120 protein-coding genes, 3 tRNA genes and 1 pseudogene (1 of these 124 only partly in view) are annotated in these 112,333 nt (G+C 52.8%); 55 read left to right on the forward strand and 69 right to left on the reverse strand.

What is annotated here, in order from left to right; genetic code table 11:
• Positions 1–30: 30 nt before the first annotated feature.
• The 6 genes from pheS to INP77_RS06690 form a co-directional block, all read right to left on the reverse strand.
• A complete protein-coding gene (gene pheS, locus INP77_RS06665) occupies positions 31–1,032 on the reverse strand; it encodes a phenylalanine--tRNA ligase subunit alpha (protein ID WP_194748231.1) in 1,002 nt (333 codons plus the stop codon).
• Positions 1,033–1,108: 76 nt separating this feature from the next.
• Positions 1,109–1,468, reverse strand: coding sequence for a 50S ribosomal protein L20 (gene rplT, locus INP77_RS06670; protein WP_194748232.1), 360 nt, complete (start codon positions 1,466–1,468; stop codon positions 1,109–1,111).
• Positions 1,469–1,478: 10 nt separating this feature from the next.
• On the reverse strand, positions 1,479–1,676 hold the full coding sequence (gene rpmI / locus INP77_RS06675; RefSeq protein WP_018985786.1) for a 50S ribosomal protein L35: 198 nt from the start codon (positions 1,674–1,676) through the stop codon (positions 1,479–1,481).
• Between the two features lie 68 nt (positions 1,677–1,744).
• Positions 1,745–2,299, reverse strand: coding sequence for a translation initiation factor IF-3 (gene infC / locus INP77_RS06680; RefSeq protein WP_338657597.1), 555 nt, complete (start codon positions 2,297–2,299; stop codon positions 1,745–1,747).
• Between the two features lie 44 nt (positions 2,300–2,343).
• Positions 2,344–4,266 carry a threonine--tRNA ligase gene (thrS, locus tag INP77_RS06685; RefSeq protein ID WP_194748233.1) on the reverse strand — a complete coding sequence of 641 codons (1,923 nt, stop codon included), beginning with the start codon at positions 4,264–4,266 and terminating at the stop codon, positions 2,344–2,346.
• Positions 4,267–4,369: 103 nt separating this feature from the next.
• Positions 4,370–4,446, reverse strand: a tRNA-Val gene (locus INP77_RS06690).
• 96 nt (positions 4,447–4,542) lie between these two features.
• Here INP77_RS06690 and INP77_RS06695 point away from each other — a divergent pair.
• On the forward strand, positions 4,543–5,211 hold the full coding sequence (locus tag INP77_RS06695; protein WP_194748234.1) for a 2OG-Fe(II) oxygenase: 669 nt from the start codon (positions 4,543–4,545) through the stop codon (positions 5,209–5,211).
• 1 nt (position 5,212) lies between these two features.
• Here INP77_RS06695 and INP77_RS06700 read toward each other — a convergent pair whose 3' ends face one another.
• Genes INP77_RS06700 through INP77_RS06715 form a run of 4 tightly spaced genes read right to left on the reverse strand, consistent with a single transcriptional unit; the run spans position 5,213 to position 8,753 of the window.
• Positions 5,213–6,436, reverse strand: coding sequence for a lytic murein transglycosylase (locus INP77_RS06700; RefSeq protein ID WP_194748235.1), 1,224 nt, complete (start codon positions 6,434–6,436; stop codon positions 5,213–5,215).
• Entirely contained in the window at positions 6,429–7,265 is an 837-nt protein-coding gene (locus INP77_RS06705; RefSeq protein WP_194748236.1) for an NAD-dependent epimerase/dehydratase family protein, read from the reverse strand. The genes INP77_RS06700 and INP77_RS06705 overlap by 8 nt, the downstream gene beginning before the upstream one ends.
• 9 nt (positions 7,266–7,274) lie before the next feature.
• Positions 7,275–7,865, reverse strand: coding sequence for an NUDIX domain-containing protein (locus INP77_RS06710; protein ID WP_194748237.1), 591 nt, complete (start codon positions 7,863–7,865; stop codon positions 7,275–7,277).
• A 51-nt stretch (positions 7,866–7,916) separates the two neighbouring features.
• Complete coding sequence (locus tag INP77_RS06715) at positions 7,917–8,753, reverse strand: neutral zinc metallopeptidase (RefSeq protein WP_194748238.1); 837 nt, start codon at positions 8,751–8,753, stop codon at positions 7,917–7,919.
• Positions 8,754–8,832: 79 nt separating this feature from the next.
• Between INP77_RS06715 and INP77_RS06720 the strand changes: the two genes are divergently transcribed.
• The 7 genes from INP77_RS06720 to INP77_RS06750 are packed head-to-tail and all read left to right on the forward strand — an operon-like array spanning position 8,833 to position 14,446.
• The gene (locus INP77_RS06720; RefSeq protein WP_194748239.1) at positions 8,833–9,426 is read left to right on the forward strand and encodes a riboflavin synthase; all 594 of its coding nucleotides are present in this window, start codon (positions 8,833–8,835) and stop codon (positions 9,424–9,426) included.
• Positions 9,426–10,532, forward strand: coding sequence for a bifunctional 3,4-dihydroxy-2-butanone-4-phosphate synthase/GTP cyclohydrolase II (gene ribBA / locus INP77_RS06725; protein WP_194748240.1), 1,107 nt, complete (start codon positions 9,426–9,428; stop codon positions 10,530–10,532). Before INP77_RS06720 ends, ribBA begins: the two co-directional genes overlap by 1 nt.
• Positions 10,533–10,557: 25 nt before the next feature.
• Complete coding sequence (locus INP77_RS06730; RefSeq protein ID WP_194748241.1) at positions 10,558–11,163, forward strand: YqgE/AlgH family protein; 606 nt, start codon at positions 10,558–10,560, stop codon at positions 11,161–11,163.
• Entirely contained in the window at positions 11,156–11,659 is a 504-nt protein-coding gene (gene ruvX / locus INP77_RS06735) for a Holliday junction resolvase RuvX (protein ID WP_194748242.1), read from the forward strand. Before INP77_RS06730 ends, ruvX begins: the two co-directional genes overlap by 8 nt.
• 12 nt (positions 11,660–11,671) lie before the next feature.
• Complete coding sequence (gene pyrR, locus INP77_RS06740; RefSeq protein WP_194748243.1) at positions 11,672–12,205, forward strand: bifunctional pyr operon transcriptional regulator/uracil phosphoribosyltransferase PyrR; 534 nt, start codon at positions 11,672–11,674, stop codon at positions 12,203–12,205.
• Positions 12,198–13,154 (forward strand): aspartate carbamoyltransferase catalytic subunit, encoded by a 957-nt coding sequence (locus INP77_RS06745; protein ID WP_194748244.1) that lies wholly within the window; start codon positions 12,198–12,200, stop codon positions 13,152–13,154. The genes pyrR and INP77_RS06745 overlap by 8 nt, the downstream gene beginning before the upstream one ends.
• Positions 13,151–14,446 carry a dihydroorotase gene (locus INP77_RS06750; protein ID WP_194748245.1) on the forward strand — a complete coding sequence of 432 codons (1,296 nt, stop codon included), beginning with the start codon at positions 13,151–13,153 and terminating at the stop codon, positions 14,444–14,446. Before INP77_RS06745 ends, INP77_RS06750 begins: the two co-directional genes overlap by 4 nt.
• Before the next feature lie 49 nt (positions 14,447–14,495).
• Here INP77_RS06750 and INP77_RS06755 read toward each other — a convergent pair whose 3' ends face one another.
• Positions 14,496–15,659 (reverse strand): PilT/PilU family type 4a pilus ATPase, encoded by a 1,164-nt coding sequence (locus tag INP77_RS06755; protein ID WP_194748246.1) that lies wholly within the window; start codon positions 15,657–15,659, stop codon positions 14,496–14,498.
• Positions 15,660–15,668: 9 nt separating this feature from the next.
• Complete coding sequence (locus tag INP77_RS06760; RefSeq protein ID WP_194748247.1) at positions 15,669–16,712, reverse strand: type IV pilus twitching motility protein PilT; 1,044 nt, start codon at positions 16,710–16,712, stop codon at positions 15,669–15,671.
• A gap of 66 nt (positions 16,713–16,778) precedes the next feature.
• Between INP77_RS06760 and INP77_RS06765 the strand changes: the two genes are divergently transcribed.
• Genes INP77_RS06765 through INP77_RS06775 form a run of 3 tightly spaced genes read left to right on the forward strand, consistent with a single transcriptional unit; the run spans position 16,779 to position 18,879 of the window.
• Positions 16,779–17,495 (forward strand): YggS family pyridoxal phosphate-dependent enzyme, encoded by a 717-nt coding sequence (locus tag INP77_RS06765; RefSeq protein ID WP_194748248.1) that lies wholly within the window; start codon positions 16,779–16,781, stop codon positions 17,493–17,495.
• A 5-nt stretch (positions 17,496–17,500) separates the two neighbouring features.
• Positions 17,501–18,331, forward strand: coding sequence for a pyrroline-5-carboxylate reductase (gene proC / locus INP77_RS06770; RefSeq protein WP_194748249.1), 831 nt, complete (start codon positions 17,501–17,503; stop codon positions 18,329–18,331).
• Between the two features lie 11 nt (positions 18,332–18,342).
• Positions 18,343–18,879: a YggT family protein gene (locus INP77_RS06775; RefSeq protein WP_228518765.1), complete on the forward strand. Its 537-nt coding sequence runs from the start codon at positions 18,343–18,345 to the stop codon at positions 18,877–18,879.
• A 71-nt stretch (positions 18,880–18,950) separates the two neighbouring features.
• Here the strand turns inward: INP77_RS06775 and rng are convergent, their stop codons facing one another.
• Complete coding sequence (gene rng, locus INP77_RS06780) at positions 18,951–20,423, reverse strand: ribonuclease G (protein WP_228518766.1); 1,473 nt, start codon at positions 20,421–20,423, stop codon at positions 18,951–18,953.
• A gap of 40 nt (positions 20,424–20,463) precedes the next feature.
• A complete protein-coding gene (locus INP77_RS06785) occupies positions 20,464–21,030 on the reverse strand; it encodes a nucleoside triphosphate pyrophosphatase (protein WP_194748476.1) in 567 nt (188 codons plus the stop codon).
• 165 nt (positions 21,031–21,195) lie between these two features.
• On the opposite strand from INP77_RS06785, the gene INP77_RS06790 reads away from it, so the two are divergent.
• Positions 21,196–22,053 (forward strand): ATP-binding protein, encoded by an 858-nt coding sequence (locus tag INP77_RS06790; RefSeq protein ID WP_194748251.1) that lies wholly within the window; start codon positions 21,196–21,198, stop codon positions 22,051–22,053.
• A gap of 3 nt (positions 22,054–22,056) precedes the next feature.
• Complete coding sequence (locus INP77_RS06795; RefSeq protein ID WP_194748252.1) at positions 22,057–23,076, forward strand: Nudix family hydrolase; 1,020 nt, start codon at positions 22,057–22,059, stop codon at positions 23,074–23,076.
• Here INP77_RS06795 and INP77_RS06800 read toward each other — a convergent pair.
• Positions 23,071–23,535 (reverse strand): phage integrase N-terminal SAM-like domain-containing protein, encoded by a 465-nt coding sequence (locus tag INP77_RS06800; protein ID WP_194748253.1) that lies wholly within the window; start codon positions 23,533–23,535, stop codon positions 23,071–23,073. The genes INP77_RS06795 and INP77_RS06800 overlap by 6 nt on opposite strands.
• Before the next feature lie 134 nt (positions 23,536–23,669).
• Between INP77_RS06800 and INP77_RS06805 the strand changes: the two genes are divergently transcribed.
• The 3 genes from INP77_RS06805 (at position 23,670) to INP77_RS06815 (ending at position 25,352) form a co-directional block, all read left to right on the forward strand.
• The gene (locus tag INP77_RS06805; RefSeq protein ID WP_194748254.1) at positions 23,670–24,257 is read left to right on the forward strand and encodes a hypothetical protein; all 588 of its coding nucleotides are present in this window, start codon (positions 23,670–23,672) and stop codon (positions 24,255–24,257) included.
• Positions 24,258–24,338: 81 nt separating this feature from the next.
• Complete coding sequence (locus INP77_RS06810; protein WP_194748255.1) at positions 24,339–24,755, forward strand: hypothetical protein; 417 nt, start codon at positions 24,339–24,341, stop codon at positions 24,753–24,755.
• Positions 24,756–25,130: 375 nt separating this feature from the next.
• Positions 25,131–25,352, forward strand: a complete 222-nt coding sequence (locus INP77_RS06815) for a VF530 family DNA-binding protein (RefSeq protein ID WP_194748256.1) — start codon at positions 25,131–25,133, stop codon at positions 25,350–25,352.
• 117 nt (positions 25,353–25,469) lie between these two features.
• Here the strand turns inward: INP77_RS06815 and INP77_RS06820 are convergent, their stop codons facing one another.
• The 5 genes from INP77_RS06820 to INP77_RS06840 form a co-directional block, all read right to left on the reverse strand.
• Positions 25,470–25,913, reverse strand: a complete 444-nt coding sequence (locus INP77_RS06820) for a copper chaperone PCu(A)C (RefSeq protein ID WP_194748257.1) — start codon at positions 25,911–25,913, stop codon at positions 25,470–25,472.
• A gap of 19 nt (positions 25,914–25,932) precedes the next feature.
• A complete protein-coding gene (locus INP77_RS06825) occupies positions 25,933–26,124 on the reverse strand; it encodes a DNA gyrase inhibitor YacG (protein WP_194748258.1) in 192 nt (63 codons plus the stop codon).
• Positions 26,121–26,894, reverse strand: coding sequence for a cell division protein ZapD (gene zapD, locus INP77_RS06830; RefSeq protein WP_194748259.1), 774 nt, complete (start codon positions 26,892–26,894; stop codon positions 26,121–26,123). Before zapD ends, INP77_RS06825 begins: the two co-directional genes overlap by 4 nt.
• A gap of 69 nt (positions 26,895–26,963) precedes the next feature.
• Entirely contained in the window at positions 26,964–27,566 is a 603-nt protein-coding gene (coaE, locus tag INP77_RS06835) for a dephospho-CoA kinase (protein WP_194748260.1), read from the reverse strand.
• Between the two features lie 12 nt (positions 27,567–27,578).
• A complete protein-coding gene (locus INP77_RS06840) occupies positions 27,579–28,451 on the reverse strand; it encodes an A24 family peptidase (RefSeq protein WP_194748261.1) in 873 nt (290 codons plus the stop codon).
• A gap of 214 nt (positions 28,452–28,665) precedes the next feature.
• Between INP77_RS06840 and INP77_RS06845 the strand changes: the two genes are divergently transcribed.
• Entirely contained in the window at positions 28,666–29,064 is a 399-nt protein-coding gene (locus INP77_RS06845) for a hypothetical protein (RefSeq protein ID WP_194748262.1), read from the forward strand.
• A gap of 62 nt (positions 29,065–29,126) precedes the next feature.
• On the opposite strand, the gene INP77_RS06850 is transcribed toward INP77_RS06845, so the two are convergent.
• The 7 genes from INP77_RS06850 to recA form a co-directional block, all read right to left on the reverse strand.
• A complete protein-coding gene (locus INP77_RS06850) occupies positions 29,127–30,056 on the reverse strand; it encodes a polyprenyl synthetase family protein (protein ID WP_194748477.1) in 930 nt (309 codons plus the stop codon).
• Positions 30,057–30,271: 215 nt separating this feature from the next.
• Positions 30,272–30,348 (reverse strand) — tRNA-Arg (locus tag INP77_RS06855).
• Between the two features lie 120 nt (positions 30,349–30,468).
• Positions 30,469–30,562: transfer RNA gene (locus INP77_RS06860), tRNA-Ser, on the reverse strand.
• A gap of 157 nt (positions 30,563–30,719) precedes the next feature.
• Entirely contained in the window at positions 30,720–31,949 is a 1,230-nt protein-coding gene (locus INP77_RS06865) for an aspartate kinase (RefSeq protein ID WP_194748263.1), read from the reverse strand.
• A gap of 25 nt (positions 31,950–31,974) precedes the next feature.
• Positions 31,975–34,611, reverse strand: a complete 2,637-nt coding sequence (gene alaS / locus INP77_RS06870) for an alanine--tRNA ligase (protein ID WP_194748264.1) — start codon at positions 34,609–34,611, stop codon at positions 31,975–31,977.
• Positions 34,601–35,056, reverse strand: a complete 456-nt coding sequence (gene recX / locus INP77_RS06875; protein WP_194748265.1) for a recombination regulator RecX — start codon at positions 35,054–35,056, stop codon at positions 34,601–34,603. Before recX ends, alaS begins: the two co-directional genes overlap by 11 nt.
• An 83-nt stretch (positions 35,057–35,139) precedes the next feature.
• The gene (gene recA, locus INP77_RS06880; RefSeq protein WP_194748266.1) at positions 35,140–36,168 is read right to left on the reverse strand and encodes a recombinase RecA; all 1,029 of its coding nucleotides are present in this window, start codon (positions 36,166–36,168) and stop codon (positions 35,140–35,142) included.
• 245 nt (positions 36,169–36,413) lie between these two features.
• Here recA and INP77_RS06885 point away from each other — a divergent pair, with 245 nt between their 5' ends.
• Positions 36,414–36,776, forward strand: a complete 363-nt coding sequence (locus INP77_RS06885) for a hypothetical protein (RefSeq protein WP_194748267.1) — start codon at positions 36,414–36,416, stop codon at positions 36,774–36,776.
• A 4-nt stretch (positions 36,777–36,780) separates the two neighbouring features.
• On the opposite strand, the gene INP77_RS06890 is transcribed toward INP77_RS06885, so the two are convergent.
• From INP77_RS06890 to mog, 5 genes are read right to left on the reverse strand one after another with little or no spacing between them, the layout of a single operon-like run.
• The gene (locus INP77_RS06890; RefSeq protein WP_194748268.1) at positions 36,781–37,281 is read right to left on the reverse strand and encodes a CinA family protein; all 501 of its coding nucleotides are present in this window, start codon (positions 37,279–37,281) and stop codon (positions 36,781–36,783) included.
• Entirely contained in the window at positions 37,281–37,778 is a 498-nt protein-coding gene (locus INP77_RS06895; protein WP_368667929.1) for a phosphatidylglycerophosphatase A, read from the reverse strand. Before INP77_RS06895 ends, INP77_RS06890 begins: the two co-directional genes overlap by 1 nt.
• Positions 37,768–38,712: a thiamine-phosphate kinase gene (gene thiL, locus INP77_RS06900; RefSeq protein ID WP_194748269.1), complete on the reverse strand. Its 945-nt coding sequence runs from the start codon at positions 38,710–38,712 to the stop codon at positions 37,768–37,770. The genes INP77_RS06895 and thiL overlap by 11 nt, the downstream gene beginning before the upstream one ends.
• On the reverse strand, positions 38,705–39,061 hold the full coding sequence (locus INP77_RS06905; RefSeq protein WP_194748270.1) for a hypothetical protein: 357 nt from the start codon (positions 39,059–39,061) through the stop codon (positions 38,705–38,707). The genes thiL and INP77_RS06905 overlap by 8 nt, the downstream gene beginning before the upstream one ends.
• Before the next feature lie 26 nt (positions 39,062–39,087).
• Positions 39,088–39,693 carry a molybdopterin adenylyltransferase gene (gene mog, locus INP77_RS06910; RefSeq protein WP_194748271.1) on the reverse strand — a complete coding sequence of 202 codons (606 nt, stop codon included), beginning with the start codon at positions 39,691–39,693 and terminating at the stop codon, positions 39,088–39,090.
• A gap of 150 nt (positions 39,694–39,843) precedes the next feature.
• Here mog and INP77_RS06915 point away from each other — a divergent pair, with 150 nt between their 5' ends.
• Both INP77_RS06915 and INP77_RS06920 read left to right on the forward strand, forming a co-directional pair.
• Positions 39,844–40,569 carry a PDZ domain-containing protein gene (locus INP77_RS06915; protein ID WP_194748272.1) on the forward strand — a complete coding sequence of 242 codons (726 nt, stop codon included), beginning with the start codon at positions 39,844–39,846 and terminating at the stop codon, positions 40,567–40,569.
• A 51-nt stretch (positions 40,570–40,620) separates the two neighbouring features.
• Complete coding sequence (locus INP77_RS06920; RefSeq protein WP_194748273.1) at positions 40,621–42,600, forward strand: site-specific recombinase; 1,980 nt, start codon at positions 40,621–40,623, stop codon at positions 42,598–42,600.
• 72 nt (positions 42,601–42,672) lie between these two features.
• Here the strand turns inward: INP77_RS06920 and INP77_RS06925 are convergent, their stop codons facing one another.
• Both INP77_RS06925 and yjgA read right to left on the reverse strand, forming a co-directional pair.
• A complete protein-coding gene (locus tag INP77_RS06925; RefSeq protein WP_194748274.1) occupies positions 42,673–42,927 on the reverse strand; it encodes a sulfurtransferase TusA family protein in 255 nt (84 codons plus the stop codon).
• A 69-nt stretch (positions 42,928–42,996) separates the two neighbouring features.
• The gene (yjgA, locus tag INP77_RS06930) at positions 42,997–43,557 is read right to left on the reverse strand and encodes a ribosome biogenesis factor YjgA (protein ID WP_194748275.1); all 561 of its coding nucleotides are present in this window, start codon (positions 43,555–43,557) and stop codon (positions 42,997–42,999) included.
• Between the two features lie 73 nt (positions 43,558–43,630).
• Between yjgA and pmbA the strand changes: the two genes are divergently transcribed.
• Positions 43,631–44,953 carry a metalloprotease PmbA gene (pmbA, locus tag INP77_RS06935; protein WP_228518800.1) on the forward strand — a complete coding sequence of 441 codons (1,323 nt, stop codon included), beginning with the start codon at positions 43,631–43,633 and terminating at the stop codon, positions 44,951–44,953.
• 432 nt (positions 44,954–45,385) lie between these two features.
• Here the strand turns inward: pmbA and INP77_RS06940 are convergent.
• The 6 genes and pseudogenes from INP77_RS06940 to panC all read right to left on the reverse strand — a co-directional run.
• Positions 45,386–46,111 (reverse strand): annotated as a pseudogene (locus tag INP77_RS06940) (VacJ family lipoprotein); the annotation flags it as partial.
• A gap of 245 nt (positions 46,112–46,356) precedes the next feature.
• On the reverse strand, positions 46,357–47,790 hold the full coding sequence (locus tag INP77_RS06945) for a deoxyribodipyrimidine photo-lyase (RefSeq protein WP_194748278.1): 1,434 nt from the start codon (positions 47,788–47,790) through the stop codon (positions 46,357–46,359).
• A gap of 2 nt (positions 47,791–47,792) precedes the next feature.
• The gene (gene rlmH / locus INP77_RS06950) at positions 47,793–48,260 is read right to left on the reverse strand and encodes a 23S rRNA (pseudouridine(1915)-N(3))-methyltransferase RlmH (RefSeq protein ID WP_194748279.1); all 468 of its coding nucleotides are present in this window, start codon (positions 48,258–48,260) and stop codon (positions 47,793–47,795) included.
• 31 nt (positions 48,261–48,291) lie between these two features.
• On the reverse strand, positions 48,292–48,663 hold the full coding sequence (gene rsfS, locus INP77_RS06955; RefSeq protein ID WP_194748280.1) for a ribosome silencing factor: 372 nt from the start codon (positions 48,661–48,663) through the stop codon (positions 48,292–48,294).
• Between the two features lie 14 nt (positions 48,664–48,677).
• A complete protein-coding gene (panD, locus tag INP77_RS06960; RefSeq protein ID WP_194748281.1) occupies positions 48,678–49,058 on the reverse strand; it encodes an aspartate 1-decarboxylase in 381 nt (126 codons plus the stop codon).
• 106 nt (positions 49,059–49,164) lie between these two features.
• Positions 49,165–50,019: a pantoate--beta-alanine ligase gene (gene panC / locus INP77_RS06965; protein ID WP_194748282.1), complete on the reverse strand. Its 855-nt coding sequence runs from the start codon at positions 50,017–50,019 to the stop codon at positions 49,165–49,167.
• A 345-nt stretch (positions 50,020–50,364) separates the two neighbouring features.
• Between panC and mscL the strand changes: the two genes are divergently transcribed.
• Complete coding sequence (mscL, locus tag INP77_RS06970; protein ID WP_194748283.1) at positions 50,365–50,784, forward strand: large conductance mechanosensitive channel protein MscL; 420 nt, start codon at positions 50,365–50,367, stop codon at positions 50,782–50,784.
• Between the two features lie 79 nt (positions 50,785–50,863).
• On the opposite strand, the gene INP77_RS06975 is transcribed toward mscL, so the two are convergent.
• Both INP77_RS06975 and INP77_RS06980 read right to left on the reverse strand, forming a co-directional pair.
• Positions 50,864–51,277 carry a hypothetical protein gene (locus INP77_RS06975; protein ID WP_228518768.1) on the reverse strand — a complete coding sequence of 138 codons (414 nt, stop codon included), beginning with the start codon at positions 51,275–51,277 and terminating at the stop codon, positions 50,864–50,866.
• Positions 51,278–51,369: 92 nt separating this feature from the next.
• Entirely contained in the window at positions 51,370–52,230 is an 861-nt protein-coding gene (locus tag INP77_RS06980) for an HlyC/CorC family transporter (RefSeq protein WP_194748284.1), read from the reverse strand.
• A 249-nt stretch (positions 52,231–52,479) separates the two neighbouring features.
• Between INP77_RS06980 and INP77_RS06985 the strand changes: the two genes are divergently transcribed.
• Positions 52,480–56,064: a DUF748 domain-containing protein gene (locus INP77_RS06985; RefSeq protein ID WP_228518769.1), complete on the forward strand. Its 3,585-nt coding sequence runs from the start codon at positions 52,480–52,482 to the stop codon at positions 56,062–56,064.
• A gap of 192 nt (positions 56,065–56,256) precedes the next feature.
• On the opposite strand, the gene INP77_RS06990 is transcribed toward INP77_RS06985, so the two are convergent.
• From INP77_RS06990 to INP77_RS07000, 3 genes are read right to left on the reverse strand one after another with little or no spacing between them, the layout of a single operon-like run.
• Positions 56,257–56,898, reverse strand: coding sequence for a site-2 protease family protein (locus INP77_RS06990; protein ID WP_194748286.1), 642 nt, complete (start codon positions 56,896–56,898; stop codon positions 56,257–56,259).
• A gap of 21 nt (positions 56,899–56,919) precedes the next feature.
• Positions 56,920–57,531, reverse strand: a complete 612-nt coding sequence (locus tag INP77_RS06995; protein ID WP_194748287.1) for an L-threonylcarbamoyladenylate synthase — start codon at positions 57,529–57,531, stop codon at positions 56,920–56,922.
• A 6-nt stretch (positions 57,532–57,537) separates the two neighbouring features.
• Complete coding sequence (locus INP77_RS07000; RefSeq protein ID WP_194748288.1) at positions 57,538–58,389, reverse strand: PHP domain-containing protein; 852 nt, start codon at positions 58,387–58,389, stop codon at positions 57,538–57,540.
• 129 nt (positions 58,390–58,518) lie between these two features.
• Here INP77_RS07000 and INP77_RS07005 point away from each other — a divergent pair, with 129 nt between their 5' ends.
• From INP77_RS07005 to INP77_RS07070, 14 genes are all read left to right on the forward strand, one after another.
• Positions 58,519–59,064: a septation protein A gene (locus tag INP77_RS07005; protein ID WP_194748289.1), complete on the forward strand. Its 546-nt coding sequence runs from the start codon at positions 58,519–58,521 to the stop codon at positions 59,062–59,064.
• Between the two features lie 50 nt (positions 59,065–59,114).
• Positions 59,115–59,414, forward strand: coding sequence for a YciI family protein (locus INP77_RS07010; protein ID WP_194748290.1), 300 nt, complete (start codon positions 59,115–59,117; stop codon positions 59,412–59,414).
• Positions 59,414–59,677, forward strand: a complete 264-nt coding sequence (locus tag INP77_RS07015) for a BolA family transcriptional regulator (RefSeq protein WP_194748291.1) — start codon at positions 59,414–59,416, stop codon at positions 59,675–59,677. Before INP77_RS07010 ends, INP77_RS07015 begins: the two co-directional genes overlap by 1 nt.
• A gap of 57 nt (positions 59,678–59,734) precedes the next feature.
• The gene (locus INP77_RS07020) at positions 59,735–60,544 is read left to right on the forward strand and encodes a peptidylprolyl isomerase (RefSeq protein ID WP_194748292.1); all 810 of its coding nucleotides are present in this window, start codon (positions 59,735–59,737) and stop codon (positions 60,542–60,544) included.
• Between the two features lie 165 nt (positions 60,545–60,709).
• Positions 60,710–60,958, forward strand: a complete 249-nt coding sequence (locus INP77_RS07025) for a FeoA family protein (protein ID WP_194748293.1) — start codon at positions 60,710–60,712, stop codon at positions 60,956–60,958.
• Complete coding sequence (gene feoB / locus INP77_RS07030) at positions 60,955–62,745, forward strand: ferrous iron transport protein B (RefSeq protein ID WP_194748294.1); 1,791 nt, start codon at positions 60,955–60,957, stop codon at positions 62,743–62,745. Before INP77_RS07025 ends, feoB begins: the two co-directional genes overlap by 4 nt.
• Before the next feature lie 83 nt (positions 62,746–62,828).
• On the forward strand, positions 62,829–63,338 hold the full coding sequence (locus INP77_RS07035) for a PepSY domain-containing protein (protein ID WP_194748295.1): 510 nt from the start codon (positions 62,829–62,831) through the stop codon (positions 63,336–63,338).
• 143 nt (positions 63,339–63,481) lie between these two features.
• On the forward strand, positions 63,482–67,393 hold the full coding sequence (gene purL / locus INP77_RS07040) for a phosphoribosylformylglycinamidine synthase (RefSeq protein ID WP_194748296.1): 3,912 nt from the start codon (positions 63,482–63,484) through the stop codon (positions 67,391–67,393).
• Positions 67,394–67,481: 88 nt separating this feature from the next.
• On the forward strand, positions 67,482–67,967 hold the full coding sequence (locus tag INP77_RS07045; RefSeq protein ID WP_194748297.1) for an ankyrin repeat domain-containing protein: 486 nt from the start codon (positions 67,482–67,484) through the stop codon (positions 67,965–67,967).
• Between the two features lie 182 nt (positions 67,968–68,149).
• Entirely contained in the window at positions 68,150–68,500 is a 351-nt protein-coding gene (locus INP77_RS07050; protein ID WP_194748298.1) for a c-type cytochrome, read from the forward strand.
• A complete protein-coding gene (locus tag INP77_RS07055; RefSeq protein ID WP_194748299.1) occupies positions 68,500–69,792 on the forward strand; it encodes an NAD(P)/FAD-dependent oxidoreductase in 1,293 nt (430 codons plus the stop codon). Before INP77_RS07050 ends, INP77_RS07055 begins: the two co-directional genes overlap by 1 nt.
• Positions 69,789–71,000: a sorbosone dehydrogenase family protein gene (locus INP77_RS07060; RefSeq protein ID WP_228518770.1), complete on the forward strand. Its 1,212-nt coding sequence runs from the start codon at positions 69,789–69,791 to the stop codon at positions 70,998–71,000. The genes INP77_RS07055 and INP77_RS07060 overlap by 4 nt, the downstream gene beginning before the upstream one ends.
• A gap of 58 nt (positions 71,001–71,058) precedes the next feature.
• Positions 71,059–71,643 carry a hypothetical protein gene (locus INP77_RS07065; RefSeq protein ID WP_194748300.1) on the forward strand — a complete coding sequence of 195 codons (585 nt, stop codon included), beginning with the start codon at positions 71,059–71,061 and terminating at the stop codon, positions 71,641–71,643.
• 9 nt (positions 71,644–71,652) lie between these two features.
• Complete coding sequence (locus tag INP77_RS07070; RefSeq protein WP_194748301.1) at positions 71,653–72,537, forward strand: SMP-30/gluconolactonase/LRE family protein; 885 nt, start codon at positions 71,653–71,655, stop codon at positions 72,535–72,537.
• A gap of 156 nt (positions 72,538–72,693) precedes the next feature.
• On the opposite strand, the gene INP77_RS07075 is transcribed toward INP77_RS07070, so the two are convergent.
• Positions 72,694–72,888, reverse strand: a complete 195-nt coding sequence (locus tag INP77_RS07075; RefSeq protein ID WP_194748302.1) for a hypothetical protein — start codon at positions 72,886–72,888, stop codon at positions 72,694–72,696.
• Between the two features lie 199 nt (positions 72,889–73,087).
• Here INP77_RS07075 and INP77_RS07080 point away from each other — a divergent pair, with 199 nt between their 5' ends.
• The 4 genes from INP77_RS07080 (at position 73,088) to INP77_RS07095 (ending at position 76,967) form a co-directional block, all read left to right on the forward strand.
• Positions 73,088–73,768: a response regulator transcription factor gene (locus INP77_RS07080; protein ID WP_194748303.1), complete on the forward strand. Its 681-nt coding sequence runs from the start codon at positions 73,088–73,090 to the stop codon at positions 73,766–73,768.
• 14 nt (positions 73,769–73,782) lie between these two features.
• Positions 73,783–75,249: a sensor histidine kinase gene (locus INP77_RS07085; RefSeq protein WP_228518771.1), complete on the forward strand. Its 1,467-nt coding sequence runs from the start codon at positions 73,783–73,785 to the stop codon at positions 75,247–75,249.
• A complete protein-coding gene (locus tag INP77_RS07090) occupies positions 75,176–75,991 on the forward strand; it encodes a ferritin-like domain-containing protein (RefSeq protein ID WP_194748304.1) in 816 nt (271 codons plus the stop codon). Before INP77_RS07085 ends, INP77_RS07090 begins: the two co-directional genes overlap by 74 nt.
• 262 nt (positions 75,992–76,253) lie before the next feature.
• Positions 76,254–76,967 (forward strand): EAL domain-containing protein, encoded by a 714-nt coding sequence (locus INP77_RS07095; protein WP_194748305.1) that lies wholly within the window; start codon positions 76,254–76,256, stop codon positions 76,965–76,967.
• Positions 76,968–77,056: 89 nt separating this feature from the next.
• Here INP77_RS07095 and INP77_RS07100 read toward each other — a convergent pair whose 3' ends face one another.
• From INP77_RS07100 to INP77_RS07110, 3 genes are all read right to left on the reverse strand, one after another.
• A complete protein-coding gene (locus INP77_RS07100) occupies positions 77,057–79,609 on the reverse strand; it encodes a YbcC family protein (RefSeq protein WP_194748306.1) in 2,553 nt (850 codons plus the stop codon).
• Positions 79,610–79,645: 36 nt separating this feature from the next.
• A complete protein-coding gene (locus INP77_RS07105) occupies positions 79,646–81,181 on the reverse strand; it encodes an NADH-quinone oxidoreductase subunit L (protein WP_194748307.1) in 1,536 nt (511 codons plus the stop codon).
• A 74-nt stretch (positions 81,182–81,255) separates the two neighbouring features.
• Positions 81,256–81,471 (reverse strand): hypothetical protein, encoded by a 216-nt coding sequence (locus INP77_RS07110; RefSeq protein ID WP_194748308.1) that lies wholly within the window; start codon positions 81,469–81,471, stop codon positions 81,256–81,258.
• A gap of 120 nt (positions 81,472–81,591) precedes the next feature.
• Here INP77_RS07110 and INP77_RS07115 point away from each other — a divergent pair, with 120 nt between their 5' ends.
• The 3 genes from INP77_RS07115 to groL all read left to right on the forward strand — a co-directional run bounded on the left by INP77_RS07115 (position 81,592) and on the right by groL (position 84,610).
• Complete coding sequence (locus INP77_RS07115; protein WP_194748309.1) at positions 81,592–82,485, forward strand: LysR family transcriptional regulator; 894 nt, start codon at positions 81,592–81,594, stop codon at positions 82,483–82,485.
• Positions 82,486–82,636: 151 nt separating this feature from the next.
• On the forward strand, positions 82,637–82,954 hold the full coding sequence (locus INP77_RS07120) for a co-chaperone GroES (RefSeq protein WP_194748310.1): 318 nt from the start codon (positions 82,637–82,639) through the stop codon (positions 82,952–82,954).
• Positions 82,955–82,990: 36 nt separating this feature from the next.
• Entirely contained in the window at positions 82,991–84,610 is a 1,620-nt protein-coding gene (gene groL / locus INP77_RS07125; protein ID WP_194748311.1) for a chaperonin GroEL, read from the forward strand.
• 100 nt (positions 84,611–84,710) lie between these two features.
• Here the strand turns inward: groL and infA are convergent, their stop codons facing one another.
• From infA to serB, 3 genes are all read right to left on the reverse strand, one after another.
• Positions 84,711–84,947 (reverse strand): translation initiation factor IF-1, encoded by a 237-nt coding sequence (gene infA, locus INP77_RS07130; protein ID WP_018985872.1) that lies wholly within the window; start codon positions 84,945–84,947, stop codon positions 84,711–84,713.
• Positions 84,948–85,017: 70 nt separating this feature from the next.
• Positions 85,018–85,224, reverse strand: coding sequence for a cold-shock protein (locus tag INP77_RS07135; protein WP_194748312.1), 207 nt, complete (start codon positions 85,222–85,224; stop codon positions 85,018–85,020).
• 389 nt (positions 85,225–85,613) lie between these two features.
• Positions 85,614–86,453: a phosphoserine phosphatase SerB gene (gene serB, locus INP77_RS07140; protein WP_194748313.1), complete on the reverse strand. Its 840-nt coding sequence runs from the start codon at positions 86,451–86,453 to the stop codon at positions 85,614–85,616.
• Between the two features lie 160 nt (positions 86,454–86,613).
• On the opposite strand from serB, the gene INP77_RS07145 reads away from it, so the two are divergent.
• The 7 genes from INP77_RS07145 to INP77_RS07175 all read left to right on the forward strand — a co-directional run bounded on the left by INP77_RS07145 (position 86,614) and on the right by INP77_RS07175 (position 93,084).
• Positions 86,614–87,384: an elongation factor-1 alpha gene (locus INP77_RS07145; RefSeq protein ID WP_194748314.1), complete on the forward strand. Its 771-nt coding sequence runs from the start codon at positions 86,614–86,616 to the stop codon at positions 87,382–87,384.
• A gap of 140 nt (positions 87,385–87,524) precedes the next feature.
• Positions 87,525–88,694: an ADP-forming succinate--CoA ligase subunit beta gene (sucC, locus tag INP77_RS07150; protein ID WP_194748315.1), complete on the forward strand. Its 1,170-nt coding sequence runs from the start codon at positions 87,525–87,527 to the stop codon at positions 88,692–88,694.
• Between the two features lie 2 nt (positions 88,695–88,696).
• Positions 88,697–89,578 carry a succinate--CoA ligase subunit alpha gene (gene sucD / locus INP77_RS07155; RefSeq protein WP_194748316.1) on the forward strand — a complete coding sequence of 294 codons (882 nt, stop codon included), beginning with the start codon at positions 88,697–88,699 and terminating at the stop codon, positions 89,576–89,578.
• Positions 89,579–89,588: 10 nt separating this feature from the next.
• On the forward strand, positions 89,589–90,611 hold the full coding sequence (locus INP77_RS07160; RefSeq protein WP_194748317.1) for an ankyrin repeat domain-containing protein: 1,023 nt from the start codon (positions 89,589–89,591) through the stop codon (positions 90,609–90,611).
• 30 nt (positions 90,612–90,641) lie between these two features.
• Entirely contained in the window at positions 90,642–92,243 is a 1,602-nt protein-coding gene (locus INP77_RS07165; RefSeq protein WP_194748318.1) for an NAD+ synthase, read from the forward strand.
• A 100-nt stretch (positions 92,244–92,343) separates the two neighbouring features.
• Positions 92,344–92,682: a P-II family nitrogen regulator gene (locus INP77_RS07170; RefSeq protein WP_194748319.1), complete on the forward strand. Its 339-nt coding sequence runs from the start codon at positions 92,344–92,346 to the stop codon at positions 92,680–92,682.
• 57 nt (positions 92,683–92,739) lie between these two features.
• Positions 92,740–93,084, forward strand: coding sequence for a DMT family protein (locus INP77_RS07175; protein WP_194748320.1), 345 nt, complete (start codon positions 92,740–92,742; stop codon positions 93,082–93,084).
• 79 nt (positions 93,085–93,163) lie between these two features.
• On the opposite strand, the gene kdsB is transcribed toward INP77_RS07175, so the two are convergent.
• From kdsB to INP77_RS07220, 9 genes are all read right to left on the reverse strand, one after another.
• Complete coding sequence (gene kdsB / locus INP77_RS07180; protein ID WP_194748321.1) at positions 93,164–93,910, reverse strand: 3-deoxy-manno-octulosonate cytidylyltransferase; 747 nt, start codon at positions 93,908–93,910, stop codon at positions 93,164–93,166.
• Positions 93,911–93,912: 2 nt separating this feature from the next.
• Positions 93,913–94,095, reverse strand: a complete 183-nt coding sequence (locus INP77_RS07185) for a Trm112 family protein (protein WP_194748322.1) — start codon at positions 94,093–94,095, stop codon at positions 93,913–93,915.
• The gene (gene lpxK / locus INP77_RS07190) at positions 94,085–95,110 is read right to left on the reverse strand and encodes a tetraacyldisaccharide 4'-kinase (protein ID WP_194748323.1); all 1,026 of its coding nucleotides are present in this window, start codon (positions 95,108–95,110) and stop codon (positions 94,085–94,087) included. The genes INP77_RS07185 and lpxK overlap by 11 nt, the downstream gene beginning before the upstream one ends.
• Positions 95,110–96,864, reverse strand: coding sequence for a lipid A export permease/ATP-binding protein MsbA (msbA, locus tag INP77_RS07195; protein ID WP_194748324.1), 1,755 nt, complete (start codon positions 96,862–96,864; stop codon positions 95,110–95,112). The genes lpxK and msbA overlap by 1 nt, the downstream gene beginning before the upstream one ends.
• Before the next feature lie 95 nt (positions 96,865–96,959).
• Positions 96,960–97,388, reverse strand: a complete 429-nt coding sequence (locus tag INP77_RS07200; protein ID WP_194748325.1) for a biopolymer transporter ExbD — start codon at positions 97,386–97,388, stop codon at positions 96,960–96,962.
• A 33-nt stretch (positions 97,389–97,421) separates the two neighbouring features.
• Entirely contained in the window at positions 97,422–98,027 is a 606-nt protein-coding gene (locus INP77_RS07205) for a MotA/TolQ/ExbB proton channel family protein (protein WP_194748326.1), read from the reverse strand.
• A 129-nt stretch (positions 98,028–98,156) separates the two neighbouring features.
• Entirely contained in the window at positions 98,157–100,565 is a 2,409-nt protein-coding gene (locus INP77_RS07210) for a DNA internalization-related competence protein ComEC/Rec2 (protein WP_194748327.1), read from the reverse strand.
• A gap of 5 nt (positions 100,566–100,570) precedes the next feature.
• Complete coding sequence (lolD, locus tag INP77_RS07215; protein ID WP_194748328.1) at positions 100,571–101,275, reverse strand: lipoprotein-releasing ABC transporter ATP-binding protein LolD; 705 nt, start codon at positions 101,273–101,275, stop codon at positions 100,571–100,573.
• Positions 101,268–102,566 carry a lipoprotein-releasing ABC transporter permease subunit gene (locus INP77_RS07220; protein WP_194748329.1) on the reverse strand — a complete coding sequence of 433 codons (1,299 nt, stop codon included), beginning with the start codon at positions 102,564–102,566 and terminating at the stop codon, positions 101,268–101,270. The genes lolD and INP77_RS07220 overlap by 8 nt, the downstream gene beginning before the upstream one ends.
• A 226-nt stretch (positions 102,567–102,792) precedes the next feature.
• Here INP77_RS07220 and INP77_RS07225 point away from each other — a divergent pair, with 226 nt between their 5' ends.
• Positions 102,793–102,996 (forward strand): CsbD family protein, encoded by a 204-nt coding sequence (locus tag INP77_RS07225; protein ID WP_194748330.1) that lies wholly within the window; start codon positions 102,793–102,795, stop codon positions 102,994–102,996.
• Between the two features lie 119 nt (positions 102,997–103,115).
• Here the strand turns inward: INP77_RS07225 and ppc are convergent, their stop codons facing one another.
• Complete coding sequence (ppc, locus tag INP77_RS07230) at positions 103,116–105,896, reverse strand: phosphoenolpyruvate carboxylase (protein ID WP_194748331.1); 2,781 nt, start codon at positions 105,894–105,896, stop codon at positions 103,116–103,118.
• Between the two features lie 323 nt (positions 105,897–106,219).
• Between ppc and INP77_RS07235 the strand changes: the two genes are divergently transcribed.
• The gene (locus tag INP77_RS07235) at positions 106,220–106,441 is read left to right on the forward strand and encodes a hypothetical protein (RefSeq protein ID WP_194748332.1); all 222 of its coding nucleotides are present in this window, start codon (positions 106,220–106,222) and stop codon (positions 106,439–106,441) included.
• Positions 106,442–106,448: 7 nt separating this feature from the next.
• Here the strand turns inward: INP77_RS07235 and INP77_RS07240 are convergent, their stop codons facing one another.
• The 5 genes from INP77_RS07240 to rsmD are packed head-to-tail and all read right to left on the reverse strand — an operon-like array spanning position 106,449 to position 108,558.
• The gene (locus INP77_RS07240) at positions 106,449–106,703 is read right to left on the reverse strand and encodes a hypothetical protein (protein ID WP_194748333.1); all 255 of its coding nucleotides are present in this window, start codon (positions 106,701–106,703) and stop codon (positions 106,449–106,451) included.
• Positions 106,696–107,103 (reverse strand): lactoylglutathione lyase, encoded by a 408-nt coding sequence (gene gloA, locus INP77_RS07245; RefSeq protein WP_194748334.1) that lies wholly within the window; start codon positions 107,101–107,103, stop codon positions 106,696–106,698. The genes INP77_RS07240 and gloA overlap by 8 nt, the downstream gene beginning before the upstream one ends.
• A gap of 60 nt (positions 107,104–107,163) precedes the next feature.
• Complete coding sequence (locus INP77_RS07250) at positions 107,164–107,418, reverse strand: YfhL family 4Fe-4S dicluster ferredoxin (protein WP_194748335.1); 255 nt, start codon at positions 107,416–107,418, stop codon at positions 107,164–107,166.
• Positions 107,419–107,452: 34 nt separating this feature from the next.
• Positions 107,453–107,941: a pantetheine-phosphate adenylyltransferase gene (gene coaD / locus INP77_RS07255; protein WP_194748336.1), complete on the reverse strand. Its 489-nt coding sequence runs from the start codon at positions 107,939–107,941 to the stop codon at positions 107,453–107,455.
• Between the two features lie 56 nt (positions 107,942–107,997).
• Positions 107,998–108,558, reverse strand: a complete 561-nt coding sequence (rsmD, locus tag INP77_RS07260; RefSeq protein ID WP_194748337.1) for a 16S rRNA (guanine(966)-N(2))-methyltransferase RsmD — start codon at positions 108,556–108,558, stop codon at positions 107,998–108,000.
• Positions 108,559–108,694: 136 nt separating this feature from the next.
• On the opposite strand from rsmD, the gene INP77_RS07265 reads away from it, so the two are divergent.
• On the forward strand, positions 108,695–108,892 hold the full coding sequence (locus tag INP77_RS07265; protein ID WP_194748338.1) for a PLDc N-terminal domain-containing protein: 198 nt from the start codon (positions 108,695–108,697) through the stop codon (positions 108,890–108,892).
• Between the two features lie 60 nt (positions 108,893–108,952).
• Here INP77_RS07265 and INP77_RS07270 read toward each other — a convergent pair whose 3' ends face one another.
• Positions 108,953–110,278, reverse strand: coding sequence for a pitrilysin family protein (locus INP77_RS07270; protein ID WP_194748339.1), 1,326 nt, complete (start codon positions 110,276–110,278; stop codon positions 108,953–108,955).
• Positions 110,279–110,310: 32 nt separating this feature from the next.
• A complete protein-coding gene (locus tag INP77_RS07275; RefSeq protein ID WP_194748340.1) occupies positions 110,311–111,651 on the reverse strand; it encodes a pitrilysin family protein in 1,341 nt (446 codons plus the stop codon).
• 234 nt (positions 111,652–111,885) lie between these two features.
• Between INP77_RS07275 and ftsY the strand changes: the two genes are divergently transcribed.
• A protein-coding gene (ftsY, locus tag INP77_RS07280; protein ID WP_194748341.1) for a signal recognition particle-docking protein FtsY crosses the window boundary here: on the forward strand, positions 111,886–112,333 show its start. The gene runs 539 nt beyond the window's last position; only the first 448 of its 987 coding nucleotides appear in the window; the start codon lies at positions 111,886–111,888; its stop codon lies off the right edge, out of view.

The following is a 112,333-nucleotide window of genomic DNA, read 5'->3' on the forward strand; positions in this document are numbered from 1 at the left end:
TCTGCTGTTTAAAGTGCGCGTGCGCTGAAATTACTTGATGAACTGCTGCAAAAAACGCAGATCATTATTAAAGAAATGGCGCAAATCATTGACGCCATAACGCAACATGGCCAGGCGCTCGACACCCAAACCAAAAGCAAAACCACGGTATTTGCTGCTATCGATATTGACGTGCTTGAGTACTTCGGGATGCACCATACCGCAACCACCGATTTCCAGCCAACCGCCATTCCAGCTCATGTCCATCTCGGCTGACGGCTCGGTAAACGGAAAGAAAGACGGACGGAAACGGACAGTTAAATCGTCACGCTCAAAGAATTTTTGCAGGAAATCCTGCACAACGCCTTTTAGGTTAGCAAAACTGATCTGCTCATCTACCCACAAGCCTTCCACCTGATGAAACATCGGTGAGTGTGTCGCATCCGAGTCCACGCGATACACACGCCCTGGCGCAATAATTTTTAAAGGCGGCGTATTGTCTTGCATGTAATGGACCTGCACTGGCGAGGTATGTGTGCGCAGCACGTATTCCATGTTATCCCCACCGGTTTCCACATAAAACGTATCGTGCATGGCACGCGCCGGGTGGTTGTCAGGGATATTCAAAGCGGTGAAATTATAAAAATCGGTTTCAATTTCAGGGCCATCGGCCACACTAAAACCGATAGAGTGAAACAGCTCTTCCACACGACGCAAAGTCAGCGTCACAGGATGCAGGCCCCCTTTGGACTGCGCACGCGCAGGCAAAGTCACATCAATGGTTTCGCTCGCCAGTTGCTTGGCCTGGGCTGCGGCCAAAATACTGTCACGCCTGTCATTCAAGGCTTGCTCGACCGCCTGCTTGACCACATTAATCGCTGCCCCGGCTGCAGGACGTTCTTCGGCACTCAACTTGCCCAAGCCCTTCAATGCCTCCGTAATAGCGCCTGACTTGCCCAAAAATTTGGCCTTGGCGTTTTCCAGTGCAGGGATATCATGACAAGCGGCAAAGTCCTGTGCTGCTTCTGCGATTAAGTGATTAAGATCAGCCATCGTCGGTATTCTTTTAGGGTTTAAGTAACATTAAAATAAAAAAAGAGGCCGCAGCCTCTTTTTTTGGTAGGTCTGATTAGGCGCTTAAACCTGTTTTAGCCAATTCTACAAACTTGGCAAAAGCAGCTTTATCGAACACGGCCAGATCAGCCAGCACTTTACGGTCAACTTCAACCGCAGCTTTTTTCAAGCCATTCATGAAACGGCTGTAGGTCAAACCAGCTTCACGGGCTGCCGCGTTAATACGGGCAATCCACAATGCGCGGAATTGACGTTTTTTCTGACGACGGTCACGGTATGCATATTGACCGGCTTTCATGACCGCCTGTTTGGCAACACGGTAGACGTTCTTACGACGACCACGGTAACCTTTAGCAGCATTTAATACTTTTTTGTGTTTTGCGCGTGCGATGACACCACGTTTTACTCTAGGCATGTCGGTCTCCTTATTGTGTTGGCATCATTGCGCGAACGCGTTTCACGTCGGTCGCAGAAATAATTGCGGTACCGCGCAGTTTACGTTTTTGCTTGGTTGTTTTCTTGGTCAGGATGTGGCGCAAGTGAGAGTGTGTACGCTTCACTTTGCCGTTACCCAAGAACTTGAAGCGCTTTTTGGCGCTGCTCTTTGTTTTCATCTTTGGCATTTTGGTCTCCTTAGAGGTTGAGTAAAGAGTGAGTAGGCAGCCAATTTAGCCATATCACTCCAAAAAACTTATTCTTCTGCGGACTTGTCCGCTTTTTTCGGTGGCACCTTTTTAGCGGGCGCCAGTACCATCACCATTTGACGGCCTTCCATTTTTGGGTATTGCTCGACCGCTGCATGCTCAGCAAGATCCGCTTCCAGACGCTTCAACAGCGCCAAACCGAACTCCTGATGCGTAATTTCACGGCCACGGAAGCGCAAAGTAATCTTGGCTTTGTCACCATCGCCCAAAAAGCGAATAATGTTACGCAACTTGATGTTGTAATCGCCATCATCGGTGCCAGGTCTAAATTTGACCTCTTTGATCTGCACCTGTTTTTGTTTGAGTTTTTGCTCGTGTAGACGCTTACTCTCGGCGTATTTGAATTTGCCATAATCCATCAAACGGCACACGGGCGGTGCAGCATTTGGTGCAATTTCAACAATATCAATATCAGCTTCTTCCGCTTTGGCAAAGGCCTCTTTGAGACTCATCACACCTAACGGTTCGCCATCTACACCAATCAGACGCACTTGTGGCGCGGTAATATCGCCATTAATGCGTGTATCTTTATCCTGAGCTATAACAATCCCCTAACAATAAACAAAGCCGCACGGCACCTAAAAAATTAGACCCGGTTTTGGATGTCTTGCTGTACACGCGCAACAAACGCATCTACCGACATCGCACCCAGATCTTCACCTTTTCTGGTACGTACGGCCACATGACCATTTTGCATTTCCTTATCGCCAACAACAATCAGATAAGGCAATTTTTGCAAACTATGTTCGCGTATTTTATAGGTAATCTTCTCGTTTCTCAAGTCAAAATCGCATCGAATGCCATTTTTCTTCAATTTTTCAACTACTTGGCGCACGTAATCGGCCTGATTGTCCGAAATATTAAGCACCATCACCTGCACAGGCGACAGCCAGACCGGCATGGCACCCGCAAAGTTTTCGATCAAGATGCCTAAAAAACGCTCCATGGAACCGACAATCGCACGGTGCAGCATGATAGGCCGCTGGCGCGTATTATCTTCAGCCACATACTCGGCGCCCAGGCGCTCTGGCAGGTTTGGGTCGAGCTGGATGGTGCCACATTGCCACATACGACCGAGCGAGTCTTTGAGGGTGAATTCAATTTTCGGGCCGTAAAAAGCGCCTTCGCCCGGCTGATACTCGAACTCAAGGCCATTCGCCTTAATCGCGTTAGCCAAGGCATTTTCTGCCATGTCCCATGCTTCTTCAGTACCCACACGCTTTTCTGGGCGGGTAGACAATTTAACGATCACATCGTCAAACCCAAAGTCTTTATAGACTTCGTACAACATTTTGATAAAGTCCGCCACTTCGGCTTCGACTTGCGATTCCATACAGAAAATATGGGCATCATCCTGGGTGAAGCCACGCACGCGCATCAAGCCATGCAAGGAACCAGACGGCTCGTTGCGGTGGCAAGAACCAAACTCTGCCAGCCGCAACGGTAAATCGCGGTAGCTATGCAAACTGCTGTTGAAAATCTGGATATGACCGGGGCAGTTCATCGGCTTCACGGCATAATCACGGTTTTCCGACTGGGTGACAAACATATTGTCACGGTAGTTTTGCCAGTGGCCGGATTTTTCCCACAGGGTCTTGTCCAGTACTGTCGGCGTACGTACTTCCTGGTAATCGTACTCCCTGAATTTGGCACGCATGTACTGCTCGACTTCTTGCCAGATGACCCAGCCTCGCGGATGCCAGAACACCATCCCCGGCGCATCCTCCTGCATATGGTAAAAATCGAGCTGCTTGCCGAGCTTGCGGTGGTCGCGCTTCTCAGCTTCTTCCAGCATATGCAGATACGCTTCCAACTCTTCTTTATTGCGCCAGGCAGTGCCATACACACGTTGCAGCATTTCGTTATTGCTGTCACCACGCCAGTAGGCGCCGGCCAGCTTCATCAATTTAAATGCCTTGAGCTTGCCGGTATTCGGCACGTGCGGACCACGGCACAAGTCGGTAAACGCGCCTTCTGAATATAGCGAAACATCCTCATTGCTGGGAATGCTGGCAATGATCTCGGCTTTGTAGTGCTCGTTAATGCTTTTGAAGTAAGCCACCGCTTCATCACGCGGCAGCACTTTGCGCTCGACCTTTTCGTCTTTCTTTGCCAATTCAGCCATTTTTTTCTCAATGGCCACCAGGTCATCCGGCGTAAATGGGCGCTTATAGCTAAAGTCGTAATAGAAGCCATTTTCAATGACAGGACCTATCGTCACCTGTGCATCCGGGAACAGCTCTTTGACCGCATAGGCCAACAAGTGTGCGGTTGAGTGGCGGATAATTTCCAGCCCCTCTTCGTTCTTGTCCGTGATAATCGCCAGCTCAACATCTTGTGCAATCTGATGGCTGGTATCTACCAGCTTTGCTTCCTGACCGGGATAAGTCACCTTGCCAGCCAGCGCGGCTTTTGCCAAACCGGTGCCGATATTGGCAGCCACCTCCGCCACCGTTACAGCGTGTTCAAACTGTCTTACAGAACCATCGGGTAATCGAATATTTGGCATGCCAGATCCGTCAAAATTTTAGCGAACAACCTTGAAACAAGGCCTATACAAAGCATTTGATAAAAACAACAAAAGCCGTTAATTATAACGGCTTTTTGAATTTTGGTAGTCGCGAATGGACTCGAACCATCGACCCCCACCATGTCAAGGTGGTGCTCTAACCAGCTGAGCTACGCGACTATTTTAAGATTGATCACATGGACTGCAATCAATAAGGTTGCGCATTCTATCCGAAAGCCAGTCGTTAGGCAATGGGATCGCGCTTATAATATTGCCATGCAGATTTTTCAGTTGCCCATGGGCGCACCGATCACCACATTGACTGACACGCTCGTAGAGTCCCTCAGTGAACACCAATATTGCCTGATCGACCAATGTTTGCCGTCCGACACCATCGCCGCATTGCGCACGCTGGCATTGGCGCGCGACCAGCAGGGGCAGATGCATCAGGCGGGCACCAGTAAAGCCGCCATTACCAACCCCAATCTTCGTGCTGACCGGATTGCCTGGCTGGAAGCCGACGACCCCGAACCTGCCTTGCAAGCCTACTTTAGCCTGATGGCTGAGGTACAACAGATGGCAAATCGTCACCTGATGATGGGACTGGCCACTTACGAAACCCATTTTGCCCTCTACCCTGCCGGTTCCATCGGCTACGCCACGCACATCGACCAGTTCCGCCAGCACGCCCTCCAAATACCAAGCGGCGTCCGCAGCTTGACCGCAATTATCTATCTCAACGAGGATTGGCCAGAACAAGCAGGGGGTGCCTTGCGCCTGTATCTGGATGAACATCACCAGCCCCCGGAGCAAGATGCCAGACATCTGGATATCTTGCCGCTAGGCGGCCGACTCGTGCTGTTTTTATCCGCCAGATTCTGGCACCAGGTATTGCCCGCCATCCAGCCAAGAGTGAGCGTGACGGGCTGGTTTAAAACACGCTAAATTACTGTGCAGTTTGCACGGGTGTCGTTAAACGGCTAAACAATTCGGCGCCTGCATAGCCATCTTGTGGCAACCCTTTGCTCGCTTGATATCGACGGATCGCAGCCTGGGTTTTGGCACCTGGAAAGCCATCAGGGGGCCCACAATCAAACCCTTGCGCGTTTAATGACTCTTGCAACAGCCACATTTGCTGATAGCTTAGCGCAGGTGGCTCAGGCGGCAGCTGTAAGGTATAACTGTCCTGACGCAACTGCTGGCTGAGCAAACTCACAGCCAGCGCATAATTAATGGAACGGTTCCATTGCATAATGACGTCAAAATTGGGGAACACCATATATGCCGGACCATCAAAGCCCTGAGGCAATACAATCGACGCTTTTGGCAAGGCCAGCGCGCTGGCTGGAACGCCCGCCACTCCGGCTTTCACCCACTCACTGACAGCTTTGGTCTGTTGCCATTGCGCCTGGCTGTAATCAAAGCCCGCAGGCAAGGCGACCTGAAAGCTCACCGGCTGGCCAGGCTGCCAGCCCGCCTGCAATAAATAATTGGCGGCAGAACTGAAGATATCTGGATAAGAGTCCCAGATATCAATCTTGCCATCCGCGTCGGCATCCACCCCATATTTGAGCAAAGTGGATGGCATAAATTGCATATGCCCGGTCGCGCCCGCCCATGATCCCACCACCGGGCTATCATAGCGTTGATCACGCTCCACCACACGCATCAGGTTCAGCAGTTCTTTTTTAAAGAAAGCAGCGCGTCGCCCTTCAAATGACAGGGTCGCCAAGGCAGACGCTAACGGGATATCCCCGGTAAATCCGCCAAAATTGGTTTCCAGCCCCCAGAAGGCCACCAGCACCTCCTTGGGCACCTGATACAACTCTTCTACCACATAGAGAACGCCACCATAGTCCTGCATCATGAGTTTGCCCTTGCTCACCACACGCGGATTAATGCGGCGGTTCACATAAGCAGAAAAACTGGTGACGAATTCTGGTTGCTTGCGGTCAAGCTCAATCACGCGTGGCAAATAGACGACGCCTGTTAGCGTCGCGTCAACCGCGGCCGGCGCAATCTGCATCGTTAATGCTTCCTGGCGCAATGCCGTTAACCAGGGCTGAAAGCCTTCCGGCGACGCCTCTTGCGACGTACCTGCCTGTGCAGACAGGCCAAGCGCTGTCAGCAGCAAGCCAAGAAACAGTGTGAGAATATTTTTTTTATACATGATCCATTTTAGAGAGTATGGCTGCATAGCCTGCCTGATAATCGGCAAATAAAAACGGGTAACCGGATTGCTGCAAAAACGGGTTGCGGATCCGTTTACCGCGCTGCAAGTCAGTGGTCGGGGTCACAGGCCCTGGCAGCTGCAGTTGCTGTGCCAGCCATTGCAACACCTCATGTTGTGGCACTGGCGCACCATCTGTCAAAATAATATGCGCTGGCAACGGCAGTGCGTGTTCAATTTGGCGGTAAAAATGCACCACCGCACCGGCAACGTCCAACTCATGAATACGGTTGGTCCATTGGATATGTTGTGGCCAGCGCTCAGGGGTTTGCAGCAACTTGAGCAGGTAAAGCCGTTGCGGGCCGTAAATGCCAGACAAACGTAACGCAGTATGCGAGCAAGGCAAATCATCCAGCAATTGCTCGGCGGCTAGGATCGTCTGGCCATTTTCTTCAGCCGGCATGGCAGGCGTATCATCATCAACCCACTGCCCTTGCTGCTCGCCATACACACTGGTACTCGAAATAAAAAACACATGCTTTAACGCGCGCTGATCCACATTGGCCAGCACATGCCGCAAGCCATCGACATAAGTTTGCCGATAGCTCTGCCCTGCCACGGGCGCCAGGCAATACAGCAGGATTTCCGGGGCCTGGTCTGCCAGGGCAGACAGGCCATTTGCAGAGACGACATCCAGGTAGAGGGCGGCTGCGCCGTCAGGCACAGACTGCTGAGAGCGCCTGACGATTGTCAATGCATGACCTTGGGCCAGGGTCGCCTGGGCAATCAGCTTGCCCAATGCACCACAGCCTATCTGCAAAACACGCATCGTGGCCCTTTACAGCGCCAGGCCAGGCAAAGGATGCTTGCGCAAGTAACGCTCGGCCATCAGCATGGCGGACATCGTCTTGCTATCGGTAATTTCACCGTCTTCAATCGCTTGCATAATGCGTTCAAACGGCCAGACCATCACATCCATCGCTTCGTCGATATCTCTGGCATGATCGCCCAGTGAGAGGTCTGTCGCCAGATAAATATGGATCACCTCATTGGAATAGCCGATGCAAGGATGCTGTATCCCCAGCTTGATCCAGTTTTTGGCCGCATAACCGGTTTCTTCAAGCAACTCACGCTGGCCTGTGGTCAATACCGGCTCGCCTGCATCGATCTTGCCAGCGGGTAACTCTATAAACACCTGCTTGAGTGGATAGCGGAATTGGCGCTCTAGTACAACCTCACCTGACTGTGTCAGCGCCACAATGGCGACGGCACCGGGATGGGTAACATACTCCCGACTACTTACCCGACCATTTGGCAAGCGTGCTTCATCGTAGCGGACGGTGAGCATTTTCCCCTGCGCCATCACCGCACTGGAAACCGTTGTTTCAATTAAATGTGCATCCTCATTGAGTACTGTTGCTTCTGTCATATTTCTCTTTACTGATTAACACTATTTTTATATTCAAGGTTAATTGAATGCTTAACTGTTGAAGGTATTGCACTGATTAAGGTCGCCAGACTGCAAGCCTTGCTTGAACCAATATACCCGCTGTGCAGAACTGCCATGGGTGAAACTATCTGGCACCACATAGCCTTGCGCCTGCTTTTGCAAGGCATCATCGCCAATAGCCGTTGCCGCCTGCAGCGCTTCTTCCACATCGCCGGCTTCCAGCACATGATACTGTTGATCAGCATAATAGGCCCAGACACCCGCATAGCAATCCGCCTGTAGCTCTAGTTTGACCGAATAGGCATTGGATGCGGCCTCAGACCCGGCCTGTTGCCTGGCCTGTTGTACCTTGGCTGAAGTCCCCAGCAGATTTTGCACGTGGTGCCCCACCTCATGCGCAATCACATACGCCTGTGCGAAATCTCCAGGCGCTTTAAAGCGGTCTTGCAACTCCTGATAAAAACTCAAATCAATATAGACTTTTTGGTCTGCAGGGCAATAAAACGGCCCCATGGCCGACTGCCCCTGACCACACGCAGTGCTGGTCATGCCACTAAACAATTGCAGATTTGGCGCCGTATATTGCCGTCTACTGGCGGAGAACTGTTGCTGCCAGATTTTCTCGGTACTCCACAGCACCTGAGAAACAAACTTCACCTTGGGGTCCTGGCTTTGCTCAGGAAGCTGCGGCGACTCGGCCACAGGTTGGGCTTGCTGCGCCAGATTTAACACCAGCTGGGGATCGACGCCAAAATACATGGCGACCAGCACCAGTGCAATGGTGCCTATGCCGATACTGCGCCCACCAAAGCCGCCACCGCGGCGGTCTTCAACATGCTGACTTTCTTCCAAATCGTCCAGGCGCACAGAAACCCTCTATCCGTATGAATGAAAAATGTTGCGGGAATGTGATTACTTTAGCATGCAGCACTGATAAAATCACACCATGTTTACTGGGATTATTCAAACCGTCGGCAGGATTGCCGAAGTCGTTCCACATGGCGAAGATTGTGCATTACGCATAGAAGCGCCGTCTTTGGGCATGGAAGATGTGCAGTTGGGAGACAGCATCGCCGTCAACGGTGTCTGCCTCACCGTCACTGACTTTAATTCACGCAGCTTTCAGGTCATGGTATCCAAAGTCACGCTAGAGGTCACCACCGGCCTAAGCCAACCTGGGCCTGTCAACCTGGAAAAAGCCATGCGACTGGCTGATCGTCTGGGCGGCCATCTGGTGACCGGGCATGTGGATGGTATAGGCAGCATCACGGCACTGGAGTCCGTCGGCGAATGCTGGCTACTCAAAGTGCGCGCGCCTCATGCCATCAGCAAATACATTGCCAAAAAAGGCTCACTCTGCGTGAATGGCATCAGCCTCACCGTCAATGAGATTCAGCAGGATGAGGTCAGTATCAATTTGATCCCTCATACCATGCAACACACCATGATGCAGCATGCCAAAGCAGGCGACGCGGTGAACCTTGAAATTGACGTGATTGCGCGCTATGTCGAGCGGATGCAAGCTTGGGAGCAGGAATAATGTCGGCGCAAATCAGTCCTATCGAGGCCATTATTGCCGATATCCGTGCTGGCAAAATGGTGATTCTGGTCGATGATGAACACCGTGAAAACGAAGGTGACTTTGTCATCGCTGCAGAATTTGTCACCGCTGAGCATATCAATTTTATGGCCAAATATGGCCGTGGCCTGATCTGCCTGACGTTGACCGAACAGCGTTGCCGTCAATTAAACCTGCCCCCTATGGTGCAAAAAAATGGCACGCGCCTGGGCACCAACTTTACCGTCTCGATTGAGGCCGCCGAAGGCGTCACCACGGGCATTTCGGCCGCAGACCGCGCCACCACCATCCGTGCCGCCATTGCCAAGCAGGCCAACGCAAGCAGCATTGTTAGCCCCGGGCATATTTTCCCATTATCGGCGATGAATGGCGGCGTGCTGGTACGCGCAGGCCATACCGAGGCAGGCTGCGATCTGGCGCAACTGGCAGGCTGTGAGCCCGCCAGCGTCATTTGCGAAATCCTCAAAGACGATGGCGAGATGGCAAGGTTACCAGACCTGATGCAGGTCGCCGCCGAGCACAATATCAAAATCGGCACCATTGCCGACTTGATCCACTATCGTGCTGCACACGAAAGACTGATAGAACGTAGCGCAGAACGCGAAATAGAAACCGTGTTTGGCACGATGCGACTTATCGCCTATCGCGACCACATTGCCCAAGAAACCCATTTGGTGCTGATCAAGGGCCAGCCCGAGCAAAGCGATGAAGTGCTGGTGCGGGTCCATGAGCCGCTGTCGATGATAGACCTGCTTGATAGCAGCCACCAATCACATAGCTGGAATCTGCTCCAGGCCATGCGTACCATCAGCACGGCCGCGTGCGGCGTCATCGTACTCATCAACCATGATGAAGATGGCCTCGGCCTGACTGACCGTATTTTGCGGGCAGACCAAAAACTGGTCCTCAATCAGGAATTACGTAATTACGGTATCGGCTCACAAATCTTGCTCGACCTTGGCGTGAAAAAAATGCGCCTGATGGCTGCCCCGCGCAAAATGCCGAGCATGGATGGCTTTGGTTTTGAAATTACCGGATATTTGAGCGCTGAGGAAGCGCATGCATGAAACGCAGCCATAAAGCCTATCCCCAATGAGTGAGCAACTGACTTTGAATGACCAGACAAGCCGTCTGGACCTGACCGGCCAAATCCTGATTGCCATGCCAGCCATGCAGGACCCCTACTTCAGCAAAAGCGTGATCCTGATCTGCAATCATGATGAAGATGGCGCCATGGGCATGATCCTCAACCATCCCTTGCAACTGAATGTGGGCGACCTGTTTGAACAGCTGGAGATGGAGTGCCATGTTGCGCAACAACAGGCGCGCCCGGTGCATTTTGGCGGGCCGGTTCAGGTAGAGCGTGGCTTTGTCCTGCATGCGCCAGCCACTGAATTTAATACCACTATGGGCTTGTCCGATAGGCTGGCCATGACCTCATCCAAGGATATCCTCGAAGCCGCCGCCCGTGATGAAGCGCCACAAGACATGTTTATTGCGCTCGGCTACACCGGCTGGGCAGCCGGTCAGCTGGAACAGGAAATCCAGGCCAACGCCTGGCTAACCCTGCCACTGGCTGATCACCACCAGCTGCACAAGTTGATTTTTAAATTACCCAGCGATGACAAGCTGTTCTGGGCCATGCAGCAATTAGGGGTGGACTTTGCCACCTTGTCCGAGGTTGCCGGGCATGCCTGATGCAACCAGGCTTGGCAAACAGCCACTTAACCAAAGCCATTTACCGATCACCCAGCGTCGCTATCCCGATATCACCGGCACCCTGCTGGCGTTTGATTTTGGGGAAAAACGCATCGGGGTGGCCGTCGGTGACACCCTGCTCAAACTGGCACATCCACTGCTGACCATAGAGGCTGAAGAAAACGCCGCCAAGTTCGCGCAAATTGAATCCTTGCTAAAAGAATGGCAACCGGCGCTGCTGGTGGTCGGCCTTCCCATGTCACTGGATGGCGAGGCGCATGCCATGACGGCCTTGGCGCAAAAGTTTGCCCAGCGTCTCGAGGGCCGCTTTAACTTGCCGGTGGTGATGGTGGATGAACGCCTGTCGTCGGCGGAGGCCTCACAATCCCTGCGCGAAGCAGGCATTCGTGGCCGCGCGCAAAAGCAGATGCTGGATCAAGTTGCCGCCCAAACTATATTACAATCTTATTTTGATGCTTATCACGCACGTAAGTAGCACTGGATACTCATGACTTTACCTGATCCCGAACAATTACTTGATCATCTGTACGCTCAACTCAAACCGCGTATTCAGGCGGAAACGGCTCTGGTTGGCATTTATACGGGCGGCGTCTGGCTCATGCAAAAATTGTTGCAGCGCTTGCAGGCCGAGCTGGGGCAAGACATTGTGCATGGCAAGCTGGATGCAGCCATGTATCGCGATGATTATGCGCAACGTGGCCTCAAAACCGCTGCGCAGCCCGCGCAAATTCCGTTTGATGTAAACGGCAAGCACATCATCCTGATTGATGACATTTTTTATACCGGCCGCACCACACGTGCCGTCATGAATGAATTATTTGATTATGGCCGTCCGGCTTCGGTGCAATTGGCGGTACTGATTAACCGTGGTGGCGCCCAACTACCGATCCGCCCCGATATGACTGGCGCCGATCTGCCATTGCAGGCCAATCAATCGTTTGAACTGGCAATCAATACTCAGGGCAAACTGCACCTGAGCATTGCCACCTCGGCAGCGAATGGAGTGGATGCCAATGTATAACCCGCAACTCAACGCCCAGGGTCAGCTGCAACACTTGCTAAGCATCGAAGGTCTGCCCAAGCGCATTCTGACCGATATTCTGGACACCGCCGAAAACTTTGTTGGCGTTGCTGAACGCGAAGTGAAAAAAGTGCCGCTGCTGCGTGGCAAAACCGTCTGCAATATCTTTTTTGAAAATAGTACGCGTACGCGCACCACGTTTGAAATCGCCGCCAAACGCCTGTCGGCCGATGTGCTCAACCTCAATGTCAGCACCTCGTCACAATCCAAAGGCGAGACCATTCTTGATACGGTGAACAACCTGATTGCCATGCATGCGGATATGTTTGTGGTCCGTCACCAGCAAAGCGGTGCCGCGCATTTCATTGCGCAACACGTGCCGCCACACATCAGCGTGATCAATGCCGGCGATGGCCGCCATGCGCACCCGACCCAAGGCTTGCTGGATGTATTCACCATCCGCAAATACAAGCCAGAGATGCACAACCTGCGCGTGGCGATTGTGGGTGACGTCTTGCATTCGCGCGTCGCCCGCAGTGAAATCCATGCGCTGACCACGCTGGGCGTCCCAGAAATCCGCGTCATCGCACCGCGCACCCTGTTGCCTGCCGATGTGGAAAAGCTGGGCGTGCAAGTGTTCCACAATATGGAGCAAGGCCTCAAAGACGTAGACGTCGTCATGATGCTGCGCCTGCAAAACGAGCGCATGTCCGGCGCCTTGTTGCCCAGCTCACAGGAGTTTTTCCAGACCTTTGGTTTGACCCCTGAGCGCCTGGCACTGGCCAAGCCGGATGCCATTGTGATGCACCCAGGCCCGATGAACCGGGGAGTAGAAATTGATTCGGCAGTGGCGGATGGCAAACAGTCCGTGATCCTGCCACAGGTCACGTATGGGATTGCAGTACGCATGGCGGTGATGGCAATTCTTGGAGGAGGCAACGCCGCATGAATATCCTGATTACACAGGGCCGCTTGATGGATGCCAGCCAGCAGCTGGATCAGGTGCAAGATCTTTATATCAGCGCAGGCAAGATTGTTGGCATGGGTGCAGCGCCCCAAGGTTTCCAACCAGACCAGACATTGGATGCCGAAGGCAAATGGGTGTTACCTGGCCTGGTGGATTTGTGTGCGCGCCTGCGGGAACCGGGCAGCGAATACAAAGCAACCTTACTAAGTGAGTTACGCGCCGCCATGGCGGGTGGCGTCACCAGTCTGGCCTGCCCGCCAGATACCGACCCGGTACTGGACGAACCCGGCCTGGTCGAGATGCTCAAGCACAGAGCGAAATCACATGCCCTCGCCCATGTGTATCCACTGGGCGCAGTCACACGGCAGCTTGAAGGCCATTTACTCACAGAAATGTTCGCCCTGACCACTGCCGGTTGTGTGGGCTTTTCACAGGCCGATACAGCGATTGTTGATACCCAGGTCCTGTGGCGGGCATTTGAATATGCCGCAACCTTCGGCTATACGCTATTCATGCGTGCCGAAGATCCGTACCTGGCAAAAAACGGGGTCGCCCATGATGGCGAAGTCGCCTCCAGACTGGGGCTCAAAGGCATCCCGGCGGCGGCAGAAAGCATTGCGCTGCAAACCATGCTGCGGATCGCCCAGGCTACAGGCGCCAAATTGCATATCGCCCGGGTCTCCACGGCTGAATCGGTTGAATTGATCAGGCAAGCCAAACAGACTGGCATGGCAGTGACAGCTGATGTCAGCATCCAGCACCTGCACCTGACCGATATGGATATCGGCTTTTTTGACAGCATGGTACATCTGAAACCGCCTGTACGCACCCAACGCGACCGTGACGCACTACGTGCTGGCTTGCTGGACGGTACGCTAGATGCAATTTGTTCGGATCATACGCCAGTCGATGATGACGCCAAAGCATTACCGTTTGCCGAGTCGCACCCTGGTGCCTCAGCGCTTGAGCTCTTGCTGCCACTGACCTTGAAATGGTCTGCGCAGGCCAAACTGCCCCCCTTGCAAGCCCTGGCCAAAGTCACGCAAATCCCCGCGCGGATTCTAGGTGTTAATGCAGGCACTTTGCAAACGGGTGCCACGGCCGACGTGGTGATTTACGACCCGGAAATGGAATGGCGCGTAGATGGACGCGCCCTCCTCAGCCAGGGCAAGAATACGCCATTTGTGAATCACAGCCTGACCGGCAAGGTCACTGCCACCATTACGCAGGGCAATCTGGTGTTTCAGCAGGAAACCGTGCAGCTTACAAGATGAGTGTTGCATGCATGCCGGATGCCTGCCCGGCATGCCTGTTGAATAAAGTTTACAAAATATCCAAGTCAGAAATTTTGCTGCGTTCCTGATTTTCCGGGTTGGCGACTTTGCTGTTGAGTTTAAATTTGAGTCGCAAGTCGTTGACCGAGTCGGCATTGCGCAAGGCGTCTTCGTAACTGATCTGGCTGGTTTCAAACAGGTCAAACAAGGCCTGATCAAAGGTCTGCATGCCAAGCTCTCGGGATTTGGCCATGACTTCTTTAATGCCGTGTACATCACCTTTATAAATCAGGTCTGAAATCAGCGGTGAGTGCAGCAGGACTTCGACGGCAGCCACCCGGCCCGAGCCATCCACTTTAGGAATCAACCGTTGTGAAGCAATACAGCGCAGGTTGAGCGATAAGTCCATCAGCAATTGCTGCCGGCGTTCTTCGGGGAAAAAGTTGATAATGCGGTCCAGCGCCTGGTTGGTGCTGTTGGCGTGCAAGGTGGCCAGACACAAGTGGCCGGTTTCAGAAAAGGCAATCGCGTAATCCATGGTTTCACGGTCGCGGATTTCACCGATCATGATCACATCAGGTGCCTGACGTAGCGTGTTCTTGAGCGCGGCATGCCAGTTGTCCGTATCCACGCCCACTTCGCGCTGGGTGACAATGCAGTTGCGGTGGCTATGCACAAACTCTACCGGGTCTTCAATGGTGATAATGTGGCCATAACTGCTTTCATTGCGGTGCCCCAGCATGGCGGCCATTGAGGTCGACTTACCTGATCCCGTGCCGCCAACAAAAATAATCAGGCCGCGCTTTGCCATCACCACATCCTTGAGTACGGGCGGCAAGTTCAAATCATCAAATTTGGGGATATTGGTATTGATCACCCGAATCACCAGACCTACGGCACTGCGCTGCACAAAGGCATTGACGCGGAAACGGCCCACCGATGGCATGCTGATCGCAAAATTGCACTCCATGGTTTCTTTAAACTCTTGCGCTTGCTTGTCATTCATGACAGTACGCGCAATTTCGGCCGTTTGCTGGGTACTCAAAGTTTGTGAGGTAATCGGTGTGAGCTTGCCATCAATCTTCATGGCCGGCGGAAAGCCTGCGGTAATAAACAAATCCGAGGCTTTACGCGTGACCATGAGCTTCAACAGGTCATTAATAAATTTCTCGGTTTGCGCGTGATCGGCGCCGGTCTGCATGCTGCTATCCATCTTTAATATTTATCCGATAATGCCATCACGGTTAGCCGCTTTGGTACGCGCCTCATCGGCGCTGATGACGTTGCGTCGCACCAGATCTTGCAGATTCTGGTCCAGCGTTTGCATGCCCACACTTTGGCCCGTCTGAATTGCCGAATACATCTGCGCAATCTTGTTTTCGCGAATCAGGTTACGGATGGCGGGGGTTCCGATCATGATTTCATGGGCAGCCACCCGGCCCTGCTCGTCTTTGGTTTTACACAGGGTTTGCGAAATGACGGCGCGTAAAGACTCTGAGAGCATGGAGCGCACCATTTCCTTTTCTGCCGCCGGGAACACATCGACCACCCGGTCTATGGTCTTGGCCGCAGAGCTGGTATGCAGGGTCCCAAATACCAGGTGACCGGTTTCGGCCGCCGTCAGCGCCAGGCGGATGGTTTCCAGGTCACGCATTTCACCCACCAGAATCACATCCGGGTCTTCACGCAAGGCTGAACGCAGCGCATTTTCAAACGACATGGTATGCGGCCCGACTTCACGCTGGTTAATCAATGACTTTTTCGAAGTATGCACAAATTCGATCGGGTCTTCCACGGTCAGGATATGCGACATCTGGGATTCATTAATGTAATCAATCATCGCCGCCAGTGTGGTCGATTTACCGGAACCGGTCGGCCCGGTCACCAGCACAATACCACGCGGCGTATCGGCCAGGTCCTTGAACACGCGTGGGGCGTTAAGCTCTTCCAGCGTCAGCACCTTGCTTGGAATGGTACGGAATACCGCACCGGCGCCGCGCTGGTGGTTAAATGCATTGACCCGGAAACGCGCCAGGTCAGGGATCTCGAATGAAAAATCGCATTCCAGTTTTTCTTCATACACTTTGCGCTGGCTGTCATTCATGATGTCGTACAACATGCTATGTACTTCAGCATGATCCATGGCGGGCAAGTTGATTTTACGCACATCGCCATGCACGCGTATCATCGGTGGCAAACCGGCTGACAAATGCAAGTCTGAGGCTTTGTTTTTAACTGAAAACGCCAATAAATCTGAAATATCCACAATCCACTCCAGTGATTATTTATATAATGTTATTTTTTACCGCTACCCGGCACCGTGTTGCTTCCCATGACTGATATCGCTGACAATCTGGCACTCATCCGCCAACAACTGGCCCAGGCACGTGCAAGCTACCAGGCCACACAATCGGTCACTTTATGTGCGGTAAGTAAAGCACAACCTGCCTCGGCTCTCAGGGAGGCCTATCAGGCCGGTCAATCGGTGTTTGGTGAAAACTACCTGCAAGAAGCGCTCGCCAAACAACAGCAACTGCAGGACTGTGCGATAGCATGGCATTTTATTGGCCCGATTCAAAGCAACAAAACACAGCCAATTGCCTGTCATTTCGATTGGGTGCATTCGGTGGACCGCCTTAAAATTGCACAACGCTTGTCTGACGCGCGCCCTGCAGACATGGCGCCTTTGAATATTTGCCTGCAAGTCAATATTAGCCAGGAATCAAGCAAAAGTGGTGCCAGCGCTCAAGAGGTGCTGGATCTGGCTTTAAATATCAGGCAGTTACCGCGCTTGCATTTGCGCGGCCTGATGGCGATTCCGGCCCCAGTGGAAGATTTCGACCAGCAACGTGACCAATTTCGGCAGGTACGGGCCCTGTTTGATCACCTGAATGCGCATGGCTTGCAGCTGGATACCCTCTCCATTGGCATGAGCGGTGACTTTGCCGCAGCCATTGCCGAAGGCGCGACGCTGGTGCGCATCGGCACAGCCATTTTTGGCGCCCGCCCGCGCAAACCCGATAACGACTCAGTTAAAGAAGGAACTTGAATACCATGCAATCACTGTCAGCCACCCGCATCGCCTTTATTGGCGGCGGCAATATGGCACAAGCCCTGATGATAGGCCTGCAACAACGAGGCTTTGCCATGTCACACATTACCGTGATTGACCCAGACACCAGCAAGCATGCTTCGCTACACGCCAAATTAGGCGTGCAAACCAGCGCGGCGCTGTCGGCAGCCTCACTGGCAGCTGAAGTTGTGGTGCTGGCGGTCAAACCACAGCAATTGCAGGCGGTGGCACACTCGCTGGCTCCCTACTTACAATCACAATTGGTGATCTCAGTTGCCGCCGGCATCCGCACTGGCGACTTGTGCCGCTGGTTAGGCGGCTACCAGACGCTGATTCGCACCATGCCCAATACGCCTGCGCAAATTCAGGCGGGCATTACTGGCGCTTATGCCCTGCCAGCCGTCTCAGCGGGCCAGCGTGACGTTGCCGACCAGTTGTTGCAAGCGGCGGGTGAAGTGGTTTGGCTAGAAGCTGAAGACCAGCTGGATGCGGTGACCGCGATTTCAGGCAGTGGCCCGGCTTATGTTTTTTTGATGATAGAAGCACTCACCGCAGCAGGGGTCGCTTTAGGACTCAGCGAAGCCCAGTCACAACAACTCAGCCTGGCCACATTCAAAGGCGCCAGCTTGCTCGCGGCCTCGAGCCCTACCCCAGTGGCGACGCTGCGTGAGCAAGTGACCTCCAAGGGCGGCACTACCGAACAAGGCCTGCTCAGTATGCGCGAGCACGATATTCATGGCATGATGCAACATGCCGCGGCACAAGCAGCACGCCGCGCCAAAGAACTCGGCGATCAATTGGGAGCACAATAATGTTGCAAAACATGACAACTTTTTTACTGAATGCGGTATTTGGCATTCTGACTTTTTTACTGGTATTACGTTTTTTAATGCAGTGGACCCGAACCTCGTTCCAGAACCCGCTGGGGCAAATGGCCATGGCGCTGACTGACTTTATGGTCAAGCCTGCCCGCAAACTGATTCCCCCTGCCCGCCAGCTGGACTTATCGACCCTGTTGCTGGCCTGGCTGGTACAAGTGATTCTGTTCGCCTTGCTGACCTTGCTTGCAGCCGCCCCGGTGTCCCCGGTGTTTTGGTTCTGGCAGGCCTTTGTCGCCGTCCTGGGGCAAATGCTGGATGTGTTTTTTTACGCCATTTTGCTCATGGCCATTTTAAGCTGGATCAATCCAGACAGCCCGATTTATGGCGTGCTAAACCAGTTATCAGCGCCTATCCTCAATCCGTTGCGTAATGTTTTGCCTTCGATTCAGGGATTCGATTTTTCCGCGCTGGTCGCCTTGCTGTTGTTGCAAATGATCAGTCGTATCGTGCTGCCAGGGTTGGCGGGCGGCATGCTGTAACACGCATACGCAGTGCTGCGCATCGCTGGGACGGCCTTACCTCTGGCCGTCCTCTCCAGAACAACAATTTTCTAGACCCAAACGATATCAAACTCTTCGCGGCCGTATTGCGTATCCGGATGCAGCGACACCGGCCGTTTGATAAAGTCTGACAAATTGGCCAGGCTTTGTGACTCCTCATCGCCCAGCATATTGATCACCTCGGGCGAGGCCAGAATCTTGAACTCTTTGGCATTTTTAAACTGCTTGGACTCACGCAATAACTCACGCATGATTTCATAGCAAATGGTCTGGGCGGTCTTGAGCTCACCACGCCCCTGGCAAACCTGACACGATTCACACAGTAAATGGGCCAGACTTTCGCGCGTGCGTTTGCGCGTGAGCTCCACCAGCCCGAGGGCAGAAAACCCGTTCACATTAATCCGCGCACGGTCCAGCGTCACAGCACTGCGCAGTTCTTCGAGCACCGCCGCACGTTGTGCATCCTCATCCATATCAATAAAGTCGATGATAATGATGCCGCCCAGATTACGCAGGCGTAGCTGACGGGCAATCGCTTGCGCCGCCTCCAGATTGGTTTTGAAAATGGTATCGGACAGGTTTTTGCCACTGACAAAACTGCCTGTATTCACATCCACCGTGGTCAGTGCCTCGGTCTGGTCAAAAATCAGGTAACCGCCCGATTTGAGCTCCACCTTGCGTGCCAGCGCTTTCTCAATCTCGTTTTCAATGTCGTAAAACTCAAACAGCGAGCGTTCGCCTTTGTAGTGCGTTAGCGGTTTTACCGCATGCGAGACGTAGAGTTCGGCAAACTCTTTCAGCCGCTCAAACATCTCTCGCGAATCGACGCGGATGCTGGTGGTTTCGGTACAGACCACATCGCGCAAAATGCGTCGCGGCAAACTCAGGTCATAAAAAATCAGCGAGCGTTCACCGACCTTGGTGCTCTCGGTCTGGATTTTTTGCCACACTTTGCGTAAATACTCGATGTCGGCCAACAACTCCTGATCGGTGGCGTTTTCTGACATGGTTCGGATGATATAGCCACCTTCGCGTGCTTCAGGCAACAAGCCGAGCAAACGATTGCGCAAAAACTCGCGTTCTTCTTCGTGATCAATGCGCTGCGATACGCCGATATGTTTCTGGTAAGGCAGATAGACCAAAAAACGGCCGGCAATGCTGATTTCAGTGGTCAGGCGTGCGCCTTTGGTGCCTATCGCCTCTTTAATCACCTGGACGATAATCGACTGGCCTTCATGCAACACTTCCTGAATCGGGCGGTCGGTCTTTACCGCGCCCTCCTCGGTATGACACTCCATGATATCGGCCGCATGCAAAAAGGCCGCACGCGGCAGGCCGATCTCCACAAAGGCAGACTGCATGCCAGGCAACACGCGCACAACAGTGCCACGATAAATATTACCGACAATCCCCAATGAAGAGGCACGTTCAATGTGCAACTCCTGGACGATGCCCTGCTCCAGAATCGCCACGCGCGTTTCCTGCGGCGTGACGTTAATCAATACTTCCTGTGCCAACGACATAGTGCTTATCCAATCCCGAATCTGTTTTTTTGATAGCAGTTTACCATGCGTTCAGCAGCTGCGCCGTTTCATGCAGCGGCAAACCCATCACCCCGCTATAACTGCCCTCAATGCGCGCAATCCAGGCCCCGGCACGGCCCTGAATGCCATACGCCCCGGCCTTGTCCATGGGCTCCCCCGAAGCCACATAGTCTTGTAGCACCGCCAATGGCACAGGCATCATATGCACCCGCGTGGTACTCAACAAGCACTGCGCTTTACCCTCGTGCATCACCGCCACCGCCGTGTGCACCTCATGCAAGCTGCCACTTAGCCGCGTCAGCATGGCCAGTGCTTCCGCCGCATCCGCCGGCTTGCCCAATATCTCGTTGCCTAGCGCGACCGTGGTATCTGCCGCCAGAATCGGCAATCCGCGCTGACCATGCTCTGCATGGATCGCTTGTGCCTTGGCTAGCGCCAGGCGTTGCACATAACGGGCAGGATCTTCACCCGGCCAACATGACTCATCAATATCCGCGGGCATGATGTCGCAGCTTATGCCCAATTGCGCCAGTAACTCGACGCGGCGTGGGCTACGCGAGGCCAAAATAATCTTGCGATTGTTCATCATTCTGTATCTTTATCAAATGCACGACATCCAGTGCTGGGTACCACAATTATTAAAACGGTATTATGGCTTATTCCAACCCTGGTTTAGCGAGACTTTGCAAGTTTCGCTAGCCCCGGCCGCTTTGTGTACAATACCCCCTCGTTTCACACTTGCAGCCTCGCCATGAATGCCATCGAACAGCTGATACAGCGCGCCGACCAACTGATTACAAGACTTGAGCACCTGTTGCCCACCCCACCTGCTGAGCCAAACTGGCAAGCCGTGGCCTGGCGCTGGGTCAAGCACAACGGACAAGGCCAGTTGCAGGCCGTCGGGCATCCACACCAGATTCTGCTCGACGATATCCGCTTTATAGACCGGCAAAAAAATGAGGTGGTGCGCAATACGCGCCAGTTTCTTCAAGGCCTGCCCGCCAACCACGTGTTGCTGACAGGCGCACGCGGCACCGGTAAATCCTCGCTAGTAAAGGCCGTGCTCAACGCTTACGCCAGTGAGGGCTTGCGTCTGATAGAAGTCGAAAAACAAGACCTCACAGACTTGCCGCAAATCACTCAATTGATACGCAACCGCCCGGAAAAGTTTATTATTTTTTGTGATGACCTCACCTTTGAAGCCAACGACATCGGCTATAAAGCCCTTAAAGTCATCCTCGATGGCTCGATTGAAAACGCCTCGTCCAACCTGCTGGTCTACGCTACATCTAACCGCAAAAACCTGATGCCGGAATATATGTCTGACAATCAACCGATTGTAGATAGCGGCGAAATCCGCCAGAACGACACCATAGACGAAAAAACCTCGCTGGCAGAGCGCTTTGGTTTATGGCTCTCGTTTTACAGTTTTGACCAGGACGAATATCTCAGTATTGCCGCCCACTGGCTGCAGACTTTTGGCATCACGATGGATGAGACAGCCCGTCATGCCGCCCTGCAGTTTTACCATACGCGTGGCGCCCGCAGCGGCCGTGTCGCCTACCAGTTTGCCAAAGACTACGCCGGCCAACTGCAACTGAAATCCTGAGCCATGACAAAACTCGTCCAAGTCGCCGTCGCTATCCTGATCCGCCCCAATGGCGAATACCTGCTCGCCAGCCGTCCCAACGGCAAAGGCTGGGCTGGCTGGTGGGAATTCCCCGGCGGCAAAATCGAATCTGGTGAAAGCCCGGAACAGGCACTGATCCGTGAATCACAGGAAGAACTCGGCATTACGCCCACCCAGATTCAACCCTGGATCAAACGCCGCTACGACTACCCGGCCACGCATGACGCCGAAGCCAAAACCGTGCTGCTGCACTTTTTCTTTGTGCATGCCTGGCAAGGCGAATTACAAGCGCGCGAAGGCCAGCAGTTTGCCTGGCAGCATCCACGCACACTCAACGTCAGCCCCGTGCTGCCTGCCAATGCGCCCATCATGCAAGCCCTCAGCCTGCCGCCTGTGTATGCCATCAGCAATCTCCAGGAAATGGGTGAACATGCATTCTTGCAAGCGTTAAAGCAGCAGCTCGACCATGGCCTGCAATTGCTGCAAATCCGCGAATCGCATCTTGATGACGCAGCACTCGCCAAATTGAGCGAGGAAGTATTACAGCTATGTGCGCCTTATGACTGCCGCTGCTTACTCAATGGTAGCCCCGAACAAGCATTACAACTCGGCTACCACGGCGTGCATTTAAATAGCCAGCGCCTGATGACCCTCACGAACAAGCCGGATAACTTGTTAGTAGGTGCCTCTTGCCATAACCGTGTAGAGTTAGCGCAAGCACAATCATTACAACTAGACTTTGCAATGCTCTCCCCTGTGCTACCGACAAAAAGTCACCCTGAAGCAACTGGACTAGGCTGGGAGCAATTTGGTGAAATGTTAAATGGGCTTGAAATTCCAGTGTATGCACTAGGTGGGATGCTTTTTGAACATGTATCGCAGGCGCAATCATGTGGTGCGCGTGGCATTGCCATGCAACGTGCGATCTGGGAGCAACAATCGCATCCAGCGGACTCATCACCCCGCGCCCGCCCTTATTCAACACATGGGTATAGATCATAGTCGTGGCCACATCGCTATAATCCTCAGGCCCGTGCCATACAACAAACGTACCACTAAGCGATAAATCCCCTCCGGCATCGCCTCCAGTAACAAAACCACCTCTTGCTTGGAAAGCTCAACAGGCAGTTTCTTCGGCTCCTTAGCCCGAATCACATCCGCCATCCATGGTAACTCCTGCTCCAGCACAACCCGATAAAGAAATAACAAAGCAGACAACGCCTGATTTTGTGTGCTGGCAGAAACATTCCCCTCAACCGCCAGATAAGATAAAAAAGCTTCAACTTCTTTGCCACCCATCTCTTTTGGATGCCGCTTGTGATGAAACAAAATGTACCGCTTTGCCCATTGTAAATATTGCGTTTCCGTACGAATACTGTAATGATTAACACGTATCTTTTCACGCATTAACGCTAGTAACTTTGGCAGGTGTGTTTCCTGTTGCAGTTGTGAAGTAGTCATGTAAGTTGACCAAGAATAAAACCAAGATAAACAATAATTTATTTGAACAATCAACAAAAGTAAGTAAATGTTAAATTTAAGTTATACACCGATTTCGGTGTCTACATTACGTTATGCAATCTAAGAAAATCGACATGGGTCTGGTAGAAAAAATATCTTTGATTGTTCTTGTCTTGTTTGGGAGCTTCATTCTTTGGGCCTTTGTTCAGTTCGGCGGTAGCATTTCTGACAGCATATTTCCTGAACTCTTTGGCTTCACTCTGGAAGGCGTGTTTCTGGTCATACTGTTTGGGTGGTATCAGAAGAAAGTAAGTCAGAAAAACTTATTGGATTACAAGACCGCCTTGAGAACAGCCTTGAGAGGCCAGCTGGCAATTTTTTTTCAATGGAGTGTTCCACTAACTTCAAGTATTGAATATTTAGACGCATTGACTAGCCCAGCGGCGGTAAGTCAGCTGATTGAAGAAGTAGAAAAAGCGGCAAAGCTGCCTGGCGTGCAGCCTGATTTTCTCAAGTCGTTTGCAGAGCGTGAATTGCCGGCAATAAGGGCAATGTTACCCACGGCGGCTCAGATAAGTCCAAATCATCTGATGCATTGGAATCTTATCGTAAATAATCTCCAAGGTATTGTGGATTCTGAGAAAGACGAGGAAACCTTTAGGGCTTTGGTTAATTTCTTGGATTTCGTAAGACGATTTGACGAAGAAGAGATAAATGCATAACAACCACTTGGAGTCCGACGGTTTACCCTTCCGCTGCACTCCAGGGTAAGTCGCGGCTCAATTGGAGCGTTAGGTTCACCAATGAAGATTTTCTTTATTGCTGTGTTTCTTGTAATTGCCTTAATTGTTGGCGAGTGGATCTATCGAGGTTTTTTGCGCTCAGTAGAGCAACCAACACCACAAATGCTTGCTCTTGCTAATCACCTTAACGAGCAAGGAATCAAAGGGCATATTTATCCTGTACGACACGGTTTTAGACACACAGAAGTTTCTGCGGCAGCTGCGTTTCAAATTGAAGGTTTTCCTTTGCCAATCGCAATTGAGCAATGCCCTAACGAGGCAGCGGCAGAAGCTCACTTGGTATCTTTGAAAGCCAGTCCTAATTTGATGCATCCTCAACGTAATGGCCTTATTGTAGTTAATCTGCCTATGTGGGGTGATGACACAACGGAAATGGCAACTAAGGTATCAAATGCTTTTACCTCGTTCAAAAAATGAACCTAACCCATCTCTAGAGACTTCCCCTTCCTGTCAAGCGAAACCCACCTAAACACCCGACTATTCGGGTGTTTTTGTCTGTATTTCATATTTCCAGCGTCAGCAGCAGCCATTCATGGCAGCATTCAATAGCGTATAAGGGCTAAACTGCATCTCTCAAGACGGGCTTGTTGTGGATAAGTGTTATCAACGCGAGCCAGAATAAGTGCCGCGCACAAAGACCTTATTCATCGGCCTGATTAGAACGCACTGATCAGGCGTGCTCTTCTGAAGATCAGCCATTTGGTTAGTGATTCAAAACAAGGCTATTAAGGGATTAACCACATAAAGTGCTACCATCGTACTATCGAATGACCTTGATATGGCTTTTATCAAATGAACACGGAACAACCGAACAATCCATTACACGGTATCACGCTTGCAGAAGTGGTTGAGCAATTAGTGACGCATTACGGTTGGGAGGCGCTGGCGACAAGGGTTAATATCAACTGTTTTAAAAATGACCCTTCCATCAAGTCTAGCTTGAAGTTTTTGCGCAGAACGCCTTGGGCAAGGGCTGAGGTGGAGGCGTTGTTTTTGCGGACGTTTTCAAACTAAACGATTCTTACGCCTGCCCGAGTTGGCAGTGTGTTACTGCCGATGTTCCCATTATAAAAAAGCCAGCAAACGCTGGCTTTTTTGCTGGTGATTCTGTCATATCGCAGATAAGTATGTTTAGGGCGCTGCCTTCACGGGCATGGTGACAAACTGATCGGTGATGTTGCCTTGTTTATCTTTAAAGCACAGCCTGAATTTGACCTGCTCGCCGGCTTTAAACGGGGTGGGCAACTCAAACAGCATCAAATGCAATCCACCTGGCGCCAGCTTGACGGGCTTGCCCGCAGGGACAGGCAACGCTTCCATACTGCGCATTTTCATGACACCGTTTTGCATGGTCATGCTGTGCATTTCTACGCTCTCTGCACGCTCGGTTTCAATGTAGACCAGAGTGACGTCTTGCGGGCTGGTGAGCGTGAGGTAGGCGGCGCCGACGGACTGGCCGGGATTGGAGGCGCGCACCCAGGCATCGGTGAGTTTGACTTCTGCATGTGCAAAGGCCGTGGAGGCTAACAGGCACAAGCTCGCGAGCAATTTCAGGCAGAGGTGTTTTGTTTGCATACTTAAATCCAGTCTAAGATTATTCTGGTTCGTATAAGTCTGGCGGCGTGCTATCGGGGATGCGAAATTTTTCCGAAGCCCAATCGCCCAGGTCCATCAGTTTGCAGCGTTCGCTACAAAAAGGCCGGAATGGATTTTTAGGGGAATACTCGGTGGTTTCTCCGCAGGCGGGACAGGCCACCTTGCGCGGTTTGACTACTGCTTGCGTCAATTGTGACTGGCTCCGGTAAAGTTGCAGACGATCATCTTGAACGGGATATCCTGTTCACAGCCTTTTGGCCGTTGCACGAAGTCCAGCTTTTGAAAGCGGATGTTGATCGCATATTTGTTGGCACTGACTTCAGGGAAGCATTCTTCATGGTCAATTTCAATGCGCAACAATTGGGCTGGTTTGTGTCCAGAAAGCTGTTGCTGATAGGCGCCATGGTGGGCAACCAGGGATAACACCTGACCACTGCCACGCAACAACTGCATAATCAGGCTGATGGCTTCGTACATCGGCATCAAGCGGGATAACCACTGCGTAAAATCTTGCTTGCGGCGCTCTACACTCAAATAGAGCCAGTGGCGGTATGAGGGCAAGTCAAACTCGCAGACCCCGCCTGGAATACTGGTCCGCTGCTTGACGCTCATGAGCCAGTCATTGTCGCGCAAGGTTTGGCCGAGCTTTTGATGATCGGCTCGCAGGGTGGTGGCGCAACGGTCCAGACTGTTTACGGTGCTTTCGAGCGCTTCTTGGTCGATATTGGGATTATGTTGCAGCAGGGAAAGCTGGACTTTATGACGGTCCAGCTCTTGCAGCAAATCTACCTTGAGATCACCACGATCAATGACATCCAACACTTGCAGCATGGAAATCAGCGCCACATGATGACTGACCTCGTGACCAATGGCAATGTGATGCAGCATCTTGTTGAACAGGTCTTCAAGACGAAGATAGGTTCTAATGCGCTCGTTAAATGGAAATTCGTAGCTCGACACGGCAGCCTTTTCTGTCAGCTGATACTTGAAAAGTATGCAATAAAAGTTTGATTATGAAACCCTTTTAACTCAGAGGCAAGTTTTAGAGAAATTTTTGTGAAATTGCAGCACTTTTTGCTGTAAATCGGCGAGTGTCAGCTGGTTTTCAATCACGGTATCCGCCATCGCCAGCCGCGCCTCTCGCGGACTTTGCGACGCCATGATGGCTTGTGCCATTTCGGCAGAGAGCTGACTGCGTTGCATGACCCGCTGCAATTGCGTCTCCTCATCGCAATCGATCACCAGTACATGATCTATCATGGACCAATCCTCGCGGCTCTCGACCAGTAATGGGATCGCCAGAATCACATACGCATGACTGGCATACTGGGCAATTTGCTGTACGGCCTCAGCACGGATCGCCGGGTGCATGATCTGATTCAGTTGTTCGAGGGCTTCTGGGTGCTCAAACACGTGCTCGCGCAGTGTTGCCCGGCTGAGACGTCCATCTGCCTCAAACATCTGGTCACCAAAAGCCGCCCGCACCGCTAGCATGGCCGGACTACCGGGTTCACTCATGGCGTGCGCTATGTGGTCCAGATCCACCACAGGCACGCCTAAGGCAGAAAATGCTGCACACGCCTCGCTTTTACCACTGCCGATACCGCCGGTCACAGCCACCACTTTCGCCATGTATTACTCCCGTTAAGGCACTAAATAATAAGCGGCCAGAGTTTGCCCATAAAACAGGGCGGCGATGCCGCCCAGGGCTAAAAAGGGACCAAAAGGAATCGCGGTTTGGCGGGTTTTGCCTTTGAGCAGAATCAAGCCGATGCCGATCACACTACCAACCACCGAGCTCAATAAAATGACCGCGGGCAGCAGTTGCCAGCCGAACCAGGCCCCGATCGCAGCCAGCAGCTTGAAATCACCGTACCCCATGCCCTCCTTGCCTGTCACGAGTTTAAACAGCCAATAGACCGCCCACAACACCAGATAACCCGCCATGGCACCGATCACGGCTGACGAGAGATCGGTAAACCCATCTTTGAGGTTAAGCAACAGCCCCAGCCACAACAGCGGCAAGGTAATGTCATCAGGCAACAGTTGCGTATCAAAATCAATAAAGGTCAATGCGACCAGCGCAAATACAAATGCCAGTGCAAACAAGGTCAAATAGCTATAGCCATATTGCACAGCCACCGCAACCGACAGGCCGCCGGTCAGCAATTCAACCAACGGATAACGCATTGAAATCGGCGCATGACAGGCTTTACAGCGTCCACGTAAGAATAGATAGCTGATCACAGGAATATTCTCGAGTGCCGTAATCTGGTGTCCGCAATGCGGGCAGGTCGAACGCGGCACCACAAGATTGTATTTAGGTTGCTCTGGCACCTCTTGCCCCTGTAAATCCAGGCAACTGGCCTGCCATTCACGCTCCATCATTTTGGGCAAACGATGAATCACTACATTGAGAAAGCTGCCAACCAGCAAACCAAAGACCAGGCAGGCGGCTTGCAGGGCATGAGGCTGCGTGCGCAGCAGACTTAAAACAGGTTCAAGGATTTCGTGCATGATGCCGATAACAAAGATAAGGTTGCTGCATCATCTCATCGTTGATGCCCATAGGCAAGGCTGACAAAGTGCAAAACTGCTTTAAAAGCGCATTCTTCTGGCTTGAAAACTGTTTGCAAGTCACCATTTATGTGTAAGATGGTCATGACACAGCAACTTTAGCGGTTTGCGTCTGTGTGAAGTGGCATCTGTTATCTAGAGAAGGAAGTTGCCTATGTCTGATCAAATCAAATTTACATCGCCAACCGAAGTTGAGTTGAACGAGGTTGAGCATCCTGCCTGGGATGAGCCAGTGATTTGTCGAGTAGAAGTCGATTTACCTGGATGGCTCACCAAACTGACCGGACAATCACACTGGGAAGTCTACAGTGAAGAAGAAGAGGAAAACTGCGTAAGCTTTGCGATGCGCTCTTCGAATCATCATCGTTTGCAAAAAGCGATGGCGTCAGCAGAGAGCGACCTGCAGGCAGAGGTGACCTTGTATCACAACGGCTATGCCGTCGTCGATGTCAATGGAAAATCCTTGTTTGATGGCGCATTGACCCATGCGACCAACGACTGCGCGCGACTCAGCTACTACCACATGAGTGGCGAGCCTATCGCCCTGAATTAACCCGGTGTTTGTTCAGCCGGTATCTTTTAGGTGTTGTCGCCTGCCTGCAAGCAGGCGACACCTTAATGTTGCCGGTTGACCGAAAACTGGGCCAAATCCAGCAAAGCCTGTTTGGCGGGCGTCAGTTCAAAAATGGCCAGTGCTTCACAGGCCTGTTCTGCTTCTTTTTGCGCCACGGCGCGCACATAATCAAATGCCTTCACGGCATGCAAAATCTCCAGCACGGCATCTAGCTGCGTGACCTGCCCTTCCAACAAGGCCTGCTTGACCAAGTCCGCTTGCGCGGTTGGCGCTTGCTGGATGGCATACAACATTGGTAAGGTTACTTTTCCCTCGGCCAGGTCATTGCCCAGGGTTTTGCCAATTTTTTCGCTGTCACCGGTTAAATCCAGCACATCATCTATGAGCTGAAAGGCCGTACCCAAGTGCATGCCATACTTGGCCAGTCCCTCTTCTTGCGCGACGCTGGCCTGACACTGCACCGCTCCCAGGCGGGTCGCCGCTTCAAACAGCTTGGCGGTTTTAAAATGAATGACCTGCAAGTAATCCTGCTCGCTAACACCAATATTGCGCACATTGAGCAACTGTAGCACTTCGCCTTCGGAAATCACATTGGTGGCATCGGCCAGGATTTCCATCACACGCATGTTTTGCAGCCTGACCATCATCTGAAAGGAACGTGAATACAGAAAATCGCCGACCAGCACGCTGGCAGGATTGCCATACACATGATTGGCGGTAGATTTGCCTCGACGCAGTTCAGAAGCATCAACCACATCATCATGCAATAAAGTGGCTGTATGAATAAATTCGACAATGGCTGCCAGAGCATGGTGGGCCGGTGTCACGCGCCCGGCCAGATCAGCGGCCATCAACACCAACGTTGGACGCAAGCGTTTGCCACCACTATGAATGATATATTCCGAAATTTGATTAATCAGCGGAACTTGGGATGACAAAGACTGGCGAATAACGGCATCCACCTGCTGCATATCGCCTGTAATCCGCGCCAAACAAGCCTGAAGAGACACTGAAACACCAATTAAATGAAAAGCTGAAGCATATCATACCGCCATCATCATCGCTATGTTCAGCGCGTATCAGCGATGTATCAACGCACTGATGAGCTTTAAGAAATGTAATGTTGAACAGGGATCAATAAAAGAAAAAAGCCTTGTTTCTCGGAAAGAAACAAGGCTTTTATTTTTGGCGCGCCCGGAGCGATTCGAACGCCCGACCCTTTGGTTCGTAGCCAAATACTCTATCCAACTGAGCTACGGGCGCCAAGGTTTGTTGCTTTGCAACAAAAACAGCATTATAACATAAGTTTCAGCTTTGTGGAGGGGTCCAAGCAACGATGACACCCTAATTTACCAAACCCTTGAATTGTTAAACCCAGGTATTTGGCGGTGAGCGAGGGATTCGAACCCTCGATACAGGTTTAAGCCCGTATGCTTCCTTAGCAGGGAAGTGCCTTCGACCACTCGGCCAGCTCACCTTATTAAAACAATGACGCCTTAATAATACCAACACAGCTGATGCTGTTTTCTTTGCAGTATTGCTACTGCATTGAAGGGCGCCATACTACGTGAAAACCCTTCAAAAATCAACGCAAAAAAGAAGAATGTTTTATTTCTTTATTCGTGCGTTTGCGATTATGCGTTTTCCAGGCCAAACGCCTTATGTAACACGCGCACAGCCAGTTCCATATACTTCTCTTCAATCACCACTGCGATCTTGATTTCACTGGTAGAGATCATTTGAATATTGATGCCCTCTTCGGCCAATGTGCGGAACATCTGGCTGGCGATACCCACATGCGAACGCATGCCCACACCGACTACAGACACTTTTGCAATCTTGTCATCGCCAGTCACTTCACGTGCCTGGATATGGCCTTGAACCTTGTCGCGCAGAATTGTCAGCGCCTTGTTCATTTCGTTTTTGTGTACGGTGAACGTGAAGTCTGTCGTGCCGTCTGCGCCCACGTTCTGGATAATCATATCCACATCAATGTTGGCATCGGCAACGGGACCAAGAATCTGATAAGCAATCCCTGGCTTATCAGGCACGCCTGCTACGGTAATTTTCGCCTCATCGCGGTTAAAAGCGATGCCGGAGATAATTGGATCTTCCATGTTTTCCTCATTCTCTTCAAATGTAATCAGCGTGCCGTCACCCTCTTCTTCAAAGCTGGAGAGCACACGTAACTTAACCTTGTATTTGCCAGCAAACTCAACCGAGCGGATTTGCAGTACTTTGGAGCCTTGCGAGGCCAGTTCCAGCATTTCTTCAAAGGTGATTTTTTCCAGCCGGCGCGCTTCTGGCACCACACGCGGGTCAGTGGTATACACACCATCCACATCGGTATAAATCTGGCATTCATCGGCCTTGAGCGCTGCTGCCAACGCCACGCCTGTCGTATCGGAGCCGCCACGGCCCAGCGTGGTGATATTGCCATGGGCATCCACGCCCTGGAAACCGGCGACCACGCAGACATAGCCGTCATCAAGGTCTTGTTTCAGGTTGTGCTGGTCAATGTCCAGAATACGCGCTTTGGTAAACGCATCATCCGTGAGGATTTTCACCTGGGTGCCGGTATAGCTCTTGGCCTTGATGCCAAGCTCCATCAGCGCCAATGCGGTCATGCCTATGGTGACCTGCTCACCGGTAGACACCATCACATCCAGCTCGCGCGGATCTGGATCCGGCATGATTTCCTTGGCCAGTGAAATCAGGCGATTGGTTTCACCTGACATGGCTGACACCACGACCACCACTTGATGGCCCATGGCCTTGTAACGTGCCACACGACGCGCCACATTGCGGATACGCTCGGGATTGGCGACTGAGGTGCCACCATATTTTTGTACGATTAATGCCATTATTTTGCTCTGTTAATCAATTGAGTTAATTTAGTTTAGCTTCTGCCCAGGCTTTGACGCTCGCCAGTGCCTGTGGCAGATTTGCGGGTTCAGTGCCGCCGGCCATGGCCATGTCTGGCTTGCCACCACCCTTACCACCCACCTGGCCTGCAACATGATTCACCAGCTCGCCCGCCTTGACTTTGCCAGTCAAGTCAGCAGTCACGCCCGCAGCCAGACTGACCTTGCCCTCTGCCACGCTCGCCAAAACAATGACGGCAGATTTGAGTTTATCCTTGAGTTTATCCATGGTCTCGCGCAAGGCATTGGCATCTGCACCGTCCAAGGCAGCAGCCAATACTTTAACGCCATTGACTTCCAGGGCTTGCGTCGCCAGATCGTCGCCTTGTGAAGAGGCGAGTTTGGATTTCAAACGCGCCAACTCTTTTTCGAGTGACTTGACGTGATCCATCACTTGCGCAATTTTGGCAGGAACTTCATGCGCGGGGGCTTTGAGCTCGCCTGCAACCTGATTAATCAGCGATTGCTGGGATTGCACCAGCTTCAACGCGCCCTCGCCGGTAGTGGCTTCGACACGGCGTACGCCTGCCGCCACGCCACTCTCGGAGGTAATTTTAAACAGTCCAATATCACCAGTGCGGCTGACATGGGTACCGCCACACAACTCGCGCGAAGAGCCGATATCCAGCACGCGCACTTCATCGCCATATTTCTCGCCAAACAGCATCATGGCGCCCGTTTTTTGCGCAGACTCAATATCCATCAAGCGCGCTTGTGTCGCCGCATTGGCTAAAATCTCGGCATTGACCAACGCTTCTACCCTGGCAATCTCATCATCAGTCATCGGCGCATTATGCACAAAGTCAAAACGGGTTTTTTCCGTATCGACCAGGCTACCTTTTTGCTGCACATGCTCACCAAGCACTTCACGCAATGCCTTGTGCATCAGATGCGTTGCCGAGTGATTACGCATGGTACTGGCGCGCGCCTGCAGATTGACTTTAGCCGCCAACGCATTCCCTACAGACAAAGACCCGGTTTTGAGTACGCCATGATGGCCGAACACGGCTGCCTGAATTTTTTGTGTATCTTCTACGGCAAAAATACCGTTGGCAGACTTGAGCTCTCCGCTATCGCCAATCTGGCCACCGGATTCAGCATAGAACGGTGTATGGTCCAGCACGACCACACCCAAATCGCCTTCATTCAGCGTTTGTACAGCACTGCCATCTTTATATAACGCCAAGACTTTAGCAGCGGTTTCCAGCTCGTCATAACCGTGGAATGTGGTCGCAGCGCCGTCATATTCAAGATTGAGCGCCATTTTGAACTTGCCCGCCGCGCGCGCTTGTTCTTTTTGGCGCGCCATGGCCGCATCAAAGCCAGCGGTATCCACCGTCACGCCACGTTCGCGGCAGATGTCGGCGGTAAGGTCCAGCGGGAAACCAAAGGTATCGTGCAGTTTGAAGGCGAGATCGCCGTTGAACACGGCGGGCTTGGTCGCCAGTTCGGCTTCCAGAATTTGCATGCCGTTCTCTATCGTTTCGAAGAAACGGTCTTCCTCCTGCTTGAGCACCTCGGCCACTCGCGCCTGGTTGCTGGTCAACTCAGGGTAAGCCTCACCCATTTCAGCCACCAAATCTGGCACCAGCCTATGGAAGAAAGCAGCACGACAACCCAGTTTGTATCCATGACGAATCGCACGGCGAATAATGCGGCGCAACACATAGCCACGGCCTTCATTGCCTGGGATCACGCCATCGGCAATCAGGAAGCTACAGGCGCGGATATGGTCCGCCAGCACCTTGAGTGATGGGCTCTCCAGATCAGCTGTATTGGTTTCGCGCGCGGCGGCTTTAATCAACGCCTGGAATAGATCAATTTCGTAGTTGGCATGCACGCCTTGCAGTACCGCAGAAATACGCTCCAAGCCCATGCCGGTATCGACCGATGGCTTAGGCAACGGATGCATCACCCCCGCTTCGTCGCGGTTGAACTGCATGAACACGTTATTCCAGATTTCAATAAAGCGGTCACCATCTTCATCCGGGGAGCCTGGCGGCCCGCCAGGAATATGCGCACCGTGGTCATAGAAAATCTCGGTACAGGGGCCACAAGGACCGGTATCGCCCATCATCCAGAAGTTATCTGAGGCATAACGCGCGCCCTTGTTGTCCCCAATACGAACAATCTTGTCAGCAGGGACGCCCACTTCTTTGTTCCAGATATCGTAGGCTTCATCATCCTCAGCATACACGGTGACCATCAAGCGTTCTTTGGGTAAAGCGTAGACTTCAGTCAACAGTTCCCAGGCAAAGGTAATGGCATCGCGCTTGAAGTAATCCCCAAAACTGAAGTTACCCAGCATCTCGAAGAAGGTATGGTGACGCGCGGTATAGCCCACATTCTCAAGATCGTTGTGCTTACCACCGGCGCGTACACATTTTTGTGCGGTCGCCGCACGCGTATAGGCACGCTTGTCAAAGCCGAGGAACACATCTTTAAACTGGTTCATGCCTGCGTTGGTAAACAGCAAGGTGGGGTCACCATGCGGCACCAGTGAACTAGAAGCTACCACTTGGTGGCCTTTTGAAGCAAAGAAATCCAGGAAGGCCTGGCGGATTTGTTTGCTGGAAGGTTTTTGCCCGTACTTAACTGTCATCTTCTACGTGTCTATTCAAAATGTGTTTAATTACATCAAACGTAAAACCCCGACTCTGTAAGAAGCGGGCCTGTTTTGCCCACTCCTCGCGTGTTATCGGGGCCGCTTTAAATTTTTTGCGCCAGACTTCGCTGGCGCGTGCAACTTCATTGTCCTGCAGGCCTGCAACGGCTTCTGCTATCAAGGTATCGTCTACCCCTTTTTCACGTAGCTCGTTGGCGACACGCGCACTGCCAAATTTGGCTTTACGGGCATGGACCAATTGCTCGGTGAATCTGGCGTCACTCAACCAGCCGCGCTGTTTAAAATCATCCAACAAAGCCGGGAGGTCGTCCGCTTCTTCGGCATAGGCCTTTAGCTTTTGCCCCAACTCCGTGTATGAATACTCACGCTTGGCCAAGTATTCTAAAGCGCGTTGGCGTAAGGTTTTTTCCAGATTAGCCATTGAATTTTAGGCCACAGTGCGTACAGCGCTCAAAGAGAAAAACCAAACGTCAAAAGCGCGCCTCACTCAGGCTCGCAAAAACCTTAATCATCCTCGCCGCGCGCTGAAGGCAGAATATCTGCCAGCACTTTGGCATTGGCGCGAATTTTCGCTTCAATTTCCGCTGCGATTTCTGGATGCTCACGCAAGAACTCTTTGGCGTTTTCTTTGCCTTGGCCGATTTTTTCGCCGTTATAGCTAAACCATGCACCGGCTTTTTCCACCATTTTCAGGTTCACGCCCAACTCAATAATCTCACCCAACCGCGAGATGCCTTCGCCATACATAATGTCAAACTCGGCTTGTTTAAATGGTGGCGCGACTTTGTTTTTAATCACTTTGACTTTGGTTTCGGAGCCAATGACTTCGTCACCTTTCTTGATCGCGCCTGTGCGGCGGATATCCAGTCGCACAGAAGCGTAGAATTTAAGCGCGTTACCGCCGGTGGTCGTTTCCGGGTTGCCAAACATGACACCAATTTTCATCCGAATCTGGTTAATGAAGATGAGCAGCGTATTGGTACGTTTGATATTGCCGGTGAGTTTACGCAAGGCTTGTGACATCAAGCGCGCCTGCAAACCCATGTGGCTGTCGCCCATTTCCCCTTCAATCTCAGCGCGTGGCGTCAACGCTGCAACCGAGTCGACCACCACAATATCCACTGAGCCGGAACGCACCAGCATGTCGGCAATTTCCAAGGCTTGTTCGCCAGTATCGGGTTGCGAAATCAACAAATCAGGGACATTCACGCCTAATTTAGAGGCGTATTGCGGGTCTAGCGCATGCTCCGCATCAATAAAAGCAGCGGTGCCACCTAATTTTTGCATTTCGGCAATCACTTGCAGGGTCAAGGTGGTTTTACCGGAAGACTCCGGGCCATAAATCTCCACAATTCGGCCGCGTGGCAATCCACCTACGCCGAGTGCGATATCCAGACCCAATGAACCGGTGGAAACGACTTGCAGGTCTTCGCCGATATCAGCATCGCCCATGCGCATAATGGAGCCTTTGCCGAACTGCTTTTCAATTTGAGAGAGTGCGGCGGCGAGCGCTTTGCTTTTGTTGTCATCCATGCTGATTACCTTCTTTTAGCGATAAAATGCGTTGCTTGCACAAACGCGATATAATCCAAACAATAACCTCTAATTATTTCATAAATCGACCATCAGTGAAATGGCGTTGCCATGAATAAATGCCCAGCCATTCTGGCCTGAGGCAATTGCGTAGCTGCATGCGTGAATGGTGCTGTCAACCGCGGCCCGGCAACTGCGTTAATAGATCAGGGAGCATGCATTTGTTTTCCGCTAGAGGAGCATTTATGAAAGTCTTTAAACTGATTCTGACGTTGGCGCTGGCAAGTATCGCGGCAGTCAGCGCGCAAGCACAAGATAACTGGTCGGTGGGCGTGGTGGTAGGCAACCCTTACCCACCCGCTTACTACGCGCCGCCTGCCGTAGTTTATGCACCGCCGCCAGTGGTCATTTACCCACATCCACAAAGCCGTTACTACTACAGCCCCCCTGCAGTGACCTATTCCGCACCAGTACCGCCACCAGGTCCCGGGTTTATTCAGTTCTCTTATGGCAATGGTGGCTACGGCGGTTACAACTATGGCCCGCGCAACTACTATGGTGGCGGATGGGGACGTGGTCACCACCACCATCACCACCACGACGATTAATTGATCACACTTCTGACGTCACGCTACGTAGCAGGACCGCCAATAAATAACTGGCGGCCTGTTCACGTACCTGCTGGCGATCGCCCGTAAAATACCGGGTGTGCACCAGCACATGAGGCAGTCCCGGTTGCCGGGTGGCCCAGGCAAAACATACCATCCCCACCGGCTTGTAAGCAGACCCCCCGCCCGGCCCGGCAATGCCAGTTACCGCACCACTGATAGTGGCCAAACTGTGTTCTAACGCGCCGATGGCCATGGCCTGTGCCACCGCTTCGCTGACAGCTCCATGTTCGTCTATTAGCACCGCCGGGACGCCCAACATGTCGGTTTTGGCAGCGTTGCTGTAGGTAACAAAACCCCGGTCAAACCAGGCTGAGCTTCCGGCAACGGCCGTCATCGATTGTGCAATCAGGCCACCAGTACAAGACTCGGCCAGCGCCAATTGCCACCCTCTGGCCTGCAAGGCTTGCCCCAAGCTTGAACTGAGTTCCAGCAGGGGTGGCATTATATTATCCCTTGTAACCATTGCAGCACCACTATTGCCATGAACGCGGCCAGCACATCATCCAGCATGACCCCCAGGCCGCCTTTCACGCGCTGATCCACCCAACTAATCGGGAACGGCTTCCAGATATCAAACAGTCGAAACAGTGCAAATGCAGTAGCTCCCCAGCCTAACCCCGAGGGGACTGTGACCAAAACCGCAGCCATAGCCACAACTTCATCCCAGACAATCGCTCCGTGGTCACTGACCCCGAGCGCACGTCCGGTAAACGCGCAGCACCAGACGCCCAGCAAGAAAAGTGCGGCCAAAGCAAGCCATTGCTGGGTTAAAGGTAAATGCATCAACAGCCAGTACAAGGGAAAGCCCAGCAGCGTGCCCACGGTACCAGGTGCTTTGGGTGACAAACCCGTGCCCAGACCCAAACTCAGACAATGCAGCGGGTGTGACCACAGCAGCCGCCAACTCGGTAACGATGACTGACTATGCTTAGCCAAAATGCTGATATCCTTTCTTTGCAATATCCAGAGCCACGTTGCCGTTCAGCACGGTTAAACCGGGGCTGGCAGTGGTTTTACCAATGCGACTCAGCGACAGATTCAATTGCTGCGACAGCGCCAGCAGCGCCTCCCGGTGCTGGGGAGCGGCAGTAAAACATAATTCATAATCATCCCCACCTGCCAGCACGGCTTGCTGCAGCGCCTCTTCACCCACTGGCGTTTGCAGTCGTGGCAGCGGCAACGCGCGCCAATCCAGTTCAGCGCCAACCCTGGACGACTGCAAAATATGGCCCAAATCGGCCAGCAAACCATCCGAAATATCGAGTGCAGCGCTTGCCATGCCACGCAAGGCCAAGCCCAAACGCACTCTTGGCTGCGGATGATGCATGGCAGAGGCTAGTATCGCAATATCATCGGCATGCAGAGGCAGATGCCCTAAACGGTTTTGTAGCCATAGTGCCGCCTGCCCTAAACAACCACTGACCCAGATATCCTCCCCCGCCCTGGCGCCATTACGTTGCAAGGCCTGGCCACGAGGCACTTCACCCAGGATGTTAATGGCGATATTGAGTGGGCCGCGGGTGGTATCGCCGCCGATCAAAGCAACCTCAAAGGCATCCGCACAGGCAAACAGGCCGTCACTGAATTGGCTTAACCACGGATGATCCACCCCGGGCAATGCGATGGACAGCGTGGCCCATTTAGGCTCGGCTCCCATCGCCGCCATATCACTGATATTCACTGCCATCGACTTCCAGCCAATGGCAAAGGGCTGGGCATCGGCAAAAAAATGTGTGCCTGAAACCGACATATCGGCCGAAACCGCCAATTGATAGCCTGGACGCACGCTAACCAGCGCAGCGTCATCGCCTACCCCCAGATCAACCGCTGCTTGCCTGGTGAAATATTGGGCAATCAGATCAAATTCAGCCACGGCGATGCTGCCACCAGCGCAGACACAAGATGACAACGCCCCATGCCAGCAAGATACCCACGCTATCAGCCAGCCAGTCATAGACGCTGGGTTGACGGGTCACGGTGAGCAGCCCCTGTAGCACCTCCATGAGACCACCATAAATCAACAAGCCTAGCATCAGCCATTGTTGCCGGGCGGGATAGGCCAATCCTGCCCAAAAAGTGACACCGCCAAACGCGACGATGTGCTGTATCTTGTCCAGATAAGGAAAGCGCTGCTCGGCAGGCGCCATTTCTATCAGCAACAGGTAAGTCAGTAGTGCCAAGCAGGCAATAAAGATGATTTTGGCAATCAGAGAAAAACGCATGGGTATCCTGAATGAAGATGAAGAGATCAAGCCTGGGGCTTGAGCGCCGACTTGGGCCGGAACGCCTGAACCACGCGTGCATCTGTTTCCAGATAAGGCATGGGCGCATCAGGGGTTGCCAGCAAGTCCAGGCAATATGGCACCGCCGCAAAGATGCCCGGCACTACCGTTTTACCTTCGCCATCTTTGAGGCCTTCCAGCGTTTCCTGTATAGACTTTGGCTGCCCGGGCAAATTGATAATCAGGCATTGCTTACGGATCACTGCCACTTGCCGCGACAAAATCGCCGTAGGCACAAACCTCAGACTGATCTGGCGCATTTGTTCGCCAAAGCCCGGCATCTCACGATCAGCGACCGATAAGGTAGCTTCAGGTGTGACATCGCGCAAGGCCGGACCCGTGCCACCGGTAGTCAAAATCAGATGGCAGGCCTCTTCATCCACCAATTGCCTGAGCGTCTCGGCAATGATGGCCTGCTCATCGGCAATCAGCCGGGGGATGACGTGGTAAGGCGAAGTGAGCGCCTGTTGCAACCACGCAGTCAGCGATGGAATGCCCTTATCCTCATAAATGCCCTGTGAAGCGCGATCACTGATGGAAACAAGTCCAACACGCGTGAATTGTTGTTGCATAACGTGGTCTATCAGAAGTTGGTCTGTGTTAATGTACCAATACATCATAACATTACAATGTGACAATCGATCATGGAGAACGAGATGAACCAAGCGCATGCAAGCAGGCATTCCCCCCCCTTAAAACGTCCGCTCATCCTAGGCGGGCTCATGTGGTTGTCCATGTGCTTGGCCCTCGCCTGTATGCTCACGAGTCAACGCGTCTCTGCCGAAGAAAACCCCTACGTCACACATTACCAGGCACAAAACCAGGGGAACCTGCACTCCTTGCAAGCCAATCCTGAGCCGCAGTTGCTCAGTGGCGTGCGCCGGGATGACGACAACATCAGAATGCTCGAAGATGGCTATGACTTGATGGGCTTTAGCAGTTTTGAAGCGGGGGAAGTCCCGCCAGAACTGGCACTAGAACATGGCCGCAGCCTCCAAGCCGATAGCATTCTGGTCTATGTGAAAAAAGCGGGCAACACTTCGCCAGCCTCCAAGATGGAGATGATCAAGGAAGCCGTGAAAAAAGGTCAGTCTCTGACGGAAAAAGACATGGCTGCCAGCCCGGGCAAATATCGTTATTACGCAAGTTTCTGGGCAAAACTGCCGCCTCCTTTACTAGGCATCCATGTGATCAAACTGGTGCAAAAACAATCTGGTGGTGAGAGTGAACGCCTGCCTACCCCCGGCGTGCGCGTGATTGCCGTGATTCATGGCTCGTCTGCCGAAAAAGCAGGCCTGCAACGTGGCGATCAGCTACTCAGCATCAACCAGGAAAAAGTAGAAGATGCAGCCACGCTCTCCACCCTCGTGCGCAAATACCGCGGCAAAGCGGTTAAGTTAGAGATGGAACGTCAAAGTGAACCCCTCTCGCTAGAGGCGCAGCTCTAAACGTTTGGCGTGTTATCCTTGCCAAATCAAGCATCCAAGAAAGCGCTTTACATGTTTCAACCGATTTTTGACCACCAGGCCGCCCGCGAAGCGGCCGGTGATATTGACGATATTCAGTTTATTCGAGCGTTGTTCGACAATATCCGTCCTAAGGACTCTTCGGATATTGAAAGTGCGAGCAATGCCTTGCAGGCCTTGTGCTTCCTGCTGCAACAGCATCCACAGTTTGCCTTGTTATTGCGCAACAGCGTGCTGAGACTGCTCAACGAAAAGAGCGTGATATCGCTGTATTCAGACCACGGCATTCAATCAGACCTCGGCTTTTTTACCGAAATTTATCGTCGGCTTTCGCATAAAATCCTGCCAGACGTACCGGACCCTAAATATCTCAAGGATATCTTTGGCCAGATTTTTCATCAAAACGATGATGCTGACTGGGTCACCGGCATGCCCGACCAGGTCTGGCGAGACTTTATGCAGACATTGGACATCAGCCGAGGCGACTGGCAATTGCAGCAAAACTGCATCCAGGAGCTCAAGGATGCCCTGCAAGTGCTGTCTTTCAGGCTCTCGGCATCTGGCTTGGACCCCGAGCTGATTTTGCAGCATGAAGATCTCGAATCAAACAGCTCGCCCTTTATCACGCAAAATATTGAAATTCAAAATTTTTTGGCGCTGGGCAGCATCCAGGCTGAAGATGTGCAACATCTCTACAGTGTGCTCAAGCGTTGTGAGCAACTGACCTATGAAATCCGCAAGGCGAATGCCAAAACCGGCACCAGCATCTCGCTGACGGCGCTGATGCAAAGAATTTTGCAACAGATTCAGCGCATGCAACTGGTGGTAGACATTCTGCATGGGCTCATTCTCAAGCATGATGTGAGCCAGGCAATCACCAGCTTGCTGAAACAGCTGGTGGATGCCGAATGCAAGAAAAATAACCTGTCGGATTACTGGCGCCAAAATACGGAATTGCTGGCCTTGCGCGTCACTGAAAATGCCAGCCATACCGGCGAGCATTACATTGCGCAACATCGCGGTGAATATTTCAAGCTCATGGGCTCAGCCATGGGCGCGGGCCTCATCATTGCCTTTATGGCGATGTTTAAAATCATGATTGCCAGCTATCACCTGCCACCGCTGACCGAGGCCATTTTGTTTAGCCTCAATTATGGCCTGGGCTTTGTCATCATTCACCTGTTGCACTTCACGGTGGCCACCAAGCAGCCTGCGATGACCGCTGCAACCATTGCTTCAACCATAGATGACCATGGCCATGACAGTAAAAACATACACAATCTGATCAATATTGTGGCACAAACTACGAGCAGCCAGACGATTGCGATTTTAGGCAACGTGGTGGTGGTGATTCCGGTGGCCATACTGATTGACTGGCTGTTTATGCAAAGCACTGGCCATCACTTTATTGGCAGCGAAAAAGCACATAGCCTGCTGGACAACAATAACCCGCTGATCAGCCTGACCGCTCTCTATGCGGCAGTCGCCGGGGTATGTTTGTTTTTGTCAGGCCTGATTGCCGGCTACCACGACAACCTGGCCGCCTACAACCGGATTCCAGAACGCCTGCAACATTTGGGCTGGTTGCAGTCCTTGCTGGGCAAAGAACGTCTGGGGCGCATTACCGACTATATTCGTCATAACCTGGGCGCACTGGCGGGGAATTTTTACTTTGGTTGCCTGTTGGGATTTGCCTCAGGGCTGGGGGTCATGCTGGGATTGCCGCTCGATATCCGTCACGTGACCTTTGTTGCGGCCTTTGCCGGTTACTCGTTCCCGGCGCTTGATTTTCAGGTCAGCCAATACATTGTGGGCACCACCATTTTGGGCATTGCCCTGGTCGGCACCATCAACCTCATTACCAGTTTCGGCCTGGCAATCTACGTTGCAATGAAGTCACGAAAAGTGCGCTATCGCCACTGGAAGGCTTTTTGGCTGGAATTGTTAAGTGCACTGTATCGCCAGCCAGGCAAGTTCTTGTTACCCCCTAAGAAAACCAATACAGATCATTAAACACACGGCGCGCGCCGTGTGTTGGAGAGGGTCAGACGAAGCCCGGAGCCCAAGGCCACACCCGCTCAGTGACTAGTCAGCCGCCAGAGTGGTTTCTTTCTGGATCAAAAAGTGAAAGACACCGCCTTCTTTGTGCACAGACAACAACTTGACCGGGTGATGATTAATCACGTTGCGGATATTCTGTTCGCTGCCCGCAGAGGTCGTTTTCACGGACAACACCTGACCAGGCAACAACTCCTCCAGTTTTTCGATGGTTTTCAGCATGGGCAATGGACTGTCCAGGCCCATCAGGTCGAGTTCTATATCTATTGGTGTGGTGTGCATACTTGTCCCCCTTTTCAAAAGCTGCTGATGTCAGCATGATCAAGCTGTGTTGGCGACCGCCAATCACGTTCAATCTTCATCCAACTCGTCTTCCTCAGTACCCGCTATCGCCTGCAAGTCATCCTCTACCGCTACACCTTCCATCAATTCGCGGATTATTTTAAATAATTCGCGGCTGCTTTTAGGCGGCTTGCCGGCAGCATGCTCCTTATTCGCATTACGGATCAAGGTACGCATATGCTGCACAGGGGTCTGCGGATATTCAGCAATAAATAATTCGATGGCCTTGCTGTCTTCGAGCAAGCGTGACCGCCACCGTTCCATTTGGTGAAAGCGGGCATTTTCTTCCTGATGCTTGCCTTCCCACTTTTGCAACTGCTCAACAATCGGGGCCAAATCTGTTTCACGCATCAGGCGCCCGATATATTGCATTTGACGACGGATGGCACCATTCGAGGTAATGCGCTTGGCTTCGGCAATCGCATCCATCAGGGATTCTTCCAGCGCCAGTTTTTTCAGTTTATCCTTGGGGAGCGCCACCAGTTGTCGGCCAATGTCCTGCGCGGCATCCGCCTCAGCCTTGAGGCGGGTTTTACTGGGTTGGGAATCATCAAAGGTTTCAGATGTCATGTTAAAAGCAATCTCTGCCAAATCACGGTATGATAACAGCTTTAATCGCCAAGCTAAAAACAAGCAAGCCAGCATGCAAGCAGACCAACTACAACAAATCGCCCAAGACATTATTCGTTTGACGCAAACAGCCGGTGCCAGCAGCGCCGAAACCGAAGTCAGTTTTGGCATGGGTCAGAGTGTGTCTGTGCGCCAGGGCGAGACTGAAAATATTGAGTATAACCGCGATAAGGGCTGCTCGGTCACGGTCTACTTTGGTCAGCAAAAAGGCTATGCCAGCACCTCAGACCTGAGTCCGCAAGCCTTGCGTGATACGGTTGAAGCGGCCTGCAATATCGCCAAGTATACGGCGCAGGACCCCTTCTGTGGCCTGGCTGACGCTGACTTGATGGCAACCTCGTTTCCTGACCTGTCTCTGTATCATCCCTGGCAAGTCGATGTCGATGCAGCGCTGGCGCTGGCCAAACGTTGCGAAAGCGCGGCACTGGCAGTAGATCACAGAATCAGTAACAGCGAGGGAGCCAGTGTCTATACGCAAAGCGGCGCCTTCGCCTATGCCAACAGTCACGGGTTTATCGGGGGCTATGCCAGTTCACGTCATAGTATCAGTTGCTCGGTGATTGCCGAGGCCGATGGCCTAATGCAACGCGACTACTGGTATAGCAGTGCCCGCGATGCACTAGACCTGGCCAGCCCTGAACAGGTGGGCCAGATCGCTGGTGAACGTACCGCCAGGCGACTGGGTGCGCGCCCGATCAAAACCGGGCAATACCCGGTACTGTTTGAAGCACCGCTGGCCAGTGGCCTGATTGGTACCCTCATGAGTGCCATTTCTGGTGGCAACCTGTATCGAAAATCCTCTTTCCTGCTTGATAGCCTGGGCCAAACCATCGCCAGCCCGCTGTTACAGATTGAAGATCATCCATTTCTGCTCAAAGGGGCGGCCAGCAGTGCCTTTGATAGTGAAGGCGTCGCTTGCCAAACCAGAACACTGGTCGAGAATGGCGTCCTGCAAGGCTATTTATTGGGCAGCTACTCCGCCCGCAAGCTGGGACTCAAAACCACAGGCAATGCCGGTGGCGCACACAATATTCTGGTCCGATCCACTGGTCAGTCCTTTGAACAGCTGCTGCAAACACTGGGCACGGGGCTGCTGGTGACGGAGTTACTGGGGCATGGCCTGAATATGGTGACTGGCGACTACTCACGCGGTGCGTCTGGCTATTGGGTTGAGAACGGCGTCATTGTGCACCCGGTCGAAGAAATCACCATCGCCAGCAACATGAAAGACATGCTGAAAAGTATCGTCGCCATTGGTAATGACGTGATTCCCAACAGTTCAAAACTGACGGGTTCTATTTTGATAGAGCGCATGACCGTCGCCTCATCCGAATAAACTTGTTCGCTCATCCCAATTACCATCAGTAAACAAGTTGTCACCAATAAAAAAGGCTTTGCAAATGCAAAGCCTTTTTTATATTTCCAGACAGGATTACTGTGGTGCAGTCTCAGCCGGTAATGCCATCAGCGTTTCATCTATGGCAGCCACAACCTCTGCCGCCTCTTTTTCAACCACAGGCATTTCGTCGCCAGTTTCGCTCGTTTGCTCGAGTAATGGCGGCAAAACCTCTTCAGGTTGCGCAGTCGCCTCAAAGGCTAAGGCGTCGACCTCATCCAATGTCGGTGCAGCGATTGATTCTACGGCTTGACTCTCAGACACGACGACCGCAGCCATATTGCCGGGCTCAGCCTTATCCACAGAGGTCACTGACTGCAGCAATACGGTTTCACCATTGTTAGAGGAAGACGCCGCTGGTTTGGCCGGCACATCTTCGTCAGCGGGCTCAAACTCGTCTTGCAGCAATTCCTGAGGCACCAAGCCATCCTGAATCAAGCTGGCACGGCGCTGCAAATAAGCATCACGCATGAAGGCATAAGGATCAATCGACGCATTATCGACGAGATCAGTCGCATCAAGCAATTGTGTACGCTTATCCAGCAACTGCACCGCACGCACCTGATAATAAGTACGAACCTGGCCAATATTGTGCAAATACTGAATCGGGTCAGAAGTCACGGTATCAATCGCCAACCCGCTGGCATCCCGTACCGTACTTGGGCCCAAAATTGGCAGCACCAGATAGGCACCTGACCCCATGCCCCAATAGCCCAAGGTCTGACCAAAATCTTCCTGGTGTTTGGGAATATTGTCCATACTGGCCACATCAATCAAGCCAACCACCCCAAAGGTGGTATTGATCACAAAGCGACCTGCATCACTGAATGCCTGGGCAAATTTCAATTGCAACAGATCATTGACCACAGTGGTCAAGGTGCCCAGGTTACTGAAGAAGTTGCTGATGCCAGTACGTACCGGCGAAGGGGCGATGGCTTTGTAGGCTTTCGCCACCGGCTTCATCGCATAGCGATCCGCAACATCATTAAATTTGTAGATGCCACGGTTGAGGCCTTCAAGCGGATCTTTATTGGTTGTTGCACAGCCAGACACACTTGCCAGTGTTGCAATCAGTACTATCGCTCTTAATTTTTTCATATTCGTCATTATTTCAGAAGCTGTTCAGGCGTATTAAATTTTTTGTATCCCCAACACTGCATGTTTTTTATCTTGCAATAGCATTTAATCACCAAGCAATGCTTATTCTTAACGGAATCACTTTTTAAAAACTAAAGCGCGTTTGACAAAGATATCTGAGATACAGCCACCACTTGGCTGTGTTTTGCCTTGATCCAGACTCCGCCCCAATCCCGATTAAAATGTTCTTCATTCTACCTCAAATGTCATTTGGGCTTCACATTATTTTTGTATAGGCGCAACGCCTGTTCCCGCTGTATTGCGTGATCTACAACAGGCCGAGGATAATTCAATGCAACGCCTTGATTAAATAAGCTTTGCTTGTGATATTTCGCTGCCCATGGCGCATGAATTTGATCATCATTCAGGTGTGCCAATTCTGGCACATATTTGCGGATAAATTTGCCTTGCGGATCAAACTTTTCAGATTGCGACTGTGGATTGAAGATCCTGAAATACGGTTGCGCATCGCAACCGGTGGAGGCCGCCCACTGCCAGCCACCGTTGTTGGCCGCAAAATCAAAATCGATCAGCTTTTGTGCGAAATATTGCTCACCCCATCGCCAGTCGATGAGCAAATCCTTGACCAGAAAACTGGCGACAATCATGCGTAACCGGTTATGCATATAGCCGGTCTGGTTCAACTGCCGCATGGCCGCATCCACGATCGGGAAACCGGTTTGGCCAGCGCACCAGGCCTCAAACCAGGGCTGGTGATTGAGGAAAGCCAACCCCTCATATTCAGCCTTAAAAGCCGTGCCCTGCTGCAAGTCTGGCCGATGATACAAAACCTGGAAATAAAAATCGCGCCAGATGAGCTCATTGAGCCAGATGGCCGCGCCTTCATTGCCGGTCTGCGTCAATTGCCAGGCCGCATGCGCCAATTGGCGGATTGAAATGGTGCCAAAACGCAAATGTACCGACAGGTAAGACACGCCCTTGATGGCAGGAAAATTGCGCGCATCGTGATACTGGCTGATCCGCTGCAGAAAGTCATTAAACAGCTGCTGCGCACCAGCCATCCCGGTCGGCAAACGCATGGCTTTCAGATTAGTCTCCTCAAACCCCAGTGAGGTCAAAGCGGGCATTGCTTGCGGCGGCAGTGGCGCCAGTTGACCGAGATACTTTTCAGTTGGATACGCTTGCAAATAAAAAGGGCTGAGTTTTGCCAGGTGGGCATTCTTGTAGGGTGTAAAGACGCCATAAGGCTTACCAGCCTGTGTCAGGATCTCGTCTTGTTCAAACAAGACCTGATCTTTAAACAAAAACAGTGACTGACCTAAAGCCGCCAGGGATTGTCTGACGGCCTCATCACGCGCGATCGCGGTGGGCTCATAATCACGATTTGCATAGACGGCAGAGACTTTCAGGCGTGCTGCCAAGGCAGGAATCTCTTCCCTGGCAGCGCCATGCAACACAATCAGATCCGCACCTCTTGCTTGCAGCGCCTGCTTGAGTTCACGTGCGCTTTCCCAGATAAACTCGACTCTGCGGTCGGCTTTATCGGTAAGGGCATCCAGGATTTCAGTATCAAAAACAAATGCGAGATAGACTTGCGCATGTTGTTTGAGTGCGTGGTAGAGGGCAGCATGATCATGGTCGCGCAAATCGCGACGCAGCCAGACCAGGGCATTGGACATTCTTATTCTCGGTGGTAAGGATGATTGCTTAGAACCGTATGCGCACGATAAAGTTGCTCGGTCAGCATCACTCTGACCATGCCATGCGGCATCGTGAGCTTGGATAGGCTGAATAACCATTGCGCCTGACTTTTCAATTGCGGATGCAAGCCGTCAGCACCGCCTATGACCAAAGCCACATCGCGCCCCATTTCCTGCCAGGATTTGAGTTTATCGGCCAGTTGCAAGGTGGTGACAGCCTGCCCACGCTCATCCAGTGCCACCAGATAGTCTTTACCGACCACCTCGAGAATGCGCTTGGCTTCCGCTTCTTGGACCACTTCACTGTTTTTGCCCGAAGCGCGCTTGTCAGGCTTAATTTCAATGATGCGCGTCTCAAGTTCGCGCGGCATGCGCTTAAGGTATTCCGCGCAGGCAGACTCCACCCAGTCGGGCATTTTGTGGCCGACCGAGATGATATTGAGTTTCATGCGGGATAAAAAGAATGACCTTGCGTCAGAATCAGGCGGCCGAGGCGGTGCGGCGAGACTGTGACTCGCTCCACAGCTGCTCGATATTGTAATAGGCACGTGTAGCAGGCACCATCACATGCACGACAATGTCGCCCAAGTCGACCAGCACCCATTCACCTTCTTTTTCGCCTTCAATGCCACGCGCATCCATGCCTTTTTCTTTGAGCTTTTCGCGCACATTGTCCGCAATGGCTTTGCATTGGCGGGTGGAATTACCGCTGGCGACGATCATGTAACTGGTCATGGCGGTCATGTCGCGCACGTCCATCACCGTGATATCAAAGGCTTTGATGTCTTCCAGCGCGTCAACAACGGCCAGTTTCATGTCTTCAAGAGACATTAATGAAGTATTTGGTTGCATAGAGGGTTTCAAATTCAGGCAGCTTGCGCTGGAATATGGTTTTTCTGTTGGACGATGCGGTTCTGCGCATCGACATAAACCAGTTGTGGATGGTAATTTGCCAATTCAGCTTCTGTATATTGCGAGTAGCTGGCAATAATAATCAAGTCGTCAGGATCTGCTTTGTGGGCCGCCGCGCCATTGACAGAGATTACGCCGGAATGGCGCTCAGCACGAATCGCATAGGTGGTAAAACGCTCACCATTGTTGATGTTGTAAATCTGGATTTGCTCATACTCATGAATATTGGCCGCTTCCAGCAAGGCCTCATCAATCGCACAGCTGCCTTCATAGTGCAACTCGCTATGCGTCACACGTACCCGATGCAGCTTTGATTTCAACATGGTTCTTTGCATTGCGTTCCTTAACTCGAACACCCGCTCGCGCGGAAAAGGACGTAATTATAAAGTTATCAAGGGCTTAGCGCAAAATAAATTTATGGTTAGAAGCGGCGCATTTGGCCTACAGACTCACTTCGCAATTATCAATCAGGCGCGTCCCACCAAGCCTGGCAGCCGCCAGAACCACCCAAGCCTGGTCATTCGCATCGGGCAAGGTCAGGTCTGTTTGCCTGCGAATGTCTACATAATCGACCTGCCAGCCTTGCTGGTTTAACCCAGCCACCGCCTGTGCACACAAGCTTGCATAATCCCGCTGGCCTGCCAGCAACGCCTGTTTAATGCGCTGCAGTTGCTGATAAAGTTGCGCTGCCTGTGTTTTTTCTGTGGCAGAAAGATAGCCATTGCGAGAACTCATGGCCAGGCCAGAAGGCTCGCGCACAGTCTCGCCCGCCACAATCTCGACGTTAAAATTGAGTTGCCGCACCAGCGCGCGGATCACCATCAATTGCTGGTAATCTTTTTTGCCGAACACGGCCACCTGCGGCTGCACCATATTAAACAGCTTGGCGACCACCGTTGCCACGCCGACAAAATGCCCGGGCCGGCTGGCCCCGCATAATTCATTGGCCAGTGCGGGCGGTTGTATCACAACGGCTTGCCGCAAATCCTGCCCATCAAAATCCGGGTACATTTCAGTGACGGTAGGCGCAAATACCACGTCCGCCCCTACCGCTTCCAACTGTTCACAGTCGGCCGCCAAGGTGCGTGGATAGTTGCCAAAATCTTCGTTCACCCCAAACTGCAAGGGATTGACAAAGATACTCACCACAACAATCTCCGCGAGCTGCTTGGCCTGCGTCACTAATTGGCAATGTCCTGCATGCAAATTGCCCATCGTCGGGACAAAGCCCACCCTTGCTTGCGGATGACGGGCTAAAAAGGCGCGTAACTCGCGCACACTGTGACACACTTGCATCAATCATTCATCCAACAAAAACACAATTCCGGCAATATATCACAGGCCTCTCGCACCAGCGGCCCATCACCTGGCGTTTAACCCAAGCATTGACAAGCACATCCCTCATTGCCTATAGTCGCTTTAGGGCACTTCTATAAACTCAGTTTGCGAGCCTGCGTTTCACGCAGGGCCTCTTGAAACCACTAACATCGTCATACGGTGTTGTTTATAAAAAAAATTTCCTGCCCTCGCAACCAGAGACTGCATCTCCTTCTTTAATCGCACCTCGTCTTGCTTTGCGACTTGAATTTATAAAAGTGTCCTTTACAATCTTAATCTTTAAAAACAATGGTGGGAGAAGTCATGAGCGTCATTTCAGAATTCAAGCAGTTCGCCCTTAAAGGCAATGTCATGGACCTGGCAGTCGGTGTCATTATTGGTGGGGCCTTTGGCAAAATTGTGGCCTCACTGGTAGATGATGTCATCATGCCCGTGGTCGGCAAGATTTTTGGCGGCTTTGATTTCAGCAATTTATATGTGCCCCTTAACGGCCAATCGGCTGACCTGGCATTGGCAGAAGCCAAAAAACTGGGGGCAGTGCTGGCCTACGGCAACTTTCTGACCATCGTGCTCAACTTTATTATCCTGGCATTTATTATTTTCCAGATGGTGAAATTCATGAACCGCCTGAAAACCGCGGATGAACCGGCCCCTGCCGCACCTGCGCCGACCCCGGAAGATATTGTGCTACTGCGCGAAATCCGTGATAGCCTGAAAAAATAATCAATTAAATCAGGGTTATCGGGGTTAAAAACACAAAGGGCGCCTGAGCGCCCTTTGTGTTTGATCCCGCAATAAAGAATTAAATGCCTGCCGGATTGGGATTGGGCACTTCGTAGGTTTGACCACTGCTGGCGTCAGACCCATCATTATTCAAAAACACCACCACGCTGACCTGGTCTTCCACAATATCCAGCTCGGTCGTTGGGTAGTAAGCTCCCTTCGCATCCTTGTTGATGTTGTGATAATGCCAGATGGAGGCAACCACCCGTCCACTGTCCTTGAGTTTCACATCTTCTGCGCGGGCAGGTTCGCCCAGCAATGCAATCAATTCGGTCCGGCTCATCTTGCCGACTTTATCCACAAAGGCCTGCTCGTCTTCTGGAATCGCTCCCGTCGTAACGGTCCCCGGCGTCGCCCCTGCCCATAATGCACTGCTCACTGATAACAATCCAACTGCCAACACCCCGTGCAACCAAGTTTGTGCTCTCATCATCACTCTCCTTATGTTCAAACACTCAGGCAATCAAAACGATCATTAGGTTCCATTTGCAGCCGCTACGCATAGGCTGGCGGCGGCGCTGTGGTCTAGACCGACTCAATAGGATAGGCTTCTTCTGGCAATAGCTCTACCAATAACACATGTACACGACGGCTGTCAGCATGCACCACAGTCACACTCAGGTTTTGGATGCGGATATGCTCGCCGCGCTTGGGTAAATGACCAAAATAGTTGACCACCAGCCCACCCACGGTTGAAAACTCTTCGTCACTAAACGTGGTGCCAATGGCTTCATTAAACTCAGGGATTTCAGTCAAGGCTTTGACACGGTATTTACCCGGCGCCTGCTGGATAATATTGCCCTCGCCTTCGTCATCATCATATTCGTCTTCAATATCCCCAACAATCTGCTCCAGCACGTCTTCAATGGTCACCATGCCCGCCACACCGCCGTACTCATCCACCACAATGGCAATATGATTGCGGTTGCTGCGAAACTCCTTGAGCAATACATTCAGGCGCTTGGATTCGGGGATAAACACGGCCGGACGCAACATGTCGCGCAGTTCAAACGACTCATTTGCATAGTAACGAAGCAGGTCTTTGGCCAGCAGGATGCCGATCACATCATTCTTGTTGTCTTCAATCACGGGGAAGCGGGAGTGTGCCGTTTCAATGACAAACGGCAGGAAACTGTCTGGCGGTTGAGCGATATCAATCACATCCATTTGCGAGCGCGGAATCATGATGTCGCGCACTTGCATTTCACTGACTTGCAAAACACCTTCGATCATGGCCAGTGAATCGCCATCCATCAGGTGGTTTTCATAAGCGCCATGCAGCAATTCAACAAGCTGCTCTCGATCTTCTGGCTCACGCAACAGAAAATGACTTAATCGTTCTAAAAGAGAGGGTTTATGAGATAACTTATCCGGCTCCGAAGCCATATTTACTGCTGAAAACAGCATCCTGTATAACGAGATGACTTAAGCATACATGAAAACAGATGACCATGTCACCTTCACCTCACCAGCCCTCTGATTTGGCTCAAGATTTGCCCAGGCAAGCTGCGATCACGCTATAAACATTTAAATTCTGCTAAATTATCGCCTATGCTCAATCGCTTGCGTTCCTATTCTTCTCGTTTTCGCCTGCCTCATTCGGGCCGACTGGCGCAAATCGCATTATCAGTACCGTTGAGGATCGTCGCCGGACTGGTGGTTTTCTACCTGCTGTTTGCCTGGCTGGCTGTGAACCCGCTGGCCAAATGGTTGTTGCCCTGGGTTGCCGAAACACAGCTGGCCAGCAAAGCTAGCGTCGACAAGGTCACGTTTGCCCCCTTCAGCCTGACCACCACCATCGAAAAACTCTCACTCACTGATCAGCAAGGCGCGCCCCTGGCTGCGTTTGACCGACTGGTAGTCGATCTTGACGCCAGCGGGCTGTTTAAATGGGCATGGAAACTCAAGCAGATCCAGTTGACAGGCCCACATGTGAATGTGATGGTCTCCAAACAAGGTAAACTCAACTGGGCAGACCTGATCGCCAAACTCAATGAAAATCCCTCGCCGCCAGATCAGGACCTGCCCCGAGTCATTATTGAAAAAATTATCATGAGCCAGGGCAATATTGAATACCTGGATGCACAGCACGACCAGCCTTTGCGCGCCTCCCTCAAGCCGCTGGATTTTGAACTTGAAGGCTTTTCTACCCTGCCCCAAGACCGCGGCGACTACCTGATCGCGGCAAAACTGCCCTATCAGGGCGGCACCGTGAAGTGGAAAGGTAACTTCGGCGTCAATCCCCTCGCATCGCAAGGGCAACTGTCGATTGAGGCGTTACAAATTGCCAAGGTGATGCAGTGGGTCAACACAGCGGCGCTGCCCGTTAAAGTTGAGACCGGGGCTTTTTCTGGTCAGTTGAACTATGCATTTTCCATGCATCAGCAACAACCAAAGCTGCAGCTCAGTGATGTCCAGCTACGCATTGAGGACTTGGGGGCGACAATGGCGCCAGCGGACAAACTTACCTGGGCCTCATTCACGGTTACCACCAAACAGCTGACGCTACTCCCTGCTGCGCAACTCAGCCTGCAGGGTCATGATATCGACATGACCCTGAATCAGCTCAAGCTACAAAAGCCGCAAGCGGCCGTCTCAATGGCCAGCAGCCAGCTGTCACTGCCCAGTCTCAGTTTCACGCTGGATAAACAAGCACAGCTTCAGTTTGAAAATCTGGATGTTCATCTGCAACAGGCGCAGGTACAGCATGGCCAGCAAACCTTGCTCAGCCTGCCCGAACTGGCGCTGGAACACGCCAGTTTCAACCTGGCTGACCGTCGTGCGAAGATCGGGCTCGTCCATCTCAATCAGGGACAATTATCCGCCACGCAGCTGGCCTCTGGCTTGCTGGATTGGCAACAGAGCTTCGAACCAGCCGTCGCAAAAAATACGTCAACCACCCAACCCACAGCCGAGCAAACAGCTCAAACAACTGAAAGCAAGCCGTTCCATTTGAGCATTGACGAAATAGCCCTCGCGCACTGGCACCTGACCTATACCAGCCACCAGTTCGCCAAACCGCTGCAGGCAACGGTAGGCGACATGAATCTGCAATTGGCCTTGGATCATGCTGAAGACCTGACGCTCAGTAACATGCAACTGGATGCCAGCCAACTCGCGCTGCAATCGGATAAACAAACGCTAGCACAACTCGGCAAGCTATCGGTAGGCAAAGTACATCTGGCGCTGGCGCAACAAAAAGCTGAGGTCGCGGCGATCCAGTTAAGCGGTCTGAAAACCTCGGTGATTCGCCAGGCCGACCAGCGCTTGAACTGGCAAACCCTGCTCGCAACACCCCCGGCAGAAGCCCACAAGAATACGGCGACTTCACCCACCGCGACAACGCAGAAAACTGCATGGACCTATAGTCTCAAACAGCTAGCCTTGCAGCAGGCTGAGGTGCATATTGAGGATCAATCGACCTCAAGCCCCATGATCCTGGATGTGACCGATGGTCAACTCTCGCTGACTGACTTGACCCAGAATCTAACACGCTGGCTTCCGGTCAAGGCTGGTTTCAAGGTCAAACAAGGCGGTCAATTGAACCTGCAAGGCAAGATCGCGGCGGCCCCTTTTAAAGCAGACCTGCAAACACAGCTGAGTCAGTTATCTTTAAAACCCTTTGCGCCCTACCTAGCACAAGTCACCTTACTCAAACTGGAAGATGGCGCAGTCGGTTTAGAAGGCAGGTTACAACAATCCACGCAAGGCTCAACCCGCTTTGATGGCGGCTTCACCGTCAACCAGCTCTCGATTATTGAGGAAGAAAGCCAGCAACCATTCTTGCGCTGGCAAACCTTACAGGCAGACGGTGTATCGCTATCAGTGGCACCGAACAAATTGCAAATCGACACCTTGAGTGTGAGCCAACCGCAGACCAAGTTTATGATTGCTGCCGATCGCAGCCTGAACGTAAGCAAGCTCATGCGTACTGTGCCCGCTTCTGACCATCCGCCTGCAAGCAATGCAACAACATCGACCAGTACAAGCGCAGCAACCGCGGCGGCAAACGCAAGTAAACAGAGTGATTTTCCGGTCAATATAGACAGTGTGCGGATCAACAATGCCGAACTGGACTTTGCCGACTTGTCATTGCCGCAGCCATTTGGCACGCATATTAACAATCTGGGCGGGGTGATTAACGGCATTTCGAGCAACCCGGCTTCCACAGCCCAGGTAGAGATGGATGGCAAGGTGGATGACTATGGCGCTGCCCGCATCCGTGGCAGCTTGCAGCCATTTAACACCGGCGAATTTACCGACCTTAAACTGGCGTTCACTAATCTGGAAATGAACCGGCTAACCCCCTATTCCGGCAAATTTGCCGGGCGCAAGATCACCTCAGGCAAGCTGTCTGTCGATCTCGAATACAAGATCAAGCAGCGCAAGCTGGCTGGAGAAAACAAATTCGTTATTCACAAACTGACCTTGGGCGAGCGCGTAGACAGCAAGGATGCCGCCAACCTCCCCCTGGATCTGGCGATTGCCATTCTTGAAGACAGCAATGGCGTCATTGACCTCGACCTGCCAGTCAGTGGCAGCCTGGATGACCCCAAGTTCAGCATAGGCGGGATTGTCTGGAAAGCCTTTACCAACATTCTGACCAAAATCGTGACAGCGCCATTTAGCGCCTTGGGTAAGCTGTTTGGCAGCAGTGAAAAGCTGGAGGCCATTCTGTTTGATCCCGGTACGGCGGCTTTATCCCCGCCTGAGCAGGAAAAACTGCAGGCAGTGAGCAGCGCGCTTAACAAACGGCAGCAATTGAAGCTGGGCGTGGTGCCGGCTTACGATATCGCTGCAGATACACGCGCCCTGCAGGAAAGCAGCCTGCGTAAGCAAGTGGCTGCGGAAATGGGCATCGTACTGAAGGCAGACCAGACACCGGGACCGATAGACCTCAACAACCCCAAAGTGCAATCTGCGCTCAAGGCCTTGCATGACCGCTTAACCAACAAAGGCCTGCTAAAGCGGCTTGCTTCAAAGCTGGAAAAAACACCGGCCGGATTTTATGAACAGGCACAAGAGACCTTGACGACCAGTATCCCGGTTTCAGAAGCGGACTTACAGGCCTTAGCAAAATCACGGGCAAACGCAATTCAGCAGCAATTGCTGGCCGCAGGCCTGAGCCAGGATCGCATCGCCCTCGCACCGCCAGTGGCCGCAAAAGCAGAGCGCGCTTTGGTACCAACCAAGCTAACGCTAGAGGCGATCAAGCATTAATGTGAGCGGTGTCATGACGGCTGAAACGTTGAATTTACTCCCGAAGCGAGTCGATTTGGTTATTGTGTCCTCTGAGTCCACTGTGGCTTAAAAATATAGCCAAGATTAATGATCAATACCTGATTTAACTCAGGATTGAAAGGCAGAGGCAGCGGCTCAAGCCGCAACGAATCAACCAAGTTGGGCTCGCCGTTAGAACACCAACACAGTGAGCAAATGCTGAAAAAAGCGCAGCACCGGCGACAGCACTATCCCCAAAATACCGGTAAACAGGAGTGCAATCAGTATCAGCATGCCGTAACGCTCAAGCTGGGCAAATTTGATCGCCGCGGACATCGGTAACAAGCTCACTGCAATGCGGCCACCGTCCAGCGGTGGCAGTGGAAACAGGTTAAGCACCAGCAACACCAGATTGATCTGTACACCCGCAAGACTCATTTGTGACACATATGCCTGGGCAGCGTCTGGAAATTGTCCCACTCTCGCCAACACCAAGCCCCAAAGCAATGCCATGACAAAATTGGACGCGGGGCCGGCCAGGGCCACCCATAGCATATCCTGCTTGGGACGGCGTAACTGGCCAAAATTCACTGGGACCGGTTTTGCCCAGCCAAACAGGATACCGCCAAATATAATGCTGATGGCGGGCAATAAAATGGTGCCGATAGGGTCAATATGTTTGAAGGGATTAAGCGTAATCCTGCCCATGCGCTCGGCGGTCAAGTCGCCAAAATATTTGGCGGCGTAACCATGGGCAGCTTCATGCACAGTAATCGCAAACAGGATAGGCAGTGCGTAGGCAGCAATTTTTTGTACAACGGTCAGTTCTTCCATGCAAATAGCTTTCAGACAACATTAAGGCCAGGGCGCGACACCTGCCCGAACCAGCGACGGCGGATCTTCGGTCAAATCCAGCACCGTGGTGGGCCCCACGTGCACGATATCACTGTCAATCACAGCATCAATCTGGTGTTCCAGCGCTTCCCGAATCTCCCATCCGACCGAGAGGGGCGCCTCGTCACCGGGTAATTGCAAGGTCATGCTCAGCATGGGCGAATCCAGCGCTTCCAGCAAGGTTTGCGTCACAATATGCTTGGGCACGCGCAAACCGATGGTGCTGCGTTTGGGGTGATGCAGGCGGCGCGGCACTTCTCTGCTAGCCTCAAGCAAAAAGGTATAAGCGCCTGGGGTCAAGGCTTTAAGTAGCCGAAACTGGCTATTGTTCACTTTGGCATAGGTGCCAATCTCGGCTAGATCACGGCAGATCAGCGTAAAGGGGTGATCATCATCCACACCACGCAACCGGCGGATGCGTGTTTGCGCGTCCTTGAACTCCATCAGGCACACCAAGGCATAACTGGAGTCAGTCGGACAAGCCAGAATACCGCCCTGCTTCAACAGCTGTACCGCTTGTTGAATCAACCGCGCCTGCGGGTTTTGCGCATGAATAATAAAGTACTGGGCCATAAAGCACTACTGCAGCAGACTGGCCTCTGGCCAATCCTGCCAGAGGGGGACACAATTGGCCGGTAAGGCGGGCAAGCGGCCCATTTCCATGAACGAAAGTCCTGGGCCATGATAGTCAGAGCCTTGAGATGCCTTCAAGTCAAAGCGATGGGCCAGTTTTGCGAACTGATCGAACTGCGGCGGCTGATGGCTACCAGTCACGACTTCTATGGCCTGTCCGCCGTAGCCCCTGAACTCGTGCAATAGCAAATGCATATTGACGAAGCCCAGGTCATAACGGCCAGGGTGTGCCAGCACGGCGACACCGCCAGCCTGGCGAATCAAGGTCACTGCTTGTTCCAGACTCATCCACTCATGGTTGACGAACCCTGGCTTGCCTTTGACCATATATTTTTTAAAGACAGACTTGATGTTTTTAGAATGCCCTTGCTTGACAATAAACTGGGCAAAATGACTGCGTGTCATTACACTATTGCCCGCAATTTGCTTCGCACCTTCGTAGGCGCCAGCAACACCAGCCTTGGCCAGGCCTTCGGCCATTTGCCGGGCACGGACATCCCGTGCCGCATGCACCTGCTGAAAGGTGGTGATTAATTGCGGGTCGCTCGCATCAATGCGCAAGCCGACGATATGCAAGGTGCGTTTTTTCCAGGTCACCGAGATTTCGACACCATTCACCAGTGTAATGCCATGCTGCTCAGCGGCAATCCGTGCGCGCGCCAGGCCGCCGACTTCGTCATGGTCCGTCAGCGCCAGCACTCGCACACCTTTGCTTGCGGCGTGTGCAACCAACTCCTCAGGCGAGAGCAGGCCATCTGAGAGCGTGGAGTGGCAATGCAAATCTATCGGAACGGACATATTGACAGAGAGAGACTACGCTGTTGTGCGGGGACAGGATTGTCTACATATAAACTTTACTTTATGACAAGAATCATAGCAAAATAGTGCCCTCACAGATAGCAAGAATTCAGTGTACTGAAGCCAAGCATGCAAATCATCACCGATTTACTCCCCGTCATCCTGTTCTTTATCGCTTATAAAAAAGCAGGCATCTTTGCAGCCACTGCGGTCGCCATGATTAGTACGCTCTTGCTGATCGGCGTGATCTGGCTCAAACGCGGCAAAATAGACAAGATGCTGGCCATCAATGGTGCGGTGATTACCGTTCTCGGCGGCATTACCTTGTTGTTACATGACAAAACCTACATCATGTGGAAGCCGACCGCAATCTATTGGATTGGGGCACTGGCCCTGCTTTTCAGCCGCTATGCCTTCAAACGCAACCTGATTGAGCGCATGCTGGGCAAAATGATGACGCCGCCTGCCGCCACCTGGGACAAGCTAAACCTCTACTGGATTGCCTTTTTAATCGGCATGGGCATATTGAACCTCTACGTTGCCTTTCACTACAGCGAAGACGACTGGGTCAACTTCAAGTTGTTTGGGGCCACCAGCCTTATGTTTATCTTTATGATCGTGCAAGTCTTTGCGCTAAGAGCGCATTGGGTTGAACAAAATCAGCCGCCCGCCTGACTAAACGTTTAGCCAGACTTTATCGACTGCCGCAGCGAAAGAACGCCACCATGCTTTACATGATTTACGCACAGGACACCACGAACAGCTTGCCATTGCGGCTGCAGCATCGCCCGCCGCATCTGGCCAGATTGCAACAATTGCAAAACGAGGGCCGCCTGGTTTTAGCAGGCCCGTTGCCAGCCATAGACAGCGTAGACCCTGGTGAAGCAGGCTTTAGTGGCAGCCTGATTGTCGCTGAATTTGACTCATTGCAGGCGGCCACAGACTGGGCCAATGACGATCCGTTTGTGCATGCAGGCGTCTATGGCCAAGTGACCGTCAAACCGTTTAGAAAGACTTTGCCGTGATGCTGCGCGCTGAAATAGAGCAGCGCCTGCAGAGCCTGACACCGGAACACATCGAGATTCAGGATGACAGTGATTTGCACCGCGGACATGCAGGAAATACTGGCGGCGGACACTTTACCATCACGGTAAAAAGCTCGCTATTTTCAGGAAAATCACAGATAATGCGCCATCGCATGGTATATCAATGTTTGCAAGATTTAATGCCTCATCGCATCCACGCGCTCAGTATTACGGCCTTATCGACCGATGAGTCATTTATTTGAAACAATCCTGTTTTTTAATATCGCACCTAATTCAAAACGTTATTTTAAGGATATTGCATGAAATTTTTGAAAGTATTGTTGGCAATTGCTTGCTTAAGCGCAATGCCACATGTGTATGCGGCGGATGCCGACGCGGTAGCCACCGTCAATGGCAAACCGATCAAGAAATCCTGGGTAGAGTTTATCCTCAAGGATGCTGAAGCGCGTACAGGCCAAAAAGCCAACGATGGCATGAAAGCAGCCGTGGTGAATGAACTGGTTGGCTCTGAGTTGGCCTATCAGGAAGCGCAAAAAGCCGGTATTGATAAATTGCCTGACTTTGTGGTCAGTGAAGAATTGGCTCGTCGCAAGTTACTAGTGAATGCTTTCCTGGGAGATTTCATCAAGAAAAATCCTGTGACCGATGCCGAGAAAAAAGAAGCTTACGAGCAATACAAAAAAGAACTGGGTGACAAAGAGTACAACGCCCGCCACATCTTGGTGAAAACAGAAGCCGAAGCCAAAGCCATTATTGCTGACCTGAAAAAAGGGACTGACTTTGCCAAAGTGGCCAAGGAAAAATCTTTGGACCCAGGCTCCAAAGACAAAGGGGGCGATCTGGGCTGGTTCTCACCAGCTGGCATGGTCAAGCCTTTTGCTGAAGCCTTGGTTGCCCTGAAAAAAGGTGAAACCACACCTGAGCCAGTGCAGTCACAGTTTGGCTGGCATGTGATCAAGCTGGTAGACACCCGTGCACTGCAAGCACCGGCCTATGATAAAGTTCAGGAAGGTATTGAGCGTACCATTCAACAACGTAAGCTCGAAAAATACATGTTGAGCCTCAAAGACAAAGCCAAAATTGACGTGAGCGGCCTTGAGAAAAAATAAGCCGGATTCGTTTTGAGCCTGCAAAAAGCCAGCCGTTGCTGGCTTTTTTGTTGGCTGTGATGGATACCGCGATTGAGCGCGCAACTTGAGAAAAGATCGAATGAACAATTTCCTTCATTGTCATTCTAAGCTACAATCAAGAATTATTCTCATTTGAACGCAACCATGCATCTAGACGCACTGAAACCAGGGCAGACTGCCATCGTAGACCGCATTCATGCAGAGCAAGCATTGGCCCAACGCCTGAATGCCCTTGGATTTCGTAGCGGTAAGCGCATAGAGGTGATCAGACAGGCCTCGTTTAATGGGCCGTTACATGTCCGTATCGGCTCCACGGATGTGATCATCCGCCTGCACGATGCCAGTGCCATTCATTTACACCCCGTTGACCTGTTAGACTCCCCTGCCGTATGAAACGTGTCGCCTTACTTGGGATGCCGAATACCGGCAAATCCACCCTGTTTAACCGCCTGAGTGGTGCGTCTGCGCGCGTCGGCAACTGGCCTGGCATCACGGTCGACCTGATGAGCGCCAAGCTGCTGCTGGGGGGACATATTGCCGAGCTGATCGATTTACCCGGCCTGTATGATTTGCACGGCTTTTCTGATGATGAACACGTGGTCAGGCATTTCCTGAGCCATCACCAGATTGATCTGGTGCTGATTATCCTCAACAGTGCGCAAATCGACCGCCAGCTTTCACTCGCCTTGCAAATCCGTGCCTTGGGCTTGCCTGCAGTCCTGTTGCTCAATATGGAGGATGAGGCCAAACGGGCCGGCATCACCATCAACACCCAGGCCATGAGCAAGCAGTTAGGCATGCCTGTGCGTACCATTAGCGCCAAGTACGGGCAAGGCTGCCCGGAAGCGCTACAGCTGGCGGCAGAGACCATGCTGCAGCACCCTAATCTGACCTCGCCTGACAGTATTGCCCGCAAGCTCGAACTCGAGAATGCCATTGAGCAGGAAATGCACCACATAATCGATCAGAGCGTGCAGTTTCCTATTCAACTGAACCACACACTCACCGACCGTCTCGATAAGGTTCTGCTCCATCCCTGGTTCGGGCTGCCGCTGTTTTTGCTGTCCGTATTTTTGCTGTTCCAGTTTATTTTCAGTGTAGGCGCACCTTTGCAAGAAGGCATGGGCTGGCTGTTTGACACGCTGCGTAGCCAGGCGCTGGAACCAGCTTTGGCCTTCTTGCCGGGCTGGCTAAACGGACTGTTGCTGGACGGCTTGTATACCGGGTTTAGTACGGTGGCCGCTTTTGTACCCATCATTGTGCTATTTTTCCTGGTCATGAGCATGGTGGAAGACAGCGGCTATCTCTCACGCGCGGCTTTTCTGATGGATACGCTGATGGCCAAAATGGGGCTGGATGGCCGCGGCTTTGTCATGATGCTGATGGGGTTTGGCTGCAATGTGCCCGCACTCATGGGCACTCGCGTCATGCGCAGCCGCCCCATGCGTTTACTGACCATGCTGACGATACCGCTGTCACTGTGCTCAGCCAGACTACAGGTATTTTTATTTATCATCGCCATTCTGTTCCCGCCGTCACAAGCCGCACTGGTCTTGTTTTCGCTGTATCTGGTCAGTTTTGCCACCATTTTTATCACGGCGGTCCTGTTCAAACGCAGCTTTCAAAGCCGCGAGCCCTTTGTGCTTGAGCTGCCGCCTTATCGCTTCCCTACCCCGCAACAAATCTGGATGCGCGGCTGGCAAGAGGTGAAACATTTTCTGGCACGTGCCACCAAATTTATTGTGATTGGGGTGGTGCTGGTCTGGCTACTCACGCATTTACCTTTTTCTGCCACGCCAGCCAGCCCTGAAACCTGGGCCGGGAGCATAGGCCGCTTTTTCGCGCCCGTGCTGGACCCCATTGGCATTGACACCCAACTGGCGATTGCCCTGATTTTTGGTTTTGTTGCCAAGGAAATCGTGGTCGGCTCGCTGGCCGTGATTTATGGCCTGCAAGGGGATGCGCTCAGCCAACAAATTGCCAGCAATATCGACTGGGTACAAGGCATGAGCTTTATGCTGTTTACACTGATTTATACGCCCTGCCTGTCGACCATCGCCACACTTAAATCCGAAAGTAAAAGCAGCGGTTTTATGTGGCTGTCTTTGGCGTGGTCCCTGATGCTGGCCTGGCTGGTCAGCTTTGCCTTTTACCAAACGGCTCGTGCACTTGGCTATTGAAATTTCTTGATTTCAAACAGAAACAGGAAAATATAATCTATGTTAAAGTGAATCTTCCACTTAAAAATAAGGAGACTCTACCCATGAACAAGTCTTTAGTGATTGCAGCCGTTGCCGCTTTATTCAGCTTGTCTGCACAGGCTAACAACCACAGCCATAATGGCCCGATGGAAAAATGCATGAAAGCCGCATTGGCCAAACGTCCGGGCAAAGTCGTCTCACTGGAAGCCGAGATTGAAAAAGGCCGTGGTGCCATTTATGAGTTCGACATTGTCGGCACAGACGGCAAAGAATGGGAAGTAGAATGTGAAGCCAAAACTGGCAAGGTATTTGAAGAAGAAGTGGATGTTGACCCTAACAGCGACGAATTCAAATCCAAAGCCAAAGTGACGATGGAACAAGCCAAGAAAACTGCGCTGGACAAATATCCAGGTGACGTGGAAAGCATCGAATATGAGCTGGAAAACGGCAACCCTGTCTATGAGTTTGATATAAAGCAAGCCAACGGCAAGGAAATTGAAGTCGAAGTCGACGCAGTGACCGGCAAAATTGGTGAAACCGAAGAAGAAGTCTACGAAATCGGCAAAGACTAATTTTTTATCGTCCCCGCAGTCAGTCAAACAGCAACCGCATGGTTGCTGTTTTTATTTGGGCAGGCGCTTTGGCGCATTCGATATCAGACGCGCTTTCTGTTAAAATGGCGGTTTGAATTTTCATTGAAAAATCCAACCGCCCCATGTCTAGTCAAGCGCAATTCCTTAGCCTGCGCGGCAGCGCCGCCCTCTCTCAATTCCGTCTCGATAAACTGTATCGCGCCCTCAAAGCCAGCGCACCGAATATCGCCCATATTTACACCGAATTCGTGCACTTTGCGTTTAGCGAGTCCGCCTTGAGCGTGAGCGAGCAAGACACCCTGCGCCAGATTCTGACTTACGGTCCGCACACGGATATCGAGTCCCCGACAGGCGAGTTGCTGCTGGTGATTCCGAGGATAGGCACGATTTCGCCCTGGGCCTCACGCGCGACGGATATTGCACATAACTGTGGCCTGGGTCATCTGCTGCGTCTGGAGCGCGGCATTGCCTATTACGTGACAACTGCGAACGGCCAAGCCTTGACCGAAGCCGAGAAGCAAGCCTTGCGCACCGCCATCCAGGACCGCATGACAGAAACGGTGGTCTACCAGCTGGCGGATGCAGAAAAACTCTACCACCATGCCGATCCTAAACCTTTATCCAGTGTGGATATTTTAGCTGGCGGCAAAGCGGCGCTTGAGGCGGCCAACAGCGAGATGGGCTTAGCCCTGTCGCCAGATGAGGTGGACTACCTGCTGGAAAACTACCGCAAAATGGGCCGCAACCCGACCGATGTCGAACTCATGATGTTTGCCCAAGCCAACTCCGAGCATTGTCGCCACAAGATTTTCAATGCCGACTGGGTGATTGATGGCGTACAGCAAGAGCTGTCGCTGTTCAACATGATCCGCAACACGCACAAACTCAATCCTGGCAACACCGTGGTTGCCTACTCTGACAACAGCTCAATTGTACAAGGCCAGAAAACCAAGCGTTTTTATCCGGCAGCCGATCACAGCTACCAGTTTGTCGAAGACGACATGCATTATCTGATGAAGGTGGAAACGCATAACCACCCCACTGCCATTTCACCCTTTGCCGGGGCTGCGACTGGGGCAGGCGGTGAAATCCGTGATGAAGGTGCCACCGGCATAGGCTCTAAGCCGAAAGCAGGCTTGACCGGCTTCTCGGTCTCTAACTTGAACCTGCCTGACTTTAAACAGCCTTGGGAAACCAATTACGGCAAACCTGGCCGTATCGCTAGCCCGTTGCAAATCATGATAGACGGTCCTTTAGGCGGGGCCGCTTATAACAACGAATTTGGCCGCCCCAATATTGCCGGTTACTTCCGTACCTTTGAACTCGAAACGCCTACTGCCGATGGCAAGCGCGAAATGCGTGGCTATCACAAACCGATCATGCTGGCGGGTGGGGTCGGCAATATCTCTGACAGCCACAGCCATAAAAACAGCATTCCCCCTGGCTCAGCCCTGATTCAGCTGGGCGGCCCGGCCATGTTGATTGGCCTTGGCGGCGGCGCGGCCTCTAGTATGGATACTGGCGCCAACACGGAAAATCTGGACTTTGACTCTGTGCAACGCGGCAACCCGGAGTTGCAACGCCGTGCGCAAGAGGTGATTGATCGTTGCTGGCAAATGGGCGATAACAACCCGATTTTGAGCATACACGACGTGGGTGCCGGTGGTATTTCCAACGCCTTCCCTGAGTTGGTCAATGATGCCAAAGTCGGCGCCGTGTTCCAGTTGCGTGATGTACATAATGAAGAGCCTGGCATGAGTCCGCGCGAACTGTGGAGCAACGAAGCGCAAGAGCGCTATGTTCTCGCCGTTACGCAAGACCAGTTGCCCTTATTTGAAGCAATTTGTGAACGCGAACGTTGTCCGTTTGCCGTCGTCGGCGTCACCACGGAAGAACGTCATCTGACGGTGGAAGACCGTCATTTTGACAACAAGCCGGTGGATATGGATCTGTCTGTTCTGCTGGGCAAACCCCCAAAAATGCTGCGTGATGTCAAATCCGTGAATAAGACGCTGCCAGCGTTTGATACCGGCAACGTGGTATTGCATGATGCCGTGTCACGTGTACTGCGCTTACCAGGTGTGGCAGATAAAACCTTCCTGATTACCATTGGTGACCGTAGCGTGACCGGCCTCATCGCCCGCGACCAAATGGTCGGCCCGTGGCAAGTGCCCGTCAGCAACGTGGCGGTGACCTGTGCCGGGTTTGAAACCAATATCGGCGAAGCATTTGCCATCGGTGAAAAGGCGCCCTTAGCGCTGATCGACGCACCGGCTTCCGGCCGCATGGCCATTGGTGAAGCCATCACCAACATTGCCGCCGCCGCAATCAGTGACATTGGCAACCTCAAACTGTCCGCTAACTGGATGGCACCTGCCGGTCATGCCGGTGAAGATGCCGCGCTGTATGCCACCGTGAAAACCGTGGGCATGGAATTATGTCCGGCGCTCGGCATCAGCATCCCGGTCGGCAAAGACTCCATGAGTATGAAAACGGTCTGGCAAGATCAAGGTAAAAACAAAGCAGTCACAGCCCCCATCTCACTGGTAATCTCTGCCTTTGCCAACACGCCAGATGTGCGTAAAACCCTGACGCCGCAACTGCGCACTGATCTCGGCGACAGTCAGCTGATCCTGATCGACCTGGGCAATGGCAAAAACCGCATGGGCGGCTCGGCTTTGGCTCAAGTCTATCAACAGTTAGGCAACAGCGTGCCCGATGTCGACCAACCAGCACAACTGAAAGCATTTTTTGCCGCGATCCAGCAACTGAATCACGAAGGCAAACTACTGGCTTATCATGACCGCTCAGATGGTGGCCTGTTTGTCACACTGGCAGAAATGGCGTTTGCCGGTCATTGTGGCCTCAATCTTGACCTCAGCGCCCTGGCTGGCGACAACATTGCCCTGCTGTTTAACGAAGAATTGGGGGCAGTACTGCAAGTGCGTGCCAGCGATACGGCAACCATCGTCCAGCAATTGCAACAGCAGTTGGGTGACTGTGTGCACGCCATCGGCCACGTCACTGCCGGCCAGGACATTGTCATCGCGCTTAAACAGGCACGCTACCAGGCATCACGCATCGACCTGCACCGCATGTGGTCTGAAACCACTTACCGCATGCAGAGCCTGCGTGATAACCCGGTCTGTGCCCAGCAGGAATATGACCGCATCCTGAATGCCGACGATGCCGGCTTGCATGCGCAGCTGACTTTTGACCTCAATGACAATATTGCAGCACCGTATATCAACACCGGCAAACGCCCCAACATGGCGATTTTGCGTGAGCAAGGTGTCAACGGCCAAACCGAAATGGCGGCTGCGTTTGACCGCGCAGGTTTTAACAGCGTCGATGTGCATATGAGCGACATCATCAGCGGCCGTGTGGCACTCAAGGATTTCGCAGGCTTGGTGGCTTGCGGCGGCTTCTCTTATGGGGACGTACTTGGTGCAGGCGAAGGCTGGGCCAAGTCCATCCTGTTCAACGCGCGTGCACGCGATGAATTTAGCGCCTTCTTTAACCGTGCAGACACCTTTGCACTGGGCGTCTGTAATGGTTGCCAGATGATGAGTAACCTGCACAGCATTATTCCAGGCGCCGCGCACTGGCCGCACTTTGTGCGCAACAAGTCCGAACAGTTTGAAGCACGCGTTGCCCTGGTCGAGATTCTGGCCTCGCCGTCTATCTTCTTTGACGGCATGGCAGGCAGCCGCATGCCGATTGCTGTGGCACATGGCGAAGGGTTTACGGAATTTACTGATGCGGGCGCGGTCACAAGTGTGCTACAACAGCAACTGGCAACCGTGCGTTATGTGGACCATGTTGCGCAAGCGACCGAAGTTTACCCGTTTAACCCGAATGGTTCGCCTCAGGGCTTGACCGGGTTTACTACGCAAGATGGTCGTTTCAGCATCATGATGCCACATCCTGAACGTGTGTTTAGAGCGGTACAGCATTCCTGGCGGCCAGATGGCTGGCAGGAAGATGGTCCCTGGATGCGCATGTTCAGAAACGCACGCAAGTTTGTAGGTTAAGCGGAGTCGACCGGCCCTTACCGGCGACTTCACGAGGCCCAAAAAGTGGTTATTTTTAAAAAATGAAAATCAGGTGTTTGGAGAGATTATGAAATCAATTAAGTTTTTACTGGCCTTGTGTTCACTGTCATTTGCCTTGCAAGCGTTTGCATTGACCGATGATGAATATATGGAGTTTACCGAGGCGCTGACGGGTGGCAATATCAAAGTCGTGAAAAAGTTTGTCGAAGCTGACCCTTCATTGGTCAACCAGAAGTTCTTTGCCTGGGAACCCCTGCAAATGTCCGCATCCAAAGGCAAGCTGGATGTGGTGAAATACCTGGTTTCCAAAGGGGCGGATCTGAACTATGTGCATCCGGCCAGCCGCAATACCGCGTTTCATATGGCCGCATTTATTGGCGATACTGAAACCATGAAATATCTGGCCTCTGCAGGCGCAGATGTAAACAAGAAACTCAAAGGCGATGTTTCGTTGATTCGTTACTTCAGAGAAGAAAATAACCAGAAAATGGTAGATTTACTGACCCAGTTAGGCACCAAAGATGATGGCTGCCAGGAAGAAAAATGCTTCTAATCCTCGAACTGGCGAGGGGGTGTTGATAAAAACGGTCATGAGTTTCATGGCCGTTTTTTTGTTTGCGGGTCAGGTGCCAGTATGGGTGATCGTTGCATCCACTGTGTAACCGCAGTCACTCACATCACCATGCCCATTCAGAATAATGTGAGCTCAAATTCATCATGTGTGACGGGGGTAGCATGAAGTCATTATTCAGCAGTGTGTTTTTCATTTATCTTGCCTGCGCCGGCCTCTGCGCGCATGCGCAAGACCCGCAGGCGATTCGAACGCTGGCAGCATCTTGTGCCGCCTGCCATGGCCCGGCCGGCAACAGCCTGGGCGGCACAGCGACACTGGCTGCGCTCAATCAAGCCTATTTTATCCAGCGCATGCAGGGCTTTAAAGACGGCTCTGTCAGCGCGACGGTGATGCACCATCATGCCAAAGGACTCACAACAGAAGAGATTGCGGACTTGGCGGCCTATTTTGCACAACAACCCAGACAGACGCCTCCCGCCTTGCCCAAGCAATCTTTTTTAGGGAGACAGTGATGACCGCCGCATTTGAACAAGCTCCCCTGACGCCCAATGGCCGCAGACAATTTGTGCGTTCCATCGTCTATGGCGGTCTGGCCTTTTATGGTCTGCCTGCGTTTGCACGCGCGAGCAAACCACCGCTTGGCCATGTTGTCGTGGTTGGTGCAGGCTTTGCAGGGCTCACGGCCGCCAAATATTTACGCGACTGGAGCATGGGCAATCTTAAAGTCACTGTGATCGAACCGAATCCACAGTTCATTTCTTGCCCGCAAAGCAATCTGGTCTTGGGCGGCAGCCGCACACTGGACGACTTGAGTTTTAGCTATGCGTTGTCACGCAAACAGCATGGCATCGACTGGGTACAAGACACGGTCACCAGTGTTGATCTAACCAACAAACAAGTACAGCTGACGCGCGGTCATCTGCATTATGACCGCCTGGTTCTGGCCCCCGGCGTTGACTTCAATTACGCAAGCATCACCGGCATGACCACGCCAGTGACCGACATCCCTCATGCCTGGAAAGCTGGCCTGCAAACTTTGCAATTACGGCAGCAACTGGAGCAGATGCCGGATGGCGGCGTATTTGTGATGACCATCCCGCCCGGCCCTTATCGCTGCCCGCCCGGCCCCTATGAGCGCGCTTGCCAGGTGGCGCATTACTTCAAACAACAAAAACCGCGTAGCAAAGTCGTTATTCTGGATGCCAATGCCGATATCGTGTCGAAAAAAGGCTTGTTTTTGCAGAGTTTTCAGGGCGCATACAAAGACCTGATTGAATACCACAACAACAGTACCATTCTGCAGCTGGATCCGGTGAGCAAAACAGTCAAAACTGACTTTGAATCGGTCAAGGCCGATGTCCTGAATGTCATCCCGCCGCAGCTGGCAGGCAAGGTTACGCAAGTGGCTGGGCTGGTCAATGTGGATCAGCGCTGGTGTGAGGTGGACTTTGTCACCTATGCCTCTACGCTGCAACCGGACGTGCATATTATCGGTGACAGTATTTCTGCTGGCTTGCCCAAATCCGCCCATATGGCGACCTCACATGCAAAGGTGTGTGCCGCAGCCATCATCGCCATGCAAACCGGTCACGCGCCCAATCCACTGCCGGTGTTTGCCAATACCTGCTACAGCTTTGTCGATGACCAGCAGGCCATGCATGTCGCCAATGTCTATCGTTATGACCCTGTTAAGAAAAGCATGGTGTCTGCAGAGGGCGGCGGCGTTTCAGCCAAGGCCAGCGTTCAGGAAGGGGAATATGCCCAGGCCTGGGCGCAGAATATCTGGGCAGATACGTTGACATGATGACTGCCGTGCTCAGTGCTGTCAGAGAACAGCAGTCACTATTGGCTGGCCTGATGCTGATCGGCCTGGGCATGGCAACCGGTTTGCATACTGCCACCGCGCAACCTCTGGCGACAGACGCCCTGCGCAATCTCAAGGCGCCTGCCGGACTGCAAATTGAGCGCTTTAGTGATGTGAGCGCCTGGGGCATGCCTCGCATGCTGGCGCTGGATCCGCAAGGTCAGTTACTGGTGAGTCTGGCGGACACTGGCCGTATTCTGAGGCTAGACCAAACGGGTCATGCCGAGGTGATTGCACAAGGACTCAATGCTCCGCAAGGCCTCACCCTGCTAGGAAAAGACCTGCTGGTTGCGGAGCAAACCGGCGTGGTGAAATTGCCCTGGCAAGACAGCCATTGGGGGCCGCCACAGCCGTTTATCCGCCACTTGCCCAGTGGCGGCCACCCCCTCAAAACGGTCAAGGTGTCGCCAGATGGCTATGTCTTTGTCAACGTGGGCTCCAGCTGTAATGTCTGTGTGGAAGACAACCCGCTACGCGCAACATTACTGCGCTTTACCGCAGATGGCCGCCCTGCCGGCACGCTGGTCACGCTGGGCTGGCATGCCCAAAGCGCGGTCTGGGCGACGGGACTGCGTAACACACAGGGGTTCACCTGGCATCCACAAACAGGTGCGCTGTTTGCCACCAACAATGGTGCCGACAATCGCAGCAGCCAGGCTCATGGCGCCGTTGATGATGACCTGCCACCTGAGCACTTGAACCAGATTGAAGGCGGAAAATCCTATGGCTGGCCCTATTGCTGGGGCGATCCGGCACAGGCGGGCAAGCTTTTTGCAGACCCAAATATGCCAGGCGCCGCAGGAACCTGCCAACAATCGCAGGCGCCCGCCCTGCTACTCCCCGCCCACAGCACACCGATAGGCATCACTTTTTTGCAGCACAGCAAGCTTCCCGCAGAAATGCGTGAGGATGCCATTGTCGCGCTGCACGGTTCATGGAACCGCAAACAGCCCAGCGGCTACGCCTTGCTGCGTGTACAATTCAGGAACCAACAACCTGTCGCAACCGTCCCATTCATTGAGGGTTGGCTACAAGACAATCAGGCCTGGGGCCGACCGGTAGACGTGATCGTCGGCACGGATGGCTGGCTCTATGTGAGTGATGACCTGACCGGCTGGATTTACCGTATCCGTGAGAAAACGCTGTAATAAAAGATTTATGCCACAGACCCGTTCTGGTCTGGGTGAATTGTTTGAGGAGATTGAAATGAAACGTCTTTTAACGTACTTAAGCGGCGCCCTGTGCCTGGCTTTGACGCCTGTTACCCAGGCAGGTGCCCAGCCTTCATTGGTCATTCAGGTGCCAGAGTCTTTTTACCAGCATCCGGTGCGTTTGCTCAACCCCTATTTAGTTTACTGGCACAATCGCGCTGAAATTGCAGAGTCGGTTGGCTTGAACAGCTTTCAGGCACAACATTACACCACATCCAGCTGCCAAGCCGAAGCACAAGGCCAGGCATTGGTCGTGATCGAACCGAATATGTTTTACAACCCGCAAACTGGGGTGTTTTATAGCGAGATTACGGCCAGAGTTTATAACACCCCGGCTGCGGATAGCGCGCTAGGCAAACCACTGATGACGGTGAAAGGCGAAGGCCAGTCGCGTGGCTGGCTGACCTACAATGTAGAGAATTTTGCCCGCCAGTCCTACCAGCAGGCATTTGAGCAAGTGATCCAGAAAATCCAGCAAAACCCGGCTTATGAGCCCTCTGTCGTAGCCGCGCCCGTTCAAACCTACCAAGCCTTGTGCAACAGCATTGATACGCTGTCACAACCTAAGGCGCTGTTCTAGAAAGAAAATATGCAATCATTCATCTCGAACACACCGTCATGGATACAATGGCTGTTGGCCAGCAGCCTAACCCTGACCAGCCTGGCCAGCCATGCGCACCCCCTGGAGCCGGTCAAAGGTCTGCTGACGCCCGAGTCCGTCGTACAAGCGGCCGATGGCAAAATTTATGTGTCAGAAATCAATGGCTTTGGCCAGGATGGCGACGGGCAAATCCGTGTACTGGACCATGGTCAGTCCTCCGTCCTGGTGCAAGGGCTGGATGACCCCAAAGGCCTGGTGATCATTGCCAATGACTTGTATATTGCGGACAAAACGCGGGTACTGCGCGTCGCGCTCAATCAGTCAGGCGCGGTTGCAGAAGTGTTTTTATCTGCCAACGAGTTCACCAAACCGCCACAATTCCTCAACGATCTGGCGGCAGATGCCAATGGCAATCTGTATATCAGCGATAGCGGCGACATTTTGGGCACAGGAAAAGGTGGTGCCGTTTACAAAGTGACCCCGCAACGCCAGGTGACTCTGCTGCTGGATGGCAAGATCGATGAGCGCATTTTGGCGCCAAATGGTTTGCTGGCCGATGCCAAGGGCGAACACCTGCTGTTGGTCGACTTTACCTCTGGGGTGCTATACAGCTACGATCTGGCAGGCAAATCACTGCAAGAGATGGCACGCGGATTTGGCGGCGGCGATGGCCTGGTCAGGCAAGCCAATGGTACGATTTATGTCAGCGACTGGAAATCCGGCAAGATTTTCAAGGTGGATGCACAACATAAAGTCACCTTGATCAAACAAGGTTACCAATCTGCAGCCGACATCGCGCTTAGCCAGGATGACCATCATCTGCTAGTGCCGGATATGAAAGCAGGCGAACTGGATATTCTGCCTTTGCGCTAATCGACAGGGATGCCAGGCCGTGGCCTGGCATATTTGTGGCTTGTAACAGGCAAAAAAAACCACGCAGAGCGTGGTTAAAGTGAGAGGATACACACGAAACCGCTGATTGCCTAAACGACGCTGCAGGGAATTCAGCGCGCTTAGGCAACTTCACAGTTACTTGGTTTGCGCAGTTTTTTTGTCAATCTCCTTTTGGGAACTGACCGCTGGCTGCGCACCAGCGTGTTTGGCGACTTTCAGATGCCTTTGCATTTCTACCTGGTCATGTGGTGAGGGATTTGTCCCCGCCCACACGGGCATCGAAAGTAAATATCCTGTCATTCCTATGATCAGCAACATGCGTTTTTTCATGATCACTCCTTATCAGGTTCCAACCCGTTGATCCTTAGTGTTTCTTGGTCAGCGTCTTTACTTCTGCGCTGTCAACGATTCACACGATACGCCTCGGGCCTTACAGCTAACTTACGCGCGCCTTGCACCAAGCTTACAACCCGTCAATCCGGCTTGCATTGAGGTAAACTGAGCGTATTCAAACCAGCAGGTGAAAGCGATGCGTCTATTAATAGTGGAAGATGATTTGGTGATTGCAAACGGTCTGGTACGTGCATTGACGCAAGCGGAATATGCCGTGGACCATGTGACAGACGGCAAGCAAGCCTTACGGGCAATTAATGATGATGTATATGATTTGGTGATTCTGGATTTAGGCTTGCCCACCATGGACGGGATGACGATATTGTCGCACCTGCGCCAGCAAGCCAACCCGATTGCCGTCCTCATTTTAACCGCGCGAGAAGATGTCGCGACACGCGTACAAGCGCTCGATATCGGCGCCGATGATTTTCTCACCAAGCCGTTCCACCTTGAAGAACTCGAAGCGCGGGTGCGTGCCCTGATCCGCCGCAGCAAGCTGGGCAATAACCTGCCACTGCAATGCGGCAACTTGAAACTGGATGTTGCCAACAAACTGGCGACCATCAATGACCAACCAGTCACCCTGTCTGCACGCGAACTGCATTTGCTAGAAACCTTGATGATGCGCATGGGTAAGATCATTGCCAAAGAGCAGATCATGGAATCGTTATGCAATTGGGATGAAACGCTGGGCGATAATGCCATTGAAGTGTATATCCATCGCCTGCGCAAAAAAATTGAGCCCAGTGGCGCCAATATCCGCACAGTGCGCGGCTTGGGCTATATGCTGGAAGCCGAACAACATGCGCAGTCCTAAAGGGTGAGCAGACCATGATGCCCCCGCTTTCGCTCAAAAGCCAGCTGCGCTTGTGGCTGTTGCTGCCCATGCTGGTTGTGCTGGGCGTTTCTGCCGCCTTGTCTTACTCGCGCGCCCTGCTCTATGCCACACAGGCCTACGACCAGGCCTTGTTGCGGACCGTGCTCGCGCTGGCAGATGAGGTGATTATTGACAGCCACAATCAAGTCAAAATTGAGATCCCCGAGGTCGCCAGCCATTTGCTCAGCTATAACGAAGGCGATCACATTTACATCAAAATCAGCGACCCCAAGGGTAAACTGGTGTTTGGCGAAGCGCATTTACCCCTGCCCAAGCAACTGCCTGCGGGCAACCAGCAGGTTTACTATAACAGCCACTACAAGGGCGAAGCGATCCGCGCCGTAACCTTTGGCCTGCCAGAGAGCGAGGCGGCCAATGCGCGCAACATTCTGATCAGCATGGCCGAGACCACGGGCAAACGGGATGCCATGGTGGCCGAAATGGTCGAAGAAATGCTGTTGCCGCAAGTGCTTATGATGTTGTTGGCTGCCATTGTGATTGAATTGGGTATTTATTTTGCCCTCAAACCCTTGCAAGACCTCAGGGAATCTTTGCACCAACGCTCTTACCGTGACCTGAGCGCGCTGGATACGCAAGCGACGCCAAACGAACTGCAACCCTTGCTGCAAGCGATGAATGCGCTGCTCGCACGGGTCAAGGCAGGCTTGCAACAGCAGCAGCAATTTATTGCCGATGCCTCACACCAGTTGCGCACACCGATTGCCGGGCTGCAAACCCAGGCTGAACTGGCCTTGCGCAGCCAGCCGCCTGAGGCCATTCAAGAGCCGCTTAATTACATGCTGCGCAGCACCACCCGCTTGTCACACCTGATACAGCGGCTGTTGACCATGGCCAGAACCGATGCTGCTGTTTCGCAGCTGCAATTTCAGCCAGTGTCACTCACCAAAATCATTTCAGATGAATGTGCGCGCTGGATTGGGCCAGCCAGTAACAAACAGTTAGAGCTCGATGTCATGATTGAAACCCAGCAGGATCAGGTGCTGGGCGATGCGCTCATGCTCTCTGAACTCTTAAACAACCTGCTGGAAAACGCCATTCAATACACCCCAAAACAAGGCCTGTTGCAGATCCGTTTATTGCAAGCGGGCAAATTCCTGGTGCTGGAAGTGGCAGACAGTGGCATTGGCATTCCTGCCGATCAAACCACCCTGGTTTTTGAGCGCTTTCACCGGCTTGACCCGAATCAGGGCAATGGCTGCGGCCTGGGGCTCGCTATCGTGGCCGAAATTGCCGAACATCATAACGCCAGCATCACAGTCACTCCGGGGCTGGCACATCCTGTCAGTGGTCACATTGGCAGCCAATTCACGGTAAAATTCGAACGCTATGACGAACGACTGCCTGAGAACCCGCGCCCTGCAAACCCTGACCCTAAGGGACCCGCAACAAAAATGTCTTGAGGTCGCTGCCCTGTGGCAAGCCTGCCTCACTGGCGCGCTGAAAATCCGGCCACAGCAGGCATTATCCGCAGACGACCAGAGTATTCCCGGCCGGCCTGAGCGCCCGGCCTTAGTGGCACCGGCCAAAGTGCAGCGCCGAGCCATGAACACGGCCGAAGGCCGCGCCGCCTTAATTCATGCATTGGCGCATATCGAATTTAATGCCATCAACCTGGCGCTGGATGCGGTCTGGCGCTTTGCCGACATGCCTGAAGCGTATTACCGCGACTGGCTGCAAGTGGCCAAAGAAGAGGCTTATCATTTTTCGCTACTGCGCCAACATCTGCAGCAGCTGGGCTTTGATTATGGCAATTTTGATGGTCACAACAGCCTGTGGGAGATGGTCGAAAAAACCCAGGCCGATGTCCTGGCCCGCATGGCGCTCGTCCCACGCACCATGGAAGCCCGTGGCCTGGATGCCACCCCACCGCTCAAGCAAAAACTGTTACAAGCTGGCGACCAGGCCGCCGCCGCCATCCTCGATATTATCCTGCGCGATGAAATCGGCCATGTCGCGATAGGCAACCGCTGGTTTGGCTATTTGTGTGATCAACGCCAGCTCGACCTGGTGGATACCTTTGAACAATTGCGCCAACAATACCATGCGCCCAAACTGCGCCCACCCTTCAATCTTGCAGCACGCAAGCTTGCCGGCTTCACCGATATTGAGCTCGCCTATTTGAATGGGGATTGCAGTGCGTAGGAATTGTCGTGAGCGGATCAGCACAGCATAAAAATACATGCTTTGTTGAATTATATGAGCATCAAATATAATGCTTTTCAACTGATCAAGCTGCAACGGTGCGTATTACTATCCCTAAAGTATTAAATTTATTTTTGAGTTTCATCGCCTAGCTGGAATGACCGCATCCCATCAGGTAGCAAGAAGCTGGTGACTGCGTACAGGAGAACCCTAAATGCAATGTGGAAAATGTAATCCTCAACACCTGGGGATAGACTTTTCAATGGCGTTTCAACCCATTATTGCCTTCGAGCGCAAACAGATTTGGGGATATGAAACACTGGTACGTGGCCTGGAAAACCAGCCCGCGGCGTTCATTCTGGATCAAATTGACGCCTCCAGTATTCATAGCTTTGATCAAACCATCCGCTCAAAAGCCATCAGGCTCGCCAATCAGTTACATTTTGACCAGATTCTGTCTATCAATTTTTTACCAAACGCAGTCTACAACCCTGAAAACTGTATTCAATCCACGCTCGCCGTGTGTGATGAACTCGGTTTTGATAAAAAGCGCATCATGTTTGAGGTGACCGAGGCAGAGAAAATCACCGACCATGCGCATTTAAAAAATATTTTTACCGAATACAAAAAACATCAATTTCTGACTGCGATTGATGATTTTGGCGCGGGTTATTCTGGCCTGAACTTACTGGCTGAATGGCAGCCAGACATTATCAAGCTGGACATGAACCTGATCCGCGACATAGACCAGAATAAAACCAAACAACTGATTGTGAAAAGCATCCTGGATGTGTGTCGCGGACTCAATATCGAGGTGATTTCAGAGGGCGTCGAGACCCGCGCTGAACTGACGGTACTGGTCGATTTTGGCATCGACCTGTTTCAAGGCTATTATTTTGCCAAGCCCTTGTTTGAAGGGCTACCAACCGTGGCTGAAGACTGTTTTAGCCTGGCTCGCTCACCTAACCCAAGATAGCTAAAAAATCACTCACTTGCCAGCATGCATCCATGACCGGTCTTTAGTAAACGACCTCAGGCATGCATACTGACAAGATGATGACAGACTCAAACGGGCTGCGTCATTTCAGCAAAATCAAGTGCCTGCCATTGCCCGGCAACATACCGCCAACGCTGCCCATCCTCTTCACACCACAGGTGTAACCAGCCATGGTTGACCAGGTGTCTAATGACCGCATGCCTGCCGATAATCTGGTCAATCTGTCTGCGGCTTGCCACAATGACCACCGTCAAGCGGAGCGGTTCATGCATCCACTGCTGGCCATCATGCAATGACTGTTTGGAGAGACCAATTCTGAGGTCACCGCCATTGCCTTCAAACACGCCGATGCGGCCACCGACGACGTTGTGTAACAGCTTATTTCCGCTCCCAAGCTTGACTGGCTCACAGGTCGAGGCATGGTACTGCCAGTTAATCCAGTGCGTCACCAGCATGGGGGCCGTCATCAATTGTTCCAATAACGCCCCTTCAATATCCGCCGCCGCATCATACTCATGCAAAAATGCCCGCCCGGCCAAATTCAAATGTCTGGTACGCGCCCGGGGAGCCAGAATAAATGCCGCATTGTTGGCCAAGCCCCATTCCGGCCGGGTCTGCGCAGCGTCATTGGCACGCTGGCGAAAAGCTTTGAACAAACGACCGGCATCGATGGCTTGTGTTGACTGCATTGAGGTAGAGGCTAACTGTGCCCGTACAACTTCACCGGCAGCGGTAAACAGCTCAGCCGCTTGCTGCCAGCGAGTGTGCGTTGCGGCTGGCAGCAGATCAAGATCAAAGCCTTGCAACGCTTGTGTGGTAGTGTTGTGCAAGGCGGCAACAAACCAGGTTTCGGCGGGGATCGCCATGCCCATACTTGCCAGCTGCGCCCTCACCTCGACATCATTGAGCACAGCGGCCAAGGCACGCGTGTTTACCTCGCCAGATTGTCCGCAACATGCGCCGCAATCGAGGCTGGAGGCATGTGCATTGTTTTTGCTCTGGCTGGCATGCCCCACCAGTAATACCAGCGGCGCCAATCCGCTGGTCAGGCCTAAACTGTTGAGTACCCGCGCAGCAAGCTCGGCTTTTTCGACCACGCTCACCGCTTGTAACTGAGGCCGGGTCAATGCGCGGTATTTTTTCGGCAAGCCATGTTGATCAAGCGAACTGCGGGCATGCAATTGCGGCTTGATCATGGCTAACAAGGGTTTCAAAAACAGGGGGCCCGCGCTCTCTACCAGCGAAAAGGCCGCTCCAGGATATTTGCTCAGTCGGCTGACCTGGCCAGACAGCATAAAATTGCTGAGCCGCTTTTGGCCGACTTTTAGCTGTAGCGCTTTGCTATCGCCCTGTGCCACTTCGCTTACCGCCTCTGAACCGACAAGGACTTGATCACGGACAGTTAAGCTAGGGGCCAGCAGGCCCGGCAACTGTGGACGCTGATAGTCGGAAGCAAAAGGCTGATAGGCAATCGGCAAGCCAAAAAAACCCGCCGCGCCCAGCGTTTGTATATTGGGTGACAATGATTCTATTGCCCGCCGGATCGGTTCACTGCGCACATCAATACAAAATGCGGCCTGAATCAGTGGCGTGGGTGTCGGTGTTGCAGCCTCCGGCACCTGGCTCAGTTGTTGCGCCAGCTGGCGCTGATAACCGATTTCCAGTGCCAGCTGCCAGACCTCATCCACTTGCAATGCCTGTTCTGCAGCTTGAATTTTTTCAGCCACATGCTGCCATTTTTGCTGGATGACCCTAATGGCGCTGTTGGTTGCATTGAGGCCTTTGCATTGCATTAAAATCACGCCCCATGCCAACCGAATCGCCAGCAAATCACGCAAGCTGTCATCACTCTGGCCTTGTAATCTGGCTTGCCAATCCAGATAAGCACACCAGGATGCCCAGCCATTCACCGTGAGCAATACCGCTTCAAAATAATCGGCCAGCACGGCCTCATCCAGGCCCAGCGCCTCGACCACCCAGCGCTCAGCCTGTTGGCGATTGCGTGGCAAATAATCCAGAAACTGGTGGATGTTGGGCAAGCCCATCAACACACCGATGCCATGGTCATGCACGATCATGTCACGCCAGAACTGGTACAAGCCACCTGCACGCTCAGGCTGCCAGTCTGACTGGTCCCGGTCAAAATACGCGGCACAAGTCTGGCTGACCTGATGCGTAATCGCATCGCGCCAGGTCAAGCGCTGAAACCGCTGGTCATCGTCATCGAGCACATCTATCAATAGCGGTAATTGGGTAATGGCAAGCGGCGCCGATAACAGGGCCACCGCCTCTGCAATCGTGGTCTGCCTGAGCCCGAGTTGTGTCATGGCCTGGGTTAAGTCCTGTGCAGACATGCGTCCTTGCTGCCAGGCATATAACAGATGACTTCTGGCTGGGAACACTTGCAGATCGCCTAGCACAGCCATGCGTGCCGCTACAGTCCTCACTGGCAAGTGGACTCTTTTCCAATGCGGGTTGACTGCAATCGACTGATCCAGCGGCCAGGTAGGCGCAATACTGTCGCACGCACGCTGGCAGGCCTGGTCTATCACCTGCTCACGGATAGACTGTGCTTGCCCATGGTGACGCCCTGGGAATACTTGGTCTTCAATAAAAAACATCTTTTGGTTCCTTATCCATTCATTTCAGAAGTGCGCCTAGTCATTGGCATGCGTGCTTTTGCCCCAACTAACCGGCCACAAACGCAAGACCCATCGCGTGTAAAACTCATCCAGATAAAACCCGGCATACACCGAGCGATGCAGCACAGCCAACCGCGCGGGCATCTGCTGGATCATGGTCGTGGCAAGGTACAGCATGAGCATGGCCAGCACACTTAACCATCCGCCCGTGGGGGAAGGCTGATCGTGTATCCCGAGGGGAAGCAGGTGAAACACCACACTAACGGCGGTCAACCCCATGGCAAGCACACTGCCGAACAGCAAGGCTTGCAGTTGCATGCGCAGAGTCACTGCCTGCCCGACCTGCTGCCACAATACAGGGGCCCAGGCCAGCGCCAGTATCAGGCTCCACCAGGCTGGCCACAGCTGGGTCCCCAAGACCGCCTGTACCCCGAACACAATCACCATGGTCAACACCGGGGCAAGCAACATGCTCAACTTGGCAAAGGCCGCTTTACCCGCCATCTGCTGCAAGCGTGTGTGTGTGACAATGTCGGCGGCGGACAAAAAGGCATAAGCCTTGTAAATCGAGTGTCCGATCAGGTGCAGCGCCGCAAAGGTGTATAGCCCCAGCGCGCATTCCACTATCATGAAGCCCATTTGTGCCACGGTGGACCATGCCAGCCTGACCTTGATACTGACCCGGGTAAACATGACCAGCGAGGCAAACAGGCATGTCACCAGCCCAACCGCTAACAATACATTTCTGGCCAGTGTTGCCTGTTCGAACAAGGGGGCAAAGCGGATCAAAACATAACCAGACAGGTTCACCACACCGGCATGTAACAAGGCAGAAACAGGCGTTGGTGCTTCCATCACCTGGATTAACCAGCCATGCACCGGCAGCAATGCCGTTTTCAAAATGACCACCGCCACCAGCAGCATGGCACACCAGCTACTGAGCTGAGACAAGCCATGCACGCTAACATGTGAAAGAAAGACTGAAATCTGTGCGCTTCCGGTTTCGACATAGGCGATCAAGGCCGTCAACATCAACAGACTATCCGCCAACACATCCGCCACGGTCTTTTTGTGCGAAGCCAACAGTGCAAACGGCCGGTCTGCATAAAAACACAGCAAGTGCTTTAAACACACGCCAATGGCTGACCATGCCGCGACAAACAACAACCAGTGATCAGCAATCAGCAGCACATGCACACTGGCAAGGACCAGGCTTAAAGCGGTGACAAAGCTTTTCTGATTGGCCTCACCTTCGAGGTATCTGGCAGAAAAATGTCCGATCACCCACCCCAGCAATTGCACCAAAAAAGCCATCAGCGCCTGCAGCGGGGAAACAGCAATGCCAAACGCACTGAAAAAATTGCCAGGCAACGACTGGACATGCAGACACACGGCTGCGGCGGATATACCTGCCGCCACAAGCGCCACGCTGAGCAGACGCTTAAACAGTTGCCAGCCAGGGTCATGTTGCCAGGGCAGCACTCCACTCAGCAGCCCAGCCAGCCACATGATGGCTCCGGGTACCAGTGCAAAATAAATGACAACGTCCATTAACACGGCCTTTCATGACCAAAAAATACATTGATAAAACAGAACATAAAATACACTTTAATAGAAGATAAAGATTAACCGGAGGTAGGCCCATCAATTGCCTCAGATTGTTGGGTGACCATCTCTTGCACCGACGCGCTTGTCGCCGTCTCACCCTCTATTGGCGCCCAGACTTCAGGCAGTAATTCAATTAGAATTTCGCCCTGGGTGACCACCTCCTCACCATTTATTTCTACGTTCTTGGGATAAACCGTCACTGTTCGACCATCAATTTCAAGCCGCTTCATCATCACCATTTCACCTATCTAACTATATTAAAAAACCAAATAGCGGGTGATGCAGATTTTGACGGATGATTTTAATTAGGTAAAATATATAAATATTAATTTTATGTTCCATTTTATTTATATATGGCGAGACTCAATTATCATCACTTGCAATATTTTTGGCATATCGTGAAAGTGGGTAGCTTGACCAAGGCAGCAGAAAAATTGCATATCTCGCAATCCGCGCTGTCTTCACAGATCAGACAACTGGAAGAAAGCCTGGACTGCGCATTGTTTTTACGACAAGGGCGTAAACTGGTGTTGACGGAGTTCGGTAATTTGGCGTTTTCCTATGCAGATTCGATTTTTACCAAAGGCATAGAACTCGAAAACCTGCTGAGAAAAGGTATTGCGTCTGAGAGTCAAACGTTGCGGATTGGTGTGCTCTCTACCATGTCCAGAAACTTCATCGAGAGCTTTGTGGAGCCATTACTGAATCACTCGGAGATCAAACTCGAAATTTCTGCCAGCGGGCAAACCAACTTGCTCAATGCGCTTTCGAATCACCAGATAGACCTGGCGCTCACCAATATCGAGGTGAGAGGCAATACTGACCAGTTATGGGAGTGTATTCTGCTAGATCGGCAACCCATCAGTGTGATCGGCCCGGCAGAGATTGAGATCAAACACGGATTTTCGGCCAAATATGCGGAGTACAACTGGATTTTGCCCAATCAGGACAGCCCGATTCGGGCGGCCTTTGATGGCTTGTGCGCCTTGCATCACCTAGAACCTCACATCGTGGCCGAAGCGAATGACATGGCGATGTTGCGGCTGTTAGCGCGCGACAGCCGGGCACTCACCGTCATGCCGGAGGTGGTGGTTAAAGACGAGTTAAAAAATGGTGTGCTCAAATCCTTCACGCAACTGGAAGGGATTTTTGAGAATTTCTATGCAGTCACGATCAAAAAACATTTCCGCAAGTTTGAAATCAGCCAATTGGTGAATCAGTTTCTAGTCAAAAAAAGAGCGCTCTAGCCCTCTTGAAATTTTTTTGCGCATCCCTATTTTCACGGTATCAGCAACTCTGCTGATACCTTTTCGCCACTGGAGGCATGATTGCCAGTTGCGTCTGCAAACGTCTCCAGTGGTGGTTTTTGTTGAACTTATTCGCTAAGGAGAATTGAACATGAATATTCGTCCCCTGTATGACCGCGTCATAGTCAAGCGAGTCGAACAACAACGTACGACCGCTTCCGGCATTGTGATCCCAGACACGGCTGCAGAAAAACCCGAGCAAGGCGAAATCATCGCTGTCGGGAGCGGCAAGTCCCTTCAAGATGGCAGCCTGAGAGCCCTGGCAGTGAAGGTCGGTGACCATGTCTTATTTGGCAAATATGCCGGACAAACAGTCAAACTCAATGGCGAAGAGGTATTAGTCATGCGCGAAGAAGACATTCTCGGTGTGATTGAACCCGCCTCTGCCGATCTCAAAAAAGTCGCTTAATCACTTCGTTGCTAAGAGAGAAAGGAGAATTGAACCATGGCAGCTAAAGATGTGAAGTTTCATGACCACGCCCGTCAAAAAATTGTAAAAGGCGTGAATATCCTGGCCGATGCGGTCAAGGTCACCCTGGGCCCCAAAGGCCGCAATGTGGTGCTGGAGCGCAGTTTTGGCGCCCCGGTGATTACCAAAGATGGTGTTTCGGTCGCCAAAGAAATCGAGTTGCAAGACAAGTTGGAGAATATGGGCGCGCAAATGGTGAAGCAAGTCGCGTCTAAAACCGCGGATGTCGCAGGTGACGGTACGACTACCGCCACCGTACTGGCGCAGGCAATAGTGCAAGAAGGCATGAAGTCGGTCGCCTCAGGCATGAACCCGATGGACCTCAAACGCGGCATAGATAAAGCGGTGGCTGCGTTGGTGGATGAGCTCAAAGTCATGTCTAAAGCCATCACCACCAATAGAGAGATTGCCCAGGTAGGCTCTATTTCTGCCAACTCGGATACCGCCATTGGTCAGATCATCGCCGATGCTATGGAAAAAGTTGGCAAGGAGGGCGTGATTACGGTAGAAGAAGGCAAGTCACTGCAAAATGAGTTGGATGTGGTGGAAGGCATGCAATTTGACCGCGGCTACATCAGCCCCTATTTTGTGAACAATCCGGACAAACAGGTGGCGGCGCTGGATGAGCCGATGATTTTGTTGTATGACAAGAAAATCAGCAATATCCGCGACTTGTTGCCGACGCTGGAAAACGTAGCCAAAACCAACAAGCCTTTGCTGATCATTGCCGAAGACGTGGAAGGCGAAGCGCTGGCGACACTGGTCGTCAACAGCATGCGTGGCATCCTTAAAGTAGCTGCCGTCAAAGCGCCAGGCTTTGGTGATCGTCGCAAAGCCATGCTAGAAGACATTGCCATCCTGACCGGGGCCACCGTCGTCTCAGAAGAAACCGGCATGCAACTGGAGAAAGTCAGCATCGAGCATTTGGGCCGTGCAAAACGAGTTGAGATACACAAAGAAAACACCGTGATCATTGATGGCGCTGGCGACCAAGCCAAGATTAAAGCCCGTGTGCAGTCTATTCAAACCCAAATTCAGGAGACCACTTCTGACTACGACAAGGGAAAACTGCAAGAGCGCGTGGCCAAACTGGCTGGTGGTGTCGCCGTGATTAAAATCGGTGCGGCCACCGAAGTCGAAATGAAAGAGAAAAAAGACCGTGTCGATGACGCCCTGCATGCCACCCGTGCTGCGGTGGAAGAAGGCATCGTCCCTGGCGGCGGTGTGGCTTTACTTCGGGCTCGCAGCCGTATCGGTGCCCTCAAGGGGGATAATGATGATCAGGATGCTGGCATCCGCATCGTGTTGCGCGCAATCGAAGAACCCTTGCGCGCGATTGTGAAAAATGCCGGAGAAGAGCCTTCTGTGGTCATCACCAAAGTGCTTGAGGCAACGGGTAACACCGGCTACAACGCCGCGACAGGTGAATATGTGGATATGGTGGAAACCGGTGTGGTCGACCCCACCAAAGTGACTCGCACCGCGCTGCAAAATGCCGCCTCGATTGCCGGGCTGATTTTGACCACCGATGCGACCGTGGCCGAATTGCCCAAAGAGGACAAAAAAACGCCTGCGATGCCTGAGATGGACTACTAAGCGCGATCAGCGTGATGCCATCAACGATAAAAGCCCCGCAAGGGGCTTTTTTTCTAGCTGAGCAAGATCAACTGCACGCCGAAAAGAGCGGTAGGTGGACTCAAGCAGGTCTTCTGGGCGGCAGATGCCTGAACGTAATGCGTCCCTTGCCCATGTCGTAAGGCGACATTTCGATGGTGATTTTATCGCCCGCCAAAATACGTATTTTGTGCTTGCGCATTTTGCCGCCGGTGTAGGCAGTCAACTGATGCCCATTGTCCAGCGTCACGCGATAACGCGCATCCGGCAACACTTCAGTCACTGCGCCCTGCATTTCAATCAATTCTTCTTTAGCCATGCGATTCCTTTTTCAATAATGAAAAAAGCCCGAAACCGGGCTTTTTACTGCGCCACTCAGTCAGGCGTGACTATGCAATCACCTGAATCGCAGAAGCTTGTTTGCCTTTAGGGCCAGTCGTTTCGTTGTATGAAACGCGCTGGTTATCCGCCAGGCTTTTAAAACCTGCTGATTGAATCTCGGAAAAGTGAGCGAACAAATCATCGCCACCCTGATCTGGAGTAATAAAACCAAAACCTTTTGCATCGTTAAACCATTTGACAATACCTGTAGCCATATCTAAATCCTTTGTAAAAAATGAAAGGGAAACCCCTTGGAGGGCGAGGCACAAGTAAGCGGGATTAACGAGAGAACCAGAAGATACCACCAGAGAAAACAACAATGCTTGAACGTCGCGTGCAACCACTATGCGCTTTATGCACCACAATAGCAAATGTTATTTTCAAAAAAACCAAAATAAATCAAATATTTATTTAAGCATCTATCCCGAAAAGCATTCAATACGCGACAAATCGCATCATCAAAAAACTCAAGGCATCGCCTGTGGGCGAGCGCAGGCCTCATTCGGCTAAATAAAAAGCGCCCAAGCCACCCTTGAACGCTTTATGTAGGTGGCGATGACTCGAGAGCAGAATTCTGGAATCATGGAGCAACCGTGCAGATGAGTTAGACCGATAGCAAACTCGCCACGCCATCCAGCCCCACCACATTGAGCGCATACATGGCTTGCTGTTGCACCACTGGTTTGGCGTGATAAGCCACGCCCACCGCGGCAACCGCCATCATTTTGAGGTCGTTGGCACCGTCACCAATCGCAATCGTTTGTGCGGCCGACAGGCCCAACTGATCACGCAGTTTAGTGAGTTCATCGGCTTTGCGCTGGGCATCGACGATCTCGCCAAGGACCTGGCCGGTGAGTTTGCCGTCTATGATTTCCAGCGTGTTGGAGACCGCGTAATCCAGCCCCAAGGTCTGTTGGACGTGGTTGGCAAAAAAGGTAAAGCCGCCAGAGACGACCATGGTTTTGATGCCATGTTGCTTGCAGGTATTGATCCAGGCTTGCGCGCCGGGATTAAAACGAAGGCGCTCATCAATCACGCGTTGCAATGCCGTCGCTGGCAGACCTTTGAGCAAGGCCACACGTTTACGCAGGCTGGCAGAAAAATCCAGCTCGCCACGCATGGCGGCTTCGGTGATCTCGGCGACCTGCGGTTTGAGGTTCATCATGTCGGCAATTTCATCAATGCATTCAATGGAGATCAGGGTGGAGTCCATATCCATGACGCATAAGCCCATGTGTTGCAGCCTATGAGTGTCTTGCACCAGCGCGCAGTCTATCTGCTGACTGGCGCAAAAAGCCTTCACTTCCAGATAATCCGCTTCTGGCACCGGCAAATAGTAGGCATGTTCGCCCACTTGCATAAACTGCGCATGCCCGCCCACCAGGCCATGAAGATGGGAAAGATGAGCCATGGTGATGGCCGGCCCTTGAACCACTAAACGCATGATCACTACCGTCGATTAAAAAACTGGATTATAGCAGTTGCCCTTGCATCGCATTGATAAGCGTGCTTTTTTGGGAGTATTTCTGTTTTTGGATTGCCCCTGGCAATGATATGCTTGGCAAAAATTAAAACTGGTTAAACTCAACACCCTAGGGATTACAATGAAACAAGACGCACAAACGCTGCCATGGCTGAACCTGCCTAACCTGCCCTTACCGCTTAAAGCCCTGTTTATTGGTTATCTGCTCGTGATTGGCGTCGGCCTGTGTATGGCTGGCCTGCAAATCATGCTCACGCACGGTATGGCCGATGGCAAATTCGGCTTGTCAGTGAACGATATTGTCTACAGTTATTACGGCGACCGCAGTGGCACCAAACTGGCGAGCAAGCTCAATGGCTCCATGTCTGACAAGGCACCCCTGGAGGTCCGCCAGGACATTATCAAATGGGCGCAACAAGGCGCGCCGCAAGACCAGTGGGAATCACACTTCAAGCAGGTGTTTGCGCAACACTGCGTCATGTGCCACAGCAACATCCCCGGCATCCCCAACTTTAACAACTATGATGAAGTTAAGGCGCGCGCAGAGGTGAATGAGGGCGCAACGATCAGCGGCCTGACGCGGGTGTCGCATATACACCTGTTTGGCATCAGTTTCATTTTCTTTTTTATCGGCCTGATTTTCAGTTTTGCCGTGAATGTGCCTAAACCTGCCAAAATCATTGCCATCGCCTTCCCGTTTGCTTTTCTGATTATGGACGTGATGTCGTGGTGGCTGACCAAGTTGTCACCACACTTTGCCTGGTTGACGATTATCGGTGGCATTGGCTACAGCCTGGCCTCCAGTTACATGTGGGTGATCAGCATGTATCAAATGCTGGTACTGTCCCGCAATGGCAAAGTCTACGGCAATGCCTGGGCGCAGGACTTATAAGCGACGACGCATTCGTTAACGCTATCGCGTTAAATACGTTTAAAAACCGCACAGTTGTGCGGTTTTTTTATTTGCAGTCTAGCCTTGATAGGGTATTTGCGCGAAAATAGATGCTTAACTATCAAAACCTCTGAATTTTCATGAATCTGCACGAATACCAAGCCAAACAACTCCTGCAAAAATATGGTTTGGCCACACCGGCTGGCCTGGTCGTTCAATCCGAAGAAGCCGCTGCGGCAGCCACCAAAGAACTGGGCGGTGAAGCCTGGGTGGTCAAGGCCCAGGTGCATGCCGGCGGTCGCGGCAAAGCGGGTGGCGTCAAAGTGGTTAAATCTGCATTAGAAGCGCAAACCGTGGCAGGTAGCCTGCTTGGCAAGCATTTGGTGACTTACCAGAATGCGCCGGATGGCCAACCCGTGCATCAGGTGCTGGTGGAGCAAACCCTGCCGATTGCACGTGAGCTTTATCTTTCGATGCTGGTAGACCGCACGCTGGAACGCGTGGTTATGGTCGCTTCCAGCGCAGGCGGCATGGATATTGAAGAGATTGCGGCCACCCAGCCAGAAAAAATCCTGCAGGAAGTCTGTGACCCACTCAATGGACTGGTGGACTTTCAGGCGCGCAACCTGGCGTTTGGCTTGGGCCTGAGTGGTGACCAGATTGGCGCGTTTACCAAGCTGGCCAAAGGCCTGTACAAATTGTTTAAAGACAATGACTTGTCACTGCTCGAAATTAACCCGCTGATTGTAACCGCTGAAGGAAAACTGGTGGCGCTGGATTGCAAAATGACGGTAGATGACAACGCACTTTACCGTCAAAAACCGTTTGCAGAGATCCGTGACTGGTCACAAGACGATGCCAAAGAAGCGGAGGCCCATCATAGCGGCCTCAATTACATTGCCTTAAATGGCAATATTGGTTGCATGGTGAACGGCGCTGGCCTGGCCATGGCGACCATGGACTTGATCAAGCTGCATGGCGGCATGCCTGCCAACTTTCTGGATGTCGGCGGCGGCGCCACGGCTGAGACCGTGACCAAGGCCTTCAAAATCATCCTGGCTGACGCTAATGTGAAAGCGATTCTGGTCAATATTTTTGGCGGCATCATGCGTTGCGACATCATTGCCACCGGCATTATCACCGCAGTCAGAGAGGTGGGCATGACCATTCCGGTCGTGGTGCGGCTGGAAGGGACCAATGTCGAGTTGGGCAAGCAGATGCTGCGTGAGAGTGGCCTGAATATTATTTCTGCAGAAGGGCTGACCGATGCCGCCCAGCAAGCAGTCAACGCAGTGAACAAGGGTGTGTAGTCATGGCGATTTTAGTCAATAAAGATACCAAAGTATTGTGCCAGGGCTTTACCGGCAAACAAGGGACGTTTCATTCCGAACAAGCGCTGGCTTATGGCACCAAAATGGTGGGTGGCGTGACGCCAGGCAAAGGGGGCCAGCGCCATCTGGAGTTGCCCGTATTCAATACCATGCGCGAAGCCGTGAAGGAAACCGAGGCCAATGCCAGCGTGATTTACGTGCCGCCGCCTTTTGCCGCTGACTCCATCCTTGAAGCCGCAGACGCAGGCATTGAGCTCATTGTCTGTATCACCGAAGGCATTCCGGCTCTGGACATGCTCAATGTCAAAGCGGCGCTGCGCGCCAATGGCACCAAACTGATCGGCCCAAACTGCCCAGGCGTGATCACGCCGGACGAATGCAAAATCGGCATTATGCCGGGCAGCATCCACAAACGTGGCAAGGTCGGTGTCGTGTCACGTTCTGGCACCCTGACTTACGAGGCTGTCCATCAGACCACGGCCCTGGGCCTGGGCCAGACCACCTGTGTCGGCATTGGTGGCGACCCGATCAAAGGCTTGAACTTTATTGAATGCCTGGAACTCTTTCAGAAAGACGCGGAAACAGAGGCGATCATCATGGTTGGTGAAATCGGTGGCAGTGATGAAGAGGCAGCGGCTGACTACATCAAACACCATGTCACCAAACCGGTCGCTGCTTATATTGCCGGCTTAACCGCCCCTAAAGGCAAACGTATGGGCCATGCCGGGGCAATTATTTCCGGTGGTTCTGGCCGTGCAGAAGACAAGATTGCCGCCCTGGAATCAGCTGGCTGTGTTGTTGCAGCCTCCCCTGCTGGTCTGGGTGAGGCCGTCCTCGCGGCCATTCAACGCGCAAACGCATAAAGGAACTGGCATGTATCGTTGCTTACAGGCTCACCATCGCTGGACAGGCATCATTGTTAGCAGCGTACTGCTGATTGGCCTCACCTGGCCTGGCCTGTCTGCGGAGGCCGCCAGCAAAAAACAGATGGCCGAGGACAGCGCGCCTTTTCGCGATGATGAAGTGTCTTACCTGCTCATTGCCGCCGCCAAAGGCGACCTGGCCACGGTCAAAGCCTTGTTAAAAAGCGGCGCCAACCCGAATGTCACCGATGGCGACAAACTGACGCCCATCATGTATGCCGCCCGTAAAAACCAGGCGGAAGTGATCCGCGAGTTGTTAGCCGGTGGCGCCGACATTAATGCCAAAGATCAGGGTGGCTGGACAGCACTCATGTTTGCGGCCAAGAAAAATAATCTGGATGCCGCCAAAATGCTGATGGAAAAAGGTGCCGATGTTAAAGCCCGTGACCCGGCCGGCTGGAGCGCCCTCGGCCTGGCGGCCACCTCCGGCTACAGCGAACTGGTGGGCCTGATTATCGCGCGTGGTTTTGATGCTAATGTGCGGTCTTCGGATGGGAAAACTGTGCTCATGTATGCGGCCAAAAGTGGTGATGTACCCACCATTACCACGGTATTAACCAAAGGCGCTGACGCCAATCTCAAAGACAAGCTGGGCACCACTGCGCTCATGATTGCCGCCCGAGAGGGCCATGCCGCCGCCGTGACCTATTTGGCAGAACATGGTGCCAAAGTGGATGAGGAAGATGAGCATGGCTGGACAGCACTGACCTGGGCGGTGAAGAAAAATCAGCTTGAAGCAGCCAAAACACTGCTTGAGCATGAAGCAGATGCCAACCAGAAAGACAGCGAAGGCACGCCCTTGCTGCACCTGGCGGTGAGCAACAATGCGCCGGAAATGGCGCGATTGCTGCTTGAACATGAGGCCAATGTCAAAACACGTGATCAATACGGTTTGACCGCTTATGTCTATGCCCTCAAAGGCCAAAACCCGGCCATGGTAGAACTGATCAAGGCTGCGGGTGGCAAGTATTAAGCCCTGCAGCCCATCCTGAATGAAAAGCAGATGAAACTTGCAATTGCTCAAATGAACTGCATGGTCGGTGCCATGCAGCAAAATGCGGAACACATTCTGGCGCAAGCCGAAGAGGCTTATCGAGCAGGTGCACGCCTCTTGCTAACGCCGGAACTGGCTTTATGCGGCTACCCTCCAGAAGATTTGCTGTTCAGGCAGGATTTTTATCACGCCAACACGCAGGCACTCAGTTGGCTGGTGCAGCACCTGCCTCACGACATGGCAGTCATTGTTGGACATCCTGATGAAGTGGCAGGCAAACGCTATAACGCGGCTTCGGTGATCCATTCTGGCAGGATACAGGCGACCTATCATAAACACCACTTGCCCAACTACAGCGTCTTTGATGAAGAGCGCTATTTTGAGGCAGGTCAATTGCCCGTGGTGTTTGAATGGCATGGCGTACGCTATGGCGTGCTGATCTGTGCGGATAGCTGGGAGTCAGGCCCTGCCCTGCAGGCCCTGCAGGCTTCGGCACAAGTGCTGCTGACGATCAATGCCTCACCTTACCATCTGCACAAACAACAGACACGTTACCAGGTATTGCGCGACCGCATCCGTGAAACCGGGCTACCCATGGTCTATGCCAATATGGTCGGCGGCCAGGACGAACTGGTGTTTGATGGCGCGTCTTTTAGCATGAACCGGTTGGGAGAACTGGTGCAAGAGCTGCCAATGTTTGAAGCCGGGATGGCTTACCTGACCATAGACGGCACGACCCCCTTGGCCACCGATATTACGGCGCCGTTGGGCACCGAAGCCGCCGTATACAAAGCGCTGGTACTGGGTCTGCGTGACTATGTCAATAAAAACAAATTCCCCGGGGTGGTGCTGGGACTGTCCGGTGGCATAGATTCCGCCCTCACACTCGCCATCGCCGTGGATGCACTGGGTAAAACGCGCGTCAAAGCAGTGATGATGCCCTCTGAATTTACCGCCGGCATCAGCGTGGCAGATGCCGCTGAAATGGCACAACTGGTTGAGGTTGAGTACAGCGTATTACCCATCAAACCGCTATTTGAAGGATTTTGTGCGACCTTGTCTGAGGAGTTTTCCGGCAAGTCTTTTGATACCACCGAAGAAAACCTGCAGGCCCGCATCCGTGGCATGCTACTGATGGCCATCAGTAACAAGTTTGGCAGCCTGGTGCTCACCACCGGCAACAAGTCAGAAACCGCTGTCGGCTACAGCACCTTATACGGTGATATGGCGGGTGGCTTTGCCTTGATCAAGGATGTACCCAAAACCCTGGTTTACAAGCTGGCAACCTACCGCAATGGCCTGAGCCGGGTGATCCCTGAACGGATTATCACACGTGCCCCTAGCGCCGAGCTCAGAGAAAACCAGACCGACCAGGACAGCTTACCGCCCTATGAGGTCTTGGATGCCATCATGGAAGCCTACGTCGAAAAAGACCTGAGCATCGCACGTATCATCGAAATGGGGTATACCGCCAGTGATGTGCAGCGCGTGACCCGCCTGATTGATCGCAATGAATACAAGCGGCGGCAAGCGGCAGTGGGTGTCAGGATTACAGAGCGCGGCTTTGGCAAGGACCGTCGCTACCCGATCACCTGTAACCTGTCATTTTAAGTGCGCGACACGCAAGGCCTTGTGAGGCATGCACAGGACATTTGTATAAAAAGCACTGCTTGCGTAAAATGCCATTGAGAGATTTATCCACGGAGCACATATGAAAAAAGTAGAAGCCGTTATTAAGCCTTTTAAACTGGACGAAGTGCGTGAGGCGTTATCTGCAATTGGCGTCAATGGACTGACAGTCACCGAAGTCAAGGGATTTGGTCGCCAGAAAGGTCACACCGAGTTATATCGTGGCGCAGAATATGTCGTCGACTTTCTGCCAAAAATCAAAATTGAAGTGATTCTAGGATCAGACATGGTAGAAAGTGCGATCGAAGCCATTATCAAGGCCGCCCATACCGGTAAAATCGGTGACGGCAAGATTTTTGTCTCTTCCGTCGAACAAGTGATCCGTATCCGTACTGGTGAAACTGGCGAAGCCGCCATTTAAGCTTTTTTCAATGATCCGGTGACTTTTCCCAAGTCACCCTTTCTTGCCTGATGTTGCATGTCTTTCACACTGATTAAAACCATCCTGCTTCTTTCCACAGCCAACTTGTTCATGTTGTTTGCCTGGTATGGACATCTGAAAGACCTGCATCAAAAACCGCTTTGGATCGCCATTCTGGTCAGTTGGGGCATCGCCCTGATTGAATATTGTTTTCAGGTACCCGCCAACCGGATTGGCTTTACCCAACTAAATCTGGCGCAACTCAAAATTATGCAAGAAGTCATCACACTGGTGATATTCGTCCCGTTTGCTGTCATGTACATGCAGCAACCACTCAAGTGGGATTATCTTTGGGCGGGCCTATGCATGATGGGTGCGGTTTACTTTATTTTCCGCACTTGATTCAAACTGTCAGAGAAATGATGGTTAAGAAACAGCGCATACGCAATAAAAAGCCTCACTTAAGTGAGGCTTTTTATTTTTAGTCGTTACTAGCAAAAATCTGCCTGACTGCCGCAAGGTCTTCGGGTGTATCCACGCCGCTGGCAGGCGCGTGATCAGTCACGCTAACGGCGATCTGGTAGCCATGATACAGCACGCGCAATTGTTCCAGACTTTCAATGCTTTCCAGCGTGGTGACTGGCAAGCTGGCATATTGCTTTAAAAAGCTGACACGATAAGCATAAATGCCAATGTGGCGATATGCGGTGAGGGGCTGCTGGCGATCTGTCGTGTCCCGTGCAAATGGAATCGCCGCGCGACTAAAGTACAGCGCGCGCTGCTTGGCATTGAATACCACCTTGACCACATTCGGATTTGTGAAAACCGTCTCGTCATGAATGGCATGGCAAGCGGTAGACATCACCGCCTGTTCATCATTGGCCAAGGTTTGGGCCACCTCGTTGATCAGCACCGGATCAATCAAAGGTTCATCGCCCTGCACATTGACGACGATGGTGTCGTCCGGCCATTGCATGGTTTGTACTACTTCAGCAATGCGGTCTGTGCCAGAAATATGATCGGCCCGCGTCATCACTGCAGTGATCTGGTGCTCCGCGACAGCTTGCAGAATTTGCGCATGATCGGTGGCCACGACCACCTGATTTGCCAGGCTTTTGGCTGCCTGCTCAGCCACGCGGACCACCATGGGTTTACCGGCAAGATCAAGCAAGGGTTTGCCCGGCAGCCGGGTACTGGCAAAACGGGCTGGAACAACAACTTTAAACATGGTTATTCAGCGTATTCATGCTCTTCCAGGCGACGCGCTTCGTCTTCGAGCATGACCGGGATGCCATCGCGTACCGGATAAGCCAGGCGGGCCCCTTTGGACACCAGCTCCTGCTTTTGTTTGTCATACACCAGCGGTCCTTTGGTCACCGGACACACAAGAATTTCCAAGAGTTTAGGATTCATGCCTATTTCCTTTGCATTGTTGCAAACGTCTGATGACGTTTTCCGTCAGGGAAGGATGATCACCAAGCGGCGTGATTTGCGCACTGACTGGCAAATACCAGGCGTTGGTTAATCCCAGATGCTGACATTTTACGGCATCTTTTTCTGTCATCAGTATGGTTTTTTGTTTAAACGGCAGGAAGTCTTCCTTGCGGTAAGCATGGTGGTCGGCAAAGGCGACGGTTTCACAGGTAATGCCCAGATTGGAGACGGTATTAAAAAACCGTTGTGGGTGACCGATGCCGGCAATTGCAACCAATGCCCGCTGCTGCAACTCGGCATTCGACAGATGCGTATTCAGGTCTGTGACTGAGGTCCAGCGGCCCACTTCCAGGCCAACGACATAATGCGCCACAGGCCAGGGGCCGGCAGGGACCTGACCACTTTCTACGATGATATCCACGGTTTGCAAACGGCGCAATCGCTCACGCAACGGCCCGGCAGGGAGTAAGTGACCATTGCCGATACCGAGTGGCCGCTGTACAACGGCAATTTCGATATCCCGCTGAAGCGCATAATGCTGCAAGCCATCATCACACAGAATCACATTGACTTCAGGATGCGCCTGCAGCAAGGCTAGACCGCCTGCAACACGGTTGGCATCGACCCAGATCGGACAGCCAGTACGCCCGGCAATCAACACCGGCTCATCGCCCAGTGACTGCGGCAAGCTATCAGGCGTCACCTCGCCGGTGTGTTGTCCGCCATAGCCGCGGCTCAAAATCCCGGGACGGTAGCCTGCGGCAAGTAACTGCTGCGCCAGATAAATCACCACCGGCGTTTTACCGACCCCACCTACAGAGAGATTGCCGACTACCACCACCGGCACAGGCAAGGCCTGGCTTCTCAACAACCCCACCTGGTAACACTGGCGCCGCAAGCCAGACAATACCGCAAACAGCATAGACAACGGCAGCAGTAAGGCTTGCGCCCAGCCCATCCCCTGCCACTGTTTTTCAAACCAATGCCGCAACATCAGTCGTCTTGAAACTGCTTGTGATACAACCGGCTGTAATACCCGCTTTGTGCCAGCAGGCTGGTATGCGATCCAGTTTCGATGATTCTGCCCTGATCCATGACCAGAATCCGGTCTGCGTTCTCTACGGTACTCAAGCGGTGCGCAATCACGATCGTCGTGCGGTTTTGCATTAAGCGATCCAGCGCCATCTGTACATGTAGCTCGGACTCACTGTCCAAGGCAGACGTCGCCTCATCCAGCAGTAACACCGGCGCATCTTTTAAAATGGCACGTGCAATCGCCAGACGCTGGCGCTGCCCGCCGGACAAACGGACACCCCGGTCACCGATTTCGCTTTGCAGGCCTTGCGGCATGTGCTCGATAAACTCCCAGGCATTAGCCGCTTTGGCAGCGGCAATGACCTCTTCCTCAGTCGCCTCGCGCAAGGCACCATAGGCAATATTGTTGTAAATGGTGTCGTTAAACAAGACGATATCCTGACTGACCAGTGAAAACTGTTCGCGCAAGTTCTCCAGCCCATACTCGCGGACATCCACGCCATCCAGCAAAATACTGCCTTCTTGCAACCCATAGAAGCGTGGCAGCAAATTGACCAGTGTGGTTTTGCCACTGCCAGAACGACCAACCAGCGCCACTTTCTCGCCAGCGCGTATCGTGGCGTTAATGTGGTCCAGTGCGTTGTGTTTGGCCTGCGGATACCGCAAGGTCACGTCTTTAAATACCAGATCGCCCTGTGCGCGGCCAATCCGATGATGGCCATGATCCTCTTCGGATGCCAAATCCAGCACCTCAAAAATACTCTGCGCCGCCGCCAGGCCCACTTGCAAGTCTTCGTTAGCCGAAGTGATGTGTTTGATCGGTGCAATCAGCATCATCAATGCGCCGATAAACGCGGCAAACTCGCCTACCGTAAATTGTCCCAGGGCATAATAGACCACCAGCCCTAAAGCCAGCGCCGACAACACCTCAATCACAAAGCTGTTCAGCCCCGAGATACGCGCACTGCGCAATTCGAGCTGGCGGTTTTTACCGACCACATCGCCAAAGCGCGTGTTCTCAAAATTTTGCGCGCCAAAAATTTTGACAATACGCTGCGCGGCAATCGCCTCTTCCGCCGTTTTGGTAATCTCGCCAACGGCTTGCTGTACCCGTTTGGCATTTGCGCGCAACTTGGGCGTAGTCTTGGATAAATACAGCCCCATCAGCGGCGTCACCAGCGCAAATACCAGGGTCAGTTTCCAGTCCAAATACAGCATGTAAGCAATCAGGCCTATCACAGTCAGGATATCCCGTACTACGTTATGGGCCGAACGCGTGACGACAATCGATAGCCGCTCGGCGTCATAGGTCATCTTGGACACCAGCGAGCCATTGGAATGCATGTCAAAAAAACTCACCGGCAACAACATCAGCTTGGCAAACACCTGTTTACGCATCACTTCGACCACCAGCCTGGTCACAGCGCGCAAGCAGTAAATCGAGAAGAATGAAGCCACGGCACGAACGACCATCAAGCCAACCAGCATCAGCGGCAAAGTAAATGCTTCCTGCACCGAATGCTGGACAAAGCCTTCATCGGTGACTTTTTTAATCAGGGCCAGAAAAGCGGTGTTACTGAGCGACAACACGGTGGTTGCCACCATGGAGACCAGAAAATAAAACTTGTAACGCCAGGCATATAAAAACAGGCGCTTGTATAACAGTTTGGGATTGACGATTTTAGGTAAATCGACTTTTTGTTTGCGGGCCATGCGGGTTCTCTGATTACTTAAAAACAAGCAAGCCCGTCGGTCACAACGGGCTTGCCTGGCACTAAACGGGACAGCTCACAAACAGCCACCACACATTAGTGGCTGTTTACCTGTGTGGCAAAGGTGATGTGTGTGTAATTCGCCATCCGGGAGGCTTCCATAATATTCACCACAGACTGGTGCGAGGCCTTGCCATCGGCATTAATGATAATGGTCGGCTCTTTGTCTGCCGGACCGGCCTTGCCTGCTTCGATCAAGGCGGCTGACAAATCAGACACCACGGCACCATTCGCTTCTTTGCCATTCACCAGGCAACGGCCGCTGGCATCGACCTCCACGGTAATAGTCAATGGTTTTTCTTGAGGGGCATTGGCATCCGCGGTCGGCAAGTTAATCTGCAACTCACTGGTACGTGAAAAGGTTGCACTCACGATCAGGAAAATAATAATCACCAGCAACACGTCAATCAACGGAATAAAGTTGATTTCTAGCTCTTCGTCGCGGCTACCACGTTTAAAGTTCATGAGACTGCCTTTTTTTATCCTGTCGCAAAATGCTTATCCGCGGTCGCCGTGGATAATTTCTACCAGTTTAACGGCTTGCTGCTCCATATCCACCAGAAAACCGTCCACTTTGCTCTTGAAATAACGATAGGCAATCATCGAAGGCACCGCCACCACAATCCCGGCCGCCGTGTTGTACAAGGCCACCGAAATGCCGCGCGCAAACTGTGCCACATCGTGACCACTATTCGTGAATGAACCAAACAGCTCGACCATGCCGATCACCGTCCCCAGCAGCCCCAGCAAAGGCGCTACAGTGGCAATGGTCCCCAAGGTGGGCAGGTATTGTTCCAGTTTGTGTGCAACCGCACGGCCGGTTTCTTCAATGGCTTCTTTGGTAACCTCACGTGAGTGCCCCATATTCGCCAACGCACTTGCAAAAACGCGACCAAGTAAAGAGTGTGCTTCGAGACGGCTTAAGGTTTCACGTGTCACGCCGCCCTGCTTTAACCAGTTTTGCACTTCAGGCAATAACTGGTCCGGGGTGACAACTGAAGCTCTCAAGGCCCAGAATCGCTCGACAATAATGGCAAACGAGATCACAGAAGCGATAACCAGAGGCCAGATTGGCCAACCGGCCGCTAAAATAATTTCCCACACAGTGATGACTCCAATGGTTTTTTTAAACTTCCGCTACTTTAGCGTTAACCTGCCCTAAGGGCAAGTTTTGTGCGATATCTAGGCGGTTACAAAACCGCTTTTGCGAAATGTGGGCGATCGCAGAGGCAGTCAATCCCAATAATGCGGCTCAACCTGGCGCCAGGTTAAGACCGTTGGGTGATTGCCCTGTGTAAAATTCAGCATCACCGCGCCATGTTGATCTGAGCGATAGCGTTGACTTTCTATCGCTTCGTAGCGTGATAACACCGCCTGCTTGGGGTGGCCGAACCGGTTAAGATAGCCCACCGTGGCAATCGCGATGCTGGGTTTTACCGCCTGGACAAACGCAGGACTGGAGGAGGTTTTGCTGCCATGATGCGGCATGGTCATCACCGTAGAAGCCAGATTTTTCCCAGACTGCTCCAGCAACCGTTGCTCACCATATTGTTCGATATCCCCTGTCAATAACAGACTGCCATGGGCAGAGATCACCTGAATCACACAGCTTTTATCGTTATCTTTAAGGGGAGTTTCTGGTTGCGCCAAAGGATAAAGCACCTTGAAACTGACCTGGTCCCATTGCCAATGCTGTCCGGCCTGGCAAGCAAGATGTGGCATGCTTGCCGCCTGCGGAATCGCCTGCAGTTGCTCAAAAAAAGCCGCGTCTGTGCCGAGTGAGCTTAACAAGTGTGTGGCTGGCACGCCAGCCAGCACCGAGGCCATGCCACCGACATGATCATTATCGTCATGCGAGACCACCGCCAAATCCAGCCGGGACAGGCCCAAGTGGCGCAAATAAGGCAGCACAATCCGTTGACCGGCATCACTGTCTTCATGATAGACCGGCCCCGCATCGTAGAGCATGGCATGGCTAGCCGTTTGCACCAGCACACTCAAGCCCTGGCCGATATCCAGCACAGTGACGCGCATGTCCCCTGGCTTGAGCACTGACAGGGCAGGCAAGCATAAAGGCAACCAGAGTAGCAGCCCAAACCAGCGTAATGGCCAGCCTTTGGGTAACAGTAACACCAGCATGCCTAACATTGCCAGCAGCCAGGCAGACAGTGACGGTGTAGGCAGATACCAGACTGCCCAGGATAATTGGCTGAACCAATGTAATAGCCAGGCCAGTCCCTGCCACAGCTGTGCTGCCAGCATTAACAAGGCATCCACCGGCAACATAGCGCCGGCAATCGCCAGTGGCACCACGCCCAGGCTAACCAGTGGAATCGCCAGAGCATTGGCAAACGGGGACACCAGAGACACCTGGTTAAACAATAGGATCAGGATAGGCACAAAGGCCAGCGTAATCATGCTCTGTGTATGCACCGCGGCCCGCCAGGCACTCGGAGGATGCAAGCGTCCGCCCATGCCAAAGGCGAGCAAGGCCACTGCGCCAAAAGACAACCAGAAGCCCGGCGCCAGCACCGCCCAGGGATCCAGCACGACGACCACCCAGAGTGCCACACTGAGTATCCAGGAAAAAGGGAATTGGCGGCGCAGACTCAGCATGCCTAGCATGGTCAGCAACATCCATAAGGTGCGCTGTGTCGGAATGGAAAATCCGGCCAGGGCGGAATAAACCACCGCCACTAAGGCCCCACCCACCCGTGCCACCAGAGTGGAGGGCACATATATCGCCCAGCGCGGTTGCTGCCGCCACACCCAGCCCGTCAAGAAATAACCGAGGCCAGCCAGCATCGTAATATGCAGACCAGAAATACTGATTAAATGATTAATCCCGGTATCGACAAACAATTGCCAGTCCGCACGCGAGATCTGGCTATCATCACCGATAACCAAAGCGCGCAGGACGCCACTGGCCGGGCTGGTTCCCAGCACCTGCTGGATTCGCTCACCCACCAGCGCTCGCCAGTGCGCAACCATGGCAGCGGGTTGCCAGACCATGGCTTGCAGCTTGCGCATCGGTGCTTTGGAGACTATAGAGCCTGCCGCGCCAATCTGGTTGGCCAGGCACCAGGCAGCATAATCAAAACCATGCGGATTACGCGTGGAATGCGGACGTTTGAGCTTGACGGTGAATTGCCAGCGCTCTCCTGCTTGTAATAACGGTAAAGCATTGTGCGACGTGGCCGGGGCATGACGATATGACTGCTCGTAGAGATGCAATCGCAGCCTGGGGGGCAACGGACAATGTGTGTTGAAGGTGCGCTCAACGGCAACATCCACATGCTGGCCTCGTGCATCGCGCGCTGGCACGCTCACAATCACAGCTTGAATCTTGAGTGGCTGTTGTTCACACGCCTGAGGCAGCGCCGTTTGCAAGCGCCAGGCCGCGCGCGCCTGCGCCCAGGCAAAGCCGATGGCAGCCACGAGCAAAATACAGCCAAGCCGACGGCAAAAAAGGCGAACCGCTGAGGTTAGCCTGACACCCCCGATATGGCGACTGTTCGCCAGTAGCGCGACCAGTCCCAAGGCTGCTAGCCAGCCCAGCCAAACCGGGAGCGACCATAATTGCGCTTGTTGCTGAAACAGCCAGACACCGAATAATAATCCCAGTGTGGCGCCCGGCAACATGACGGCTACTCGTCAGCCAGTCCTTGCGCGTCTGGCAACAGGGGTTGCAAGCGCCCATCCTGCAAACGATATTGCTGATGCATGCGTGACGCCAGCGACAGATCATGGGTGACGACCACTAGCGCAGTGCCCTGTTGCGCCTGGATCTGCAACAGCAACTCAAACACTTGTTGTGCCGTTTGCCGGTCCAGGTTGCCGGTTGGTTCATCGGCCAATATGCAGCGTGGCTGCGTGACTAATGCACGGGCCAGGGCCGCGCGCTGACGCTCCCCGCCTGACAACTCACCAGGGGTATGTTGCAGACGATGCGCCAGACCGACCTGCGTCAGATAATGTGCAGCCTGTTCCAGCGCCTGCGCCCGCGGCATACGCCGAATCAGTAGCGGCATGGCCACATTTTCCAGCGCACTGAACTCGGGCAGCAAGTGATGAAACTGATAGACAAAGCCCAGATACTGGTTACGCATGGCACTTTTTTCAGCCTCGGAGAGCCTGGTTAACGGCTTGCCCAGCCACTGCACCTCGCCATGCGTAGGCGCGTCCAGACCGCCCAGCAAATGCAACAAGGTACTTTTACCACTGCCCGAAGCGCCAACAATCGCCACATGATCACCTGCCGCCAGTTGCAAGTCGACCCCGGTCAGCACCGAGGTATCCAGCGCTTCATAACGCTTGGCCAAGCCCTGGCACTGCAATACCCAATTACTCATAACGCAAGGCCTCCGCCGGATTCATACTCGCCGCACGGGCACTGGGATACAAGGTCGCGACCAGACTGAGCAGGATAGACAGGCCCACAATCGCCGACACATCCGACCACATCAGCTTGGAAGGCAAATCACTGATGTAATACACGTCTTTGGACAAAAACTGCACATTAAAAGTATGTTCAATCCAGGGCACCACGGTCTCGATATTGAGGGCCAGCAACACGCCCAGCACCGCCCCCGACAAGGTGCCGATAATGCCTATCATCGCACCTTGCACCACAAACATTTTGCGTATGCTTTGCGGGGTTGCGCCCATGGTGCGCAGGATGGCAATATCCGCACGTTTGTCAGTTACCGCCATCACCAGCGTAGAGACAATATTAAATGCTGCCACCGCCACGATCAGCGCCAAAATAATAAACATCACTCGTTTTTCGAGCTGGATCGCCTTAAAGAAATTGGCATGTTGCTGGGTCCAGTCAGTAACGTAATAGTTGGGTCCCAGTGCCTGTATCAGCTCGCGGCTGACGCGATCGGCCATAAACAAGTCATCCAGCTTGAGGCGCAAGCCAGAAACCTGATCGCCCAGCCGGTAGAGCTTGGCCGCATCGTCCAAATGAATCAAGGCCAGGCCCGCATCATACTCATACATGCCAACCTGAAAAATCCCGGCCACAGTAAATTGCTTGATGCGTGGCACCAGTCCCGCCGGAGTCACCTGCCCTTGCGGCGCCATCAACACCACCTTGTCGCCAACACGCACGCCTAGCGCCAGCGCCAGGTCTGCCCCCAATACAATATTGAATTGGCCTGGCTGCAAATCGGTCAGCTTGCCAATTTTCATCTGGGTTGCCAGGTCAGAGACTTTGCCTTCCTGTGAAGGTAACACGCCACGAATCAGCAAGCCCTGCACCGCTTCGTCATGCGTCAACATGCCTTGCGCCATGATGTAAGGCGCCACGCCGGTGATGGGGCTGGCAACCGCCTTGGCCGGAATCTGCTCTATCTGCTGCTGCAAGTGCTGCCAGTCCGGCAAACCGGCTTCAAAGCTCCGCACTTCAATATGCGAAGCCACGCCTAAAATGCGCTTTCTGAGCTCATCCTGAAAGCCGTTCATGACCGACAACACGACAATCAGGGCCATCACACCGAGGGCAATGCCTATCATGCTGGTGAGGGAGATAAACGAAATAAAGTGATTGTTGCGTTTGGCGCGTGTATAGCGCCAGCCTATCCAAAACTCATAAGGCAGGCGCCGCGCGAGCGCACTGAAAAAGGTGTCATTCTTCATGGCCGCATCTTAACAGCTTTTAATGGCATCGCGATACCTGCCCACATTGAAAGCGCAGCTCAACCCAGGCGCGCCTCAACAGCTTGTCAGCCAAATCCGACCCAAAAATGCGGGCATGGCCGACTGAACCCAGGCAAGCTTGCCTTTAAGATGCACTCAGGTCGATGGCATGCACACCGACTGACACAACGATCTAAATCAAGAATGTAATCATAGGAGACTCGAGATGAACAAAGACATTTTCGAAGGCAACTGGAAGCAGCTTAAAGGCAAAGTCAAAGAACAATGGGGAAAACTGACCAATGATGACTTGGATGTGATCGAAGGCAAACGCGACCAGGTCGCAGGCAAAATCCAGGAACGCTATGGCATCACCAAGGATGAAGCTGAGAAACAGCTCAAAGCCTGGGAAGACAAACACCGCCACTAAGGCCTGTGCCATACCCACTTAGCATGATGCAACGCTTGGCGTTTTAGTATCATTGTCTAAGCAGAGGCGCCCCGCAGGACAAGCCCAGCTTGTCCTGCGTTGTTTCTGCCTATCAGGCCTTAACCTGTATTGCGCAAACTGGTAGCAATGCCATTAATGGTCAGCGGAATGGCCCACTTGAGTTTTTCATCGGTTTCGCCATTGCGGTAACGCTGTATCATTTCTACCTGCAAGTGATTAAGCGGATCCAGATAGGGCAAGCGGTCGCGAATGGATTTGGCGATCACCGGTTGAGTGGCCAGACGTTGCGTGGTGCCCAGCAGCAGATTGACCGCGTCGGTGGTCAGCTTGTGTTCGTGCGCAATGCGGCTGAAAATTTCTTCTCGCAAGGCCTTGTCAGCCAGCAAATGGGCATAATGGCGCGCCACGATCAGGTCTGTTTTCGCAAGCACCATATCGACGTTGTTAATCAGGGTATTAAACAACGGCCAGTGTGCCTGCATCTCCAGCAACATTTCCAGACGTGCCTGCTTCAAGGCTGGGTCGTGCGCTAAAAACTGGTGAATGGCGCTGCCCAGACCATACCAGCCTGGCAGCAGCAAGCGGCACTGCCCCCATGAGAATCCCCACGGAATCGCCCTTAAATCCTCAATCCGTCGCGTCGATTTGCGCGCGGCGGGCCGGCTGCCCAGATTGAGTCCGGCAATTTCCTCAATCGGCGTGGTATTGAAAAAGTAATCGGCAAAGCCCGGGGTTTCATAAACCAGGCTACGGTAGCTGGTCATCGCGGTGGCTGAGAGGGCTTCCATCACGCTTTCAAACGCACGCCGTTTGGCGGGCTCCAGCTGGTCGGCCGGGAACAAGGTAGCATCCAGCGTCGCCGCAATCAGGGTTTCCAGATGCTGGCGGCCGACCACCGGGTCTGCATAACGCGTGGAGATGATTTCGCCCTGTTCGGTCAGGCGAATCTGGCCATCGACGGTGCCGATGGGTTGCGCCATGATGGCCTGATAGGTCGGGCCGCCGCCACGGCCAACCGTGCCGCCACGGCCATGGAACAGGCGCAACTTGACGTTGGCCTGGTTAAACAGTTCCACCAGCGAAATTTCCGCTTTATACAACTCCCAGTTCGAGGTCAAAAAACCGCCATCCTTGTTGCTGTCCGAATAGCCCAGCATGACTTCCTGCTCATTGCCCTGGAAACGGATCACATGGCGGATGCCGATCAGGCTCAGCCATTTGCCCATGATCATGGGCGCGTCGCGCAAGTCGGCAATGGTTTCAAACAGTGGCACGATATTCAGATCGACCTGAATGTTGGCCGAGCCCCACACGCCGCGCAGCAAGCCAGCCTCACGTTGCAGCAAAGCCACTTCCAGCAGGTCAGATAAGGTTTCAGTGTGCGAAATAATATACTGGCGTACCGCATGCTCACCAAAGCGCTGGCGCACCTCACGCACCGCTTCCAGCACACCGATTTCTTTATGCACCAGCTCGGAATATTGCTGGAAAGGTGAAAACAGCAGGCGTGGTTGCTTCAGCTCTTCGAGCAAAAGGCCGATTTTCTCTTCCTCGTTAAAACTGGCGTAGTCAAAATCGTAGCCCGCCTTATGTAACAGCTCGCTAATCACCGCTTCATGCACGTCAGAGGACTGGCGGATATCGACGGTGGCCAAATGGAACCCAAACGTGACTATGGCTTTAATCAACTTGCCCAGCCGCGGATAAATCAAGGCCTCGCCATGGTGACGGCGCAAAGAATCGGCAATGGTCTGCAAGGGGTGCAGCAAGGCCTCAGGATCTTCGTAAGGCTCGTTGCCGACTTCTTCCGGCAAACTCCAGCCGGCATCGGGTAGCAAATGGCTGGCGGTCACCAGCAAACGGTCATGCACGCCATTGAGCGCGAGCCGGTAGGGTTCATCCAGCCGATGCGATGACTGGTCGCGCGAAGCTTTCGCCAAGGCCAACACTGCGTCATCCACACCAACCACGCGCGTGGACACAGCCAGCTCGCGCTTGAGCGCAGCCAGCTCTTGCAGATAGAACTTGAACAAGGTGGTGGCCTGCAGGCGCACACTGTCGCGCAAGGTGGTGCCATTCACAAACGGATTGCCGTCACGGTCGCCACCAATCCAGCTACCCATGCGCAAAATACCTGGCAAGTCCATGCCGGGCAGCCAATCTGCCAGGTCGCGCTCGATATCCTGCAGGATTTCAGGGATCACATGTAAGAAGGTACTTTCGTAATAGGTCAGTGCGTTTTCAATCTCATTGAGCACACTGAGCTTGGAGTAGCGCATCATGCGGGTTTGCCACAATGCCGACACCGCACCTTGCAACAATAGCTTGTTGCGTGCCAGTTGGCGCTCAGACACCATGTGCCCACGCTGCCCCAGCAACTCTGCAATCAGCTGCTCAATGTCCAGCACACTTTTACGCTGTACCTCGGTCGGATGCGCAGTCAGCACCGGTGAGATCAGGGCGTCTTGCAACAGTTGCTGGATTTTTTGCGGCGCGATGCCAGAGGCCTTGATTTGTGCCAGCGTGTGCGACAACATGCCAGGCGCAGGTGTATTTTGCTGGCAATGGCCGAGTTCCTGTCCGTAAAGATCTTCGGCCAAATTCACCAGATGTTTGAAATAAGCCAGTGCACGTACCACGCGCACCGTATGCTCCAGACTCAGGTCAGCGAGCAACTGCTCAAGATCTAACGAAGCCTGCTGGTCATGGTTCTGGTGAAAACGCAATGCGGCTTGCCGGATGGCGGCAATTTTCTGCGCAACCGCTGCGCCCTCCACCTCCAGAATGGCCTGATCAAGTAAATCACCTAACAACTGAATATTGTTAGACAGCCGCATTTCCGCCGTTAGCATGGCGTCGGCTGCAAGTTTTTTTATCATGATGCCTCTCCTCTAGCTTAGGTTATCCCTAGCAACAAGCAGGCCATCTAAAAGAAAGATTTTTTTACTTTAAAATCAGTGTATTGGAAGAAACGAAACTCAAGCCGCTCAGACGATGCGGTTCCCATGCACTGCCAACAGGCAAACCGGTGCACCGATTTGGGCCTCGAATCATATCGGCAACAGTCGCGTTGAACGCAGACTGTCCATCAGGCCCTGAAACGGCAAGGCCGCACAGTTTGATATATTTTTTGCGGAAATTTGCACTAGCAAAGACGCCGCAGCGATGCATCACATGGCGTTTCCTGAGGCATAATAGACAGATGAAATGCATCAATCTCGATCATTGGATGGCACAAATCCTGTCCGTCTGGCAATCGTTGGCCGCGCAGAGCGTTTGGCTGCAGGATGGCTTTTTGCTGCTGATGTGCCTGATCATCGGCTTGCTGCTATTTCTGTTTGGGACCGTGATCGGCTTGTTTACGCAATCACTGTGGGGCATTTTTACGACGGGTCGCCAGGGCAGCGACGAAGAGCACAAGTAAATAAGCGCTATTCTGGCGTCAGCCAGCGGGCAATCGCGTCGAGCTCTGCCGCACTGTCGCTGTCAAAATCTGCATAGTGATGACCGCCGGTTCTGGCATACCAGTATTCACTATTCCAACGGTCACCTTCTATTTTATGCAATACCGCATGTATCCAGTTGGCAGTGGGGTCACTATACGCCTGTGCAATCTGATGTGCGCCATGCCAGTCTCCGGCTTGCGCCAGCCTCACTGCCTGCAATAACAATGTCCGGTTAGACATGCTTGGGGTATTCAATCGTCCCCTTCTGGATGAATTCGATTTTATAGCCGTCCGGGTCTTCGATAAAGGCAATGACGATGGTGCCGTGTTTCATGGGCCCCGCCTCGCGCACCACTTTACCGCCCTTGGCCTTGACCAGCTCACACGCTTGATAGGCGTCATCCACTTCAATCGCCATATGACCATAGGCGGTGCCCATGTCATAAGTGGTTTTGCCGTAGTTGTAGGTGAGCTCCAGCACAGTGTGGTCGTACTCGTTACCATAGCCGACAAACGCCAGTGTAAACTCGCCGTCAGGATAATCCTGGGTACGGATTAACTTCATGCCCAGTACGCCAGTATAAAAGTCGATGGAACGTTGCATATCGCCCACGCGCAACATGGTATGTAAAATCCGCATTGATATCTCCTTGATCTCTGATTTTTTTAATCTGTTGTGGACGTAACCGGTCCACTCGGCTTAACCCCGCGTGGCAACAATGCGCTGATATTTCTCCAGCAATTGCTGCTTGGTTTCGCGCCGCTCAGGGTCTAGCGGAATGCAGCTGATCGGGCAGACCTGCTGACATTGCGGTTTATCGTAATGGCCGACGCATTCGGTACACAAGTCGGGGTTGATTTCATAAATTTCTGCGCCTTGCGAGATGGCTTCATTCGGGCACACGGGCTCGCACACATCGCAGTTAATACATTCATCGGTAATAAATAAAGCCATGATTTTCTTTACATCGCTACAGAGGCGCCATCACTCAGGCGATCGCCAGTTTTTGCTTGATTGCCCGTTCGACGCCTGGTGAGACAAACTGGTTCACATCGCCTCCCAGGCGCGCCACTTCACGCACCAGGCTGGAGGAAATAAACATGAACTCTTCCGCCGGGGTCATGAACAGGGTTTCCAGTTTGGGATAGAGCTTGCGGTTCATGCCCGCCAACTGAAACTCATATTCAAAGTCACTGGCCGCACGCAGGCCACGGATCACCATCTGCCCGCCCTGCGCCTGCACAAACTGCATGAGCAAGCCGTCAAAGCCGACCACATGGATGTTATCGCCTGCAAACACCGACTCTGCCAGCGCAACCCGCTCTTGCAGGCTGAACAAGGTTTGTTTGCTGGTGCTGCCAGCCACCGCCACAATCACCTGGTCAAACAGCTTGGCCGCCCTGCGCACAATATCCTCATGCCCCAGGGTGATGGGATCAAAGGTGCCTGGATAGACGGCAATTCTGGTTTTACTCATCGCTTGCTTCCGTAATCATCGTTGTGTCGTTGCTGGCTGCCGCTGACTTGATTGCATTAATCCGTGCCAGCAGCCGCATCGGCTGACGCGGGTTGCAGCAGGTGAAAATAGACCTGACCCGCTTTGCCCGATTTGACCACCTGCCAGCATGCATCGGATTTTAACGCATATTCGGCCTCAACATATAGCCAGCCTTCAGGCGCCAAATGTCTGGGCAGCACGGGCAACAATTGCGCCAGCCAGTCCTGGCGATACGGCGGGTCACAAAAAATCACGTCAAACGGCTGTTGATTGCTGCTCAGAAAAGTTCTGGCATCCATTTGCTGGATGCGGGCCTGGGTCGCCTCCAGCAGACGCTGATTCTGGCACAAAGCCGCATAAGGCGCTTTGGCCAATTCGAGCATGGTGACCGCTTTGGCATTGCGAGACAGCGCTTCAAACCCCAGCGCGCCGGTCCCCGCAAACAAATCCAGGCAGGTTTTGCTTGTCAAGTCCTGGCCCAGCCAGTTAAAGACGGTTTGCCGAACGCGGTCTGGCGTCGGGCGTAGCCCTTCGGCATCGGGAAACTTGAGCACACGGCTACGCCATTTTCCGGCATTCAATCGTACCTGATTCATGAGCGGTGGTTGATTCGAATAAATAAAGCAGCATTATCCCAGATTTTGCATCCCGACTACCCATGGCCTGCGCTAAACCGAGGGTGCACCCAAGTCATCGTGTTATGATTTCGTTAATTCATCAAGGAATATTGCTATGGAGTTCTTATTTGGCTTTGGTCTGCTGGGCGGCGTGATCGCGCTGGCGCTGTCACTGTTTTGGGTATGGATGCTGATTGATTGCCTGGCCAATCAAAGTGAAGACAAGCTGGTGTGGTTTCTGGTGATTTTCTTTTTAAACCTGCTGGGGGCCTTTTTATACTACTGGCTGGCGAGAAAAAAGCGCATGGCTTGATCTGATCCCGCTCACCGCAACAGACATAAAAGCAAAAGCCGGCAAACTGCCGGCTTTTTGTTATTCCGCACCAACAATCACGGTGGCAAAATGCTCAGGATGGATGCGGCGCTTGAACGCATCATTCACCTGTTGCACAGTGACGGCTGCGACCTTGTCATTAAAACTATCCAGGTAATCCAACGGCAATTTGTAAAAGCCGATCATGTTCAGGTACTCCAGAATCTTGCTATTACTGTCTATACGCATGGGAAAACCACCAATCAGGTTATCCTTGGCCGCAGCCAGCTCCTTTTCTGTCACGCCTTGATCGACAAATTTCTTTACGGTGGCCATCACCAGCTTGAGCGCTTCTTCACTTTGCTCTTTTTTGGTTTGCAGCCCGATCTGGAATGGTCCCAACTGGCTCATGGGCATAAAGTAGCTATACACGCTATACGCCAGACCGCGCTTTTCACGGACTTCCTCGGTCAGACGTGACACAAAACCACCGCCGCCCAAAATATAGTTACCCACATACAGCGCAAAGAAATCCGCATCGCCGCGTTTATTGCCAGGCTGGCCAACCAGGATGTGTGCCTGCATGGCCGGATGCGGCACTTTTTTCAGTTTGGGCGCAGACAACACTGGCACGGCGGGGATATCGGCCACCGCAGGTCCTGCTGGCAGACCAGCACTCAGACGCTGCGCAATCTGCCGGGCCTGATCCGGGGTCAGATCCCCCATCAGGGCGATCACGGCAGACTTTGCCGTATAGTGGCTTTGATAAAACTGCCGCAACTGGCTCACCGTCAGCGATGGCACCGTACCCACTTCACCGTTTTGATCCAGGCTGTAAGGATGCATGCCGTACACCGCCTGCATAAAGGCTTTTTGCGCAATGCTATCCGGCTCCGTTTCGGCCTCTTGCAACGCGGCCACAATACGGGTTTGCTCACGGCTCACGACGGCTTCAGGAAAATCCGGCTGGTGTAACACCAGCGTAAACGCGTCCAGTGCGGCCTGCTGTTCGCTGGTCAAAGTACGTAACTTGAAGCTGGCGCGGTCTGCATCAAAACTGCCCCCCAACACCGCGCCCACATCGGCAAAGCGGTTAGTTAGCGTTTCCTCTGCCAACCCGCCCGCGGCCATGCCCATCACATGATGGGTTAACGCGGCGGCACCACTGCTGTCTGGCTGGTCATAAGCGCTGCCTGCACGAAAATTGATGCTGACATCCATCATGGGCAAGGCATGATTTTCAACAAAATAGACTTCGCTGCCCTCCGCGGTGGTCCAGTGCTGAATATTCAGTGCGGCGCATGCCAGGCTGGCATAGCCTTGCAGCAGGCTGATCAACAAGACCGTGTTGAATACCCGGTGTTTAAATAAAGTAACGACTTTCATGAAATTCCCAAATCAAACGTTCAAAGAACGGATTAATGTTGATGCGGCCGACCGGCGGGCTTCTGGTTAGGATCCATCGGTTGTGGGTCCAGGCTGACCAGCGTCATTTGGTCTGCGACCAGATATTTTTTGGCCACGGCCTGCACTTGTTCAGAGGTGACCGCCTGCACGCGTGCCGCATTGGTTTGTAGCAAGGATAAAGGGTAATGCATGGTTTCCAGCTGGCCGATCTGCATGGCCTGATAAAACATGGAGTCACGTTTGTAGACATCGGCGGCAATGACCGCGGCTTTCACTCGATGCAGCTCAGCCGGCGTGACGCCGTTGTTTTTGACTTCTTCAATTTGTGCCCAGATCGCCTTGATCAGCGCCTCTTGCGAGACGCCTTCACTTGGCGAGGCCGCCACCTCAAATGTCGAGGTTTGACCGCGGTTGGTACTGTCATACCCCGTGTCAATTTCAAGCGCAATCGCCTGCTCACGCACCAGTTTCTGGTTGAGGCGTGACGCATCATTGCCACTCAGAATGCTGGACAACACTTCAAGCGCATAAGGCTCCCAGTCCTGCTCGCTGTAAGCCGCCGCATTTTTGAGCGCGGGCGCGTGAAACCCCATCACAAAAAAGGGCAACTTGGCTGGCGCCTTCACAATGGCCCGGCGCTCACCAATCTGGGCGGGCTCCACCTGTGGCTTACGCACAGGTAAAGGCTTGGCCGCCAGTTTGCCAAAGTTTTTTTCAGCCAGCGCAAACACCTCCTGCGCCTTGACGTCACCGACCACCACCACTGTGGCATTATTCGGCGCATACCAGGTGCGGTACCACTCACGGGCATCATCAGCAGTCATATTTTCAAGATCATTCATAAAGCCGACCACCGGGCGGCCATAAGGATGGGCACGATAGACCGAAGATTCAAATTGTTCGTTGACACGTGATTGCGGCTTGTCTTCAGTACGCCAGCGGCGTTCCTCTTTCACCACCTCAATCTCTTTGGCAAACTCGGCATCGGTAATCTGCAAATGGGCCATGCGGTCTGCTTCCAGCGTAAAGGCCAGCGGCAATCTGGATTTTTCCAGTTGCTGGAAATAACAGGTGTAATCTTTGCTGGTAAAGGCGTTTTCTTTGCCGCCCGCAGCCGCAATCTGGCGGGAAAACTGCCCAGCCGGGACTTTTTGCGTGCCTTTAAACATCATGTGTTCCAGCACATGGGCGACCCCGGTTTTGCCATTCACTTCATCCAGCGAACCGGCGCGATACCAGACTTGTGAGACAACGACGGGCGCGCGATGATCTTCCTGCACAATGACTTTGAGTCCGTTTTTAAGGATTTTCTGCGCAATCTCTGCCTGTGCTTGCGCGGCATGAGCGCTCATCAGCAGGACCAGGCACAGCCCCAATCGTGGCAAGCACGCAAAAGAATAAGATTTTTTCATATCTGACTTTATGAATGATGAATAGGTTGTTTTTAGCTTGATGTGTATCGCCATGCATGTGACCGACACAGCGCGGACTAAGTTCGGAGGCCTGGCGACTCAAGTGCTCAGCTTGACGTGGCGGGAAACGTCGATTCGGCTTAAAATAGTCATATTACAGAGTTTTAGATTGCCATGTTTAATCCTTTCGCCAAAAAATCCGAGCCAGCGACGCCTGCCCAACCTGAACCGACCAGCCTCAGCTGGGCGCAGCGTCTCAAAAACGGGCTGGCCAAAACCCGTCAGCAGCTGGGCGGGCAGTTAAGCGCCTTGTTTGGCGGTGGCAAGATTGATGAAGACATTTACGAAGAACTCGAAACCATCCTGCTAACTTCGGATGTCGGCGTCAGTGCCACCCAGCACCTGCTCGAACAACTGCGCAGCCGTGTCAAAAAGCATGATCTGCAAGACACCATTGCACTGAAACAGGCGTTGAAAGACACGCTGCTTGACCTGCTGACGCCCTTGCAAGTGCCGCTAGAGGTCAAGGATCACCAGCCATTTGTGATGATGATGGTCGGCGTGAATGGCGCTGGCAAAACCACCACTATTGGCAAACTGGCCAAGTATTTGCAGGCCCAGG

Origin of the sequence: Methylophilus sp. 13, assembly GCF_015354335.1 — a bacterium.
GTDB classification, from domain to species: domain Bacteria; phylum Pseudomonadota; class Gammaproteobacteria; order Burkholderiales; family Methylophilaceae; genus Methylophilus; species Methylophilus glucosoxydans.

Excerpts from the sequence above, each read along its gene's own strand:
- INP77_RS06785 (WP_194748476.1), bottom strand. The coding sequence starts at position 21,030 with ATGAACAATCGCAAGATTATTTTGGCCTCGCGTAGCCCACGCCGCGTC.
- INP77_RS06790 (WP_194748251.1), top strand. The coding sequence starts at position 21,196 with ATGAATGCCATCGAACAGCTGATACAGCGCGCCGACCAACTGATTACA.
- INP77_RS06695 (WP_194748234.1), top strand. The coding sequence starts at position 4,543 with ATGCAGATTTTTCAGTTGCCCATGGGCGCACCGATCACCACATTGACT.
- rng (WP_228518766.1), bottom strand. The coding sequence starts at position 20,423 with ATGTCGTTGGCACAGGAAGTATTGATTAACGTCACGCCGCAGGAAACG.
- INP77_RS06980 (WP_194748284.1), bottom strand. The coding sequence starts at position 52,230 with ATGGCTTCGGAGCCGGATAAGTTATCTCATAAACCCTCTCTTTTAGAA.
- gloA (WP_194748334.1), bottom strand. The coding sequence starts at position 107,103 with ATGCGGATTTTACATACCATGTTGCGCGTGGGCGATATGCAACGTTCC.
- rsfS (WP_194748280.1), bottom strand. The coding sequence starts at position 48,663 with ATGCAACCAAATACTTCATTAATGTCTCTTGAAGACATGAAACTGGCC.
- purL (WP_194748296.1), top strand. The coding sequence starts at position 63,482 with ATGTCTAGTCAAGCGCAATTCCTTAGCCTGCGCGGCAGCGCCGCCCTC.
- lpxK (WP_194748323.1), bottom strand. The coding sequence starts at position 95,110 with ATGTTGCGGCATTGGTTTGAAAAACAGTGGCAGGGGATGGGCTGGGCG.
- ribBA (WP_194748240.1), top strand. The coding sequence starts at position 9,426 with ATGTCGGCGCAAATCAGTCCTATCGAGGCCATTATTGCCGATATCCGT.
- INP77_RS06705 (WP_194748236.1), bottom strand. The coding sequence starts at position 7,265 with ATGCGTGTTTTGCAGATAGGCTGTGGTGCATTGGGCAAGCTGATTGCC.
- INP77_RS06890 (WP_194748268.1), bottom strand. The coding sequence starts at position 37,281 with ATGCCACCCCTGCTGGAACTCAGTTCAAGCTTGGGGCAAGCCTTGCAG.
- INP77_RS07060 (WP_228518770.1), top strand. The coding sequence starts at position 69,789 with ATGATGACTGCCGTGCTCAGTGCTGTCAGAGAACAGCAGTCACTATTG.
- INP77_RS06745 (WP_194748244.1), top strand. The coding sequence starts at position 12,198 with ATGTATAACCCGCAACTCAACGCCCAGGGTCAGCTGCAACACTTGCTA.
- INP77_RS07085 (WP_228518771.1), top strand. The coding sequence starts at position 73,783 with ATGATGCCCCCGCTTTCGCTCAAAAGCCAGCTGCGCTTGTGGCTGTTG.
- proC (WP_194748249.1), top strand. The coding sequence starts at position 17,501 with ATGCAATCACTGTCAGCCACCCGCATCGCCTTTATTGGCGGCGGCAAT.
- INP77_RS07105 (WP_194748307.1), bottom strand. The coding sequence starts at position 81,181 with ATGGACGTTGTCATTTATTTTGCACTGGTACCCGGAGCCATCATGTGG.
- INP77_RS07145 (WP_194748314.1), top strand. The coding sequence starts at position 86,614 with ATGAAACAAGACGCACAAACGCTGCCATGGCTGAACCTGCCTAACCTG.
- INP77_RS06775 (WP_228518765.1), top strand. The coding sequence starts at position 18,343 with ATGACAACTTTTTTACTGAATGCGGTATTTGGCATTCTGACTTTTTTA.
- INP77_RS07160 (WP_194748317.1), top strand. The coding sequence starts at position 89,589 with ATGTATCGTTGCTTACAGGCTCACCATCGCTGGACAGGCATCATTGTT.
- sucD (WP_194748316.1), top strand. The coding sequence starts at position 88,697 with ATGGCGATTTTAGTCAATAAAGATACCAAAGTATTGTGCCAGGGCTTT.
- INP77_RS06730 (WP_194748241.1), top strand. The coding sequence starts at position 10,558 with ATGAGTGAGCAACTGACTTTGAATGACCAGACAAGCCGTCTGGACCTG.
- INP77_RS07045 (WP_194748297.1), top strand. The coding sequence starts at position 67,482 with ATGAAATCAATTAAGTTTTTACTGGCCTTGTGTTCACTGTCATTTGCC.
- infA (WP_018985872.1), bottom strand. The coding sequence starts at position 84,947 with ATGGCTAAAGAAGAATTGATTGAAATGCAGGGCGCAGTGACTGAAGTG.
- kdsB (WP_194748321.1), bottom strand. The coding sequence starts at position 93,910 with ATGTTTAAAGTTGTTGTTCCAGCCCGTTTTGCCAGTACCCGGCTGCCG.
- INP77_RS07170 (WP_194748319.1), top strand. The coding sequence starts at position 92,344 with ATGAAAAAAGTAGAAGCCGTTATTAAGCCTTTTAAACTGGACGAAGTG.
- INP77_RS06905 (WP_194748270.1), bottom strand. The coding sequence starts at position 39,061 with ATGCGTTTTTCTCTGATTGCCAAAATCATCTTTATTGCCTGCTTGGCA.
- INP77_RS07270 (WP_194748339.1), bottom strand. The coding sequence starts at position 110,278 with ATGAAAGTCGTTACTTTATTTAAACACCGGGTATTCAACACGGTCTTG.
- INP77_RS06700 (WP_194748235.1), bottom strand. The coding sequence starts at position 6,436 with ATGTATAAAAAAAATATTCTCACACTGTTTCTTGGCTTGCTGCTGACA.
- INP77_RS07070 (WP_194748301.1), top strand. The coding sequence starts at position 71,653 with ATGCAATCATTCATCTCGAACACACCGTCATGGATACAATGGCTGTTG.
- INP77_RS06945 (WP_194748278.1), bottom strand. The coding sequence starts at position 47,790 with ATGTCCAATGCCCTGGTCTGGCTGCGTCGCGATTTGCGCGACCATGAT.
- INP77_RS07010 (WP_194748290.1), top strand. The coding sequence starts at position 59,115 with ATGCTTTACATGATTTACGCACAGGACACCACGAACAGCTTGCCATTG.
- INP77_RS07275 (WP_194748340.1), bottom strand. The coding sequence starts at position 111,651 with ATGAGCGCTCATGCCGCGCAAGCACAGGCAGAGATTGCGCAGAAAATC.
- INP77_RS06865 (WP_194748263.1), bottom strand. The coding sequence starts at position 31,949 with ATGGCATTAATCGTACAAAAATATGGTGGCACCTCAGTCGCCAATCCC.
- rsmD (WP_194748337.1), bottom strand. The coding sequence starts at position 108,558 with ATGAATCAGGTACGATTGAATGCCGGAAAATGGCGTAGCCGTGTGCTC.
- INP77_RS07210 (WP_194748327.1), bottom strand. The coding sequence starts at position 100,565 with ATGTTGCCGGGCGCCACACTGGGATTATTATTCGGTGTCTGGCTGTTT.
- INP77_RS06925 (WP_194748274.1), bottom strand. The coding sequence starts at position 42,927 with ATGCACACCACACCAATAGATATAGAACTCGACCTGATGGGCCTGGAC.
- recX (WP_194748265.1), bottom strand. The coding sequence starts at position 35,056 with ATGGCTAATCTGGAAAAAACCTTACGCCAACGCGCTTTAGAATACTTG.
- ppc (WP_194748331.1), bottom strand. The coding sequence starts at position 105,896 with ATGATAAAAAAACTTGCAGCCGACGCCATGCTAACGGCGGAAATGCGG.
- INP77_RS07075 (WP_194748302.1), bottom strand. The coding sequence starts at position 72,888 with ATGAAAAAACGCATGTTGCTGATCATAGGAATGACAGGATATTTACTT.
- INP77_RS07250 (WP_194748335.1), bottom strand. The coding sequence starts at position 107,418 with ATGGCTTTATTTATTACCGATGAATGTATTAACTGCGATGTGTGCGAG.
- panC (WP_194748282.1), bottom strand. The coding sequence starts at position 50,019 with ATGCAAGTGTGTCACAGTGTGCGCGAGTTACGCGCCTTTTTAGCCCGT.
- INP77_RS07115 (WP_194748309.1), top strand. The coding sequence starts at position 81,592 with ATGGCGAGACTCAATTATCATCACTTGCAATATTTTTGGCATATCGTG.
- feoB (WP_194748294.1), top strand. The coding sequence starts at position 60,955 with ATGAAACGTGTCGCCTTACTTGGGATGCCGAATACCGGCAAATCCACC.
- INP77_RS07165 (WP_194748318.1), top strand. The coding sequence starts at position 90,642 with ATGAAACTTGCAATTGCTCAAATGAACTGCATGGTCGGTGCCATGCAG.
- INP77_RS06820 (WP_194748257.1), bottom strand. The coding sequence starts at position 25,913 with ATGCAAACAAAACACCTCTGCCTGAAATTGCTCGCGAGCTTGTGCCTG.
- alaS (WP_194748264.1), bottom strand. The coding sequence starts at position 34,611 with ATGACAGTTAAGTACGGGCAAAAACCTTCCAGCAAACAAATCCGCCAG.
- INP77_RS07220 (WP_194748329.1), bottom strand. The coding sequence starts at position 102,566 with ATGAAGAATGACACCTTTTTCAGTGCGCTCGCGCGGCGCCTGCCTTAT.
- INP77_RS07035 (WP_194748295.1), top strand. The coding sequence starts at position 62,829 with ATGAACAAGTCTTTAGTGATTGCAGCCGTTGCCGCTTTATTCAGCTTG.
- INP77_RS07000 (WP_194748288.1), bottom strand. The coding sequence starts at position 58,389 with ATGTCCGTTCCGATAGATTTGCATTGCCACTCCACGCTCTCAGATGGC.
- INP77_RS06720 (WP_194748239.1), top strand. The coding sequence starts at position 8,833 with ATGTTTACTGGGATTATTCAAACCGTCGGCAGGATTGCCGAAGTCGTT.
- ruvX (WP_194748242.1), top strand. The coding sequence starts at position 11,156 with ATGCCTGATGCAACCAGGCTTGGCAAACAGCCACTTAACCAAAGCCAT.
- msbA (WP_194748324.1), bottom strand. The coding sequence starts at position 96,864 with ATGGCCCGCAAACAAAAAGTCGATTTACCTAAAATCGTCAATCCCAAA.
- INP77_RS06710 (WP_194748237.1), bottom strand. The coding sequence starts at position 7,865 with ATGACAGAAGCAACAGTACTCAATGAGGATGCACATTTAATTGAAACA.
- panD (WP_194748281.1), bottom strand. The coding sequence starts at position 49,058 with ATGCAAAGAACCATGTTGAAATCAAAGCTGCATCGGGTACGTGTGACG.
- INP77_RS07110 (WP_194748308.1), bottom strand. The coding sequence starts at position 81,471 with ATGATGAAGCGGCTTGAAATTGATGGTCGAACAGTGACGGTTTATCCC.
- INP77_RS06810 (WP_194748255.1), top strand. The coding sequence starts at position 24,339 with ATGAAGATTTTCTTTATTGCTGTGTTTCTTGTAATTGCCTTAATTGTT.
- INP77_RS07240 (WP_194748333.1), bottom strand. The coding sequence starts at position 106,703 with ATGTCTAACCGGACATTGTTATTGCAGGCAGTGAGGCTGGCGCAAGCC.
- INP77_RS07225 (WP_194748330.1), top strand. The coding sequence starts at position 102,793 with ATGAACAAAGACATTTTCGAAGGCAACTGGAAGCAGCTTAAAGGCAAA.
- INP77_RS07015 (WP_194748291.1), top strand. The coding sequence starts at position 59,414 with ATGCTGCGCGCTGAAATAGAGCAGCGCCTGCAGAGCCTGACACCGGAA.
- pyrR (WP_194748243.1), top strand. The coding sequence starts at position 11,672 with ATGACTTTACCTGATCCCGAACAATTACTTGATCATCTGTACGCTCAA.
- mscL (WP_194748283.1), top strand. The coding sequence starts at position 50,365 with ATGAGCGTCATTTCAGAATTCAAGCAGTTCGCCCTTAAAGGCAATGTC.
- INP77_RS07055 (WP_194748299.1), top strand. The coding sequence starts at position 68,500 with ATGACCGCCGCATTTGAACAAGCTCCCCTGACGCCCAATGGCCGCAGA.
- INP77_RS06755 (WP_194748246.1), bottom strand. The coding sequence starts at position 15,659 with ATGGATAGCAGCATGCAGACCGGCGCCGATCACGCGCAAACCGAGAAA.
- INP77_RS06795 (WP_194748252.1), top strand. The coding sequence starts at position 22,057 with ATGACAAAACTCGTCCAAGTCGCCGTCGCTATCCTGATCCGCCCCAAT.
- INP77_RS06840 (WP_194748261.1), bottom strand. The coding sequence starts at position 28,451 with ATGCACGAAATCCTTGAACCTGTTTTAAGTCTGCTGCGCACGCAGCCT.
- INP77_RS07095 (WP_194748305.1), top strand. The coding sequence starts at position 76,254 with ATGGCGTTTCAACCCATTATTGCCTTCGAGCGCAAACAGATTTGGGGA.
- rlmH (WP_194748279.1), bottom strand. The coding sequence starts at position 48,260 with ATGAAACTCAATATCATCTCGGTCGGCCACAAAATGCCCGACTGGGTG.
- INP77_RS07050 (WP_194748298.1), top strand. The coding sequence starts at position 68,150 with ATGAAGTCATTATTCAGCAGTGTGTTTTTCATTTATCTTGCCTGCGCC.
- INP77_RS07135 (WP_194748312.1), bottom strand. The coding sequence starts at position 85,224 with ATGGCTACAGGTATTGTCAAATGGTTTAACGATGCAAAAGGTTTTGGT.
- mog (WP_194748271.1), bottom strand. The coding sequence starts at position 39,693 with ATGCAACAACAATTCACGCGTGTTGGACTTGTTTCCATCAGTGATCGC.
- INP77_RS07005 (WP_194748289.1), top strand. The coding sequence starts at position 58,519 with ATGCAAATCATCACCGATTTACTCCCCGTCATCCTGTTCTTTATCGCT.
- INP77_RS07080 (WP_194748303.1), top strand. The coding sequence starts at position 73,088 with ATGCGTCTATTAATAGTGGAAGATGATTTGGTGATTGCAAACGGTCTG.
- INP77_RS07120 (WP_194748310.1), top strand. The coding sequence starts at position 82,637 with ATGAATATTCGTCCCCTGTATGACCGCGTCATAGTCAAGCGAGTCGAA.
- INP77_RS07090 (WP_194748304.1), top strand. The coding sequence starts at position 75,176 with ATGACGAACGACTGCCTGAGAACCCGCGCCCTGCAAACCCTGACCCTA.
- INP77_RS06995 (WP_194748287.1), bottom strand. The coding sequence starts at position 57,531 with ATGGCCCAGTACTTTATTATTCATGCGCAAAACCCGCAGGCGCGGTTG.
- INP77_RS06750 (WP_194748245.1), top strand. The coding sequence starts at position 13,151 with ATGAATATCCTGATTACACAGGGCCGCTTGATGGATGCCAGCCAGCAG.
- INP77_RS06975 (WP_228518768.1), bottom strand. The coding sequence starts at position 51,277 with ATGATGAGAGCACAAACTTGGTTGCACGGGGTGTTGGCAGTTGGATTG.
- INP77_RS07235 (WP_194748332.1), top strand. The coding sequence starts at position 106,220 with ATGAAATGCATCAATCTCGATCATTGGATGGCACAAATCCTGTCCGTC.
- lolD (WP_194748328.1), bottom strand. The coding sequence starts at position 101,275 with ATGAGTAATTGGGTATTGCAGTGCCAGGGCTTGGCCAAGCGTTATGAA.
- INP77_RS07185 (WP_194748322.1), bottom strand. The coding sequence starts at position 94,095 with ATGAATCCTAAACTCTTGGAAATTCTTGTGTGTCCGGTGACCAAAGGA.
- coaE (WP_194748260.1), bottom strand. The coding sequence starts at position 27,566 with ATGGCGAAAGTGGTGGCTGTGACCGGCGGTATCGGCAGTGGTAAAAGC.
- INP77_RS07020 (WP_194748292.1), top strand. The coding sequence starts at position 59,735 with ATGAAATTTTTGAAAGTATTGTTGGCAATTGCTTGCTTAAGCGCAATG.
- INP77_RS07025 (WP_194748293.1), top strand. The coding sequence starts at position 60,710 with ATGCATCTAGACGCACTGAAACCAGGGCAGACTGCCATCGTAGACCGC.
- INP77_RS06805 (WP_194748254.1), top strand. The coding sequence starts at position 23,670 with ATGGGTCTGGTAGAAAAAATATCTTTGATTGTTCTTGTCTTGTTTGGG.
- rplT (WP_194748232.1), bottom strand. The coding sequence starts at position 1,468 with ATGCCTAGAGTAAAACGTGGTGTCATCGCACGCGCAAAACACAAAAAA.
- INP77_RS07175 (WP_194748320.1), top strand. The coding sequence starts at position 92,740 with ATGTCTTTCACACTGATTAAAACCATCCTGCTTCTTTCCACAGCCAAC.
- INP77_RS06815 (WP_194748256.1), top strand. The coding sequence starts at position 25,131 with ATGAACACGGAACAACCGAACAATCCATTACACGGTATCACGCTTGCA.
- INP77_RS07265 (WP_194748338.1), top strand. The coding sequence starts at position 108,695 with ATGGAGTTCTTATTTGGCTTTGGTCTGCTGGGCGGCGTGATCGCGCTG.
- INP77_RS06800 (WP_194748253.1), bottom strand. The coding sequence starts at position 23,535 with ATGACTACTTCACAACTGCAACAGGAAACACACCTGCCAAAGTTACTA.
- INP77_RS06765 (WP_194748248.1), top strand. The coding sequence starts at position 16,779 with ATGACTGATATCGCTGACAATCTGGCACTCATCCGCCAACAACTGGCC.
- INP77_RS06845 (WP_194748262.1), top strand. The coding sequence starts at position 28,666 with ATGTCTGATCAAATCAAATTTACATCGCCAACCGAAGTTGAGTTGAAC.
- groL (WP_194748311.1), top strand. The coding sequence starts at position 82,991 with ATGGCAGCTAAAGATGTGAAGTTTCATGACCACGCCCGTCAAAAAATT.
- pmbA (WP_228518800.1), top strand. The coding sequence starts at position 43,631 with ATGCAAGCAGACCAACTACAACAAATCGCCCAAGACATTATTCGTTTG.
- pheS (WP_194748231.1), bottom strand. The coding sequence starts at position 1,032 with ATGGCTGATCTTAATCACTTAATCGCAGAAGCAGCACAGGACTTTGCC.
- INP77_RS07100 (WP_194748306.1), bottom strand. The coding sequence starts at position 79,609 with ATGTTTTTTATTGAAGACCAAGTATTCCCAGGGCGTCACCATGGGCAA.
- INP77_RS07065 (WP_194748300.1), top strand. The coding sequence starts at position 71,059 with ATGAAACGTCTTTTAACGTACTTAAGCGGCGCCCTGTGCCTGGCTTTG.
- INP77_RS06990 (WP_194748286.1), bottom strand. The coding sequence starts at position 56,898 with ATGGAAGAACTGACCGTTGTACAAAAAATTGCTGCCTACGCACTGCCT.
- recA (WP_194748266.1), bottom strand. The coding sequence starts at position 36,168 with ATGGATGACAACAAAAGCAAAGCGCTCGCCGCCGCACTCTCTCAAATT.
- coaD (WP_194748336.1), bottom strand. The coding sequence starts at position 107,941 with ATGAGTAAAACCAGAATTGCCGTCTATCCAGGCACCTTTGATCCCATC.
- yjgA (WP_194748275.1), bottom strand. The coding sequence starts at position 43,557 with ATGACATCTGAAACCTTTGATGATTCCCAACCCAGTAAAACCCGCCTC.
- INP77_RS06915 (WP_194748272.1), top strand. The coding sequence starts at position 39,844 with ATGTGGTTGTCCATGTGCTTGGCCCTCGCCTGTATGCTCACGAGTCAA.
- thrS (WP_194748233.1), bottom strand. The coding sequence starts at position 4,266 with ATGCCAAATATTCGATTACCCGATGGTTCTGTAAGACAGTTTGAACAC.
- rpmI (WP_018985786.1), bottom strand. The coding sequence starts at position 1,676 with ATGCCAAAGATGAAAACAAAGAGCAGCGCCAAAAAGCGCTTCAAGTTC.
- serB (WP_194748313.1), bottom strand. The coding sequence starts at position 86,453 with ATGCGTTTAGTGGTTCAAGGGCCGGCCATCACCATGGCTCATCTTTCC.
- INP77_RS07200 (WP_194748325.1), bottom strand. The coding sequence starts at position 97,388 with ATGAACTTTAAACGTGGTAGCCGCGACGAAGAGCTAGAAATCAACTTT.
- sucC (WP_194748315.1), top strand. The coding sequence starts at position 87,525 with ATGAATCTGCACGAATACCAAGCCAAACAACTCCTGCAAAAATATGGT.
- INP77_RS06885 (WP_194748267.1), top strand. The coding sequence starts at position 36,414 with ATGAAAGTCTTTAAACTGATTCTGACGTTGGCGCTGGCAAGTATCGCG.
- INP77_RS06920 (WP_194748273.1), top strand. The coding sequence starts at position 40,621 with ATGTTTCAACCGATTTTTGACCACCAGGCCGCCCGCGAAGCGGCCGGT.
- INP77_RS06850 (WP_194748477.1), bottom strand. The coding sequence starts at position 30,056 with ATGCAGCAGGTGGATGCCGTTATTCGCCAGTCTTTGTCATCCCAAGTT.